Raw genomic sequence first — 113145 nt, 5'->3', positions numbered from 1 at the left:
CCAGCATGATTTCCATTGCCGGCACCACGTTAGTCAGGTTCAGCAGCGGTTCGCCCATGCCCATCATCACCACGTTAGTGATAGGACGTACGCCGGTCGTTTTAACCGCACCGATAATTTTCGCCGCGCGCCAGACCTGGCCAATAATCTCTGACACTTTCAGGTTACGGTTGAAGCCCTGTTGCGCCGTGGAGCAGAATTTACACTCCAGCGCACAGCCAACCTGTGAGGAAACGCACAGCGTGGCGCGATCGTCTTCCGGAATGTATACCGTTTCAACGCGCTGATCGCCTACGGCAATCGCCCATTTGATGGTGCCATCGGAGGAACGTTGCTCTTCCACCACTTCAGGAGCGCGGATTACCGCGACCTCTTTGAGCTTATTACGCAGCACTTTATTGATGTCGGTCATCTCATCAAAATCGTCGCTGCAATAGTGGTACATCCACTTCATCACCTGATCGGCGCGGAAGGGTTTTTCGCCTAAGTTTTTGAAAAACTCGCGCATCTGCTGACGATTCAGATCCAGCAGGTTGATTTTTGCATCTTTATTGGGAACCGTCAGTGCGACGTTCTCAGGCGTGACAATCTGTTCAGACATAGTTGTTTATTCCGGCCTCGTTATTACACGTTATGGCCCCTGGAGGGTTGAAAAAAGAAGCGCCCCGGGAATGCATGTTGCAATTCACGGGGCGCTGCATTGTACAAATTCTGCTGTGCAGATGCCACGACTGCGCGCGGCATTGGCAAAATAAAGTGTAAATCTGCTTACAATTTCCGATGGGCTTCGCACAACAGGGTGCGTAAGGCCGCGGAAATTAGCGAGTGCGTGGGCAAACTTCGCCTTCGCCGAAGAAATAGGCGATTTCGCGCGCCGCAGATTCCAGAGAATCGGAACCGTGGGTGCCGTTCTCGGTGAAGCTGTCAGCATAATCAGCGCGCAGAGTACCTGCCAGCGCGTTAGCCGGGTTAGTGGCACCCAGCAGGTCACGGTGACGCTGCACCGCGTTTTCGCTTTCCAGTACGGAGACCACGATCGGGCCGGAGGTCATGAACTCAACCAGGCCGTCGAAGAACGGTTTGCCTTCGTGCTCAGCGTAGAAACCACGAGCCTGCTCAACGGACAGATGCAGCATTTTCGTGCCAACAATCTTGAAACCAGCAGATTCAAAACGCGCGAAAATACTACCAATAACGTTTTTTGCCACCGCGTTCGGCTTGATGATGGAAAAAGTACGTTCAATAGCCATGTTAACCCCTGTAAGTTGTTCTGTTGTCGTACATACATACGTATGACCTGGCGCGGATTATAAAGAGCAACGCGGGCATTGCCTATGGATAAAGGTAACATTTTTTTAAAATAAGACGAGTTTCAGCAACACCATTCACCAAAACGTCTCTTCACCACATTATTCAGGTTACATCAAGGCGGCAAGCGCAGGCATCCCCGGTACTTACATAAATCAGTCACCGGGGTGTACACGTACAACCAACACAAAGGCAGCGTGAAAAAGGATGCGTATATGTGTTGCGTTATTGCACTGCGAACTCTACCGCCGCGACCTGCCCGGCGTCATCCATCACCAGTAACTGATACTGACCGCTTTTATCAAGGTTAAGGCTTGATAGTTGATCATGACCGTCCAGCGGCTCTCCGTTTAAAAACCACCAGCGTCGCCCTTCGCCACCGGTGGCCTGTAGCGGCAACGTTGCCTGCGAGCGCCCCGGTAACCGTTTGATCACTGCGCCATCGCGGATCCCCGAGAGCAACAGCGGCGGCGGCGCGTTCTCATCGCGCGGAGGACAGGTTTTCGAGCGCGGAGGTAATCTTGCCGCCCGGCGCTCGCCATCAGGTAACCAGGGTTCCAGCGGTAAAGGCCAGACGATGATTGTGCGTTGCTGCGCATCGGGACAATCTGGCGCAACACGTTGTCCCTGCGCGTTAACCCACACCGGGAAACGAATGCCGCGCGCCCCTTCTTGTTCCGCCATCAGCATCGTGGGTGGCTGGCTGTTATCCAGAAGCCAGGTTGCCAGACGGCGGCGACAATTGCTGTCACCTTCCGGTAGGCTCTGCCCGCCAGGCCAGCAGATGACATCGCGGCTGACCGATTCCGGGCGCGGATCCTGCGGTAAACGCGCCAGCTCCAGCGCGGAACGAGGCTGCAGCATATTGTTCACCTGATTGAGCAATGGCACTGCGCTGGCGAAACCAAACTGGCCCGCAACCGGTGTGCCGTCCGGCCTGCCCGTCCAGACGCCAATCACATAGCGGCTATTCAACCCAATGGCCCAGGCGTCACGATAACCGTAGCTGGTGCCGGTTTTCCAGGCCAGCGGCACCACTTGCGGGAGCGCGCTGTCCGGTAACGGCTGCGCTTCTCCGGCAAGAATGCGGCGAATAATCCACGCCGCGCCCGGCGACATCAGCGTTCTTTCCATCAACGGATCGTCTGGCTGAAAGCGTAATTGCCCGGCCTTGCCGTGGCGCGCAAAGGCACTATACGCTGCGGTGATATCCGCCAGACGGGCGCCTGCCCCACCCAGAATAAGTGACAGGTTCGGCTCCGCGCCTTCCGGCAATTTAAGCGGCAACCCGGCATTGCGCAGCGTAGCGGCAAATTTCTTCGGCCCGTAGGCCTCCAGAACCTGTACCGCCGGAAGGTTAAGTGAGCGAACCAGCGCCTCGTTCATGCTGACCGGTCCGTGAAAACCGCTGTCAAAATTACCGGGACGATAGTCCCCCGTTCGCCGTGGCACATCCTGTAGTAACGAGGCGGGATGAATCAGACCTTCATCCATCGCCAGGCCATAAATGAAGGGTTTTAACACCGAACCCGGCGAGCGGATGGCACTGACCATATCGACATGGCCAAAACGGTTGTCGTCATTAATGTCCACCGACCCCACCCAGCCGCGGACTTTCATGTCCGTATGGTCGACAACGATGATCGCCAGCGAGCTACGCTGGGGCAGACGAGATTTCACGCCAGCGGCCAGGTCTTCAAGCTGACGCTGGAGGCTGGCATCAAGTGTGGTGGTAATTTTGAGGCCCGGGTCTTTGCTCAACATATAACGGGAGAAGAGGGGCGCGAGTTGCGGCATCTGACGCGGTGCCAGCCAGACCGGCTCTTCGCGCGACTCCGCTACCTGTTTTTGGCTCCACACACCCTGCGAGACCATGCGATCCAGTACTTTATCCCGCGCCGCCTGCGCACGCTCCGACCAGCGGTCAGGGCGCAGGCGACTCGGTGCCTGTGGTAAGACAGCCAGCAGTGCCGCCTCTGCATAGCTGAGCTGCGCGGGAGATTTGCCCAGATAAACCCAGCTTGCCGCCCCAACGCCCTGCAACGTACCGCCAAACGGGGCACGGTTGAGATAGAGCGTCAGAATGTCGCGCTTGGAGAGATGCCACTCCAGTTGCAACGCCCGCCATAACTGGCGCACTTTACCGCCAAAGGTACGCGGATGGGGATCGAGCAGACGCGCAACCTGCATAGTGAGCGTACTGCCGCCAGAAATAACTCTGCCAGCCAGCAGGTCCTGCCATGCAGCACGGGCGACCGAAAGCGGGTTTACGCCAGGGTGCTTCCAGAACCAGCGGTCCTCGTATTCGATAAGCGCCTGTAAATAGCGCGGAGAGACATCTTCTATCGCCACCGGATAGCGCCAGATCCCCTCGGCATCAGCGAAGCGCCAGAGCGGCGTGCCATCCTCCGCCACAACGACGCGCGCCGGGTTGACCTCTTTTAGAGGCAGCGGCCAGAGTTTGTCGGCGATAAAAAGCACCAACGGAATAAGAAGAAACGCTCCCGCAAGCCAAAGCCCGCGGGAGCGCCAGGTGCGCCCTGTATTCATGCTATGGGCGAACGATCAACGGACCGCTTGCGGCCCCTGTTGCCCGCCACTGCGGCACATACATAGACTCCACCTGCGGCATCGGCAGTTGATAGGTTCCCGGCGTTACCGCACGCGCAAGGTAAACCAGCGTGACTGGCTGCCCTTCGCTAACGGAGACGGCGGCGACAAAGCGATCATCGCGGAATTCCATATGGGCAATATCAGCCTGCTGCATACGGTTAAGGAGTTCCTGCACTTCGCTGCCGCTATCCTGCAGGCTCGCGCTGCTGCTGGCCAGATTCTGGTTTTCCAGTTCCAGTCCGGCTGGCAGAAGGTCAACCACCAGCGCATCTGGCACGTTGTGGCTGGCGCGGACTTCAAGCCAGACCAGCACCAGTTCGCCGCTTTTCAGCGAGGCCAGTGATTTTGTCTGCCCATCGGTACCAAGGATCTGCCGTTCGATATTCAGGACATTGCTGGCCGGTGCCGGGGTGTACTCCGGATACCCTGTACTGTCGAGACGCAGCCACATCGGGCTTTCACCGGTGTTTGTCACCGTCAGCGCCGTCATCTGGTCCGCGTTGAGTTCACGGGTTTGCGGTTTGTCGCCTTTCAGCTCTTCACTGGTCAGGGAGGTCTGTGCCTGCCATGTCCCCGGCAAGTTCTGCAAATGACGCCCCGCCAGATAAAGCGCATTGCTTTCCTGCGTGGAGAGCCAGCGTTGGCCATAGGCCTGTTCAGACAAGGTGGTCAGCAACTTGTTCTGCGCATCCGGCAACAGCGAGTTTTCTTCCAGCAGCGACAGCATCAGCGCGTTATCACGCAGTTCGCTACCGTAATCCGCCATCCAGCGCTGCGCTTTCGCACGCGGTGTAGTTAACGCCAGCGCCAGTGCCTGTTCACTGCGCGGAGCATCGCCCATCAGCTTGAGTGCCACCCCCAGTTGCAGCAGAGGCAGACCCGCTTTCGCCTGCGCATGACGCTGCCACAGTTCGCGCAGCGCGCCGAGTGGGGCTTTCTGCTGACGTGCAAGCACCAGCGCCGCATAGCTTTGCGCCGCAAATTTTGTCGCCTGGACATCGTCGCTGTAACGCACAGCCATCACCGCCGGGTCCTGCAAGTAACGCAGCAGACGGCTATTGGCATTATTCAGCGCCTCCACCGGCACGCTGTAACCCTGCTCTGAGGCGCGGACCAGGAAGTCAGTCACGTAGGCGGACAACCAGTACTCTTCCGGCCCGTTTTTATCCCATAACGAGAAGCCACCGTCATCACGCTGCATTTGCAGCAAGCGGGCAATACCGATCTCCACCGCCGCACGGCGCTGTTCATCGCTGTCGCCCTTGATACCCATCGCCTTAAGCTGAGCCGCATTGGTATACAACGACGGGAACAGCCCGCTCGCCGTCTGCTCAAGGCATCCGTACGGGTAGGCTTTCAACTCCTGAATGTAACGGGCGATGTTGAGTGAAGGACGTCCGCTCAGCAACAACTGCCCCTGCAGGGCTACTGGCGAAATACGTTTCGTATGCTCAGCCGGTGCATTCCAGGTCTCATGCGGATAGAGCATGACATCGCTGCTGATAGTCTGTGCCGGGTAAGCCGGACGCACACCGATTTTCCACGATTTAGTCTGCGTCGCGAAGGTTTCCCCCGGCAGCGTCAGGCCTGAAATGGCAGCCGTCACTTCGCCATCGCCATAACCGTCCAGCGCGCGTACCGGAATAAAGAGCGTCATCCGCGCTCCTGGCGCTACGTTCACCGGCTTCGGTTGCTCGCTTTCCAGCGCCAGTAAGCCTTTTGCCGCCAGCGCAACATTCAGCGTCTGCGGCTTATCGGTGAGGTTGGTAATATCGAGCGTCAGGCGGCTGGTATCGCCACCAGCCAGGAAGCGAGGCGTGTTGAGCTCGGTAATCACCGGTGCGGCGACAATCACTTTGCTTTCGCTGTTACCGAAGTCTTCCGCGGTCCAGGCCTGCGCCATTACGCGCAGTTCACCGTTAAAGTCGCCAATTGGCAGCGTAACCGTGCCTTCACCCTTGTCGTCCAGCGTAACCGGCTGCGCCTGTTGGGCAATGATGGTGACATGGTTAACCGGTGGCTTGCCGCCACGGTTGAGCTCGTCACCATCACCACCAAAACGTAACGCGGCAAGACGCCCCTGCCCTTCAATCACCTGACCATAGATGTCATAGATATCGGCGCCATAGCGTTTTTGCCCAAAGAAGGCTTCCCACGGGTCTGGCGTAACATAATCCGTGATATTCAACACTCCGCTATCTACTGCGGAAACCAGCACGTTGACCTGTTTTGGCACGGTGCCGTTTTTCAGGCTGGCCTTCACCTTGACCGTCAGCGGCTGGTTCGGACGCATTTTTTGCGGACTTTCCAGGGCCACGGAGAGGCGGCGGTTTTCATCCCCCATCGGCAGATGGAGCAAGCCCACGGCGCGTTTCGGCGTTGCCGATTTGGACTTATCCCCCGGACGCACTACCAGCGTGCTCAGGTAGAGGTCATGGCGACGCCATTTCTGATCCACCGGAATAGAGAGATCCAGCCCTGTCGCGGGCACATCGATTTCCTGCCACCACAACGGCCCTTCGCTGGACTCAATCATGGCATAGCCTTTGCCTGCCGCCGGTGCGGTGATGTGCAGCTTAATGGTATCGCCCGGCTGATAGGCGGGTTTGTCCAGCTTCATGGTGACGCGGTCAGGGCGTGCGGCCCCGGTGCCGTCGCTGTTATCCTGCCAGCTATAACCGGCCCAGAAACGGACGCTACTGACGCTTTCATCAGGCGCTTTGACTTCCAGGCGATATGAGCCCCACTCTACCGGTACGGTAATTTTCCCGGTTTCGTCAGCGGCGAGATCCAGCGTCTGCTCATTCTCTACCAGATCTTTTTGATCAAACTGTGACTGCCAGCCTTCGCTCTCCGACCAGTTCCAGTAGTAGTCGCGACGTTCGCGAATCAATCGGACCTGCAGGCCAGAAACCGCTTTTTTCACGCCCTGCGCATCGGCATAGACAATGTCAAAACCGGCATTACCATTTTCATCAACAATCGGCTGGTTGACGGTGGTATCGGTGCGGTAATCGTAAACCGCCTTCGAGGCAAACTGCGGACGGATACCCGGCAGCACAGGCGCAGGCCAGATAGCCTGTTCAGCACGACGCGTGACCGGACGACCGCCCGATTCAAGCAGGCTTGCCTGCAAAATAACCTGCAACGGTGAGTGCGTATCCTGCCACTGGCTGGGGGCTGTAACCTGGCCATGGCCTTTTTCATCCAGTGTCAGATGCACTTCATCCAGGGTACGCGTCAGATTTTCATCGGCAATGTCGCCAAACTGAAAACCTGGCAGCGCTTTTACCGCTTCGCGTAAAGGGCGCAAATAGAGCTGGCCCTGCAGGGTATTGCCGTTGGCCGGCGCGCCGTACAGGTAATAGCCAGCGACGTTGAAATCTACATCCTCATCGGCCTTAAGCGGTGTCGGTTGAGGGCTCAGATTCAACGCCATGCGTTCTGGCATAAAGTCTTCTACATGGAAAGACCAGCTACGCAGTTGGTTATCCCCGGTATTGGCGCGAATCGACCATGTACCGGTCTGCGCGCTAGCATCCAGGGCGTAGGTAAAATGGTACAGACCGTTTGTCGGCTGGCTTACCACGGTACGCATCACCTGACCATCCGGTTTGACCACCTCAAGCTTCACGGGCTGATCGGCGAGCGGTTTACCGTCGCTGTCACGCAGCAGAGCATTTACGATCACGGTTTCGCCGGGGCGGTAGAGATCGCGCGGACCAAACATAAAGAATTGCTTGCTGTAACCCGGATCACCGGCAATCGCAAATTCCGCCAGATCGAGGGCAGGAAGCTGCAAGTCGAGCAAGGTTGTTTCGCCGTCTTTACGCGCCAGAATCAGTGCCGCTTCTTTGTCCGTGGTCAGCGTGGCATGCCCCTGTGCATCGCTGGTCGCCTGCGCCAGCGTCTGGCCTTTATCGTTCAGCAGGACAACATCGACGCCCGATTGCGCCGCACCATTTTCGAGGCCCTGGGTGAAAATATCTAACCGGTTATGGTAACGGTGGGCGGACAGGCCAATATTACTCAGCGTAAAAAGGGTCGCCGCATTGCTATAGCTATAGTGCCCCGCCTGGTTCATAACGGCGATATAGACTCCGGCCTGCTGTAGGAGCTTGATTTCCCCCAGCGGAAGCAGAAGTTTTTCGCGGGTGTTACGTGCCGGATTGAGGTCAAACCGACCGGTGTAAACCAGATCGGCCATTTTCAGCAAATTGTCCGACTCCCAGTTGGTCAGCGCGTTGCGGTATTCCCACTGGCTAACGAAAGCCGCCAGCGATTCCGGCTTCACGCGGTAGAAGTTAACGTCCACATTATTGACGTTAAGCGCCATAACCGGCAGCCCTTCCACCACTTTTCCAGGCAGTAAAGAACCACGGCTGGCAAAGCCAACGGTAGGCTGAATATCACGGGTGGTAATCGCCTTTTCGTAATCAATACCAAAAGTGGCTTTATTAAGCGCCACCAGCCCGCGGTCAACGGATACCAACAGTTCGCGGTTGGGTTCAAGGTGACGCAGGCGAAGTTCTTTCAGGTTTGTGGAGAGTTCCCATGCCCCGTCGACTTTGCCATTCTTTTTATCCACCACGTGGACAGTCTGGGCAAAGTTCTGATCCGGATCGAGCGGAACGGAAAAGGTCAACACCAGGGCGGCCGCGCCCTCAAGCTGGACCTCTGAGGCATCTACCAGCGTTAACGGCTTGCCTTCACTGCTCGCCGCCAGTTGTTTGAGTTTTTCGCCATCCGGTTTTGTCGCGGGTGGCGTTTGACTCGCGGCTGGCGCGGCTGCCGCCGGAGCGGCCTGCGCTTCCTGAGGTTTATCGTTGTTATCACAACCTGCCAATATGAACGCACTAAAGAAGGCGATAGCGATCGCCGTCGAACGTTTCAGTTTCATCCTTTATCCCTGGCCCACAAAGCCTGTTAATTCGTTAAGCGTAAGTATTATGCGTGACTTTGCCGATTACAAACACCCTCCCAGAATCTGGAAAGCGCTTCGCTGCGTTTAGCCGGTTCGATCAGTCATGTTACCGCGATCACAGGTCGTAACGTTACATGTTACCTTTCAGGTCATTTGTTTTTAAAACAATAAGATAGGTAGCTTACTTTTGCGTACACCTGCTAACGTTAATGCATCTTCACCCCCTTTTTTGCGGTTCATATAAGAGAGAACGTTATGAGCAGAGCCGTTAACGCCCTACAAAATTTCGGGAAGTCCCTCTTTGGTCCGGTGCTGATTTTGCCGATTGTCGGCTTGTTTATCGCCTTCGGAAATATTTTTGGCAACGGCAACCTGGCAGAGTACCTGCCGTTTCTCGGTCATCCGCTGATTCAACATACCGGGCAACTGATTGCTAAATCCGCCGTCTCCGTGTTGGCAAATCTGGCGCTGGTGTTTGCAGTCGGCATTCCCGTTGGTCTCGCCGCACGCGATAAAGGCTATGCCGCGCTCATTGGTCTGGTCACCTTTATCGTGTTTATCAATGCCATGAATGTCACCTTGCAGATGCAGGGCGGGCTGGCAGCGGCCGATCAGATGAAAGCCGCAGGCCAAAGTATGGTGCTGGGTGTACAGGTGCTGGAGATGGGGGTCTTCGCTGGGATCCTCACCGGCGCGCTATCGGGATATCTGTACAACAAGTATTCCGGCGTACAGTTTTCCGGGGCGATGGCTATCTATTCCGGCCACTGCTTTGTCGCCATCATCATGCTCCCTGTCTCTATGGTGCTGGGCGTTGTCATGAGCGAGCTGTGGCCTTTCGCCCAGCATGGCATCAGCACACTGGCAATGGCCATTAAAGGTGCCGGGCCATTCGGCGTGGCCATTTATGGCTTCCTGGAGCGCATTCTGGTTCCCACGGGCCTGCATCACCTGGTCTACACGCCATTTTTATATACCGAACTGGGCGGTACGCAGGAGGTGTGCGGCTCGATGTACCAGGGCGCGCGCAATATCTATTTTGCCGAAATGGCCTGCCCGGACGTGAAACAACTGAGCAGCACAGTGGTCTGGGATGCGCGTGGCATCAGCAAAATGTTCGGCCTGCCCGCCGCCGCACTGGCCATGTATTTGACCGCCAGGCCCGAACGCAAAGCGGCGGCGAAAGCGATTCTTATCCCCGCAGCGCTCACCTCCCTTCTGGTTGGGGTGACCGAACCGCTTGAGTTTTCTTTTCTGTTCGTCGCACCCCTGCTGTTCGTGGTGCACGCGGTGCTGACCGGCATCGGCATGATGCTTTTCTCGCTGCTTGGCGTCCATGCCATCGGCGCAAACGGCATCATTGATTTCATTCTCTATAACCTGCCGCTCGGCACTGTGAAGTCGAACTGGCCGATGTACATCGTGGTCGGGCTGATTATGTTCGCCCTCTACTTCATTATTTTCCGTTTCCTGATTTTGCGTTTCGACATGAAGACGCCAGGCCGGGAAACCGACGACGAAGAGACGCGTTTGTACAGCAAGCAGGATTACCAGGCCAAAGGCAACAACGACGGGCTGGGCGAGGCGATTATCGAAGGACTTGGCGGACGCGGCAACATCGAGGTGGTAGACAACTGCTATACCCGTCTGCGCGTCACGGTGAAAGATGTCGCCACCATTGATGAACCTCGCCTGAAAGCAACAGGCGCGAAAGCGGTCATCAAACAAGGCAATAACGTTCAGGTGGTCTACGGGCTGCATGTCAAAAAAATGCGAGAAGCCGTTGAGGCGTTTCTCTAAAGGAGACTAAAGATGTTGAAACCCCCATTTATTCTCTCTATCGCCGGTGGCGGCAGCACCTACACGCCAGGGATTGTCAAAAGCCTGATGGTGCGTCTGGAGGATTTCCCGCTGGCGGAAATTCGCCTCTATGACATTGACGTAGCCCGACAGAGCACCATTGCGCCAGTGGTGGAAAAAGTGATTCGTGACCACAGCCAGAGCATCAAGTTTACCGTCACCAGCGACCCGGAGGCGGCCTTTAGCGGTGCCCACTTCGTCTTCGCCCAGATGCGTGTCGGCCAGTACAAAATGCGCGAGCAGGATGAGAAAATCCCGCTGCGTCATGGTGTGGTGGGTCAGGAAACCTGTGGACCTGGCGGCCTGGCGTACGGTCTGCGCACCATTCTGCCAATGGTGGAACTCATTGACCTGGTCGAGCGCTATGCCGATAAACGTGCATGGATTGTGAATTATTCCAACCCCGCTGCAATTGTTGCCGAAGGGGTACGTCGTCTGCGTCCGGACGCCCGCGTGCTCAATATTTGCGATATGCCGGTGGCGGCGATGCGCAATATGGGGGCGATCCTCGGCGTTGATCGCCACAAACTGGAGGTAGATTACTTCGGCCTGAACCATTTTGGCTGGTTTACCCGCGTGCTTGTTGATGGTGAAGACAGACTGCCTCAACTGCGTGAACACATTGCCCGCTTTGGCCTGCTCACCGAAGATGCTGCGCAGACCGATCCGCAACACTCGGATCCGTCGTGGGTAAAAACATGGCGCAATATTAAACCGCTGATGGATCATTTCCCGGAATATCTGCCGAACCCCTATCTCCAGTACTACCTGATGCCCAACGAAATTGTTGAACATCAGGATCCCAACTATACTCGCGCCAATGAGGTGATGAACGGCAGGGAGAAAAAGCTGTTTGCCGCAGCCCTGGAGTATCAACGTACCGGCGTCTTACCGGATGCGTTTCATGTCGGGGTTCACGGCGCGTTTATCGTTGATGTCGCCTGCTCGCTGGCCTTTGATTTACGTCAGCGCCATCTGGTGATCGTCGAAAATAAAGGGGCGATTGCGAACCTCCCCTACGATGCAATGGTAGAAGTGCCGGCGTACATCACGGCAAACGGACCGGAGCCGGTGCGCATGGGGGCGGTGCCGTTGTTTCATCAAACGTTATTGATGCAGCAACTGGCTTCGGAACAACTGCTGGTTGAAGCCACCATTGAAGGTAGTTATGAAAAAGCCCTGCAGGCCTTTACGCTCAACCGCACAGTGCCCACCATGCAACACGCTAAAGCGATCCTTGATGAAATGATCGCGGCGAATCGCGAATACTGGCCCGCGCTGCAAAAAGCCTGGGAAAATGGGCGGGCGATAAAAAAATAACGAGGATACTCGCGCCTTTTGCGATGGTTGCTTGTCGGGGCAGGAAAAAACGTTAACAATTCAGGATATACCCTGAATAATTCAAGTTGCAGGCAGGCGGCAGATGAGAGAATCCCCGAAGCTTACTGATGTAAGTGACCGGGATGAACGAATCCAGCCAACACACTTGCAGCCTGAAGCATGGCGGGTTTCTTGTTGATGACACGGAGGCAACCATGTCCACCTCTTTTTTTGTCTCAGCCGACTGGCTGATTGAACACGCCGATGACCCCGAGGTTCAGGTCATCGATGCCCGTATGGCACCTGCAGGCCAGGAACACACCCGTAATATGACGGCTGAATACCGCGCCGGGCACATCCCCGGGGCGGTATTTTTTGATATCGAAGCCCTTTCTGATCACACCACTTCGCTGCCGCACATGTTACCGCGCCCGGAAGCCTTTGCCGTCGCCATGCGCGAGCTGGGCGTAAGCCACGACAAACATCTAGTGGTCTATGACGAAGGCAATCTCTTCTCCGCCCCGCGCGCCTGGTGGATGCTGCGTTATTTCGGTGTCGAGCGGGTTTCAATTCTGGCAGGCGGATTCGCAGGCTGGCAGCGCGATGAACTGCCGCTTGAGCAGGGTGACGCCAACTTGCCGCAATCTGATTTCGAGGTGAAAGTTGACCCATCACTGGTTAAACGCCTGACCGATGTGCTGCTGGTCAGCCACGAGCGTACCGCACAGCTTGTGGATGCCCGCCCGGCGGCCCGTTTCAACGCCGAAGTGGATGAACCGCGTGCAGGCCTGAAACGCGGCCATATTCCCGGCGCGCTGAATGTGCCTTGGGGCGATCTGGTGGTTAACGGTGAACTAAAAACGACAGACGAGCTGGAGGCCATTTTCACACGTCAGGGCGTTAATCTGCAGGAGCCGATTATTGTCAGTTGCGGCTCGGGTGTCACCGCCACTGTCGTCATCCTGGCGCTCACCACGCTCGGCGCAAATAACGTGAAGTTGTACGATGGTTCCTGGAGTGAATGGGGCGCGCGCGACGACTTGCCGATTGAACCTGCGTAAATGGATAACCGTTTAGCGCCCCTTTTAACGCGCGGGGAGTCTCTTACCCGCGCCGAATACCGGGTCCTCGCCCACCTCACGGATCACCCGCTGCTGGTGGGCAATATCACCGTCCGCGATCTGGCGACGGCGACATTTGTCTCTACTGCCACCATTATGCGGCTATGCCAGAAACTGGGGTTTAGCGGCTACAGCGAATTTATCTGGCACTGCAAACAGCTTCTGGCCGATACCCCTCATATTCCAGAGCAGGTTACGGGAAACGGTAATACCCTGCCTGCGCTTTTCCATCAGTTTATGGCGAACTACCAGCAGACCTTTCAGTGGGTAACCGAGGAAAAACGCCAACGGTTCGTCACATTACTGCGCGAGAAAGAGAGTTTTTTTCTTTATGGCGCCGGGTTTTCATATCTGTTTGCGGAATACCTGACAAAAAAATTGCAGGTGCTGGGCAAGACGGCATTTATCTCTGGCCCCGGCGACAGCCGTAATATCTTCCTCAGCAACGCGGCGCGTTACCAGGTGTTTATCGCCGTCTCACGTAGCGGCGAAACGGAACAGGTTCTGGATAAAGCGCGTATTGCACAGAATGTCGGTATGACAGTAATCGCCTTTACTCGCGCCTCGGCGAATACGCTGGCAAACCTCGCGGATTTGCATTTTGCGTTGTATGACGAAGCGGTGCATTTTGCCGCCGAAGCGGCCGGGGTAACGTCGTTTGAGTCGAATCTGGTGTTACTGATGGATTTACTGCTGCTGGAAGCGACGGGCTAAGCCCGTCGACGTATCAGATAATGCGGTTGTTCTTCAGATCGCGCAGGAAACTGCCCCAGCGGCGCTCATAGAAGGGGGTGATATGGGCAATCATAAAATGGCTGACCCCGTGTTCCCCTTTTACTACCTGGCAAATATCCACCGGCTCATCACCCGGTAAGGTATCCATTGCCACACTGCCTGCCGCCTCAATCACGCTCTCAATGTCGCCTTCGGCTTCAATACCAATCAGCAGGTTCGGCTGGGCATCATTTTTCTCTTTGATAGAGCAAAGATACGCACATTTCACGTGGTTGAAGGTCGAGAACAATTTGGTCAACGAATCGATCATTTGCGCGGGTGGCTCTGCCACTTCGGACAGCAGCAGCGACATGCCGCCTTCCAGCACTTCCTGCTGGCTTAACGGACTGTCATCTTTACCCACCAGATGGCTGATTTCACGCGGCGTGAGCTCTTTCCCGGTCGGTAACTTCGCATTGAGGAACAGCGTCTCACCGAGCGTCATTTCAAATAGCGTACGCGCAGGCATCACCACAAACGCTTGCTCCGTTTCCACCGCCTGCTGCAGGGCTTCGAGGGAGGTGAAAAAGGGGATCACCGACTGGCCGTCGTCCTTTTCCCAGTGCTGTAGATCCAACGCGCTGTCTTCAACAATGGCTTCATCTTCCGCGGCAGTGCCTGGCACCCAAACAGTGGATTCCAGCAGTTTGCGGAAAAATGCCGGGCGATAAGCCGGCTCGGTCGCCGCTTTTTCCAGCAGGCTATCGAGAGTTTCAGGCTCGTGATGATGGTCGTGATCGTGGTCTGAATGAGACATAAATTTTACTGTTCGTTTAAGCTGTTTGATGCCCTCACCCCGGCCCTCTCCCACAGAGAGGGGGACGGCCTGCACCGTACAATCCCCCTCGTCCCTTTGGGGAGAAGGTCAGGATGAGGGGAAAATTACTTCGCGGTCAACAGATTCGCGATGGCACGCACGCCAAGGCCCGTCGCACCCGCAGCCCACTGCTCCACCGCCGCTTTACGATAGGTCGCAGAGCAGTCGATATGCAGCCAGCCCTGCTGATAATTTTCCACAAAATGCGACAGGAAACCTGCCGCCGTGCTTGCCCCTGCCGGGAACGCCGCGCCAGCGGTGTTATTCAGCTCGGCAAAGTTTGACGGTAGCTGATTACGGTGGAATTCCGCCAGCGGCAAACGCCAGAACGGCTCGTTTTCCGCCGCAGCGCTGGCCAGTAAACGGTTTGCCAGTTTGTCATCGAAGCTAAACAGCGCATGATAGTCATTACCCAATGCGGTTTTGGCAGCCCCAGTCAGGGTCGCGGCATCGATGATAAATTGCGGTTTCTGCGCGGAGGCATTAATCAGACCGTCTGCCAGCACCAGACGCCCTTCCGCATCGGTGTTCATGACTTCTACGGTTTTGCCGTTGCGGTAGCGGATGATATCGCCCAGTTTGAAGGCGTTGCCGCTGACCATGTTATCCGCGCAGCACAGGTAAAGTTTCACCCGCTTTTTCAGGCCGCGCGTAATCGCAAATGCCAGTGCGCCGGTCACCAGCGCAGCGCCGCCCATATCGGATTTCATCGAATCCATAAACGCGGTCTGCTTGATGCTATAACCGCCGGAATCGAAGGTAATGCCTTTACCGACCAGGCAGGCATAGATTGGCGCTTCTGCATCGCCCGTCGGGTTATAATCCAGCGACAGCAGTACCGGGGGACGTTCAGAACCGCGCCCGACAGTATGGATACCCATATACCCTTTTTCGCGCAGATCTTCGCCTTTCACGATCCGGTAAGAGACCGCCTCGCCGCCCACGTCATTGAGCAGATCCACAGCGCGTTGCGCCAGTTGTTCCGGCCCGAGATCTTCTGCTGGCGCATTGATGATGTCACGCACCCAGTCGATAGTTTTCAGACGGCTGTCGAGCTCTTTTTGATCGGACTCTGATAAGGTCGGCCACTCAACATTGCGCGTCCCTTTCGGCCCTTTGTAACCAGCCCAGAACGCCCAACTGCGATCCGCGTTCCAGCCTTCTCCGCTCAGCGCGACATGCTTTATGCCCATGCCATCAATTTTGCGCGCGGCGCGCTGGATTAAGCCCGTGTCATCTTTACCGGTCAGGTGCAGGGTGATGCCGTCGTTATTAATACTGTAGAGCGCTTTTTCGCCCCAACGAGCGTCTGCGCCCTGGGTCGTCAGCGTAATTTTCATCGCTTCTGTTGTCATTGTTTTGTCCTTTAGCGCATGGGATATGAAAACGGGCCGCCAGAAGGCAGCCCGTCGATATCAAGATGCTTCATCTAACCAGACTAGCAGAATTGCTTCGAGAATCTTTTCGTTCGATGCGTTCGGATCGTCATCAAAATCTTCCAGATCGCAAATCCACTGGTGCATATCGGTGAAGCGGACAGTTCTCGGATCGAGATCCGGGTTAGCGTCATACAGCGCCTCGCCGATCTCGCGACTGTCGGTCCATTTCAGTGCCATATTAATGCTCCCGGGCGTGGTTGATAGTGTAACGCGGGATCTCCACAACCAGATCTTCGTCGGTGACACGCGCCTGGCAACCCAGGCGACTTTCCGGCTCCAGACCCCAGGCTTTATCCAGCATGTCGTCTTCGTCTTCGCTGCTTTCCGGCAACGAATCAAACCCTTCACGCACGACACAGTGGCAGGTGGTACAGGCGCAGGATTTCTCACAGGCGTGTTCAATCTCAATACCGCCACGCAGGGCTACATCAAGAATGGTCTCGCCGCTCTTAGCTTCCAGAACTGCGCCATCGGGACAGAGATCCTGATGAGGCAGAAAAACGATCTTTGGCATGTTAAACCTCGTCGACGGAATGGCCTTTTAACGCGGTGCGCACGGATTGATCCATGCGGCGCGCGGCGAATTCCTGGGTTTGTTTGTCTAGATTTTTAATGGCTTGTTCGATGGCATCAGTATCATCGCCGTTAGCAACCGCACTTAACTGTGCGATAGCCTCGTCGATAACCGTCCGCTCTGCGGCGCTTAACAGCGCGGCATCTGTCGCCAGCGCACCGTTCAGGCTTTCCAGTACGCGGGCTGCTTCCACTTTTTGTTCGGCCAGCATACGCGCTTTCACGTCCTGCTCAGCGAAGCTCATGGAATCTTTAATCATGGTGGCGATTTCGTTGTCGGTCAGACCGTAGGATGGCTTGACCTGGATAGCCGCTTCAACGCCGGTGGATTTCTCCATCGCCGTCACGCTGAGCAGGCCGTCCGCATCCACCTGGAAAGTAACACGGATATGGGCACCACCCGCTGGCATCGCCGGGATACCACGCAGCGCAAAACGCGCCAGCGAACGGCAATCCTGCACCAGTTCGCGCTCGCCCTGCATTACGTGGATAGACATGGCCGTTTGACCATCTTTGAAGGTGGTGAACTCCTGCGCACGCGCCACCGGAATGGTGGTATTACGCGGGATAACTTTTTCCACCAGCCCACCCATGGTTTCCAGGCCAAGCGACAGCGGGATCACATCCAGCAGCAGCATGTCGCTGTCTGGCTTATTGCCCACCAGAATATCGGCCTGGATCGCCGCGCCAATCGCGACAACTTTATCCGGGTCGATGGAGGTCAGCGGCGTACGACCAAAAAACTCACCCACTTGCTCGCGAACCAGAGGTACACGCGTGGAGCCGCCCACCATGACCACTTCCAGCACTTCGTTAGGCTCAACGCCCGCATCTTTCAGCGCGCGACGGCAAGAAAGCAAGGTACGTTTGACCAGCGTCGAAATCAGCGCTTCGAACTGTTCACGGGTCACTGTGCCCTGCCAGCCAGCCACCTCAACGGTGACGGACGCGGCATCGCTCAGCGCAATTTTTGCGGCAATAGCGGCGTCAAGCAGTTCACGCTGCAGACGGTTGTCGCCATGCTGAGGCAGGTTCGCCTGCTCGCGGATAAAATCTGCCAGCAGATGATCAAAGTCATCGCCGCCCAGCGCGGAATCACCGCCGGTGGCCAGCACTTCAAACACCCCGCGACTTAAGCGCAGAATGGAAATATCAAAGGTACCGCCGCCCAGATCGTAAACGGCAATCACCCCCTCTTTCCCGGAGTCCAGGCCATAGGCAATCGCCGCTGCGGTCGGTTCGTTGAGCAAACGCAGAACATGCAGGCCCGCCAGGCGCGCGGCATCTTTGGTACCCTGACGCTGCGCATCATCAAAATATGCCGGAACGGTGATAACCACGCCGTCCAGCTCGCCAGACAGGGATTCCTGCGCGCGCAGCGCAAGGGATTTCAGGATATCAGCAGAGACGCGGATCGGGTTTATCAGCCCCGCGCTGGTGGCAATCATCGGCAGACCGTTCTCGCTTGCCTGCAATTGATACGGCAGATGCGGGTAACGAGCCTGGATGTCGCTCAGCGCGCGGCCCAGCATACGTTTTACGGAACTGATGGTATTAACCGGATCCTGTGCGGCGTTGGCACGCGCGTCATAACCCACGGTATGTTCGGTGGCTGAATAGTGCACAACCGAAGGTAACAGATGACGCCCGGCGCTATCGGCAAGGGTCTCAGCCTGGCCGCTGCGTACAGTAGCAACCAGAGAATTGGTGGTGCCTAAATCGATGCCTGCCGCCAGACGACGCTGATGCGGCGCGGCACTCAAACCAGGCTCACTAATTTGTAATAAGGCCATCTTGTGCTTCCAGAAAAATTAAAAACCGAGCAGTTTTTCTTCGAGTTGTTCTATTGAGCTGCGCAGTTTATCGAGAAAACGCAGTTTACGCACGGTATCCGCCGCGACATCCCACGTTTCAGTATTCAGTTGTTCGACCAGTTGCTGATGGCGGGAATCAAACATACCTTTCACGCGTTTGCTAAAGCTTTCCAGACGCGCCTGATCCCGCGCCTGTTCAATCTCATCAAGCTCTTCGCGCAATTCCAGTTGTTCCATCAGAAAAGCGGTATCGCGCACCGTGTGCTGTTCGCTGGCGAGATCGAAGCCATGCAGTGAAAGGAGATATTCCGCGCGGTTCAGCGGGCTACGCAGCGTCTGCCATGCCTGATTGATGGTTGCAGACTGCTGCAGCGCAGCCAGTTGTTCTGCCTGGGTTCCGCTGGCGAATTTATCCGGATGGTATTGACGCTGCAGATCCTGGTAACGTGACGCCAGCGCCTGAATGTCAATCTGATAGTGGGCGGATAACCCAAAGAGCGTGAAGTAATCCATAGCAATCTCGGAATAGCCTGCTAAAACAAACCCCACGCACAGTCACACTCTGCGTCCTTCACGCTGTCTCAGCGCGAAGGATGTGAGTCTTTTCTATGGTGGGGCTTATCGGTGAAATGCAATTACACGTTAAAGCTTTCGCCGCAACCGCACTCGTCTTTGACGTTCGGGTTGGTGAACTTAAACCCTTCGTTCAGGCCTTCTTTAACGAAATCCAGTTGCGTGCCATCAAGGAATTGCAGGCTCTTGCCGTCGATAACGACCTTCACACCTTTATCTTCGAACACGGTGTCTTCCGCCGAGGGTTCGTCAACAAATTCCAGTACGTAGGCCATGCCAGAACAACCAGAGGTTCTGACCCCCAGACGCAGGCCAAACCCTTTACCGCGGTTGGCCAAAAAGTTATTCACTCGCGTTGCAGCACTGTCGCTCAGGGTAATCGACATACAATGCCCTCAATTATTTTGCTTCACGTTTACTTTTGTAGTCCGCAATTGCGGCCTTAATCGCATCTTCCGCCAGAATAGAGCAGTGGATTTTTACCGGCGGCAATTCCAGCTCTTCGGCAATGTCAGTGTTTTTAATTGCCTGCGCTTCATCCAGGGACTTGCCTTTTACCCACTCGGTGACGAGTGAACTGGAGGCGATTGCCGAACCGCAACCGTAGGTCTTGAAGCGCGCGTCCTCAATGATACCTTCATTGTTGACTTTGATCTGCAACTTCATTACGTCGCCACAGGCTGGCGCACCCACCATACCGCTACCAACGCTCTCATCACTGTTGTCGAAAGAGCCGACGTTGCGTGGGTTTTCGTAGTGATCGATTACTTTTTCGCTGTAAGCCATGTTCTGTTCTCCTGATTCCGCTACCGATTAGTGATGTGACCATTCAATGGTGTTCAAATCCACGCCCTGTTTGAACATTTCCCACAGTGGAGAAAGTTCGCGCAGACGACCAATGGAGTTGCGAACCAGCTTGATGGCGTAGTCAATCTCTTCTTCGGTAGTGAAACGACCTAAAGAGAAACGAATAGAGCTGTGTGCCAGCTCGTCAGTCATGCCAAGCGCACGCAGCACGTAAGAGGGCTCCAGGCTCGCCGAAGTACAGGCAGAACCAGAGGAAACCGCCAGGTCTTTGAGCGCCATGATCAGCGACTCGCCTTCAACGTAGTTAAAGCTGACGTTGAGGATGTTCGGTGCGCCCTGGTCGAGATCGCCGTTCAGGTAGACCTCTTCCATATCTTTCACGCCGTCCCACAGACGGTTACGCAGACCGCGCAGACGCGCCATCTCGGTTTCCATCTCTTCTTTGGCGATACGGTAAGCTTCACCCATGCCGACAATCTGGTGTACTGGCAGGGTACCGGAACGCATGCCGCGCTCGTGACCGCCGCCGTGCATCTGTGCTTCGATGCGGATACGCGGTTTACGACGCACATACAGTGCGCCAATCCCTTTCGGGCCATAGATTTTGTGGCCGGAGAAGGACATCAGATCCACTTTCAACTGGCTCAGGTCGATAGGCAGTTTGCCCACGCTCTGGGTCGCATCAACGTGGTAGATAATGCCGCGCGCACGGCACATTTCGCCGATGGTCGCGATATCCTGTACCACACCGATTTCGTTGTTCACGTGCATAATGGAGACGAGGATGGTGTCGTCACGCATGGCCGCTTCGAGCTCTTTCAGGTCGATGATGCCGTTGCGCTGAGGCGCCAGATAGGTCACGTCGAAACCTTCACGCTCGAGCTGACGGCAGGTGTCCAGCACGGCTTTGTGTTCGGTTTTGCTGGTGATGATGTGCTTGCCTTTTTTCTGATAGAAGTTGGCCGCACCTTTGATCGCCAGGTTATCGGATTCGGTCGCGCCAGAGGTGAAAACTATTTCACGCGGATCGGCACCAACCAGCTCAGCAATCTGATTACGGGCGATATCAACCGCCTCCTCAGCTTGCCAGCCAAAACGGTGAGAACGAGAAGCTGGGTTACCAAAAGTCCCGTCCAGAGTCAGACACTGCATCATTTTCTCAGCAACACGCGGATCCACCGGCGTCGTTGCGGAGTAATCGAGATAGATCGGTAATTTCATTGCTCTATAAACTCCGTACATCACTCAATGCAATGAATCAGGCTACCGGTTGGATGTACGACCGTTTATACGGGATGACGGATCACCCCGGCCTGATTCTGAATTCTTATAGTGTTTTAACCTAACTGTTTTGCGGTGCGGCAAGGCGGCAAGCTTGTGAATGCCCAGGAGCTTACATAAGTAAGCGCCCAGGTTAAACAAGTGCGGCCAACGCAGCAGCGCCCCGAAACAGGACGGGTAAATTATGCGCGCAGCTTAACGTCGATGGCATCCTGACCACGGGTCGTGCGATGGGATTCGTGCGTATGCTGACGATCGGACACATCGAGGATTTCCTGGTTATTGACCAACTCACCCAGGGTGATGTTGTTCAGGAAACCGGTCAGACGATCGCTCAGGTCACGCCACAGCGCATGGGTCAGGCACTTGTCGCCGCCCTGGCAGCCGCTTTTACCCTGACAACGGGTTGCATCAACAGATTCGTCAACGGCGCTGATCACTTCACCAACAGCGATACTGCCTGCATCTTTACCCAGCAGATAACCGCCGCCCGGGCCACGCACGCTGGCCACGAGGCCATTTTTGCGCAAGCGAGAGAACAGTTGTTCCAGATAAGAGAGGGAGATTCCCTGACGTTCGGAAATATCAGCCAACGGTACCGGGCCCGTTTCGGAGTTGAGCGCAACGTCCAGCATTGCGGTCACGGCATAACGCCCTTTAGATGTCAGTCTCATGTCTTAACTTAGCCTCAGACTCGCCCCTGCCCGGGGTTTTTATTAAAATTTAAAATAATGTCGCATAGCAGGGGCAAGTCTGACATTCCTGACTAAATTGGTCAACTATTTACTTGACTGTTTTAGTCAGGTATTTGGCTTTACGTGCCGTTTTGCTTAAGGGCACTCTTCGCCCGCTTAAGCAGTCGGGACACACGCAAGAAAAAATACAGTAACCTTACTGTTTTTCCTGGGTTTTCTGCTCAATTGACGCCAGAATTCCGCGCAGGATATTCAGCTCCTGGCTTTCCGGACGCGCACGGGTAAAGAGGCGGCGCAACTTGTTCATGACCTGTCCCGGGTGGCTTTCACGGATAAAACCGGTGGAGAGCAGCGTCTTTTCCAGGTGTCCATAGAAACGTTCCAGATCATCTACCAGCGGATACGGCGTCTCTTCATGTTCTTCCGTGGTGTCGTTTTCCTGCGTCGCCAGCCACGCCATACGGACTTCGTAAGCAATCACCTGAACCGCCATCGCCAGGTTCAGCGAGCTATATTCCGGGTTGGCCGCAATGGCGACGTGATAATGGCATTTCTGGAGTTCGTCATTGGTCAGGCCAACGCGTTCGCGACCAAATACCAGCGCAACTGGCGCATGCTGTGCCTCGGAAACGCTTTTTAAGCCGCACTCACGCGGGTCGAGCATCGGCCACGGCAGCGTACGCGAGCGGGCGCTGGTACCGACAACGAGGCTACAGCCTGCCAGCGCCTCATCGAGGGTATCGACGATTTGCGCATTGCCAATCACATCGCTGGCACCTGCGGCCAGCGCGATTGCCTGGGAGTCCGGTTTAACCAGCGGGTTCACCAGCCAGAGGTTGGTTAAGCCCATCGTTTTCATTGCGCGGGCGACGGAGCCCATGTTGCCAGTGTGAGAGGTTTCAACCAGCACAATTCGAATATTTTGCAGCATATTTTTTCAACGGCTAAAGAATATTCGCGCATATTATCATAAAGCGAAGACATAATCCGAATTCGCTGCTATCATACGCGCCGTTTTCCGTTCTTTAACATCCAGTGAGAGAAACCGATGCATCCGATGCTGACCATCGCCGTGCGTGCTGCGCGCAAGGCGGGTAATGTAATTGCCAAACACTATGAAACCCCGGACGCTGTAGAAGCGAGCCAGAAAGGCAGTAACGATTTCGTGACTAACGTAGATAAAGCTGCAGAAGCAGTGATTATCGACACTATCCGTAAATCTTACCCGCAACACACCATTATCACCGAAGAAAGCGGTGAGCATGAAGGCACAGATCAGGATGTTCAATGGGTTATCGATCCACTGGATGGCACCACCAACTTCATCAAACGTCTGCCACACTTCTCCGTTTCTATCGCCGTGCGCATTAAAGGCCGCACCGAAGTCGCGGTCGTTTACGATCCAATGCGTAATGAACTCTTCACGGCAACCCGTGGTCAGGGCGCGCAATTGAACGGCTATCGTCTGCGTGGCAGCACTGCGCGCGACCTGGACGGCACCATTCTGGCGACCGGCTTCCCGTTCAAAGCCAAGCAACACGCGGCGACCTACATCAACATCGTTGGCAAACTGTTTACTGAGTGCGCGGATTTCCGTCGTACCGGTTCTGCTGCGCTGGACCTGGCCTATGTGGCTGCGGGCCGCGTTGACGGTTTCTTCGAAATCGCTCTCAAACCGTGGGATTTTGCGGCAGGCGAACTGCTGGTTCGTGAAGCAGGCGGCCTGGTGTGCGATTTCACCGGTGGTCATAACTATATGACAACCGGCAACATCGTTGCAGGTAACCCACGCGTCGTGAAAGCGATGCTGGCAAACATGCGCGAAGAGCTGAGCGACGCGCTCAAGCGTTAATGCCTGATAACCGCTTGCGGCCTGGCTGCAAGCGGTACTCTCTTTCGGCGAATCAAAAAGGCCGAAGCCCTCTTCCCATGATTTCCGCACTGAGCCACATCACAACCGATGCGGTGACAAGAATCGCCCCACCCGCCAGCGCGAGCGTCGTCCAGCCAACCTGCTTCCATAAGGCGGGGGCTTTATTCGCACTCAATTTCACCGCCAGTTGACGAAAACTGTGCACCAGTAGCGCCAGCGTCGAGATTGTCAATGATGTCCCGGCCGCCATCGCCATCGCCGAGGCAACCCCCCAGCCGAAAACGCCAATCACCTTACTGAACAGCAGTACCATAATGGCCCCGGAACAGGGCCGCATCCCCATCGAGAGAATGATCATCAAACGCGCGCGCCAGTCATCGCCCTGCTGTAGCTGTTCCGCCGTGGGCAGATGCTGATGTCCACACCCGCAGTGTTCATGATGCTCATGATGAGGCGTAAACGCGGTAAACGTAGGTTTGCGTAACAGGCCGCGGAGTTTATTGACAGCACGCCAGCAGAGCAACAGGCCCAGCACCCCCACCAGCGCGTAGCTACATTTCTCCAGCCAGAAGCTGCTTAAATGAAGCTGACGGGCCGGTAGCGCCAGTACGCTCAATACGACAAACACCAGCGTCACCGCCACCAGCCCCTGCAGTAGGGAAGATGCCAGCGTCAGCCCAATACTGGATTTCAGGCGTGAAGGATGCGTTGCAAGCCAGGTGGTGATCACCACTTTGCCATGCCCCGGCCCGAGCGCATGCAGTACGCCATACATAAAGCTCACCATCAGCAGAGAACCACCCGCGGCGGTCGGGTTTTCTGCCACGGCCTGAATCAGAGCGCTCATTTGCCGGTTAAACGCGCGCTGCCAGCCGACACTTTCACGCAGTACCTGCGGCCAGACGTGCCAGAGCCAGAAGACACCCGCCAGCGCGAGCACGATAAAGAGGGCCAGAGGCCACCACTGCCGCCAGCGCCGCAGCGGTCGGCGTGTTGTGTTAATTACGGACATTGTACCGTCACCGTCTGCGCGAACTGTTTACCCAACTGCATGTCTTCCTCCGGCGCATCCGCTTTATCCAGCGATTGTGCATAGTTCAGCACATCTTCCCCCGGCTTCGGTGTTTTAACTGTAAGTTTGCATGTCTTCTGTACGGCATCCGGCAGCGTGGCATCACTTTCACTGGCATAACTCATGTCGACAAAATAGGTCGGATCATAGGTGGAAAAAGTATACGTCTGCCCACTCAGCGGCTGTGGTTCTGCCAGCGGCAACACAAAGGTAAGCACGGCCTTATGTCCTTCTCTCGCAAGGCCATAGCTTAAGGGTCGATTTTGAAATTTCACTTTTTGCCCGTTATGCCAGACTTCGGTGAAGTAATGCTGCCCCAGTACATTGGCCATCACTTCCGCCGCCAGCTTTTTCCAGATCTCGTCACCCGGTTTGGCATCACCCGCATCATAGAGGAGATCTGCGGAGGTAATTTCATCCATCGTCCAGCGCATATTCAGCCCGGTCCATTGCCCGTTATCCACCACAAGCTGCATTTTTATGCGGATGAAACTGTGCGGATGCGCCAGCGCACTGAATGATAAAAATGCGAGAAAGAGCCCAAAAGCGCATTGTTTAACTGCTTGCATGTGTTCCTCACGAGAAAAATTCTGTGATGCTCTCCGGCAATCCTGAAGGAAAGGGCTGCGGCTGCGCTTTCACCAGACATACCTTTAGCTATTCTTATCAAACAACCTTACTGGAGCCTGACAGATGACTATAGAAATGACACCGCCATCTGTGCTCTCCAGTCCGCAGCGCCGCTGCCAGGTGCTTTTGATGCTCGCACTCCCAGGGCACACTGTCACCACGGAAATCATACGTGCCATGAATGGCGTGGATGAAGAGGTCACCCGGCAGGATATTGCCGAGACCGACCATGAGATCCAGCGTTTTCATCGGCTGACTATTACGTCCCGACAGGACGGCAGCTACCGGATTGAAGGCACAGCACTCGACCAACGTTTATGCCTGTTGCAATGGCTCCGGCGTGGGCTGCGCTTATGTCCCCATTTTATCACTCAGCAGTATGCGCCAGCGCTCAAAGCCGCCCTTAAACAACAGGGGGTTGCCCGCACGCTGTATGACGACACCAATTTGCGCGCGTTGATTAACCTCTGCGCCCGGCGCTTAGAACGGTCATTTGAATGCCGCGACATTCAGTTTCTGCGTCTCTATCTCCAGTACTGCCTGCTGCAAAGTCACTACGGTTTTACGCCGGAGTTTAACCCGGTTCAGCAGGCATGGACACAGATGCGCGCAGAATACGCAGCGGCGCATGAAATCGTGCGTCACTGGCGCCGTCGTGTTACCGCGTTACCTCCCGGTAACGAACATGCCTTTCTCTCGCTGCTGTTTATGATGTTGCGTACCCCGGATCCACTAAACGACAGCCAGCAACAGGATAAACGCCTGCAACAAGCCATTACGCATATGATTGCCCGTTTTCGCGCGCTTGCCGGGCTGCGTTTCAGCGATGAGCAAGGGCTGGCGGCACAGCTCTATGTTCACCTGGCACAGGCGCTGGATCGTAATCTCTTTGGAATTGGTATTGATGACAGCCTGCAGGAGGAGATTTTCCGTCTTTATCCACGGCTGGTACGCACCGCGCGCGAGGCGTTATTGGTGGTGGAAAAAGAATACGGCCTGCGTTTTAGCGATGAGGAAGCAGGCCTGGTGGCGGTCATCTTCGGGGCATGGCTGATGCAGGAAAGCGACCTGCATGAAAAACAGGTCGTATTGCTTACCGGCCACGAGCCAGAGCGCGAACAGGAAATTGAATTGCAACTGCGTGAACTCACGCTGCTGCCGCTCAATATTAAATATCTTCCGCTACAGGACTTTCAGAAACAGGGGGCTCCGCGCAATGTCACGCTGATCGTGACCCCGTACACGACCCCACTCCCCCTCTTTTCACCGCCGCTGATCCATGCGGATCGCCCGCTGACCGGTCATCAGCAGGCGCATATCCGTGAAATGCTTGAAGCTTAAGGCTGAGCGGCAACTTTCGGGCGCAAAAACAGTGCAGGCACTGCCAGTAGCGCCATCACCCAGAACAACCCCTGATGCAGATGCTGGAATAAGAATCCGGAGAACATGGTCATCACCGCAATACTTCCTCCCATCGCGACGGCCGAATAGACAGCCTGCAGGCGAATTATCTCATTGTCTTTGCGGGCAGCGATGTAGCGCATACCGGCCAGATGGCAGACGGTAAAGGTACCACAGTGCAGGATTTGTACGACGATAAGCCACGACAGGTCGGTCGTCCATCCCATCAGTCCCCAACGCACCAGCCCACAAACAGCAGACAGTAAAAGCAAATCGCGGGCGCTAAAGCGACGGAACAACCGGTTACTGAGCGTAAAAACAAGGACTTCTGCGACCACCCCAAGTGACCAGAGATAGCCCACCGTTGAAGCGGAATACCCCGCTTCCTGCCAGTAGATGGCGCTGAAACCATAGTAGGCAGCGTGCGCCCCCTGCAGTAGCGAAACGCAAACCAGGAAACGCCAGCTTTTTACGACCAGGTCGCGCCATGCCTTCCAGCCGGTGGCATCCTGATGGCGGGTATCTCCCTGCGGTAAAATCGACGGGCGTAGTAGCATTCCCAGCAGCATAGAAGCAACCCCCAGCGTCAGCATCGCCAGCACCGCACGATAATCAAATTCGCTAACCAGTTTTCCGGTTGCCGCCGAGCCAATCACAAAGGCGATAGAGCCCCAAACGCGAACCCGACCGTAGTCCATGGGAAACTGTTTCTGCCAGGTGTTGGCAAGCGCATCCGTCAGGGGAACCAGCGGCGAGAAAAAGAGGTTAAAACCGATAATCACCACCATGAGCCAGGCCACATGAGTCCCGGCCCAAAAGGCGAGCGCGAACACCAGCGTAATCAACGCAAGGAGACGTAAGGCGTTAATGAGAAGTGAGGGGTTACTGACGCGAGGTGCAATAAGCAGGCTGCCAAGGAAACGGGCTACCAGGCCTGCACCGAGCAAGATCCCGATGGTTTCCGGCGTGAGTCCTGTGCCTTTGAGCCAGACGCTCCAGAAGGGCAAAAAGATGCCGTAACTAAAAAAGTAGGTGAAATAAGCGAGCGCCAGCCAGCGCGTGGACTGCAAAACCATGATTCCCTCCTGAATGAGGCGATAGTCTGGAGGTAAATCAATAAACTGGCAAGTAACAGTTATATAACAGGTTGGGGAGGCGTGGTATTCCCTTACCGTTAGCGGATATAGGAATCCAGCACACTCAGCACCACATCAAGGTCGGCTTCACGTTTGACTTCGTCATTTTCATGAACGATATGATCGGTCAAATGCCCTTTAATAACCTCACGCATCAAACCGTTAACCGCCCCGCGAATAGCCGCGATTTGCTGCAAAACCTGTGCGCATTCATGCGGTTCATCAAGCATCTTTTTCAGCGCCGCAACTTGCCCTTCAATTTTACTCGCCCGTGCTTTGAGCTTTCTTTTATCCCGAATGGTATGCGACATACTGGCCTCATTTTCGCGTCTGCTGAGTGGAAAAATCATATCACAGAACAACTGGGGGGGAGTTTCTTTCTACTGGGGGATAGTATTTTTTACTGGGGGGGAGTAGATTTAAAAGAGATAACAATTAGCGAGAATTATTCTCATGACCGATTTTGCGACCCTCTTTCAGCAGGGAAATGGCTGGTTTTTCATTCCGAGCGCCATTCTGCTCGGCGCGCTGCACGGCCTTGAACCGGGGCATTCAAAAACGATGATGGCAGCCTTTATCGTGGCGATCAAAGGCACCGTTAAACAGGCCGTTATGCTCGGTCTTGCGGCTACGCTGTCTCATACGGCGGTGGTCTGGCTTATCGCGATGGGCGGGATGTTTATCAGCCGTCGGTTCACTGCCGCAGCCGTTGAGCCGTGGATGCAGATGATCTCAGCGGTGATTATTCTGGGGACAGCCGCATGGATGTTCTGGCGTACCTGGCAAGGTGAGCGCCAGTGGCATGCGGGTCACCACCATGATCATCACCACGGTCATGACCACCATCACGATCATCCGCATCCCCACCCTCATGCTCAAGGTTTGATTTTCCAGCCTGCTCAAGCCGCCAGCCTGAGCCTGCGCCAGCCGGTGATCCTCTCTGCGCGGAAAGTGGAGAAACAAGAAGAGTATCGTGACGCGCACGAACTGGCCCATGCCCGGGATATCGAGCGCCGCTTTAACGGCACAAAGGTGACCAACGGGCAAATTCTGCTGTTTGGCCTGACAGGTGGGCTCATCCCCTGCCCGGCAGCGATTACCGTGCTGCTGATCTGTATTCAGCTTAAGGCGTTAACGCTGGGCGCTACGATGGTGGTGTGTTTTAGCATCGGTCTGGCATTAACCCTGGTTGCGGTAGGCGTGGGAGCGGCAGTGAGTGTGCAACATGCGGCGAAACGCTGGTCAGGATTCAATACTCTTGCGCGGCGCGCGCCCTATTTCTCAAGCGTATTGATTGCACTGGTAGGGGTTTATATGGGCGTTCACGGCTATTTCACCCTGCGATAAGGCAAAAAAATGCCCGCAAGATGCGGGCATTTTTGTATGCTTTCAGGGCTTATGCATAAACCGGGAAGCGTGCGCAGATATCCAGAACTTTACCTTTGACGCGCTCGATAACCGCTTCATCATTGATGTTGTCCAGCACGTCACACATCCAGCCAGCCAGCTCTTTCACTTCCGCTTCTTTAAAGCCGCGGCGCGTTACGGCCGGGGAGCCGATACGGATACCGGAGGTGACGAACGGGCTCTTCGGATCGTTCGGCACGCTGTTTTTGTTAACGGTGATGTTGGCGCGGCCCAGCGCAGCGTCTGCTTCTTTACCGGTGAGGTTTTTGTCAACCAGATCCAGCAGGAACAGATGGTTTTCCGTACCGCCGGAGACCACTTTGTAGCCACGGTTCAGGAACACTTCCACCATTGCTTTCGCGTTCTTAGCAACCTGCTGCTGGTAGACTTTGAACTCTGGCTCCATCGCTTCTTTCAGCGCGACGGCTTTCGCGGCGATGACGTGCATCAGCGGGCCGCCCTGTGCGCTTGGGAACACAGCGGAGTTCAGTTTTTTGTACAGCTCTTCGTTACCGCCTTTCGCCAAGATCAGGCCACCGCGCGGACCCGCCAGGGTTTTGTGCGTGGTCGTCGTGACGACGTGAGCGTGTGGAACCGGGTTCGGGTAAACGCCTGCCGCAATCAGACCGGCAACGTGTGCCATATCAACGAACAGGTATGCGCCGATGCTGTCTGCGATTTCACGCATTTTTGCCCAGTCAACGATACCGGAGTAAGCAGAGAAACCACCGATGATCATCTTCGGTTTGTGTTCCTGAGCCTGCTTCGCCATGTCTTCATAGTCAATTTTACCGGACTCATCGATACCGTAAGGGATGATGTTGTACAGTTTACCGGAGAAGTTAACCGGGGAGCCGTGAGTCAGGTGGCCGCCTTGCGCCAGGTTCATACCCAGCACGGTATCGCCCGGCTGCAGCAACGCGGTGTAGACCGCAAAGTTAGCCTGAGAACCGGAGTGCGGCTGTACGTTCGCGTAGTCAGCGCCGAACAGCTCTTTTGCGCGGTCGATAGCCAGTTGTTCAACGATATCGACATACTCGCAACCGCCGTAGTAGCGTTTGCCAGGATAACCTTCGGCATATTTGTTGGTCAGCTGAGAGCCCTGTGCCTGCATTACACGCGGGCTGGTGTAGTTCTCGGAGGCGATCAGTTCAATGTGTTCTTCCTGACGTACTTTTTCCTGCTCCATAGCCTGCCACAGTTCGGCATCATAATCGGCAATGTTCATTTCACGTTTTAACATCCGCATCTCCTGCTCAGCTAACAATAAAGCAACTCAAATTTGAGGGCCCGTTTTGGGGAACGGCTCACAGTATAACTGATTCATATCGCGATAACAGGTCTTGACAAAGGTTTTTACGCAAACGATTGGCTACGCGCCAGACAAGGGTTTGAGAGATAATGCACTTTGCCTTTGCAACGGAATTCTTTTCACGTTTGTGATGCAACTTCTTCACGTTGAAATTCATCGCCGCAGCCGCTTTCCTCTTTACAACCCCGCAGCCTCGCCTATAAGATGCATTTTAAATACATCTTATAAATCACCTGACAGGAAGCGACTATGCTTGACGTTCAAACCATCGCGACAGTGAAAGCCACCATTCCTCTGCTGCTGGAAACCGGTCCAAAACTGACCGCCCATTTTTATGACCGGATGTTTACGCACAATCCCGAGCTCAAAGATATTTTCAACATGAGCAATCAGCGTAACGGCGATCAGCGCGAAGCATTGTTCAACGCTATTGCGGCCTATGCCAGCAACCTTGATAACCTCGCCGCGTTACTGCCAGCAGTGGAAAAGATTGCCCAAAAACACACCAGTTTTCAGATCCGGCCTGCGCAATACGACATTGTCGGCCATCATCTGCTGGCGACCCTTGATGAGATGTTCAGCCCAGGCCAGGAAGTCCTCGATGCATGGGGTAAAGCTTATGGGGTATTGGCTGGCGTCTTTATTCAGCGAGAAGCGCAACTGTATGATGAAAATGCGAGCAAAACCGGCGGCTGGGAAGGAACGCGCCCGTTTCGTCTGGTGGAAAAAACCGGGCAAAGCACGTTAATCACCAGTTTTGAATTCGCCCCTGTTGATGGGCAACCCGTTGCTGATTTCCGTCCGGGGCAATACATCGGCATCTGGCTCAAACCGGAAGAATTTGCTTATCAGGAAATCCGCCAGTACTCCCTGACACGCGCCCCTGACGGTAAACATTATCGTATTGCGGTTAAACGTGAAGAAGGTGGGCAGGTCTCAACCTGGCTGCATCAGCGCGCGCAGGTCGGCGACGTGGTACATCTGGCGGCCCCGGCAGGTGACTTCTTTATGGATGTCGAGGGCAACACCCCGGTTACGCTCATCTCCGCAGGCGTCGGCCAGACACCAATGCTGGCGATGCTCGATACACTCGCCCGGGCTGGACATAAAGCCCAGGTAAACTGGTTTCATGCAGCAGAAAATGGCGATGTTCACGCCTTTGCCGATGAGGTGAAAACACTGAGCAGCAAACTGCCTCGCGTGACGTCTCATGTCTGGTATCGCGCGCCTACCCATTTTGATAAACAGGCGCAGGCCTTTGATAGCGAAGGGTTGATGGATCTGAGTAAGCACGAGTCGGCATTCAGCGATCCGGCCATGCAGTTTTATCTTTGTGGTCCGGTGGCGTTTATGCAGTTTGCCGCGAAGCAACTGGTCGGGCTGGGCATAGAGGCAGAGAACATTCATTACGAATGTTTTGGCCCGCACAAGGTGCTGTAAGAGCAGGAGGAATAGCCCTCACCCGCCAGGGTGAGGGAGAGAATCAGATAGCCGCGTCGTCTTCTTCGCCGGTACGGATACGTACCACGCGGGCAACATCAAAGACAAAAATCTTACCGTCGCCGATTTTACCGGTCTGGGCCGTGCGGATAATGGTATCTACGCAGGTCTCAACGATATCATCGGTGACAACGATTTCGATTTTTACTTTCGGCAGAAAGTCCACCATGTACTCTGCACCACGGTACAGTTCGGTATGGCCTTTCTGGCGACCAAACCCTTTCACTTCGGTCACCGTCATCCCGGTAATGCCGACTTCGGCCAGCGCTTCACGCACGTCATCCAGTTTGAAAGGTTTAATAATTGCATCAATCTTTTTCATGGTTGGTCCTTAAAAACGCTTGCCAGTAAGCTACTTCGTAATCGGTTGCTCACACTACCATATTCACTACGCCATTACTCTTTAAAGTCGTTGGCATCCAGTTCATGGCGCGAGAGCAATTTGTAAAATTCAGTACGGTTGCGCCCGGCCATCCTCGCCGCGTGGGTGACGTTACCTTTGGTGATTTGCAGCAGCTTGCGCAGGTAATTGAGCTCAAACTGATTCCGTGCCTCCACAAACGTGGGCAGGGCCGTGTTCTCACCTTCCAGCGCCTGCTCAACCAGCGCGTCGCTGATGACCGGCGATGAGGTCAACGCTACACATTGTTCAATGACGTTGACCAGTTGGCGCACGTTACCCGGCCAGCCTGCGGTCATCAGCCGTTTCATCGCATCGGTGGAAAAAGCGCGCACAAAGGGTTTATGTCTGTCAGCCGCCTGACGCAACAAGTGGTTGGCCAGCAGCGGGATATCCTCCGCACGTTCCGCCAGCGCCGGGATTTTGAGGTTAACCACATTCAGGCGATAAAACAGGTCTTCACGAAATTCGCCGCGCGCCATTGCTTTAGGCAAGTCGCGGTGGGTCGCGGAGATAATCCGCACATTGATGTCGATATCACGGTTGCTGCCGAGCGGCCGGACTTTGCGTTCCTGCAACACACGCAGCAGTTTAACCTGTAGCGGAATGGGCATATCGCCGATTTCATCAAGAAACAGCGTACCGCCTTCTGCCGCCTGGAAGAGCCCCTCACGGCTGCTGACCGCGCCGGTAAAAGCACCGCGCGCATGACCAAAGAGTTCAGATTCCAGCAACTGCTCCGGTAACGCACCACAGTTGATGGCGATAAAGGCATTTTTGCTGCGCGGACTGGCATTGTGGATTGCCTGCGCAAGGATCTCTTTCCCGGTCCCGCTCTGGCCGTTAATCAGCACGCTGACATCAGACTGCGCCACCATTCTCGCCTGCTCAAGCAGGCGCAGCATGACCGGGCTGCGGGTAATGATCGTATCGCGCCACTGATCGTCTGAGGCGGGTGCAGAGTGCTCCAGCGCATCATCAATCGCCTTGTACAATGCATCTTTATCGACCGGCTTGGTCAGGAAGCTGAACACCCCCTGCTGCGTTGCGGCGACCGCATCCGGAATGGAACCATGTGCGGTGAGAATAATGACGGGCATACCCGGCTGCACCTTCTGGATCTCCGTGAACAGTTGCATACCGTCCATCTCATCCATACGCAGGTCGCTGATGACCAGGTCCACTTTCTCGCGAGCCAGCACGCGGAGCCCCTCCTGCCCGCTCTCGGCAGTGACAATGCTGTAGCCTTCACTGGTCAGACGCAAACCGAGCAGTTTTAACAGGCCCGGATCGTCATCCACCAGCAGCAGATGGGCAGGTTTTCGGCTGGTCATGGTTTCGCGTCCTCTTGTTTCGTTTCGGTCCTTGCGGGGCGCGCGCTATCCGGTAGATCATTGCCCGCCGGTTTGCGGCTGGAGAGCCGACGTTCTATATCGGTCAGGTTTTCCAGTTTGCGCGTGGTCGTGTCCAGTTGCTCACGCAGAAATTGTTGCTGCTGGCGTAAGGTATCCAGCTCGGCATCCGTCGACTGCTGGAGCTTGCCATAACGACCACGCTCTTCTGCAAGCTGGAGCTGTGATGTCTGACCGTCGCGCCAGAGCTGATAAAGCGGACGCACAGGTGCGGGAATTTGCGGGCTTAACACATCAAGACGCGTGATATTCTCACGCCGTTCCAGTGGGGTAATTTTCGCACTCGACAGTAAAATGCCGCGCTTAAAGGCGTCCTGCCACGTATCGTCGGGCCAGACGCGCGCCTCAGCACGCGCTTCTGCTGGCGCCAGGCGCCCGGCGCAATCCATACTGCGCAGCCAGAATAACGGGTTGGTATCGAAAGCCTGGCCGGTTAATGACCAGATATTACCGCAGTCCGTCAGCAGGAAATCGGCCAGTTGATGTTCCGGAAGCTGCTCTTCGAATTGTTCATGTACAGCATGCTCAGGCGTCTGGGATACACAACCTGCCAGCAGCAGGCAGGGCAATGCACGAAGCATTTTCTTAGGCAACAACACCGCGCCAGCCACGCGGGAAAAAACGTGCGACATACTCACCTGATTTCGCTTCATTTGTTGGATTTTTCCGACGCATTAAGCGGTAGCTCAATGCGAAAACAGACATCTGCATGATCGACATCCACCAGATGCAACTCGCCGTGCATACGGCGAACGCAGTCTCTGGCGATGCTTAACCCCAGGCCACTCCCCTTCACCGCGCCTTTTCGCTGATGGCTCCCCTGGAAAAAGGGTTCAAAAATCATACTGCGTTCCGCCTCAGGAATCGGCGTACCGGTATTGGATATCTCAATACGCAGCCGCGAGCCTGCAAGATAGCTGTGAATATAAATGTTACCGGATTCAGCCCCATAGTGCACCGCGTTCGAATAAAGATTATCCAGCACGCTCATCAGCAACATCGGCTCAGACCAGCATGAAGCCGCATCCAGCACAACCTCGGTATGCATCATTTTAGCTCGCGCGGGCAAACTGTGAGCCGTAAGAACCATATCCACCAGCGGCTCGATCTCAACGTCTTCGAGTTCAACCGCGCCATCCGCCAGTTTCCGGTTGTAGTCGAGTAATTGTTCAATCAGTTTTTGCAGATTACGGCTGCTGTCATCGAGGATAGCCACCACCTCTTCCTGCTCTACTGTTAACGGCCCGACGACCTGATCGGCAAGCAGTTCCGTCCCTTCACGCATGCTGGCAAGCGGGGTTTTCAGTTCATGAGAGATATGGCGTAAAAATTGATGACGCTGTGATTCAAGCCAGGAAAGGCGTTCACTTAGCCAGATGATGCGTTCCCCCACGTAGCGCAACTCACGCGGGCCTTTAAAGACTACCGTATGCCCAAGGGAGCGCCCTTCCCCCAATCGGTTGATCATCCGTTCAATGCCCTTCACCGGGCCGATAATCATCCGCGTAAACAGCAGCACCATCGCGAGGCTAACCAGAAACAGCACCAGTGCCTGCCAGCCGAAGAACTGACCGCGCTCGGCAATTTCCTGCTGCAACTGCTGTCCACGGGAGAACACCACCTGCCGCGTTGACTGCACCATCTCGGTATTCGCCGCCGCAAAGGCTTCGAGTCGTGCGGACGCCTCTGCGGTTGGGCCACTGCTTTTGCACTGTAACTGAGCGAGATCGTTCAAATCCTGACGAAGCGCCTGGTAGAGTTTTTCGTCCGGTAACACGCCTGCATGGGCATCCAGCATCTCGCTGTAGCGTTTACGTTGGCTCTGATACACCTTTGACAGGGTTGCGTCGTCCAGCACGCAGTACTGACGGTAACTGCGTTCCATTTCCAGCGCGGCATTGGTCATCGCCTCGCTGCGTCGGGCATCGATAAGCGTGGTGCGATTCGTTTGTGCCGCCTGGGCGCTCAGGGCATTCAGGCTTTGCCATGCCTGCCAGGCAAGCACCAACAAAGGCAATAAGATCAGTAAGAACGCCATCATAACGACCTGGCGTAGGGAGCGGGGAAAAATGGGCCAGCGTTTCAACGCAATACTCTCGCAAATCGGGTTTAACAGGATGCTAGCTGAGTAATGTGCTACGGGGAAGCCAGAAAAAGCAAAGCCGGGTATAAACCCGGCTTTGCTTAGAAATTAGGCGGTGCCTAACTCGACGTTTCGCCCGATATCTGAAAAAGCGAACTTTTATCAGCAGTTGGACGGCAGGCACCTTTAAGTGCGTCATTCGAAGTTTATGTAGCACGTCCCGAAGGGGCTGACATAAGAAGGTGAATGAGCCACTGGTTATTATTATGCAACACTTATGCCAAAACGCAAAACAAAATATTAACCGACTGAAATATAAGAAGTTAACAACATTCAGGCGTTGAATAGCGGTTGAATGATTTTCACGCTAACTGTCTCCGATCAGCAACACCCTTTTACCACAAACGCATCAACTATATAAATCAAAGACTTAAATGTCTCCTTTTGGAGACATCAGAACAGTGGCTTTGTCGCGGTTTCCCGACACTGCAACATGACACAGATAACATTTAAAACATCCGCGCCAGAATCATAATCAGCAGCACAAGGATAAGCACCCAGAAGAAACGTAAAGGGGAACGAGACTTATCAGGCACCTGACCGGCATGAGCCTCAGGCTGCGCGTCGAAATGCAACGCCTCTGTCGCTGATGATGTCGCCTTTTGCGTTGCCTGCTGCTGCGCGGTTTGTTCCAGAACGGGTGGCGGGGCTTCTTGTGCCTGCCACCAGTTATCACGTGGCGATTCCCCACGGGCGGCTTTTGCCCGGAACAACTTCTTGTTCAGCGCTGTAATTCGCCCCGGCTGGGTTGTATATCCATATTGTCTTTTCAGGTCGGTGACCTGCTTTTGCAAAACAATGCCCTTCTCAGGGGCCACCATTGCCACGAAATTAGCATAGCCTTCAAGGCTCGCCATCAGCTCGCCCGATCCCCAGCGCTTTCCTTCCATTCCATCTTTTGCAATCTGAAATAGCAATGCGCGAAAGCGTTTTAGCGTTTTGCGATCCACGGAGGGCTTTTCATTCACCACAATACCGGTGACTTCCTGCTTTTGCGGCTTGCGCATGACCCGGGTTTTCTCAGGGTGGATCTTAAAACCTTCATCCTTAACAATCTGCTTGCAGCGCCATAATAGCTGTTGCACGTTGGCGGACGGCTGCGCACTGGAAAAGGTCATGTCGTCAGCATAACGGGTGTAAACAAAACCAAGCTTCTGTGCCATTGCCTGCAAACGGCTGTCGAGACGACGGCAGATGATATTGGAAATCGCCGGACTGGTTGGCGCGCCCTGCGGCAGGAAACGTGCATCTTCCTGCACAAACCAGGTCTCGCCATCCAGTGCCACCTGCGTAACCTCAGGTTCCGTAGTTAACAAAGCCAGTTCAGTGGCCAGTTGCTCCGCATAACCTAACTGGCGAAATAAACCTTTTACCCGGCGGTAATTCACCGTCGGGAAGAAGTTTTCCATATCCAGATTGACCACTATTGCCTGGTTCACATGCGGCAGCGCATTACTCAAAATGCTGCGCCCGGTAACAAAACCGTGGGCTGCTTCGTGTAACTTCACACGATTCAGAATGTTTTCCAGAATCCAGTACTGCGCGCGCTTCATGCGTGGCATAGGCGCCGAAATCAGTCGCTCACCGCCATTTTTTTTGGCGAGGGAAAAACGCCGGTAATGGTTTACTCGGGAGACATTTTTCTGAAAGCAAAGAAAACGCAGCTCATTAATCGTGATGCCCATTGCAGATGCCAGTGCCTGGCTGTCTGCAAGCAAGGGCAGCTTCTGCGCTTGTAATCGGGCTTCGTTGTGCGCGGTGTCGGTGAGGCCAAATGAAACCCCCTCCCCCAGCCAGGTTATTTCTGCTTGCTGCTTTTGATGCCATTGCAACGCACGCGCATAGCGCGCTTCGTTACGGGCAATGCGGGTTTGCTCGCGTTTCTCCAGGGCCGCTTTTTTGCGCGTTTTGTGCAATTCCCGCAATGCTTTTTGCGGGTCATCATAAAGCCGTTGTTTCTGCCCCAGCTCCGCAAGCTGTTTCTGTAACGCCGCACGTTGAGCAATAAATTCTGCGGTGAGAGCGGGTTTATCTTGCGTTTCATCCCAGAAACCCAGACGGATCATTTCAGCGAGGATGTACTCCTCTTTACTGGTTTCGCGGATGCGCTCGTAAATTTGCTGGCGGGTCAGCTTTGAAGATTCAGACATAACGAACGCCCCCTGACCGTGATGGACAAGAGAATACGGGGATGACCGGGAGGGATAGCGGCGTGGCGAATAAGGCCTTCGAAGCGTTCCTGGTACTGAGGTTATCCACTCGACGCAGAGTGGAGTACCTGTCACTCATTGGCTTCGTTGAAGCCATACTGCAATAGTGACAGGTACTCACACTCTGCCCAGTGAAGATGGCATCAGTGACGCGTGGGCAGTCATAAAACCTGAATGGCGATCCACCATCCGGGATGCAAGGTTTCCTTGCCACGCCGCTATTAACGTCGAGTATAACAGCAGAAAAAGTCCTTTTCATCATGCTTTTACCTTTGCTGCCAGCCGCAATGCCAGCATATGTTCACACGGACCACGACGCAGTCGGTTCTGATGGAAATAGTGACAATTGCACTCGCCCACCGTCAGCCGCTGGTCTGTATCCAGCATCAGGGAAACGTTGTACCGTACGGCATTATCCAGAACCTGACCGCGCATTTGCGTTCCGGTGGTATTACTCAGGGCGCTTTCTACCTGCACCAGGCCAGCGTTGACGAAGTTGATAGCCTTCTCTTCCCGTTCGTTACTAAAGCGCAGTTGTTCCAGTGGGATCGGCTCGCGGCAGAGCGCGCGAATACGATAGAGATCTTTGTTAAGGTCATAGAGCACCTGGCCATGCTGGCTGTAGGCTGCCAGCGCCGCTTTTACTATGCTTTCGTCCAGCCCCAGTTCGGTGGCAAGAGAGGCGCATGAAGCCATATGGCGCTTGCTCAGTGCCTGATAAACCCGCTCCAGCGTCAGGGTATCGACTGCCTGGCGTGGCGCGAGCAAATCAAAATTACCCTGGGCCGACCAGTCATTCGCGCTCCAGCCGGACAGGCCAAGCGTAAAACTCATCGCCCCTAAATCTGCGGTCCAGAATGAAGGCATACCATCGTCGAGAAGGCAGATATCGAATTTTTCGGCAACGGGGATGAGACGTTCGAGGATATGCAGTCTGCGCCGTCCCCAGACACGTATGGAACGCGGCTGGTCGCCCTTGTAGAGCGAACGTGGGCAAACCAGGGTTTCATTCCACGGCTCAAAAATCACTTTGACGGGCTGCCCCGGCGTCAGCTCAAAACGCAGCGAGCGCGGCCCGCTACGCTCTTTTTTACGCCTGAGCCGGAAGCAAATATTGTGCATATCCATGGGCGCAAGCGAGAATTTCACCATCGGCAGGGTCATCGCCGAGCTCACTTGTAAAAAACCGCGCACCCAACTGTCCGGCAGATCGATTTTCTTCTCTTCACACTCGCTGCCGTCCGTCTGAATGGCGAAGCCGTCCGGATCAATTTTTAACTGCGTCGGGTGATAATCACGGATTTTCTGAAATGCCTGGTAGAGCCCTTCGGAATAGTCGATGTTGGTGGTCCCAAAGGCACGCTCGCTGATGTTGTCAAAAACATCGTAATGACAACTCAATTTGCCGTAGCTTGATTCATCCTCAGAAAAACACTCAAAAAAGACTTCATCGGGATGCACAGTGATCACCGGATCCAACACATACCAGGCATCAATATCGTTTTTATAGAGATAATTGAAATAAGCTTTTTGCGCCTCATGGTAAGGTGCAAGCAGCGTTGCAGCCTCTTTGTTCAGCACATGTAATCGCCCGCTAATCTCATTCGCTTCTTGCTCAAGCTGGCTTTTCTGCGCAATAAATTCCGCTAATAACCGCTGTTCTTCTCCCGCCAGCCAGCGCCGATAGTCGGTTTTATCTTTTGGCTGAAAACGCATGTCCGATACCACCACGTTATGCAGCGCGGAGATGGCCTCGCGAAACGCCAGTTTCTGCCTGAGCTCACCGACGAAGAACGCCGGTGGGCGAAGGCTATCTGGCGAGAACGTCAAACCGTTTTCCGAGGCCTGACTCTTTCCCTGATAACGATAACTAACCTGCATGAGGCGCTCCTTGTTCGGGTCGGGCAATAATGTCCAGCGGCAAATTCAAATGGGGATACTGTTTTTGCAGTTGAAGCATGGCCTTGATCAGCGGCGCTTTGTCTTTTTGCACCACTGTCAGCGACAGACGAGTCAGCAATGACGCCACCATCTCAAGCACCAACGGGCTGGCAGCCGCCTGCTGCGTAAGAAAAGCAAGCGTCCTGTCTTTAGCGACGCGCCCACGGTTAACCTGGGAAAGGATTGTCAGGAAACAAGGTTTCAGCGCCAGGATGACATCAGGCTTTCCGGTCGCATACTCGTCAAAAAAATGGGTCACAAAGGTCTGTACTGTCAATGACGGATGCTGGCTCAGCTTTAACAGATACGCTTCCCCCTGCTCGCGCTGGAAGAACGTTTGTAACAGTTCCCGACCGTAAGCCTGCACATCGTCGCGGTTGCTGTCGCAGACCTTGACGATCAGCTCCGGGGTCCAGCCTGGGGAGGGGTAGTTCTGGCGGAAATACGCAAAACCAAATTCTCGGGTTGCGGGCCAGTCGCTTTCCAATAGCTCCAGCGCAGCACTGCTCTGTTCGCGGACAACATCTACATGTGACGTGAAGGCCTTCAACGCATAATCACGAATATAATGGTCAGGGTGATTTGCCAACGCCACCCATTGATTCACGCTCCACGCCAGCGGAGAACGGGCCAGAAGACACTCACGTCCCAGGCTTTGCGCCGCCAGCGATCTGGCATGAATCAGCCGCCAGATGGTGTCTTTATCCAGGGATAGCAGGCAGGCATTAAGCTTGTGCGTGAAGAACGTTAACAGCGCCTGGTGTGCGCCTTCGTGGGCTTCTTTTTTAAAGACTAAGGGGAATAATCCCGCAAAGACCTCAGCAGCATGCTGCCCGGCCAGTTGCCCCAGAAGCGTGTAACAGGCTTGTCGCTCTTCTGCCTCACCGCACTGGAGCAGATCAATTAGCTGTGGTAACTGCAGCAAGACTAATTCCGGATTTTGTTTGCCTAACAGTGCGATGCCCGCGGCGCGGATAGCCGCGACAGGCGAGTTGTGAATCTGAACCAGCAGGGCTTGCGAAAGCGGGCTCTGCGCCAAATCGGAACTCACCAACAACCGGGCGGCTAAAAGCTGCACACCCGTATCGGGATGGGCGAGCAGCTCGCTGAAATTCTCAATCGTCAGCGACGGGGCCATGGCAGACAGATGGCTCACCAGGCACACCGACAACCAGAGGGCATGTTGCTCAGAAAAGGTGGTCTGCGCGTCGGTAAGCCGGAGCAAAAGCGCCCGCGTTAACGTCACCTGTTGCGAGGTGGTTAGAGGCTGCCGGGAAAAACGCTCTTCTAACCACGCGCTGATCTGCGCATCGTCAGCCAGCAAAAGCGCGGTAACCAGTTCGGCTTCGTCAAACAGTGCGCTAATGCTGTTTAAATGGGTTAGCGCCAGGCTGCGCGCTTGCGGGTGGACACTGTTAATCAGCCCCAGCAGCAGCTCAGGAGTGAGCGAACGCGCAGTAAGAAGCGAGAGCACAAAATCGGCAATGAGCGGGAACGGACGAGCCAGCAACTGCACCAGTTGGCTATCGGTGAGGGCCTGGTAGAAGGAGGCATTATCTTTCATTGCCCTGAGCGCAAACGTGCAAACGGCTTCACTCTCGCTCAGGCACAATAACGTCAGCAGTGCATCAGGGTGCTGATCCCAGAGTTGTGGAAATGCCTCGACGCGGCGTTCATCCTTTTCATCGCTGACCCGAATCCATAACGCTCTCTGCCTGTGGCGCTGATAGTGAGGGTGATGTAAGCGCAAAATGGCGTTCCACGCGAAGAGATGCGCATCGCTGGCGAAAACGCCTGAATCACTCTGCTTTTCTGGCACCAGGTATTCTTTCTTATACTGGAGCAGAAGTGCGCAGGCCATATCGACATAGCGAGCGTCGCCACGGGCACCGAGACGCCGCAAGGCACGCCAGCTACGGCGCCGCAGGTAGTCGCGCGTTTTACGCGAATAGGCCAGCCTGCTATCGTCGCGCAGAAGTTCCTGACTGGGTTTGATATAGCCCACGCCGTTCACCCAGACGCCGTCCCACTGGGCAGAATAAAATTCCCGCGTAGTATCAAAACGCCAGGCCAGCAGGGCAAACATCGGCGCATCCAGGCGGAACTCAGCCATTTTGAACAGGTAGCGCACACCTTTAAACAGATTAGGGCGCAGAGGCAGAACGTATAGCAGACGAATCAGGCCTTGATGCAATAGCGGGTTGTCCAGCGCTAACCGATAGAGCGTTTTGAGTAATGTACTCGCGTTGGGATTCTGTTCATTAATATGGCGCTGAAGTTGCGCATCGATTGCCCCAGTATCGCCAACAGCTAATGCCTGGGACAGCTCTGACGGTAACGATGCCAGCAAGTTTTGCCGCAGCACAGCGATATCGTCATCGTCACCCAGACGCAGATACACTTCATAAGCAAGGTTGCTTAATGGCGGATATGAGCTTTCAAGAAAGGGGCTCACACGCGCCAGGTTGTGCTGATTTCCCGTGCGCCCCAGCGTCCAGAGGCGGGCGTAATTTTCCAGCCAGTGATGTTCCTCGTTAAGCCCCTTTTCCAGCCAGTCTGCCAGCATAGCGTTCGGCTGCTGAGGGAGTCGCCATATGCTTCGGGCTCGTTGTTCGCTCTCTTTAATGCGATCGATTTGGCGGATTAAGGTGTGTAACGAAGAAGAGAAAGCGCTGACAGCGGAGGGGGAAAGTGAACCGGCCTCAACGTAGCCTTTGTTGGTTTTGGCAACCACTACGCTTGCGAAAATAGCCTCGGCATTTATGAAATCAACGGGGGCAGGCGTTTTTGTCCCTTCCCGTAACGTGCCGCCACGCCGTCCGTAGCGAAAATTCACCCAGTAACGATTCACCTCGTTGCCAGGCTGTTCACAGAGATCCACCTCATAGACCTTGTCCGAGGCTCCCTGCGTAAAGGTTAATTTTACCTTTTTAATCAGCTTCATAACCGTTCCCTTCCCTGTTAGCGCCGGAAACGATTGTACTCAATATCGCCAGTTCTGTCTTTTAGATAAGCAACCGGAAAGAGGAAGCACGCCCGACCATGTGGGCCGGGCGTGCTGGACGGGGTTAACCTAACTGCTTACGCGCATTGCGGAAGATACGCATCCACGGGCTGTCCTCGCCCCAGTTTTCCGGGTGCCAGGAGTTAGAAACCGTACGGAACACACGCTCCGGATGCGGCATCATCAGCGTCACGCGACCACTTTCGTTGGTAACCGCGGTAATACCGTTTGGCGAACCGTTCGGGTTAGCCGGATAGGTTTGGGTCACTTTACCGAAGTTATCGACAAAGCGCAGCGCCACCAGACCTTTGCTTTCAAGCTGAGCCAGATGGGCATCATCACGCACTTCCACGCGGCCTTCACCGTGGGAAACCGCGATAGGCATTTGTGAACCGACCATTCCCTGCAGCAGCAGCGACGGACTTTGGGTCACTTCGACCAGGCTGAAACGCGCTTCGAAGCGGTCAGAGTGGTTACGCACAAAACGTGGCCACAACTCACTGCCCGGCACCAGTTCACGCAGGTTAGACATCATCTGGCAGCCGTTACATACACCCAGCGCCAGCGTCTGCGGACGGTGGAAGAAGGTTTCGAACTCATCGCGCACGCGGTTGTTGAACAGAATTGATTTCGCCCAACCTTCACCCGCGCCCAGTACGTCACCGTAAGAGAAGCCGCCACAGGCAACCAGCGCCTGGAAATCTTCCAGACCGGTACGCCCGGCCAGCAGATCGCTCATGTGGACGTCGATGGCATCAAAGCCCGCACGGTAAAACGCCGCCGCCATCTCCACATGGGAGTTAACGCCCTGCTCACGCAGTACCGCCACTTTCGGGCGCGCGCCGGTCGCAATATAGGGTGCCGCAATGTCTTCGTTAATATCGAAAGAGAGCTTCACGTTCAGGCCCGGATCGCTATCGTTGGCTTTCGCCTGATGCTCTTCGTCAGCGCATTCCGGGTTGTCACGCAGGCGCTGCATCTGCCAGGTGGTCTCTGCCCACCACATACGCAGGGTGGTACGACTTTCGCTGAACACAGCCTGACCTGCCGCCTCGATAACAAACCGATCGCTCGCCGAGGCCTGACCCAGGTAGTGAACACAATCCGCCAGACCGTTTGCCGCCAGCAGCTCTTCTACAGCTTCACGGTCCGCGGCACGAACCTGAATGACGCCACCCAGTTCTTCGTTAAACAGCGCCGCCAGATGATCCTGGCCCAGTGCGGCGATATCCACATTCACACCGCAGTGACCGGCAAACGCCATTTCGGCCAGCGTCACCAGCAGACCACCGTCGGAACGGTCATGCCAGGCCAGCAGTTTGCCCTCTGCCACCAGCGCCTGCATCGCATTCCAGAAACCTTTCAGTTGCTGGACATCACGCACATCGGCAGTTTTATCGCCCAGTTGACGGTAAACCTGCGCCAGCGCGGTTGCGCCCAGCGCATTGTGGCCTTTACCCAGATCAATCAACAGCAGGGCGTTGTCTTCGGTAGAAAGTTGCGGCGTCACGGTACGACGCACATCTTCGACGCGGGCAAAAGCGGTGATCACCAGCGACAACGGCGAGGTCATCTCGCGCTGCTCGTGACCTTCCTGCCAGCGGGTCTTCATCGACATGGAGTCTTTACCCACCGGAATGGTCAGGCCCAGCGCCGGGCAGAGTTCCTCACCCACGGCTTTTACCGCGTCGTACAACCCGGCGTCTTCACCCGGATGACCGGCTGCGGACATCCAGTTTGCCGAGAGCTTAATGCGGTTGAGTTCACCGATTTGCGTGGCAGCCATGTTGGTCAGGGACTCACCGACCGCCAGACGGGCAGAGGCGGCGAAGTCCAGCAGTGCCACCGGCGCACGTTCACCGATGGACATCGCTTCGCCGTAGTAGCTGTCCAGGCTGGCGGTGGTCACCGCACAGTTAGCGACAGGCACCTGCCACGGGCCAACCATCTGATCGCGCGACACCATACCGGTGACGGTACGGTCGCCGATGGTCACCAGGAAGGTTTTCTCGGCGACGGCAGGCAGATGCAGCACACGGTTTACCGCGTCCGCAATAGAAATGTCACGTGAATCGATGGCTTCACCGGCCGCTTTACGTGTTTGCACGTCGCGGGTCATTTTTGGGGTTTTACCCAGCAGCACATCCAGCGGCAAATCGATCGGCTGGTTGTCGAAGTGGCTGTCGCTCATGGTCAGATGTTGCTCTGCCACGGCTTCACCAATCACTGCGTACGGGGCGCGTTCGCGGCGGCAAAGTTCATCAAACAGCGGTAACTGATCGGCCGCAACGGACAGGACATAACGCTCCTGGGATTCGTTACACCAGATTTCCAGCGGGCTCATCCCCGGTTCGTCGCTAAGGATGTCGCGCAACTGGAATTTACCACCGCGCCCACCATCGCTTACCAGTTCCGGCATGGCGTTCGACAGACCGCCCGCCCCCACATCATGGATAAACTGGATCGGGTTGGCATCACCCAGTTGCCAGCAGCGGTCAATCACTTCCTGGCAACGACGCTCCATTTCCGGGTTGTCACGCTGGACGGAAGCAAAATCCAGGTCCGCGTCAGACTGGCCGGAGGCCATGGAGGAGGCAGCGCCGCCGCCCAGACCGATGTTCATCGCCGGGCCGCCGAGGACGATCAGTTTCGCGCCAACGGTGATCTCACCTTTTTGTACGTGATCGGCGCGAATGTTGCCGATACCGCCTGCCAGCATGATCGGTTTATGATAGCCACGCAGCTCTTCGCCGTTGTGGCTGTTCACTTTCTCTTCGTAAGTACGGAAGTAGCCGGTCAGCGCCGGACGGCCAAATTCATTGTTAAATGCCGCGCCACCGAGTGGGCCTTCGGTCATGATATCCAGTGCGGAAACGATACGTTCCGGCTTACCGAAATCTTCTTCCCACGGCTGTTCAAAACCCGGAATACGCAGGTTAGAAACGGAGAAGCCCACCAGACCCGCTTTCGGCTTCGCGCCACGTCCGGTCGCCCCTTCGTCACGGATTTCACCACCAGAACCGGTTGCCGCGCCCGGCCACGGAGAAATCGCCGTCGGGTGGTTGTGGGTTTCCACTTTCATCAGAATGTGCGCCGCTTCCTGGTGGAAGTCATAACGGCCATTCTCGTGGTCAGCGAAGAAACGCCCGACCTCAGAACCTTCCATCACCGCGGCGTTGTCTTTATAGGCAGACAGCACATAGTCCGGGGTTTTCTCGAAGGTGTTTTTGATCATCTTAAACAGCGACTTTGGCTGCTGTTCGCCGTCAATCACCCAGTCGGCGTTGAAGATTTTATGACGGCAGTGTTCAGAGTTCGCCTGAGCAAACATGTAGAGTTCAATATCATTCGGGTTGCGGCCAAGGCGGCTAAACGCATCCTGCAGATAATCAATTTCGTCTTCCGCCAGTGCCAGGCCGAGACGCACGTTAGCGTCAATCAGCGCCTGACGCCCTTCACCTAACAGATCCACACTTTGCACCGGCGCAGGCTGATGATGTTCAAACAGGCGTGCCGCATCCGCTTCGGCGGTAAATACGGTCTCCATCATGCGGTCATGCAGTTCAGCCGCCACGCTTGCCCATTGCGCTTCGGTCAGCGTTGAGGCCTCAACATAGTAGGCCACGCCGCGCTCAAGGCGATTGATTTTGCCAAGGTCGCAGTTGTGCGCGATATCCGTTGCTTTAGAAGACCAGGGGGAGATGGTGCCAGGGCGGGGCGTAACGAGAAGTAATTTTCCGGTTGGGGTATGGCTGCTCAAGTTCGGACCATATTTCAGCAGGCATTGCAGCCGCGTGAGCTCTTCCTCGTTCAGCCGATCGTTCACATCGGCAAAATGGACATACTCAGCGTAAATATTGCTCACCGGGAGCCGGGCTGCCTGAAAACGCGCCAGCAGTTTGTTGATACGAAATGCGGACAGTGCAGGCGAACCACGCAGAATTTCCATCATAAGTCTCTCGTCTTCGAAGCTTTAAGTGTGCATCAGGGGGAAAACGGGCGTCATTATAGAGAATCCTGAGCGGTGACGAAACCGTTTGCGTCGAAATAAAATCTTGAGTGGCATTTCGCAGCAAACCGTAGCGGCTTCGCTAATTAGTTGCCAACTGGCGTATTGTTGCGCAAAATGCCGCTCAACGACCGATAAACATCCTTGTATTCATGGCGGCTATTTATTGAGGCATCGCACGGCGCAGAGAATTAACTAATTGAAAAAATTTAAGATTAATTATCTGCTTATCGGCATCGTCACCCTGCTGCTGGCAGCGGCCCTGTGGCCTTCTATCCCCTGGTTCGGCAAAGCCGACAACCGCGTTGCGGCCATCAAGGCGCGGGGCGAGCTTCGCATAAGCACTATCGCGTCCCCTTTGACGTATGCCAGTGTAGATAATAAACCTTACGGGCTTGATTACGAGCTCGCCCAACAGTTCGCCAGCTATCTTGGCGTTAAACTGAAAGTGACCGTACGCCAGAATATCAGCCAGCTTTTTGATGATCTCGACCACGGCAAGGCCGATATGCTGGCAGCCGGGCTGGTCTATAACAATGAGCGCCTCGAAAACTACCAGCCGGGCCCGGTTTACTATTGGGTTTCGCAGCAACTGGTTTACCGCGTTGGCAGCTACCGCCCCCGCAGCCTGGCTACCGTCAATGACACCCAACTCACCATCGCCCCAGGCCATGTGGCGATCAACGATTTACGTGAACTTAAAGAGAAAACGTTCCCGGATCTGAGCTGGAAGGTGGACGATAAAGCAGGCACCAATAATCTGCTTGAAGACGTGGTGAACGGCAAACTCAGCTATACCGTAGCGGATTCGGTCGCCGTGAGTCTGTTCCAGCGCGTCCATCCGGAACTGGCCGTCGCTCTCGATATCAGCGATGAGCAACCGGTCACCTGGTTTAGCCGCCGCGATGACGACAATACCCTGTCGGCGGCGATGCTCGACTTCTTCAATAACATTAATGAAGACGGGACCCTGGCGCGCCTGGAAGAGAAGTACCTCGGTCATGGCGATGATTTTGATTACGTCGACACGCGCACCTTCTTACGTGCGGTGGACAGCGTTCTGCCCGATCTCCAGCCGCTGTTTACGAAATACGCGCAGGATATTGACTGGCGTCTGCTGGCCGCGATTTCATATCAGGAATCCCACTGGGATACCCAGGCGACCTCCCCCACCGGCGTACGCGGCCTGATGATGCTTACCCGCAATACCGCGCAAAGCCTGGGGCTGAGCGACCGCACGGATGCCGAGCAAAGCATCAGCGGCGGTGCGCGCTACCTGCAGGATATGATGGATAAAGTACCTGACAGCGTCCCTCGCGACGAGCGCATCTGGTTTGCGCTGGCAGCCTACAATATGGGCTATGCGCACATGCTCGACGCCCGGTCGCTCACGGTGAAAACAAAAGGCAACCCGGATAGCTGGGCGGACGTAAAACAGCGCCTGCCGCTGCTGAGTCAGAAACCCTATTACAGCAAACTCACCTATGGGTATGCGCGTGGGCATGAAGCTTACGCCTACGTGGAAAACATCCGTAAATACGAAATCAGCCTGGTGGGGTATTTGCTGGAAAAAGAGAAAGAGGCGGCGAAGAAATCACAACTGGCGCAAGGGTATCCGGCGGTGGCGGCGGAGGAGTTCAATCGTGCGCCTTACGGTATCATGCCCTTTAGCGCTTTTACGCCAGGCGAGGCCTTCCCGCGCAATCCGCTGACCGTACCGGACAAACTGGTGGTGCAAGTGCCAGGCGCGGCTAAATAAGCGGCTCCGGCCCTTTTTTCTGCGCTTTCTTCTCCAGCCGACGCTGACGGAAAAAATCGCTTAGCATTCCGGCGCACTCATCGCGTAAAACCCCTTCGACAACCTCAACCCGATGGTTCATGCCCGGGTGGTGCAGCACATCCATCAGCGAGCCAGCCGCACCGGTTTTCGCATCACGCGCACCGAAGACAAGCTGGCCGATACGGCTATGCACCATCGCCCCGGCACACATCACGCAGGGTTCAAGCGTAACGTACAGGGTGGTATCAATCAGACGGTAGTTTTGCAACACCATCCCGCCCTGGCGCAGCGCCATGATTTCCGCATGTGCGGTGGGATCGTGGCGGCCAATGGGACGGTTCCAGCCTTCACCAATAACCTGATTATTGTGGACCAGCACCGCGCCAACCGGCACTTCGCCTTCTTCCCACGCGCGTTTTGCCAGCGCTAACGCATGGCGCATCCAGTAGTCGTGGTTAAGTTCAGGGTTGGACAAAGGGGGACACTCCAGTTAACAAGCGGGGCGCATTATACACAGCCGTTATGTGTTGCACACGCTCATTCCAGTTGCTGGAGCTGTCCACGCGGCGTCACCCGCCAGCGATGCTGGCAAAAATAGAGCAGTGGGTTGTCCTGTTTACTGTCGCTATAGCCACTGTACAGACGCAGCGGCGTGCCGATTTTGCGCTCAAGCTGAGCAACTTTTTCATGCCCCAGACAACGCAATGTAAGCACCCACCCACCGTAGCGGCGCTCAATCTGGCTGGCGATAATATTCACTCGCGGCAGCCAGGGGGTATCAAAATAGACCTGTTCCACCAATGGCTGCGGCGAACCGGTGATAAGCCAGATATCTGCATCGGAGGCCAGAAGATAGTTGGTGAGTCGTTCCTGCACCACCGGAAATGCCGTGACATGCCCGCGAAACCAGGTGGCAAATTTCTGCTCAAGCCGCTTAAGGTGGGTTTCGCTGTGGCCGAAAGTACATGCCCATAACAGCAGACTCATTGGCCAGCGCGCGGCGCGCCCTTTGACTAAAAGGGCGACGCCAATGACGGGCAGTAAAGGCAGAACCAGCAAGACATTCAGAGGGTGATGGCGCAACGCGTAGCGCAGGAATGTGCCGAACATATCCTGCTGATGTAAAGTGCCATCAAGATCAAAAAAGACAATGCGACGCTCGCTGGTAGCCAAATGTTACTCCTCAGGATCGGTGAAACCCAACAGCCAGGTAAACAGGAACCCGGCTATCACTGCTACCAAATAGCCTAACAGATAGAGCATCACTTTTCCGGTAACAATGGTTAACGCAAGCGGTAATCCGGAGATGCCGAAGGTGATAACCGTCGCCACTTTCCAGTAGCTTATCAGCGCACCGCCCACGGCGCCGCCTAAACACGCGCCGAGAAAAGGTTTCCCCAGCGGCAGGGTGACACCGAAAATCAGCGGTTCGCCAATTCCCAGTAATCCCACCGGGAGTGCGCCTTTGATTACTTTTTTCAGGCGAGCATTACGGGTTTTCATGAGCACCGCAATCGCCGCCCCCACCTGCCCGACACCCGCCATCGCCAGAATCGGGAACAGGGCGTTGTAACCATGCGCCTGTACCAGCTCTACGTGGATGGGCACCAGCCCCTGATGAAGCCCGGTAAGCACGAGCGGCAGAAATGCGCCTGCAATGATAGCCCCCACCAGCAGGCCACCGCGATCAATAGCCCAGGAAGCCCCGTGCGCGATGCCCTCGGAAATCACGCCGCCCAAAGGTTGTAGCGCAATAATCGCCACCGTCCCTGCGATAAGCGTGGTCAGCAACGGGTTAAGGATAAGCTCGATCGAGCCGGGCAGAATGTCGCGCAATTTTTTCTCAATCCAGCACATTAAGGCCACGACCAGTAACACCGCGATAACCCCACCGCGGCCCGGCTGCAGCGCCTCGCCAAACAGGGTAATTTGCGCCAGTTGTGGGCTGGAGAGGATCCCGGCCATCACCCCGCCCAGCGCCTGCGAGCCGCCAAATACCTTCGCGGTATTTACCCCCACCAGAATATTCATGATGGCAAACACGGCGCTGCCAAAAATGGCCAGCAAACCGAGCATATTGGGGTATTGTGTCGCAAAATCGCCGACGATATCCGGACGTTTGAGGATATTGATAATACCCGTGATCAGCCCCGAGGCGATAAACGCCGGGATCAGCGGAATAAAGACGTTTGCCAGCTTACGCAGCGCATCACTCATTGGGGCTTTGTATTTGGCTTTCGCCTGTGCCTTGTTACGCTCGACATTATCTAGTGCCGCGTCCGCCCCGCTCATTTGTGCTCGCATCGCATCCACCACCTGCGCCGCCTTACCCGGCCCGACAATAAACTGATGCTGCTGGCCCTGTTTGACATAGCCGCTAACCCCTGGCAACTGTTTTGTGGCCGCCAGGTCCAGCTTCGCGTCATCGAAAAGTTCGACGCGCACGCGGGTCATGCAGTTTTCAAGACGCTGAATGTTACCCTGCCCGCCCACCCCGTTGAGGATGGCGCTGGCGAGCGCTGCTGTTTTGTCCATACACGCCTCTTTAGTTTTCTAACGCCGCCCGTAAAAAGCCCTGATGCGCCGTCAGTTTCGCGCGTGCCGCAGGCGCATCAAGCCCGGTCAACACCATCAAAATAGCTGGTTTGACGTCGAAATCAGTCTGCTTTAGTACGCTTTCCGCGACATCACGCGTGACGCCTGTTGCCTCTACTACCATGCGACAGGCACGGTCCACCAGCTTGATATTTGTCGCTTTCATATCGACCATCAGGTTTTGATAAACCTTGCCAAATTTCACCATCGCCCCGGTGGAAATCATATTGAGTACCAATTTCTGCGCAGTGCCCGATTTCAGACGCGTGGAGCCAGTGAGCGCCTCCGGGCCAACCACCGGTGAAATGGCAATATCCGCTTCATGGGCAATAGGGGAATCCGGGTTACAGGAGACCGCCACGGTGGTGCAGCCCACGACATTGGCATATTTCAGGCCGCCGATGACATAGGGCGTGCGCCCGGACGCTGCCAGCCCCACCACCAGATCCGCAGCGTTCAGTGAGAGGGCTTTCAAATCGTCCTCGCCGAGCTGTGCATTGTCTTCCGCCCCTTCAACGGCTTTGAGCAATGCCCCAGGTCCACCGGCAATCAGCCCGACCACCAGACCGTGCGGCACGCCAAAGGTCGGCGGGCACTCAGAAGCATCCAGCACCCCAAGTCGCCCACTGGTACCGGCGCCCATATAAATAATTCTGCCGCCCGCTTTCAACGCCAGCGCCGCCGCATCCACCGCTTTGGCAACTTCCGGTAAGGTGGCTTTTACTGCCTGAGCGACCAGCGTATCCTGTTGGTTAAAACGGTTAACTAATTCGATGGTCGTTAATGCGTCTAAATCCATAGTTTCTGGATTGCGTGTCTCGGAAACCAGTGCGCCAAGATTCATTTTTGCTCCTAAAGAATTTTTTATTCATAATAATAGCAAGACATGGAATATAAAATTCATTTGCCTGCGTCAAATGCGTATTTGTAATTGTGGTCACATTTTGCCTCAGGAGACGTGATGAACTGTTTACTTAGTATTCGCCAGCGTTATGCCGGATTTGCACAGAGCGATAAGAAGCTGGCGGATTTCTTGCTGGCCGAGCCCGATCGCGCTCGTCATTTAAGCTCTCAGCAACTGGCGCTGGAGGCGGGAGTGAGTCAGTCGAGCGTGGTGAAATTTGCCCAGAAGCTGGGGTTCAAAGGCTTTCCGGCACTGAAACTGGCGATCAGCGAGGCACTCGCCAGCAGCCCGGATCCCTTTTCCATCACTGTGCACAATCAGATTCTCGGTGACGATACGCTGCGCGTGGTTGGCGAAAAGCTTATCAATGAGAATCTGAGCGCCATGCGCGCCACCCTGGATGTGAACAGCGAAGAGAAGCTACAGCAAAGCGTGGAGATGCTGCGCACGGCAAGACGTATTGTGTTGACCGGGATTGGCGCGTCCGGTCTGGTGGCGCGTAATTTCGGCTGGAAACTCATGAAAATTGGCCTGAATGCCATAGTCGAGCAGGATATGCACGCCCTGCTGGCCACGGTGCAGGCGATGGATCCACAAGATCTGTTGTTACCGATCTCGTATTCCGGTGAGCGCCGTGAGATCAATATGGCTGCCGATGAAATGTTGCGCGCCGGTGGACGCATTCTGGCGATTACCGGTTTCACACCTAACGCCCTGCAACAGCGCGCCAGCCACTGTCTGTACACAATTGCCGAAGAACAGGCGACCCGCAGCGCGGCAATCTCATCGACCAGCGCCCAAACGATGCTCACCGATCTGTTATTTATGGCCCTGGTTCAGCGCGATCTGGAACATGCGCCGGAGCGTATTCGTCACAGCGAGGAGCTGGTAAAAAAACTGGTTTGAACAGGGAATGATCGTATAATGCCCGCCCTGTTTGTGTGAGGTTTCTGAGATTTTCCTGATGGCGCTGTTAATCACCAAAAAATGCATCAATTGCGATATGTGCGAGCCCGAATGCCCTAATGAGGCCATTTCGATGGGCGAGAGCATTTATGAGATTAACAGCGATCGCTGCACGGAATGTATTGGACACTACGAAACACCGACCTGCCAGAAAGTGTGCCCGATCCCCAATACCATTTTGAAAGATCCGGCACATGTCGAAAGCGAAGAGCAGTTGTGGGACAAGTTTGTACAAATGCACCACGCGGATAAGATCTAGAACCTGACTCAGGGCTATTTTACTTGTCATTTTAAACCTGGGCAGTGCTCGCAATCCTCACGAACCTGAGTACGCTCCGGTTTCTGCTGTGCGAGTTCAAACTGACATCGCCAATGACGCCCTGTGAAATAAGGTCCTTAACTCTCGATAATCACCGTCGCGCAGGCATAGCGGCGCTCATCTGCCAGCGTGACATGCATGTGCGCTACGCCCAGTTTTTCCGCAAGCGCTAACGCTTCACCCCACAGCCGCAGACAAGGCTTGCCCAGCTCGTCGTTAAATACTTCAAACTGGTTAAACGCGAGCCCGTTGCGGATACCCGTTCCAAACGCTTTTGCCGCCGCTTCTTTGACGGCAAAGCGTTTGGCGAGAAAACGCACCGGTTGCTGATGCCTCTCCCAGATGGCCCATTCATTGTCGCTTAACACGCGTTTTGCCAGGCGATCGCCGCTACGGGCAATCACCGCTTCAATACGCTCAATTTCGACAATATCTGTGCCAATGCCAAGAATAGCCATTACTTACGCGCTTCCACCATCAGGCGTTTCATTTCCGCGACCGCCTCTTTCAGACCGCTCATGACAGCACGACCAATAATGGCATGGCCAATGTTCAGCTCATGCATTTCCGGCAGGCGTGCGATAGCCTGCACGTTATGGTAGGTGAGGCCGTGTCCGGCATTAACTTTCAGCCCGAGGCTTGCCGCATAGCTCGCCGCTTTAGCGATGCGATCCAGCTCTTTTGCCTGTTCCGCTTCGTCTTTCGCGTCGGCATAACAACCGGTGTGAATTTCGATGTACGGCGCGCCAACATCGGCAGCCGCTTTGATCTGCTCAACATCGGCATCAATAAACAGCGAGACCAGGATGCCGGCATCCGCCAGACGCTTGCAGGCATCACGCATTTTGTCACGTTGCCCGGCCACATCCAGACCGCCTTCGGTGGTCACTTCCTGGCGTTTCTCCGGCACCAGGCAGCAGAAATGCGGCTTCGTTTCGACCGCAATCCCCAGCATCTCTTCTGTAACGGCCATTTCAAGATTCATCCGCGTATCCAGGGTCTGGCGCAATACGCGAACATCGCGGTCAGTGATATGGCGACGATCTTCACGCAAATGCACGGTAATACCGTCCGCACCGGCCTGTTCCGCAATAAATGCCGCCTGTACCGGGTCCGGATACGCCGTGCCGCGCGCATTGCGCAGGGTGGCAATGTGGTCAATGTTGACGCCTAACAGTAATTCAGCCATCACAATCCTCGTTTTCTTTTTCGTTCGTCTTTACGTTCTACTCACCCCGCCCTTCTGCTCACATGCGCAAAGGCGAAAGCGAGTCGGAAATTCGGCTCCGTTAACGTTTCGGCATAAACTGGCGAAACAGTTCCCGGCTCTTGAGCGGTTTGCCCCCAAGATACGGCTTTAACGCTATGCGGGTAAAGCGTTTCGCCGCCCTGAGCGTATCCATATCGGGAAATTCGCGTTCGGCAAGCGCTCGCAAATGCCGCCCGGTAAAGGTGCTGTTATCCACCACCACGCTGGCAATAAATCCCTTCTCTTCGCGATAACGGTAGGTCATGGTGTCCTCAACAGGTTCACCGCTGCCTGCACAGTGCAGAAAATCTACGCCATATCCGAGGTGCCCCAGCAACGCGAGTTCAAAACGACGTAAAACCGGTTCGGGCGTACCGATTGCGCCAGCCAGTGCCTGGATACAGTGCAGATAATCGAAGAAAAGTTCAGAGAAGCGAGTCTCATGTTCAAGAACCCGTGACAGGAGCTCGTTGACATACAGACCGCTGTAAAGCGTAATCCCGGAAAGGGGAAGTGCCAGAGAGACGGCTTCAGCGCTGCGCAGCGTTTTGACTTCGCCGCGTCCGCCAAAGCGTACCAGCAAGGGGGTAAAAGGCTGTAACGCGCCTTTCAGGTTGGAACGTTTTGAACGTGCGCCTTTAGCGACCAGGCGCACGCGCCCCGACTCTTCCGTGAAGACGTCCAGCATTAAGCTGGTTTCGCTCCAGGGGCGACTATGCAGGACGAATGCGCGCTGCCAGCCCTCCATCATACTCGTCGTCTTTCAAGCTGCAGGCGCGTTAGCTGCGCCCGCTCCCCCCAGTCACTTACCGATGTAAGCTCCAGGGGATTCACGGTCTTGCCGCCTTCCTGCAACTCGAAATCCATAGAGTATCAACTCTTAAAGATCGTCAACATAGCCGAGACTACGCAGTGCACGCTCGTCGTCGGCCCAGCCCGATTTCACTTTCACCCACAGCTCCAGGTGAACCGGGGCTTCGAACATCTCCTGCATGTCTTTACGGGCTTCGATACCGATGGTTTTAATTTTGGCCCCTTTGTTGCCAATCACCATCTTCTTCTGCCCTTCGCGTTCAACGAGGATCAATCCGTTGATATCGTAACCACCACGTTCATTGGTAATAAAACGCTCAATTTCGACGGTGACGGAATACGGCAATTCAGCGCCCAGAAAACGCATCAGTTTTTCACGAATGATCTCGGACGCCATAAAACGCTGAGAGCGGTCGGTAATATAATCTTCCGGGAAATGGTGAACCGCTTCCGGCAGATGCTTGCGCACAATGCTGGCAATAGTATCAACGTTAAAGCCGGTCTCAGCAGAGATTGGGACGATATCGAGGAAGTTCATCTGGCTACCCAGGAACTGCAGATGCGGCAGCAAATCGGCCTTTTCCTGCACGTTATCAACTTTGTTGATAGCCAGGATAACCGGCGCTTTCCCTTCACGCAGTTTATTGAGCACCATTTCATCGTCCGGCGTCCAGCGGGTGCCTTCCACGACGAAAATGACCAGTTCTACATCACCAATCGAGCTGCTCGCCGCTTTGTTCATCAGGCGGTTAATCGCGCGCTTCTCTTCCATGTGCAAGCCGGGGGTGTCCACGTAGATGGCCTGGTAAGCCCCTTCGGTGTGAATACCCACGATGCGGTGACGGGTGGTCTGCGCTTTGCGCGAGGTAATGGAAATCTTCTGCCCGAGCAGATTATTCAACAGCGTGGATTTACCCACGTTAGGGCGGCCAACGATGGCGATAAACCCACAATATGTTTTTTCAGTTTCGGTGCTCATTCCAGCTCCAGTTTTTTCAGCGCCTGTTCGGCTGCGGCCTGCTCTGCCTTACGGCGGCTTGAACCTGTGCCTACTACCGGTTCTTTCAGGCCACTGACCTGGCAGTGGATAGTGAATTCCTGATCGTGTGCTTCACCACGCACCTGCACCACCAGATAAGACGGCAGTGGGAGGTGGCGACCCTGCAAAAATTCCTGCAAACGGGTTTTTGGATCTTTTTGTTTATCACCCGGACTGATTTCGTCCAGACGTGTTTGATACCAGTTCAGGATCAGTTTCTCGACAGTCTGAATATCGCTGTCGAGGAATACCCCACCGATCAACGCTTCTACGGTATCGGCCAGAATGGATTCACGACGAAAACCACCGCTTTTCAGTTCACCAGGCCCTAAGCGCAGACATTCACCCAGTTCAAACTCACGGGCAATTTCCGCCAGTGTGTTTCCGCGAACCAGCGTTGCGCGCATACGGCTCATATCACCTTCGTCCACACGCGGGAAACGGTGATATAGCGCATTGGCAATCACAAAACTTAAAATGGAGTCGCCTAAAAATTCGAGACGCTCGTTATGCTTGCTGCTGGCACTGCGATGCGTTAATGCCTGCTGCAACAGCTCCTGATGATGAAAAGTGTAGCCCAGCTTCCGCTGAAGCCGATTTATTACGATGGGGTTCATGCGATACCAATAGATGAATGCGTCAACAATGCAGCACACGAAACCGACCTGAAAGTACATATCATCGATTGGCAGCCTCTTTTAATCGATGGCGCGCATGATGAAGTGTAAGAACCAACGCGGTTTCGTGTGCTGTGGCGCCCTGAGGAGCCAGCCTGAAACTTCGGGGGAACATTCTATACGCAACGACATGGGATGTCGTTAGTCTGAACGGATTTATCGCGGAAATAATTCGGGGTGCGGATATTCTGTCCGCACCCCGTTGAATTAATGAATGCCACCAATGCGACTTAAGCGCACGCCGGTTGGCCATTCACCTTCTTGTTTTTCAAAACTCATCCAGATAGCGGTAGCTCTGCCCACCAGATTGGCTTCTGGTACAAAGCCCCAATAACGGCTGTCAGCGCTGTTATCGCGGTTATCGCCCATCATGAAGTAATGACCCGGCGGAACAATCCACGTCGCCAGCGGCTGGCCCTGCTGTTTGTAATACATGCCCAGTTGATCCTGCGCGACCGGCACGGTCAGAATACGGTGGGTGACATCCCCCAGCGTCTCTTTGCGCTCACCCAGACGAATACCATCATCACGGTTCTCGCCTTTCGGCAACTGGAAGAAACCACTGCTGGCTTCCCCGCCCGTTCGGCGCCCGAAGGTCTGCACGAAATCACTTGGTTCAACATTACTGTAGGTGATTGGCAGCGCGTTATCACAAGCCTGGCCGGAGCTGCATTTTGGCTGAACGGTAACCTCTTTGGCGACCGGATCGTAACTCACTTTATCGCCCGGCAAGCCGACAACACGTTTGATGTAATCAAGACGCGGATCGTCCGGATATTTAAATACCGCGATGTCACCCCGTTTCGGATGACCGGTTTCGATCAGGGTTTTCTGGTAAATCGGATCTTTAATGCCATAGGCGAACTTCTCAACCAGAATAAAATCACCAATCAGCAACGTTGGCATCATCGAACCTGACGGGATCTGGAAGGGTTCATAAATAAATGAACGCACGACCAGAACAATCGCCAGCACCGGGAAAACCGATGCGCCAGTTTCCAGCCAGCCCGGTTTCGGGCCGACTTTTTTCAGCGTTTTGTTATCGAGGGCATCACCTGTTGCCAGTTGGGCAACAGCCTGACGCTCACGGCGTTTGGGTGCAAAAATAAACTTATCCAGGCACCATAGAAATCCGGTCGCCAGGGTCGCAACGACCAGGATCAGGGCAAACATGTTCGCCATGCCAACTCCTTAAGGGTTATTTGCCGTCTTTACCGACATGCAGAATGGCGAGGAACGCTTCCTGCGGCAGTTCGACGTTGCCGACCTGCTTCATGCGTTTCTTACCTTCTTTCTGTTTCTGCAGCAGCTTTTTCTTACGGCTAACGTCACCGCCATAGCATTTTGCCAGAACGTTTTTACGCAGTTGTTTTACCGTCGAACGGGCAATGATGTGGTTACCAATGGCCGCCTGAATGGCAATATCAAACTGTTGACGCGGGATGAGATCCTTCATCTTCTCAACCAGCTCGCGCCCGCGGTATGGTGCGTTGTCGTTGTGGGTGATCAGCGCCAGCGCATCAACACGCTCACCGTTGATCAGCACGTCCACACGTACCATGTTGGAAGCCTGGAAGCGTTTGAAGTTGTAATCCAGTGACGCATAGCCACGGGAGGTTGACTTCAGACGGTCGAAGAAGTCGAGCACCACTTCCGCCATCGGGATTTCATAGGTCAGCGCCACCTGGTTACCGTGGTAAACCATGTTGGTCTGCACGCCACGTTTCTCGATACAGAGCGTAATCACGTTGCCCAGGAACTCCTGTGGCAGCAGCATATGACACTCGGCAATTGGCTCACGCAGCTCATAAATATTGTTCAGCGGTGGCAGCTTGGACGGGCTGTCGACGTAGATAACCTCTTTCGAGGTGGTCTCAACTTCGTAGACTACCGTTGGTGCGGTGGTGATCAGATCCAGATCGTATTCACGCTCCAAACGCTCCTGAATGATCTCCATATGCAGCAGACCAAGGAAGCCGCAGCGGAAACCAAAGCCCAGCGCGGTAGAACTTTCCGGTTCGTAGAACAGCGATGCATCGTTCAGGCTCAGTTTGCCGAGCGCATCACGGAAGTTCTCGTAATCGTCGGAGCTTACCGGGAACAGACCGGCATAAACCTGTGGCTTCACCTTTTTAAAGCCCGGCAGCGCTTTGTCAGCCGCATTTCGCGCCAGCGTCAGGGTATCGCCCACCGGCGCGCCCATAATGTCTTTAATAGCGCAAACCAGCCAGCCTACTTCGCCGCAATTCAGTTCAGTACGGTCAACCTGTTTCGGTGTGAAGATGCCCAGACGGTCAGCGTTATAGACCTGGCCGGTACTCATCACTTTGACTTTATCACCTTTACGCAGCGTACCGTTTTTCACACGGATCAACGACACGACGCCCAGGTAGTTATCGAACCAGGAGTCAATAATCAGTGCCTGTAATGGTGCATCCGGATCACCTTGAGGTGCCGGAATTTCGCGCACCAGGCGTTCGAGGACATCAACAACACCCACACCGGTTTTTGCAGAGCAACGCACCGCATCGGTGGCATCGATACCGACGATATCTTCAATTTCTTCCGCAACACGTTCCGGATCGGCTGCAGGCAGGTCGATTTTATTCAGTACCGGCACCACTTCCAGATCCATTTCCATGGCGGTATAGCAGTTTGCCAGCGTCTGCGCCTCTACCCCCTGGCCGGCATCCACCACCAGCAACGCACCTTCACAGGCGGCCAGCGAACGGGAAACTTCGTAGGAGAAGTCAACGTGACCAGGAGTATCGATAAAGTTCAGTTGATAGGTTTCGCCATCGGACGCTTTAAAGTCCAGCGTAACGCTCTGCGCCTTGATGGTAATACCGCGTTCACGTTCGAGATCCATAGAATCAAGAACCTGAGCTTCCATTTCGCGATCGGACAAGCCGCCACAAATTTGGATAATGCGGTCAGACAGCGTCGACTTACCGTGGTCGATGTGAGCAATGATGGAGAAATTTCTTATGTTCTTCATAAATATGAATTTATTAACTCGCTATGCTGATTGATTCTTCTTGATGGACACAGCGGTGGACATTCCACGATAACTACCCCATCAACGACTGACGGGCATATTACACTGTAGCGTTGAAATCGTCAGCAAACGATCTGTTGGTTAACATATGATGTTACATAGCCAGGCCAACATCCTTGCCAGCCCGGTTTCATAAATTCCTTACGCGTATTCCCAGATGATGACCAGGCCATCTCCACCTTTACCACCGGTATAAACCGTTGTTGTCAGGTTGGCATTGGCACCAGAGCCACCGCCTCCAGCAGTGCCAGCATTGCCCGGTCCGCTTGAACCACCGATAGGGGTAGCACCTCCTGATAAATACGATGCTCCTCCTTCGCCAGATACGCAGTTATTTTCCTTGGACCAGATCGCCGTTCCTCCACATCCACCTGACGAATTAACAATATTCCCACCAGTTGCCGAACCCCCATTGGCGCCACGAAATAAATTTACGCCAAATGCAGTTGTCCATGCGCTTGAAATGGAACTATCACCACCCAGACCTCCATTTGCAACAACAGAACCAAATGATGAAAGTCCACCAGGAGATGATGGATTACCGCCTACACCAACAACTACGGACTGACTGGAAGGAACTGAGGTAATCAAAGATTTAGCATATCCGCCTGCGCCACCACCTGCGCCTATACCGACAGATGATGCATTTGCCCCTGATGCACTACCGCCGCCTCCGCCAGCACCGATCACCTCAACGATGATTTTTTTTGTTCCCGGTGTCGGGGTATAAGTTCCGGAGGCATTAAACGTTTGCACGTTCAGCAATCTTCCGGTGGTCGCATCCTGAAATTCAGCCGTATTGTATTGAGCCATCAATGAAAGAGAGCCAGCGGTCATCATATTGGCAGCAATATCATTCGCTGACCACGCGCGTGCCGTCGTTCCTTCCTGTCCGCGCAGAATCGTCAGTGAATCACCAGATCGTGCAGTTACGTGAACAATTTCCGTCAATTGTTCTGTTGCTGCATCTATCAGGGTGAGTTTGAAGTAACTTGCACCGGTGACAGGTGCCGGAAACAGGGTGCCGGTACCTGTCGCCAGAGACACGGTAGTTGCAGATGCGTTGATGGCGGCCGCGATCGTGGTCTGTGCATTGTTGGCAGCTAAAAGTGTGAGGTCCATTTATACTCCTGATTTTATTTAATAAAAACTTTAATAATTGAATATCGCGTTCATCGAACCCCTAACCAACTTGATGAAGTCAGTGCCGGGTTTGTGCAACATTACACTTCCTGCCAGTTTGTAATTTCTGGATGACATAAATTCTGTTAAGAGGCAAAATGTAAGAAACTTAACCATGATTTATTGTAAGTAATCATGGGCAACCAAAATAAGGGATTTAATTAAATGTCGGAGCTAAAAGAGAATAAGTATTTTTTGTACTCAAAGCCCCAAGCCTGGTCTGTTTCCTTGATATTTACAATATCATTATTTCTATTCTGGAACATCTGCATTTTAAAATTCGGGAATAGCTTCTTGGGTTCAGATTCATTCATAATCGTAGAACGCATTGCTAATTCTGATCATCTCAGGTGGTTTGAGCAAACCTATCTTTCTCAGTTTGGTATACAGGGCATACTACTTTCTCTGATGCACTCCAGCCCTCTCAGTTTAAATGTTACAGATATAAGCTTGCAGTCTTCGTTATTGATTTCTTTTTTAACATCATTTGCATTTTCTGTTCCAACTTATAAATTATTAAAATTATCTGGAATTTACCCTGTCATTCTGTATTGGCTATCTCTTGCCTTATCTCCCTGGGCATTAACTTTTTCATACTCACTATACTGGGTTCCATTCACAATTATCCTGCCGTTTGCAATAGCGTTTGTCACAGGCAAGATGATGTTTAATGGAAGAAAGCCATTGATGCTTTCATTAATATTTCTGGCGATGTTGATTAAATGTTTATGTGGGTATGAATACATAACAACTGTTACGTTGTTTGCATGCGCTGGTTATGTATTCTCTTTAATAGGAACAAATCACAAAGCAAGAATTTATGATTTAATTAGTATATTTATTGCTTGTGTTGTTGGATTCTCTGTCGCTGTAGCGATTCATGCAGTCCAGTTAAACAACATAAATGATGCATATGGTTTTTCAACAATTATAAATAGAGTTGAATTGCATACTGGTACCGATGGCGGGGCAGACTATGCCCAGGGACTAATCCAACACCTGTCATCAAGAAAAGGTAATGAAAGTCTGATAGAGACTCTATCGTCAGATCTGGAAAGCCACAAGTTGCTTTTTGCATGGGAATCATTCAAAGAGTACTTTTATCTTCCAGCGTTGTCTTTTTTCAATAAAGAAATACCTTTTGGATGGTTTGTTTTAATATCTGTGCTAACTTCTGCAATTTGTATTATCTATCCAGTAAAGAAATTTAAGGATAAAATAGACTCCGACTTGCTGCATTATTCTATTGGATGCGCTTTTATTGTTGCTGGTGTGTTTTCATGGCAAATACTGGCATGGCATCATATGACCATTCATTTCCATTTAAACGGACAGCTATTTGCATATGGAATAGTTCCAGTAGCTATGATTAGCATTGGTTTATTGATCAACAACGTGTGCAAGAGGTTCCATGCAGACCATGATTTGCTAACAAAGACACCTGTTTTTATTATTGTAATCGCGTGTATTTATCTTTCACTGGCAAACCCATTTACCAGAAGCATAAGCATCACTGATAGCTTCCAGTCATTTAGCAAAAGAGGGATAGAGGTTATAGGACATGTAGACCAGGCCATCATCTCACCCGGAAGCAACGAACTGAACAGAGGGCTTGGGGTTGAGACATCAAGAATATACATTTCAGGCTGGGCAGTCGCAAAAGGAAAAGGTGATGTTTCTCCTAAGCTTTTTGTTGTTATAAAAGGCGGTATTGTCGGTGAGATATCTCCTGACATAGAAAGAGACGATGTCAAAAAATTCTACAAGATCAAGAATAGCGATAATGGATTCGTTTTTTCCTATGATGTTCCAGGAGCCATTACCAAAAAAGATATCAAGGTTCTGGCTTCTGATGGTAAAGGTGGATATTCAGAAGTTGAAATTCCATGAAAAAAGCCCCTTTCGGGGCTTATTTTTTATGCTGGCCTTACCGAGTTACCACCAAGGTCTTCATCACCGGTTCCGCCAAGTGCAATGGCAGCAGTTGGCGCCGTACCTGAATAGTACACTTTAACATTAAATGCTGTTGTGTATTTTGAACCAGGCACACTTACTACGCCTTTGGATTGTGAAGCTGTATAAACAATAATATTAGTTACTGATGTTACAGCGCAATTTGAACCAACATAAACACCCTGAGATATTGACGGGCCCACAATTTGGCTAACAAGGCGAATGGTAACATTGTCAATCTGCGTGTTAACACATTCATTAAGCAAAATAGGAGAATTTCCAAAGCTACCAGAATGAGTTGCGTCGTAAACAAGGTATAGAATTGCCGCCTGAACAATTATTTGGCTTACCCAGTAGTGGCTAATACATGCCTTGTATGCAAATATATGACCGCCAAGCCAAACGTACATCGGGGAGCGATAAACCTGAGTGTTATCACCCTGGACAAAAAGCCCATAGAGGCAATCTACAACTGTGCACCTCATCCATGCAATACCTTCCAGATATCCGCTTGTGCCATTCGGAGGGAATGCAGCAAACGCCGTTTCACAACCGACAACACCGCAGTTTTCAAATCTACTGTCAGTGCTGATTTTAGTGGTTGCCGTTATTCTCCATCCGATGTTATTTGAGAATTCATCGATATTGTGGGTTGTAGAACCAACCCCAAAATATCTGACATAGCAACAACTAACATTACCAAGCGAAAAATTTACAATATCAAACATAATAATTCCAGTGTTCGCGCTTGATATTGTCGCCGTTGCAATAATTTGCGTAAGGTTGTGAGAGTAGTCCTGCGCGGTGCAGTTAAGGTACATACCTATCTTTGTTTGTCCGATAATTTCCTTGGCTTCTATTTCAATCTTATCAATAAAAATACGACGCTGAGACGTGATCGCAATATTTGCCTGCGCACTATTCCATTCAAGTGACCATTTTGTACCCTGGCATCCCTCAATGGAAACTACTGCGCTGCCGTTGTACACAGCCTGAGTTTTGAATTGAAAATACCCAACCGGAAATTTTATATGAAAGCTGTCAGCCGATACGTATTTTGTGAAAATTCGCTGTAATGCCAGAGAATAATCACCATTATCGGTGCTGCGAACATAATCCATAATGCTCAGCGTTTCTGCAAATCTGTCATGCATGGTACGCAGTATGGCATCTGATGCATACTGATAGCCCACCAGAGAACCAGTCCCGGCCAGTAAGGCGGCCTTGGTTATTCTGGTTAGTAAACCGCCCGCCACTGTTGTCTGTACGCCCGCGTCGGTATCATTAAACCCTACAGACAGAGCACCCTGCCCTGTTCCTGTGCCGGACAGGTTATCGTAAACGGCCTGCACGTCCTTGGCCTGAGCCAGATTAGAAAAGGTTCCCGCAGTAAAAAGGTTTGCCACGCTGGAGCCAGAACCCCAGGCCGCCGCGTCGGTACCCTCCTGGCCCCTTGTGATGGTAAACGTGTCGCCAGAACGTGATGTGACATGCACGATTTCTTTGGCTTTACCTGCTGCCAGTGACGTCAGGGTCACCTTGAAATAGCTTGTGCCTGAAACAGGGGATGGGAAGAGATCGCCTGTTCCTGTGCTTACCTGTAGCGTTGTTGATGCGGCGCTGATATCGGAAACGAGCAAAGTAGAGGCATTGTTTGCCGCCAGCATGGTGAGAGCCATTTATCCTCCGGATTTTAGGCAATAAAAAACCCGCTCGGTGGCGGGTTGATTGATTCTGCAGACGATGAACTAACCGATAACGATGACTTCACCGCTCAGGTAAAAAGGGATGTGAAGCAGCCCTGAATCAAAGGCCTGCTTAAACAGGTCGGCATATTCATAGCCATTGCTTCTTATCAGCACTCCATCATTGTGGTCGTACTGTCGATCATTGAATCCTGTCTCATTGTAAAGTGATGCGTCAGTAAGTTCGGTGTAGCCTTTAGTGATGGTGATAATCATCCCTGTATCCGAAAAAACAACAGAGACAATCCAGTGTTGATCATTAACAATATCCGTACCGTCAACACCCGTGAGAAATCGCATAATCCGGCGTTTCAGCCAGGGGATTGTGAAATAAAAGCCATCGCCCTTATAGAAATTCCACGTCATGATCCGCTTGAACAGGTCGTCAGACACAACAACCTGCTCGGCCTCTCTGACCCGTTTCCGCCCGTTAAACGGCAACTGGTTAAATCTGATCGCGTTATACGGACCGTAAACCTTGCTTTTACCGCTGACCAGTATCGGAGGCTTAACGCCGTAAATTCCCAGCGCTATCCATCGCAACTGGTCGCCAACGTTATAGCCACCGGCAAATACAGGAAGGTTAGCATTCAGCATCCATGAATAGATTTCCTGGGCCATGGTGTTGTAGGCAGTGACAAATGCCCGGATATCATCGTCATCATTATATTGGGTATAGAGGTATGACCTGATAATTTCACTGAGCATGTTAAACCCCGTTAACGATTACACCATCGGATGCGATATACCAGTAACTGAACGGATCTCCGCTGATAATGCTCGTTCCTGCATCGACTGGCGTGATAATGCCGTTAACCGTAACAATGATATTCAGGGTGGTGATCAGGCTCATATCCAGCACGGTATTGACGGCCTGCAAAAAAACATCTTTCAGGTTGTTAACGTTGAGCGGTTTACCAGCAAAAATGTTATTCACATACGAGATAGCGTTTGCCGACACCAGGCTGGAAACTGTCGCATCCGTCAGGTAGTTAACGCTTTCCGTCGCCCACTGGTATGTAATCGTGACTCGTTGCTGTAACGGGATAACGAACGGGATAAGGTAGTTGTCTGGCCAGTCGTTAATCGTCACAACATTGTTGCGCAGATTCGGTGTTACAACCCCGCCGCCAGTCCATGTGCCTGATGATGTAGTGTTAATCCCGATAGAAAATGAATCAGGAGACAGCACAGTGACCGTCAGCGGGACGTTATTCACGCCAGTCATACCTGTAACGCCTGCAATCTCGATAACCTGGCCGGTCGTATATCCGTGTGTGATATCGGTCGTCACAACGCCAGGGTTAGCGTTCGTTATGCCCGTGACGTTTATATTGCACCCGCTCAGCCGGCTGATATCTCCTGCTGATTTGTAGATGGCTCCAGCCATCTCATAAATATCGCCGCCGCCGCACATGATGACCCAGGCGCTGCCGTTCTGGACAACAGACACAAGTCTGGCCTGCACATTCGCAACATCCGTCAACTTCTGGCGGATAAAACCGGGATACCCCTGCACAGTGGACATTTGCCCCTGCCAGACGCGATCACGAAACTGATAATTGGTTTCCGGATCGCCACCTGGTATACCGGCAACGGGATTGTTACAGGTGAGAACAATATCCTGCGGCAGACTGGTGACAATCTGGTTTACCGTGTTTGCCGGTACTGCCCAGGAGCCCGTCACCGTCCCCTGACAGGTAACAGATGACGTTACCCCCGCTGCCGGAATTGTCGTAGTGTCTACCAGCGCATAGCTGTTCGTGCCGTCAGATACCAAAAAACCCTGCGGAATAACGAAACCTGCCGGACCTGAAAATTGAACCGGTACAGTGGTTAGCCCCTGCGTCTGTTGGGGTGCTATGCCGCTTTGCTGGGCCAGCAGGTTCAGCATCGTCAAGTTCGCTTTCAGTGGCCCTACCGAGTTAATCAGATCAACTCTGGCCTGGTCACATACCAGCAGTGCGCCAACATCCGTACTGACAATATCCTCAATCAGCGAACCGGGTAAATCAGTTGTCAGTCCGGGGGACAGGGCCACCGCCTGAGCAACAAGTTGCTCGCGCAGACTTTCTGCGGTTTGCGGTACCGGGCCAGCCGCGGTATAGCTGACAGACAAATCACTCATACATTCACCTGTGCAATAATTTTTGAGCCTGCATTCGTTATGGCTGAAATGTTGTAAACGGGAGGGTCATCACTGACCATGGCAATTTGTAGCGAGGAAAAGTACTGGCTGAACTGTTGCTGCAGGCGGTTAACGTAATAGGTTGGTAAGATTTGCTGAATAACGGATGCCTGCGCGGGTATGCCGTTATTGGCGAAGAATGGCGACTCCTGGGGAGCTAATTTCAGGTTCTGCACCAGCGTTGTCAGGTAAATGGCATCGTTAAATCCGTACTCATCGGTTTCAACCAGGACCCATTTACCCTCTGAATTTCTGCCATAGGTTCTCATTCGGTAATGTTCCCGCTGAATGAACTGGTTGGCGTACCGGTGTTACCGCCGCCGTTACCGTTCGAATGGCGATGACTGTTCAGCCATGAAACCAGCAAAGCCCAGCCTTCCTGCATTATCGCCGGACTTGTACTGGCAGATGCATCCTGTAATTTCCCGGCCTGGCCTGTCAGTTGCCACATTCCCTGAGTTAGCGACAGGACGGTAATTCCCACCTTCACCGTAAAGCTGTCAGGCGTTGCTATGGCCACGCTCTGGGGTGTTAACAGGAAAGTGCTGTTGCTCGCCTTGTCACGAATGGTGACGCCCTCGGGCCCGTACATCGTCAGCACTTCGCCGTCGACGTCGCTCCACTCGGTATTGCTGATCGGCAAATAGGTCAGGGCGCTGAGATTTGGCGGCTGCGTCAGGTCAGCGGTGCCGCCACCCTGCCCGCTCATGCCGCCGATATACGCATCGGCCGGGATGACAATACCCTTATCGCCCGGCTGCATCGGGTAGCGGATATACTCCGGGCCAAACAGGGGAATAGTCACTTGTGGCAGGGTAAACGGGATATTCGTCAGACTGAACGAAACGGTAACCATTTTACCGGATCGTGAAACAACCGTTGCCGGGAGCGTTTTTCCGGCCAGTTCCATGGCCTGCAATATTTTTTCTTCGGAAAAGTTATTCATACTCTTTCCGAAGTTCAGTCGCTGGCTGATCGTCATTGTGCTGGCCCCGTTGTTGTGAACGCCTCGATGATGGTCACCCAGCTATTAGCATCTGCCTGGCGGCTGTTTCCCACCAGACGTACAGCGCTGACCTGGAACACGCCTGTAAAAGCTGCCTGGTTGCGATATTGTGAATAGGATGAGGCCTGAATGATTGTGCTGGCGCCCGCTGGTAGTTTCAGGAAGTCGCCCACCTGAATATCAGCGCGCATGACAGTTCGGATCATGACCTTGTTAAATTCAATCCACGTCGGCTGACCAACCAGATCAGTAAATTCAAGCTGAATGGGAGCGTTTTTTTTCGTAGTGGTCAGGCTGTCCCAGGCGCGAATTTCTTTGCCAGGGAAAATGCATAATTCAACGCCTGAGTAATTCTGATCTCTGATGATGCTTTTGCTGATGGATTTAATATTTGCCGCCAGTTGCTGCACGCTTGAGCAAAATATTGGCGCGTCATAGTTCATCACCAGGTTATCGCTGATTTCGATCTTAATTTTGTAATCCGGGTAAGCACGTTGCAGGGCAAAATATAACGCTATAGATAGCTTCTGCCCCTTACCCCATGGCATCGTTATATTGACAGGGGAACTTATCGACCCGGCGCCAGCCGTGATTATCATGTCCAGAGATAATTCAGTCCCCTGCCAGTTCCCGAAAGGCTGCTGAATTTCGCCTTCGAGCACTAAACCGCTTTGCTTCTGTTTGGCTAACGGTAGCCCCTTTGACATTCCGGCAAAGCCTTTAATGGTCATGCCGAACATGTTTTGCTGGGCCTGCTGCATTTCTTTGATGCTGACCCCGTAAACCCTGACCAGGCTGGATCCCATGGGGGTGGACATGCCGTACTTCTGGATATCAAACTCCACCATCAGGCAGCCGGGGTTAAAATTTCCGTAGTCATCCAGACTCTTATAGCGCCTGTACAAATTCCCATTTTTGTCGAAAATCTGAAAGTCATAGAAGCGCATCAGGTTGTAACCTCTATTTGCCCATTTTTCTCACGCCAGATCAGGGTTGTTGAGGAAAACACGCTATAGATAAGGTTGATACCCCCAGTGGATACAGATCCGACCATTGGCGTATTCAGAATGGTGTTGCCTGAATTATCAGTGATCAGCAGGTACCAGCGCTGGGAGGCGATATTCCACTTTATCTGGCAGTTGTAGACCGTCCCGTCCAGTACCGGCGTAAACAGCATGCTTTCGCGCTCATTGCCGGTAAACGTATAGAGTTCTGTGCTCATAGGCCGAATGTTCCACTTAGTTTACCCACCAGCCCGACGATACTGGATGCGACACCAGACACCGCGCCACCCAGAGAGGTGTTGCCCAGCGCGGCGACAGTATTGGTCCATGACGCATCAGTCATCTTCGTACCACCGTCAATCTTGCTGAGAAAGCTGTTAACAGCCTGCTCCGCTCCGGTTTCCGTAACCAGGGGTTGCTCAAAATCCCACATCCATGAACGCTGAGGGACTGGCTCGCTTGAACTGGTCACATCCTTGACGGTGCGCAGAATGCACCCGCTGTAAATCAGCGCCGGGGTGGCGATAATGAACGTCCCACCCAGGTTTGCATGCGCCTGTAATACAGACTGCAACGCACTGATCGTTACCAGTTTTGTCATTGCCCCGGTATTTTCATTAACTGGGGCATCCATCAACAGGCTGATACGCAACGGCTGGGCCAGCAGCGCGTTAGCCGCCACGGTCTGGTTAGCAAACGGATAGCGGGCAATGTCGTAATCAACCAGCGTTCCTCCCTGCACAGGCCGCCAGTGGCAGAAATACTTATCCAGATCGGTAAGGTTTATCGCACCGCCGATCAGCCCCGTAACAAAGCTTGCGCTTTGCGTCAGGGCCACAATCGGCAGCATTCCGCCAGGTATGCTTTGCGCGATACCGTCACAGAGAATAACCGGCGATATTTCAAAACCGAGTTTGTAGAGCTCGCGAGTGAAAGCCATTATCCGGTAACCCCAAGTTGCGCGCCGGAAACAACTGCGTTGCCGCCGGTGTTGTTGAATATCTGGATCACCGCTCCCTCACTGACCCGGTAGCCAGCGCCCTCTTTTTGCGACATGGCAGAAATGAGTTTTGCCAGTACCGCCGGATTGTTCAGATCGAGCTTCTCGTTTTCACCAAACCGGGTTGCTTTGACAACGTGCCGGATGTATTCGTCGGTGTCGTTTTCGTTCGATGGCGCCCATTTTTTGGCGATATCACTGACCGTATTTACCCCGCGGGAGCCATAAATCTGCAACTGCTTGGCCGCAGCCAGTACACCTTCATCGAGGGTGGGGAACACCGCAAAATCACCACTTCTGGTGTTATGCGTGCCGTATCCCTCAGCCCATCTCAGGTTTGTGGGGTTATTGAACCGGTCGGCAATGGTTCTGCCGGACGCGTTAACGTTGGCCGGCTGTGAATCAACAGGCGTTACGGCACCGCTGGAAAAGAAGCGTTTAACACCTTTCAGCCACCCCCACACATGCGGGTCATCATCGCTGCCTGGCACATACTTCTTCCCGGTCTGCGGATCAACGACAGCGTCATTACCAAGAATGGATGACCCCGATGTTACGTCAGCCGCCGAAAGGTTGGTTTTTCCGACAATCCAGTCGACAACTTTACCGATCACACCCCCCAGCTTCTCAACCTTCGTCATGAAGTCTTCGACGTCTTTGGAGAACTCCGGCGAAGCCAGATAATTACCAAAGCGCTGAATACCACCCGACAGGTTGTCAATCCATTTGCCAAGTTCAGGCGATTTCAGGACGGTATCAATCGCCACTGAAAGCGAGTCGGATAATTTGGTTAGTGCCGGGGTGAGCGGAGCCAGGCCACGAATAAACGTGTTACGGATGCTCTGGCTACTGAAATCGAGTTGTACGTTAAAGTCCTGCCACTGTTTCGCCTGCTGGTCGGTGATCTGCAGCAATCTGGCGTCGCGCTGGGCGCGCTTATCCATGGCGTCAAGTTCCGCTTCGCTCATGTTTTTGAAGCGGTTCAGGTCGTCCAGGGTAAAGAAGTTGGTCAGGCCGTGGGCCTGCGCACCCTGTAACGTGCTACCGTTCTGCACGAAAATATCACGCGCATTGCGGATCATTTGCGGCAGTAACTGGTCAGGTGAGCGGTCAGGGTTGTTGATACCCATCGCGCTGAACTGCCAGCGCTTTGACAGGTCCATCTGCGCATCGCGAATAGCCCCTAACGTCCCCGTCGGGTTGCTCAGCGCACGCTGGTAGTTGATCGCCGTGGAATCAAGAGCGCCAATCGACGTACCGAGGCCGAGAGAGGTAAACCTCTGCGCACTGGCCACAGACGCCAGACGGTTAATACCAAACAGACCGCCAGCACCCAATACGCCAGTAAACACACCTACGATGCCGCTCCACGTCAACAGGCTGGTAGTGGCGTCTTTGATATGTCCGGCCAGCGATTTGGCATCCTTTGTCGCCGCGTTCAGGAAGCCTTTGGCATTACCGGCATTACGGCTAAAGTCGCCCTGGTGCTTCCCTGCCCGTTCCAGATTGGTATTCAGGCGATCAATGCCGCTGTTAATCGACAGGATAGCCGCCGCGCCATCGTTAAATGCCTTTGTCAGCGCCTCGGTTTCGGTTCTGGCCTTTGCCGTTTCCTTTCCGGTATCAGCGATGCCCTGAGCGCTTCCGCGCCATTCCTCCGGCAATCCCTTTAACGCAGCCTGATACTCGTTGAACTTTTCAATAAACGACTGAAACTTCTCATCATTTACATCAATTTCAACTATTGTTTTAGCTGCCATTGAAGCTTCCCCTGTCTTTTAGCGCTGAAATGATGAATCTCTGGCGGTACTGCGCGGGGCTGGAAAACTCCGCGTCGCTGATTTCACGGATCACCCGCCAGAAACCCTCATTAGACGCCCAGTCTAGGAGGGTATGAATGATGTTTCCGGCTGGACATTCTGGGTCGGGGTATCGGTATCCTGATTCGACGTCAGCAAGGAATCGCGGAATTCCGTAACGCTCGATACAGTGAGTTGCCCACCGTACATGCCGATCACCGCCCCCACCGTCGGTGCTATCAGTTCCCGTTTCTGAATGGCAGAGGAAACCATAAAAAAAACGATTTCCCCTTCAACTTCCCGGTATTCGTCCAGCAAAACGATTTGTTGTTTCAGTGCGGTATCAAGCGGAATGACTTTCCATGCGCTGCCGTCGTTGTAGACGACAGATGCCAGCCTTTGCATTTCATCAAGAAGCCCAGGACCTTCCGACGCCCCCTGCTCTTTCAGCTTTTTGCGCAACATCATTGCGGCCACACGTGCTGCGCCAATACCGCCAATTTGAGTGATGAAGTTGTTGAACAGGTTACCCAGCAGGAAGCAATGCTCCTCTACCACTTCATACGGGAACGGGAGAACATGCAGATAGACGGGTAACGCACCATCGCGATTGATGGTGCTGACCAGATTTAATTTTTTGTCGATTTTCACGGATTAGATCCACATGTTGTCATTGGTGGTCAGGTAGCCGCCAATGGTGACCACATACCCGGCATCCATACCGTTGAACGGCAGTTCGTTGAAGTTCAGCAGGTAGCAATTCAGCAATGTGAAGTTACCGAACGTCGTAGCATCCGGGGTGATTACAACCTCACCCAGCGCGGTATCAGTGGCGAAGCGCTGCTGATAGCTGGCCCCGAGACCCTGCGTTTTCAGGAGGTGAACCGTCACGGTCACCTGCTGGTACGGCGTCTGGCTGCCGACAGTCCCGGTCATGGTCGGAATAATGTCAGTAGCGGCGTTGTCCGGCCGCATACTGATCCCGTCTTTACCCAGGTACGATGCGGTGACGTTAAGCGCCGGGACGTCTGTAACAGACAAGGCGCCACGGACGCGATTAAGAAATCCCTGCGGCACTAATGGGTTGCCCATTTTTTACGCCCCTACAAAGTTGGTTACGTTGAGGTTAAAGGTGATGGATTCGAAGCCACGACGCGGGGTCATGATTGCGCTGAGCCCATTGTATTTCCCGTCCTGATAATCGGACGGGTTCAGACTGGTGTAGTTGCTGAACGGCACCGCATTGATTACCGCATTACCCGCATACGTGCCTTTCTCATACTCGGCGTTGAAATCGGCCTGGGTCAGTTTGGCGTTAATCACCTGTCCAAGAATCAGGCCGTAACTGATTCCAGTACGCAGCGTTTTGAGTGCACGGTTTTGAAGTCGGTCGATACCAGCCTGCTCGTAGTACAGCGGGTTAACGGTGGTGTTTGAACCGTTGATGATTTCGTTAGCCAGGTCCAGCTCAAGGTTGATCGCGCACCAGGCCACCGAGTACCAGTAGTTAAACGGGTTGCCATCAAGCATATGACCAGCAACCAGCATTTTATTGCTCAGACCGCCCTCAGCCGCTGTCCCAACGTAGCTGATATCGTTGTCCTGGAGGTTTTTCAACAGGGTGCTGTTACCCTCAATCGGGTATTCAGTGACGCCGTACAGGAAACGGTACGCCATCGGGGGAACCATGTTGGAAGACCCCGGGTCATTCGCCAGAGCAGACTGGAACGCTGCAGCCATTGAGAACTCAGTGGCGGCAATGGCTGGGGCTTCCACGCCTGCAAATACGCTTTTATTCGCCGTAGCTTTCCATGCGGCATACGTTGCGATCGTCGTGGTAACGAAGAAATAAACCAGCGAAGACGGCGACGTATACAGACCAGTCAGCGTCTTGAATGTCGCCTCGGAATCCCACTCGCGCGGCACCAGATAGGAAAAGAACTTCTGATAAGTGTTGCCAAGCGATACATCTTCCGCGATGAAATCGGCAAGCGCTGCGATGGCGTCAATATTCGAAACCGCGCCAAGCTCCAGCACATAAACTGCGCGGCTTGTGCCCTGTGACCAGAACGAGTTATTCATCTGAACAATCTCGTTAGCCACCACCGTTTTTACCGACCCCATTGTGGTTGCCGTTCCGGGGTTGCTGGTCAACGGATAGGTAAAGGTGTTGGCGCCCGTCACCGTAGCGGTGTACGCGCCGTTGTAGCCAGTGGGCGCAACGCCAGAGATGAGGACCGGAACCTGTGATCCGTTAGTCCACCCATGTGCAGCGCTCAGCGTGACAGTGACCGTACCGGTTGCCCAGGCGATAGTTGAAATCGCTTTTGCAGGTGCCAGAATGGAAGCCAGATCAGTTTTTGCGGTCAGCAACTGATATTCGCCTGCATTCAGCGTAGTGCCGCCAACGGAAATCAGCGCACCGGATTTGAGCAGTTGCGACGGTTTCGGCGGGTTAGTCACCGACACGTTAATATTGACGATCGACATTTATTTCTCCGGGCTGATGGAAGGTATGGAAAATGCCACCAGCTTGCGCGCCACGTTGCGCATCCGTTGCTGGTAGTAGTTAACTTTGAATTTGATGGTCTTTCGCTGGGCGATGATGTTCAGCTCGTTTTGCGTGACGCGCTCATCCTGCACAACAGGGATATTCATCACGCCCATTTCAGCGCTGTCGCTTTGCGTGTAGTCCTGTACATAACGCAGGAAGTCCAGCGTTTGCGCGTTACGCAGACCGGTTAGCGACAGCGTCACATCCTCCGATACCAGTTGATACTGGTTCTGCTGGTCGTCCAGATAAAACGCCCCGGCAATCGGGGTTGTATTAGCGCACTTCACCGTTGCGAACGGCGGCGAAATGTTTTGCGATGACAGCATGGCCGGATACATAGGCATGTACTGATTCAGCGTCAGCCATACCGGTAACGAGCTCGAAACAACCACATCGGTGAGATCTATTTCGTCGGCAGAATTAATAATCTGCGACCGCATGTGCGGGAAAATCGCTTCACCAGTGTAGTGATAAAGGTTGGCCGGTTCGTTAAGGCCGATACGCCGTGAAAAAGAGAATTGCAGGCCAAAGAATTCGCCGATATAGAGGACGTCTGAGCCAATGTCGTTAAACGGGTCAATATCAGACTGCGCGGTAAACGTCACAACGTTGCGGTCGTAAAGCTGCTCGTCGTTCTGAATTGTCTCGGTCGTCAGGTGCAGATAACCTTTAACCTGTACGGTGTCCTGCGTCGGATCCGCAACATCAGTCAGCGATGCCTTTACCCAGAACACGAATCCATCCAGCGGAAGGACTTTGTGAATGTACCGGGTAAACGTCACCTCCTGATAGCGGCTAAGGTCGTCAAGCCCGTCAGTGAGTGCGGCGTTCAGCTCTGTTTTTGCGTTGTTTAATTCACTCAGGGAAGGCATTCAGCACCCCGCTTACCCAGGCCATCATTGCCCCCTGATACGTGCCAGTATCAATAAACGAAGGGCGCGGATTGCCTTTTTTGTTTTTCAGGCGCTTACTGATACCTTCCAGCGCCCTCCGCGTTGGCACTCCTGGCATGCCATTCATTTCTTGACTATCCAGGAATGCAGAAAAGAGATGGTGAATCCTTTCCATTGAACTCCTGAATGGGTCCTTTTGAGGCGGAAATCCAGCTATCAGGTTCTCCAGTTGACCAGCCATGTCCTCACTCATCATGTCCACTATTTCCCTCTCATAGCGGTCAAAGAACGTCTGCATGATCTGGTATTTCTCTTCGAGGTATTCAGCCACGTCCCCGGTTGTGGTGTCCTCGTCCTCGTAGGGGATATCAATAACCCCGAGATGCAGCGTTATCACGATAACCCCCACAGACTCCCGAACTGCTGCGCAATCATCAGGTAGCGGCGGCCCCACGGGTCTTTCAGCATCTGCAGATCAGCCAGAGACAGGTCTTTGAAGAAATCCGGTACCAGCCTTTGCGCACTGGTCGCGTTGTCACTGGCCCCGGTGATAACCCCCGCGGTGAAGTCGTTAAGCTTCAACTTGTCGCGGGTCCCGGCGAATACTGACTCAGTCCCGTAATTGACAAGAAACGACGCGGCGAGGTTATAAACGGCGACTGCGTAAAACTGAGGCATCACCATTTCAATGTCCTGGTTTACCCACTCAACCGCGCCGCCGTAAGCCAGAGAGATTGACGGCGAGTTGTCGGGAACCTGCGTGGCGTCAATACCCATATCAGTTCGAACGAAGTCGATAAATCCCGACAGACTGATGGTCATTTTTTCTTGCTCCCGGCTTTCTGAGTGCCGATGGTTTCATTAACAACCGGCGCATCTTCGTTTTCTTCGCGCCCTTTCATTTGTTCAGCAGAAAACTCAAGCTCCCCGCTGTAGCCAGTTCTGTTTTCAGTCAGGGTCTTGTCGAGTGCGGCCAGTGATGCCTGGCGAATCTGATGTGCGCCGCGGGAAAGGTGATCATCGTTATCGCGGATGGCCTTTTCGATGACGCTGGAAACTACCGGCTTATCGATGTTGTAGCAAAGACCGACAAAAGCCTTGCTCTGGTCAATATTCCGGGAATTGATCAGGCCGTAAATTGCATGGTGCTCGATTACCGCGTTGACCTCATCGCTTGAGCCATCCAGAACCATCATTTGCGAACCTGGTTCAATGGGGATCTGACGTAGGCGACCAGTTTCAAGAACGCGATAAACAAAAATGTTGCGCTGCTTGGTTGTATTGGCGACAAAAAGTTTCATTTTGACCTCATAAAAAAGCCCCTGCCGGATCACCGAAAGGGGCTTAAGATTTGTTGGTTTGTTAAAAACTTATGGGTTACGCGCTGTACGCCATCGACAGGATGGTGATTGCTTCCGGACGGACACCCCAACCAGACGTTGAACGCAGCTCGGACAGCACATCAACAGCACCACCAGGGATCGGCGTAGGAATTTCACGCGGTGCCGCCATGTCACACCACATCAGTGCGTTTGCCGCCAGGTTCGGTGACAGTTTCGCAAATTCGTTGGTGTTAATGGTTGAATTCACCATCGGCGTTTCAATTTCCGGGATGGTGATAATCACTGCATCCGTACCGCCAGCACCTTTCCCAATCAGTGTATCGTCATACACCCAGTCAGTCTGAACACCAGCCCCGGCCAGGATGGCATCAACCATGCCCGCAACCGTTGCAGTGCCTGCACCTACGCGTTGATAGGAAGTGAGCTCAACAACTTTTTGGATTTCCATCGTACCCAGCACGCGCTGCGGTCCGCAGATAACGACGCGTAACTGGCGCCCTAACTGCATGGTACGAGTCAGAGCAGCCTGAACGTGCCCAAGGATGTAAACGGCAAGTTGGTTTGCATCATACGTCAGGACGGTAGTATTACCATTGCTGTCTGCTGGCAGCGTTTCAGTCGTCGCACCAGCGGTATTCAACAGTCCTTCGCCGCTCGCCGGGTTCATGCCATACAACAGGATGTTGCGCAGTTGCTGGAAAATGCCCTGGCGCATGCCGAGGCGCTGCGCTTCCGGAAGTGCGATATTCCAGCCGCCGGCCGCCGCTACGTCGTGGTGATCGTAAATACCACGGCAGCGAAGCAGGTAGGATGGCGTTGAAATCATCCGTGCTTCCATTGCAACGCTGGGCAACTGGTTAGCGTTACCAGACTGGCTTGATGCTACCTGCGTGCGAATGTCGAGACGACGCATGTAAGCGTATTGATCGCCAACACCCAGGCGAACCTGCGGGTTACCGCTGGCGATGGTTTCGAACGCGCCGGACGCCTGCTGCTGACCAATAATCATCTCAGGAGCAATGTACGACGGGTTCACGATTGTATAGCTGGGGGTAATTGCAGCCATTTAATTCAGCTCCCGATTAAAGTAAGACCAGCGCGCAGTTGTCGGTGTCATTCCAGGTCAGGAAACCGGTCGTGCTGTTATATGAAACAGTTTTCGAGTTTCCGGCCTGAATGGACAGGACTTTCACTGGCAGGGTAAATGCTGCTACTGCTGTAGCGTTCGGCGCTGCCACAGTTGCCTGAGTGGTTGCTGCACCAGACGGAACGGTTGCAGGAACAAACGTCAGGGTAGTGGGGGACGGTACCGATGTTACGTAGTAGGTACCGTTGTAATCAGCCGGAACTGCGCCGCTCAGCGTGATGTACTGACCCGCTGTAATGCCATGCGCCGCTGCAAAGGTTGCCGTAGCAACGCCATTGGCGTAGGCAATAGCAGTGGTGGTCAGGTTGCCGCCTGCATACGCCGCAGCCGCAGCCGTGGTTAACTGGCTGTTAACGAAGTCCCATGCCAGCGGTGTTTTCACCGACGCGCCAGTTGTGCCGAGTGCAACCACCGCAGAGGATGCTTTCAGCGGAACGCGCATGTTTGATCCGATACGGTAATACGAGACACTCATACCAGACGCAAACTGCGGAACCGGGGATTGCGGCGTGGTCAGGCCGTTGTGCGCCTGATTGAATACCGTAAAACCTTCCAGTTCACTGACGCTGGCAGCGCGGCGAATGGTGGAACCTTTCGGGCTTGATGCGGTACCCGGCAGAAATTCAGCAACCGGCAAACCTCCCCACATCGGGGTGGTTTCTGTTGATGCCACGGTGCCTGACGCAAGGTTAAACCGGTTGGCTGGATCATCCAGCGCTACACCCTGAATCAGCCCATCGGACTGCACACCGAAGGAGCCACGCGCATTGGTGGTTGCCATCGGGTTAAGAGATAAGTTAGCCATGCTTGAGAGCTCCCATTAAGCCTGGTTGTTGAATGCGAGGACCTGGCGTTTGCCAAGTTTGAACGGCGCCCACGCCGCAGCCGGGTCACCTTCGAAAGTGCTGATCATGCGTCCAGTCGCATCAGCGCGTTTAATTTCACGCAATTGGCCGGGTCCGACAGACAGGCTCGCAGCAGATTGCGCATCAGCGTAAATCTGTTTCTCGGCGATGTTCAGCAACTGAGCGTCGGCGATAGCAGACAGATCAACGTTTTTGAAATCTGGCGAATGTTCCTGCAGTTTCACCAGCAGGCGGCGACGGTATGGCAAAGGCTTCTCGCCGGGTGTCGGTGACGGTGCGCGCTGACCGAATGCGGAAAAAACAGAGTCTGCTTTGATCTGAGCATCAGCCAGTTCATTGCGTTCTGCGTCAGACAACTCAGTGGGGATCCGGCTTCTCAGTTCAGCGATTTCGCGGCGCAGATCGGAATCCGCTTTTTCTTTCTTGTCTGCCTCTTCGGCGTCGGCTTTCGCCTTTTCATCGGCGTCCGCCTTCTCCTTCGCGGCCTTTTCATCGGCATCGGCTTTAGCTTTCGCCTCTTCCGCTTCTTTTGCCTCGGCGTCAGCCTTTTCTTTCTTTGCCGCCTCTTCGGCGTCAGCTTTGGCCTTGGCGTCTTTTTCTGCGTCTGCCTTTGCCATGCGAGCATCCATGCACTTATTGAATAGCTCTACAAATTTTTCCTCGTCCATCTTTTCAGCCTCTTTGGGAATGGAATCAGATTTAACACCAGTGGGGTTAAGGAGCTTGTCCCATACGCCCTGTTCACAAATTGCCACGTGGTCCAGCAATACCGGGGAACCCTCCACCAATAGAGGCTGACCATCGACTTTGATGATGGCGTCCTGTATCTCGCTAAACGTGACGGTCGGGGAGGTGCTGAGTTGCCGGGTCGCCATGATTTCGGCGGCTTCGGCGTCATACACGCGGGCGATAGCCCACACCTCGCCGTTATCAGCCACCCAACTGTTTGTCAGGGTGCCGATAACACGTTTCGCGAATTCATCGCTGTCGAGCTTGTTTTTCTCCGGGTGAAGCCAGATAAGCGGGACGCCCGCCACTCGCTGGAGAAATTCTGGGGTGAGATAGTCATCCGGATTGCGGAATGCCATCTGTTGATCTGCTGAACGCCACGTAACACCGGTTCCGGTCACGCGAATGGCGTACAGCCACATGTTGATAAAAAATTGCGGACTGCTCAGGGTGCCATCGGCAATGAGCGCGGCCACATCGGTTTCGTTGAGCGGTTGTGCGGCCATGACTGCGGCGAACGGCGGGTGCAACGGCTTGGGCATGTCATCGATGCTGAACCAGCCGGCGGCCAGAGACTCATCGTTAATAACCGCTTCAAAATTCTCTGCGACGTCAGCCCGGTACGTCAGGTAATCGCCCGCTACGCTATACGGCGTAAGCGGCCCGTCGTACTTATAGCCGGTCTCTTCCCGTACCTCGCGCCGCGCTGCCGCTTCTGCCAGTTCTCCTGGCTCCAGTTTTCCGCCTGGCGGGCACCATGTACCGTCATCGGATCGCTGAATGAGGAAGATTTTCTTTCCCTGCCGGAACATGATGCCGCTAGCAAAAATAGCCACGTTTCAATGCTCCTATGTCTTTTTCATCGACTCCAGAAACTTGCTGCCCTTCTGGGTCAGCATGTAATCGGGAATGCTGCGGAGGTTGTACAGGTAGGTCACGTAACAGCTACAAAAAACCTCTTCACCGGGCTGAGTGATTTCGTCGAGATAACCAGCGGGTCCGGGCTTCACGTAGCCATTTTTCTGCGCCCAGTTGCCACGAATGAGATAGACCAGCAGGTCTCGCTCTTTGTGATCTACCCGGTAGTGATAGCCGGGCCTGCGCCAGTGGCTGTGCCATTCGGCAGCAATCGCGTTATTGCTGGTTGCGATCACGTTGTCGATGTTGGCGATCAGCTTGTGATTCTGGTCAATCATCACCCGGCGCGCTTCGTAATCGAGTTGCTCGGCGCTTTTCTGGATATGCCCGGCAGCCTCCAGCATCGTGCCCTGAATGCCGCGCAGCGCGATTGAATCCGCTGACGGAATGCTGCTGGCCCAGCCACTGAAACGCGATAATGTCGTGTCGATGGCTTTCTGGCGGTTCAGCTTAATCAGATCGACGCTGGACAGTATTCGCCGGTCCAGTTCCGCGCGTAGCTTCGGCTCAAGGTAATTCACCGTGAACCGGGATAAGCCAGGATGGCGTTTAAGCGCGCCAGCGCGGTTTACCTCCATTTCATACGAACCGGTCAGGCGTCGGGACACAACGGCGGCGTAATCCTCCGCAGTCTCTCCTTCTGCCGCCTCGCGGATGTACCACTGCCAGCGCTCCAGTTCTTCGCGCGAGGTGTAGCCGTTAGCCAGGAAGAACTTAACGGCCTCCCTGACTTTGCGCGTAAACTGGTTCATAGGCTCATTCCGCCTGGTATTGATGCCGGGTCAGGCTGTGAGGGTGGAGGATTATCACGCAGCGATTCGTAATCCAGATCGATACGTTGCGGGAACAGGTTTTCGTTAGTGTTGGCGTTTTCGCAGGCCCACTTAATGAGCGTGGCCCTGTTTTCCGGGTCCGCTGCAAGCTGTGGCAACAATGACTCCAGCATACTGACGATCGCCTTAAATCGCGTCTCGTCAACCTTCACTTTCTCGCTTTCTGGCTCTTTCAGGGATGATGGCCAGCGGTACTCGAAGTTGTTTATCCATGACTGAAAATACACGCTGTAGGTATCTTTCAGTTGCGGAATATCAATGCGTAAGGCTTTGAAAAAGTCATAACTCCACGCCCGGTACTGGCAGATGCGGATAAAGAACTCGTAAACCGTTTCCAGCCAGCGGCGAATGTCATCAACGTAGACGGCGACCGCCTTGGCGTCCTCAGTACCTTCACCGAAGCCCTGCGTGAACGTCTCGCTATTCAGGAGAATGGCGGGCATGTCAGCAGCAGCGGCGATGTTTGCCAGGATGTGATTACGGGCAGAATCAAGAGGCTTCTCAAGGTTGCTCAGGTCGATAGACTGAATTACATCCTCATGCCCGATCTGTAGCACCTCGCCTGTCTTACCGCGTTTCAACATCATGCGCTTGATGCCGCCCAGCGCCTGCATGGCTTTGTTTACGATTGAACTGGCGTTCTTGATCATCGCCACCAGCAGTCCACCCTTCACCGCCACCATGTCATCAGTGCGCATGGTCTGAATGAACGATTTCAGCGGGAAAAGGGCGCGCTGGTAAACGCTGCGCCCGGTGAATCCGAATGCTGCCGGGTTGTACGCCAGATAAAGCGGATCTTCGTTCTGCAACACCACGCAGCGCGATTTGTGATACGCCTTGCCCGCTACCTTGATACCATCGACTTTCTGGAAGTCGGAGGCGTTCGGGTCCTGGTTCAGCACGATAGAGCCCGCCGTGTTCAGCGGGTCCAGAATGTTAAAGCTGACGTTATGCTTGTACAGGGTCCGGTAGTCGAGAGCCTGGGAAGGCTCCTGATTATCCACCAGCATGGCGATTGCCGATGTGCCGTAAATCCTCGCTATGCGCGCGGCGGCCGCGATGTGCTGGTCCGCTTTCAGCGCTTTCCATTCTTTCTCGAACGCGTCACGCAGGCGCTGCTCAAGCGAATAAGTTTGCGCAATGTGGACGGTACGCGGCTCATTCATCGCCATCTTAATCGGGCGATCAACCATCTTCCCGCCCAGCGGGTGGAAAATGTAAATCGTTTTGCAGGTCTGATAACCAACGCTGCTACCAGGCTGGATATCTTCACTGTCGAGCAGCGAGAGCAGCTCCGGCGAATAACTGCCGATCTGGATATCATCTTCGTTCATTAGTTATCTCGTCAGAATCCATCGCCGTTACCTAAACCAAGAGCAACGCCATAGTTGAAACAGTCAAAGAGATCATCGTCCTGGTCTTCTTCACCGATGATGAATTTAAGGACCTGAAACAACATGTGATTCTTTTTCGACTGTTTATATTCAGTTATTTTTTCAAAGGCATATTTGGATATCCGCACCTTTCCAGATGCGACATAGCCTGAAATGTTAATAGCGCGTGACTCTTTCGGAAGAGATGTAAGATCTCCGTCTATTGGGTGAACATTCCAGCCCTCATTGGCACCTTGTTGTAAAAGGGTGATACCAGTGGCCTTGTCCTCAATAAACAAACCAGTACACCCCATACGAGCCAGGCATATTTCGCTCAGGTGTTTAGCTTTGCTAACCCATTGAGGGACAATATCTTTCAAGAAATAACCATCAATCTGAATGATGTCCCAATCCAGGATGACAAGGTGAGGTACAGGAACGTTGATCAGAGCAAACCAAATGCAAGCGGAACCATCGTTTTGCAACTGGCCTTTCTGGGCGCAGTCAACAACTCCATAAACTGTGTCGCAGGTTTCCGGATAATCGACGGGTAAACCGTTATCCAATAGCCAGTCAAGCTTGAAAAAGTTCTGCCCCCTCCAGTCAACGAACTCAGCATTGTATTCCTGCTGAACAACCATAGGAGGACGACCATCTATGATTCTCGCCAGCGCCTCAGGGTTAATGGTGGGGTTTGCTGCCGTTGGCGCGTGGTGCTCCTCCCACCCCATATCCTTATCGTTACAGGCTTGATAGAAAAAATTCTCATCATCAACACCCTTTGGCGTTCCAGCCATGACAGCATCACCGTCATAGTCCAGTAGCGTTGGCTCTATCGCCTGCTCCCAGATGTCACGCATACCCTTTTTAACGAGGCTTCCCTCGTCAATGATTACTTTGTGGTATTTACGCGAACGACCAGCATCCGGGTTATCCAGAGTCCAGAACTCCACCAGGCCACCGCCGATAGTCTCAATAATTGAGTCCGTCTTGCTGGAACTAGTAGTTATTGGTTTTAAAAGGTCGCGGATAGCCTTAAAAGATGGCAACAGGATTTTGTACGACGGCGCAAACCAGCCAACGCGCATTTGCTTGGCTGCCCAATTTCCACCGGCCTGCTCCAGCATGGTGGTTTTACCGAAGCGTCGCCCAGCGCGAATTACCTTCCTTTTTGCCTTTGACCTGTAAATGTTTTTTTGACCTTCATGAAAAGGCAAAAATTCAATGGTGTATTCATTCGGCATCTGGTGAATTCACAAGGTTGATAACTATCGTGGGTTTTTCACCTGGTTTTTCTGGAGTTTTTATTGCTGCTGATTCTTTCTCTGCCCTGTCTGCCTCGGCTGAAATCTTGCGTAGTTCTGCATCCTGTAATGCCTCGCCTCTGGCAGTTTCAAACCTCAACTTTTCATCCTGAGAAATTGCTTTGCTTATAGCTGCCTTTGTGAACTCAAGGGACTCGATGCGCGCCGTGTTGCGGTGCATAGCTTTCTCAGCAGCAGAAATCAGGGCATGTAATTCTTTGGCTTTCTCTTCTCCGGCAACCTCAAGCTCGGTCTGCCAGCGCCCGATATTCTCAGCCGCCGTCAGGTTCGCCGCGCGCAGCCAGAAAAGCTCATCGTCGAGCGTGAGCATCTGGGCGTCTTCGGTGATTGCGTCAGAGAGCAGCATCCGGCGACCGTAGCCGCCGTGTTTGAGCGCGTGCTGATTGCCGGGCTGAAAGGGTTTTATTGGCGGCGCGTGGCGAGATCCGCGAATAGGTTTCGTTTGTGGAGAAATTTCAGTGCTGCCCGCGCCACGGGGATTCTTTTCACCCTTCCCGGTTTTACTGGCCTTGTCTTTCCCCTTCTGCGAATTCGCACTTTTTTTCGCACTGCTTTTTTGCGAATTCGCACCGTAATTCGTAACTTTGATATAGCGTTTAGCAGTGGCGTAATTCAGTCCCTGCGCTTCACACCAGTCTTTGGGGGAAATACCGGATTTAGCATGCTCGGCGAGGAACTGGTCTTGCAGTGCTCCCCAGTCCGGTTTTGCCATGTTGAATCACCTGCGATTGACATTATCGAAGCCACTCAGAGAGCGGCCTCTGTAATGCCGTCAGTCTTTCAAAAACTCTTCGGTTTGGTACCCGATTTCACCCGTATGCAGAGTGGCACCGGTTGGGTCAATCACGATAATGGCGTGAGGATTGGAGTTTTCGTTAAGCCATTGAATTACCGGCTTTGTGATATTTTCAAATGCTACGCGCTTCGGAGCTTCAAATGTTTCATGCATACCGCCGCCCATGTTGTACCACTGCCAGCACTTACCGAATTCACGATTCAGATCGTTATCATTCAGCGCGTCAATCAATGACAGGTCGGTAATCGCCTCTTCATTTTCAGGCTGGTAACCTTCACCAATTGCAGCTTTAATGTATTCCAGCATCTCACAGCGTGGTGGGTTTAATTGGGTTGCCTGCAAACCAGGTATTTTTCCATCGCAGATAGCATCATACAGCGAGCTAATCTGATCCCAGTCTCGACCGCCGTTCGGGAAATATTCCTGCATCACACCAGTGGAAAGACGTTTGTTTTCATCCTGTACATTGCACTCACCAGTGCATGGCCCTGATCCGGTGAAGCAGTTCAAACATGCATGATCGTGTACTTTGCCTTTTTCTTCTTCATAAACCGGCGTGCACACCATGCTGTCGATGCCATAGGTGCGAATCGTTTTGGTTTCCAGTTGATCTGGAGCGGTAAACAATTCAATCACGCTGTTTTCGTGGTAATTCAGGGCTGGCTTGCTGGTCGAATAACCCTCATGGATGAGTTTTTCCAGCTTACCTGCAATCATTCCGGTCCCGATATGTTGGAACAGTTTTACATGCCAGTACTTGATTAATTTCATTTTTGTTACCTTTTAGGTGTGAGCCTGTCGCATGGCAAAGCCGCCAAGAGCGAACGACTCGCCCAGGCTCACTACTGAAAGTCTCTCTTCGGAATGCGCATGCGAAGCGCAATAAAAAGCCCCGCGATTGCGAGGCTGTGATGATTTGTTATCCCACGACCGGGCCGGATGTGCTCGTTGCTGTGGCGTCAGGTGCTGAGTCGGCTTCTGCCTGGAGTTGTTTAAGCCGGACCTGAACCAGCGCTTCCACCTTATCGGCTTCGGCCTTTGCTGCTGCTGCGGCTTCCTGTGCTTTCGCTTCGGCGTGAGCTTTGAACCAGTCACGGATTTTTACCCAGCCACCAGCGATGAGCAGAAACGCACTGGCGACAGAGGAGAAGTACAGCAGTAATGTTTCGAATAACGTCATTTCGTTTTCCCTTGCCTGAGTTGTTCAGCCTGCCTGATGGCGGCCAGTTGGTTGTTTGCTTTCTCTATCGCAGCCAGCAGAGGTTCTATCCAGAGAACAGCCTGGCAGTACGTCAGTTGGCTGGAGGGAGTGGCGGCACTACCGGCTTTGTCAGTTCCGGCGGTAGCGGTGTGCATTGCCCCGGCACGTAGACTGTTCGTGTAGTTGAGCAGCCCGTCAGCAACGTAAGCAGGCACAGGGTAATCACACGTTTTTTCACGGCGGAGTATCTCGCGGTATTCGATGACGGTTGTTTCTGCTCTGGCGTCCACGGCGGCATTAGCATCTGCGGTACCCGATGCCAGCGCGCTGAATGCCTGGCTCTCTGCGGCCTGCTGTTGAATGACTTTAGCCTGCAGCAGGACATTGGCATCAGCGGTATCAGCGCGGCTGCTGTTACTCGCATAGCGGGAACCAAAGAACAGGCCAAGCCCGGCCACCAGCAAGATCAGGAATACGATGATGCTGGCTCGCGCTTCGGCGCTCACTGGTCTATCCCCCAGCACGCAAGCGCGCTTTCCTGGTCCCGGCGTTCAATCTGCCCATAGCAGTTGTTGGAGCGTACCCGGCAATCTTTACCGCCGTCTTTAATCCACCAGCGAATAGCCTCACACGCACCTTTACGGTCGCCAGCATTAATGCGCTGGAAGAACGTCGAGGGGAAACACTTAGAGGGACCAATGTTGTACGGGCAGAACGAGGCAATACCCACTTTTTGGGGCTCGGTCAGCGGCACTTTGATATTTCTGTCTACCCATGCAAGCGCCATATCGCGCTCAATGGCGTTAATCTTCTTGCACTGTGCTTCCGTTGCACGCTGGCCTTTAACAACTGGCTTGCCGTCAATAACCGTTACGCCGTGACATAGTGACCAGACGCCACCAGGATCGACAACGGCCACCAGCGCGTTACCTTCTTTTTCGCTGATGAACTGATCAAACAGTACCGGCGCTGATGCCCCCACGGCGATGAGAGACAACATTGCCGCGCTAAGCTTTGCCCTGTTTGCCATCACTCACCCCTGGCGGCTTTTCGCCGATCCTCTTTGATTTTGAAATACAGGTTGGTCAGATACGTCAGCAGACCAAAAAGAATACTGGCGAGAACACCAATTGCTGCCCACTGCGAGGGCGAGACTTTATCCAGTAGCTGGAGCACCCAGAACCCTCCGTTTGCTCCGGCAAAACCGTAGCTCACACCAGTTGTTATTTTGTCCATTCGATACATACTCCACCTCCACGTTTGGGAAGTGCTGTGTGATGTGAGAAAGGGAAGATCAGGCCCTCGGACTGCAATTAACAACGAGACGATGAGGGTTGATTGTCCGGGGCCTGAAAATAAAAAAGCCAACCTCTGGGTTGGCAATATGGGTCGAGCAATGTCGGCGGTAAGGCCGTAATGGTCCCAGGTAGAGGGATTTGGCGGGACAGCGTGGACTTGAACCACGATAAGCAGGTTAACAGCCTGCCGTAATGACCTTTATACGACTGACCCAGATACGAAAAAGCCCAAGGCATTAACCTCGGGCTTGTAATTTTTTGCTTCGGAACGACTGAACGGATTCCCAGCGTTAGAGCTAAAGCTAACCAGTTTTTCCGCAGATTGCAACAGGTATTTCTAAATAATCCCAGATAATGAGAAATTATTTCTCACATAGTAACTTTTGATAGCATGGAATCAGCATATGATTCCTGCTTATGGCACTCCCCAACCAGATCTTCGAATAATGGTTGGTATTGCTCGTATCCGGATGTTTTTTTTATGTCTGTAACGGTTCTGATACCCTCAAGAACGGTAGAGAACTTAAGCCTTGCATAGCCTCTCCCGCCACACCGATCACATGTTTTATTTACCGGCACGCCCTGGCGCTCGCTCTCATCCTTATCCAGCACCTTCCCTTTCCCATGGCAGCGACACGAATTGCTGATAACACCCTTTCCGTCACAGGTCTTGCACTTGACCTTGACCACTTCACGAACTGAGCTCCATTTTTCCCAGTCACCCGGACCAACGGCGCGGGACATTTTCGCCCAGTACGGTGCCTTTCCCCATGGGAAGGAAACTTTATTAGTGAACACCTCAGCTTCGATAAACCCTTCTCCATTGCAGCAATCACACCGGCGCACGCTTGCCGCGCTGCGTGAGTAATCCTGGTATGCAAAAGCACACATAATTTCGAGAATTCTCGTGCGATCGCTCTCGCTGAGTTCTGACACGACTTTATAGCGTCTTGATATTTCGACGGCTGATTCATAAAGAGCCTCCATTGCCCGATCGGGGCTGCTAATGCCAATTTTCGCCAGATAGAGATCAAACCCGAATCCGCATTTAGAACCAGCCAGACCAAGGGCAGCCATAACGTCAGTACCGGTAAGGCGCTCCGATGCAGTGGCGCGCGGGGAGTCGCTGAACATAGGTGATTTAGGTGCAAAATATTTCGCTATTGATTCAAGGCGCATGCTGCTACTCCCTTTGGCTGTTTCGTCTGTGTGGTCTTAACTGGCTTGCTGTGGCGCTTTACGGCGGGCAGCTTCGCCCGCGCTACGCTTTCGGCCTGGTACTGGATGTATTCAGGTTTCACGCGGCCTCCTGCTTTTTCAGGTCGCGGAGCTTCGCCCGGTATTCGTCGCGGATCCTGGTATAGTCGTCTCTGGTCCATTTCGGTAATGCGTGCGGGCCCATCAGTGCGTCAAAGCGCGCCTGGCCGATTTTGGCGATCAGTGCCGGGCGGTATGCGGTGAGGTTGCCGGAAAGGTGGTTATTACAGGCGGAGCACTGTTTATGACAGTTGTCCTCATCAAAGCGCAATTCAGGGCTGGCCCCGGTCGTGCGAAAGTGTCCGGCGTGGTACTGGCCGTCATGGTGGCGGCCGCAACTGATGCACGGCAAATCCCTGTCCCGGTACCGGATAAATTCGTTGAAAGCGTGCTGAGCCTGCTTGATGAAATAACTCAGAGGCTTCACTGCCATCCGGCGCTCGGCCTGGCGCTGGCGATCGGCCCTTTCTTCCTCCAGGCGACGCTTTTTCTCTTTGCGCTGCTTCTCGGCTTTGGCAGCATCGTTGGCGGCTTTACCGTGTACACAGGCGCATTCATACGAGCACACGTATTGCTCGGCCCGGACCGGGTGAAACCATTCACGGCATACTGTGCATTTACGGCGCGGAGGCTTACGCATGATTTCTCCTCGCTGCCAGACGCAGCCATTTCTGATCGACAAGGCGAGCTGTGTAACCTTTAAGGGTGGGTATTTCGGAAGGTAAAAGTGCCGCCTTGCGTTTCCGGCGCGCAGGAATGCGGAAGATAGATCGCTCAATGATTTTTGCGAGTGGGCTATGCATGGGATTCTCCCCAGCGTTTGGCCCATTCGATTTCGAGGCGGGATTTTTCGCTAAACTTCACGCCCTGCTGCGTGCCGAACCAGTAGATAGCCTCGATGACTTCCACCATCTCGCGGACGGTCATCTTGCTGGTACGCTGACCAAACATCACAACGCCACCATCAAGGCCGGGAGCCATGCGTTGCTCTTGTTTTTTGGTCTTCGCCACCAGAGCGGTAATGAGGTCTTTCCAGTCGTCGGAGTCGTACCGGTTTCCGTACCAGATAACCTGATCTGACAGGTCTTTCAGTAGGGGCCACATTTTGCGGTTCTGGACTAGCGTGCGCGTTGGCTCTTTAATGTCCAGTACCAGGGGGCGCTTATAGTCAACAGGGAGGCTGCGAATGTAGTTTATGGCGCTTTGTTTAACGCTTTCGCTTACAAGGTGGAATTGCTGGCTCACGCTTCACCTCCGAAGAGGCTAAACGCAGAATGCAAAAAAACCTCAGCATCTGATGACGCTGACGGCAGGAAGGTATTCTCAAATTGTTCGCGCATCAAAGTCCCCTAAAATGCGCGCAGATAGTTAACGGTTTCTCAGGCCGTTGTGGATATTATGGACGGGCCTACGCGGGAAATCAACGAAGCGTGAAGCATAAAAAAGCCCCTGTGATAGGGGCTTGGTTCGGTGGTTATTGCTTCTGGTATCCGACCATTTGTCGCCGCATCTCCGCCAGCTTATCGGCATGCTCCAGCGCAATCTGTTTCCAGTCTTTGGCTTCTGCCCGCCACCAGGCTACATCGTCACGGAGTCGGCGCAGACGGCGCTGTTTGAGTTTGCTGGTCATGGCTATTCCTTAGGCCTGTATATTTGAATGGTAAGGCCACCCTCTGTTCTGGCTATTAAGCTCTCACCAGGCTGCAACTTGTCGAGACCAAAGGCATCGTAAAGTGAATCCATCGCAAGCGCTTTTTCGTCTTTCCTGTTCCACCAACGCCAGCCACGGCGAAGCAAAAGCAGCCCAAACCAGTGATACACCTTTGCCGCCATATAAAGCCATACGAGAAGTATTGTTGCGAAAAACAGCCAGTCTGTGATGCTGAAATCCTTGAATGCTTCCACCTCACACCCCCTTCGGCGTATCTGGATACGCACTTCCTTCCTGACCCGGCTCATTGCTTCCACTGCAAGCATTGCGGTGGTCATTGGCTTTAGGGCAGCGCTTGTTACCACAGTCAGGACACACAACGAATCTTGTATCGGTCAGCGTTACCGGGCGGCAGATGCGGCACCAACATTTGCTATCACCATTTTTCGCTGCCAGAGTGATAATGTCCTGCTCTTTCCCATCTGTTCCCTGATAGGGGCCGATGACGTTCTTTGCTTTCGGCGCATCAAGTGCTTTCTGCTCAGCAAGGAAGCGAACAATCTGCTTAACCTCTTCTATGCGGTCGTCGTCCGCAGGGTCGAGGGTGTCAATTCTGTCGAGCATTACGAGTGCCGCATTGGCATCACTGTTGCCAGTCCATCCCGGCGCTAGCGTTAGTTGGCTGCCGGGTGCTTTCGGCGCTGCGGCGAGCATGGCTTTATACACCCGCGTAACCTTATCCATTCCAGAATCAAAAGCTTGCATTCCAGCAGCCCATTGATTAGTAGTCGTCTCAACCGGGACCAGCACATACCCGGAAGGTACCGTTACATGTTGCGCTGAATTACCGGACTGGAGCAGGTCATGTAGCATTGAATAAGCGTCATCGGTGTGAGTATCGGTATACTCGCTCATAGCTGAATCAATATGTCTAATCCAGTCATGGGCATGTCCGTAATTTTGCGCCCTAAAATCTTCAAGCATGCATTGAACGAGTCGCAAAGCTTCAACCAGCTTTGCGTCAATCACGTCTGAGATGGTTAATTTGTTCATGATTTACCCCCGTTGAGCATGGCGGCGCGAAATACACGATATGCTGCCAGCATCTGATTCTCTGGCACTTCGTCGTCCTCAGCATAAAACGCATCAAGTGCTCTCTGCATAACCGCAAAAGGTGGATTTTCCGGCACCGCAGGGACTATCGCCACACCAACTGACGTACCAGTGCTCAATTTACTTACGCTTTCTGGCGTGCATTGCGTGCCAGTAAGTTGCCCTTTCCAGTTATCTTGCCCCGCAGAGACTGGCGCGGGGTGGGCATAGAGCGGAACAACAACAGGATCAAGATTTTCATCAGCAACCCACTTAAGCGAGCCATCAGGCTGGGTCTCATACCTTCCGCCCCTACCGTATGCCTCAGCTTTTTCGCGCGTGGCAAATGTCGTGTTTGTGTTGATGTCGCTGTTTAATACGCCATCCATGTTTCTGAAAATCAGAGAGTACGCCACCGGCTCTTGCTCATGCGCCGCCAGGAGTGCGCGGGCCAGATTGCGCTGCATATCGTCATAACTGCCGCGATATGCTATTTCACGCAGGTATTCCAGCGTGTATTCCGTGCTCGGTAATTGTGCTGTCATAATCCGCGCTCCTTTCTTGTTTGCGCGCCAATTGCTGCCTTTTCCCCATCTGGCGTTATAGTTATGCTGTACCACTGGAAAGGATGTTTTTTAACGTCGCTACAAAATGTAACTAACCCCTCTCGAAACAACACTGGTAGAGAGGGGCTATTAACCCTGCGCGAACCATTATCTTCGTCGCCACGTACACCATTCCCTTGCATGAAGTAACGAGTGCCGCTAAGAATGCGGCGCAACGTATATATCTGCGCATCGGTTAGTCTGATTCGTCTGGACATCTTTCACTCCCCCACGTCTAAAGTGATGCCAGCGGCAATCCTAAACGGCAGCCTTTTTGGTAGCGCTGTTTTACTCAGGCGAGAGTTAGCAGGTTCTTTAGCGCATACTTCGCAAAGATGTAAATTTTTTGCTGCTTTCCCTACACTAAACAGCGCACCGTTTTGGCATCCTTCGGTCTCACATTCTTCAAAATGCCAATCCTCTGGAAACTTAACGGTGCGCATACGGGCCTGCAAAGCGTCTGCTCTTTCTCGCTCACCTGCGTAACTGGCTGAGGCTAAATTGAGTGCGCCCTCCAGTTCAGCGATGCGCTTATTCGCCTCAGTTAATTCAGCCATGTGCTCGCGCAGGCTGTCTGTTGCAGCTTCGAGCTTGTCCCAGTCGGGATTGAAGTTAGCCAGTTGAGCCAGTTGCTCCTTGAGAAATTCAATCCGCTTCGCCTGCTCCGCAATCAGCGCCTTATCAGCGTCACGCTCTGTCAGCAGTGAGAGGATGGTATTAGGGTTAGCGCACTGCACAAATTTTCGGTTGTCTGCCGCATCCCTGCCCTGAAACTCAGCGATAATGAAGCCCGCATTTCCCTGGTCGTCATCGCAGCAAATCGCCTCCCATCCTTCGCCCGATTCGTTAACCCAACTTCCTTGCGTTGCATCATCAATAGCCGCTCTGAGTGCCTGAATCTGTTCGTTGGTCATGCTGTCGCTCCCATTAGTCTGTCGCGAATTTTCACCGTTTCTGCGTTGTAAGCATCAGCCCAGGCTTTGCGACGCTTATCCATAAGCGCGATGTGGCGGTATGCACGGAATGCAAACTTGCGGTCGCCATCGCGAGCCTGGTCCATCAAGTGTTCGCGCAGCATGGTGTAAAACCATTGATGCCCGTCTCCGTCGATATCGTCAGGCCAGTCAGCATCATTCATGAGCCAGTTACGTGACTCCACGCAGTGCAGGCATGTTTTGTATGCTCCTGAATTACCTTCATAAACCAAGAAGGTGCGCTCATATTTTTCGCCTGGAGAAATAGCCCCGTGACATTCACAACAACGATGAGTCTTGTTCGCTTTCACAACGCGCTCTGTTGAAAAGTCGCTCATGACTGCGCTCCTTTGCTCTCGACTGCGCCGCCGTTAACCACCGATGTATTTTTTCGGTTACTGCGGCACACCAGCGCCCAAAAATTCATATCGCAAATCATTGCTACGCGCATTTCCGCCGTCATGCGGTAACCCAGCTTATTTGACTTGCCGACTGAACGGCGACGCTTGCGCATTATCTTGCGTGTATGCGCCGCCTGCACTTCAACCTGCCGATGCCTTGAGGCATAAACACCCTTAGCGGGAACCTTCCGGGCTTGTTTTTGATAGGCGCTTAACAGGTCATGCACATCTGATGATTTAGACATTTGACGCCTCCCCTTTGCTCTCGCGAAGCTGGCGGGCGAAATCATCCGCATGCTCTCCGCATAGCCACCAGTTGTCACGGGTGTCAGAAGATATTGCTTGCTTTGATTTTTCCGAGCATTTCTTGGCAAACATCTCCACCCCTTCCGCTCTCAGCGCTGCGATTGCGGAGGATGTGGCGGAGGTTTCGATTGCAGGAAGCAATGCGTAATCGCAGATGGTGTCTATTGCCGAATCAACACAGTCGTCTTCGTTGCGTGGTCGTTCACCAACCATCGTTGATGACTGCATGATTACTCCCCAGCAGATACTGCTGACTTCTTCTGGCCACCCATCACAGGCATCACCGCGATAGTCATCAATTGCTGCTTCTGCGTTTTCTGCGGCTTCTTTGGCTGTTTTATGCCATTCGAAACCGTGCTCAGAGCCATACGAGAAAAACAAATCACCAGACTTAAGCGCTGCCGCTTCCGCCACCAACGCGTCGCGCTGCTCAGTCACTGCTACCAGTTGACATAGACATGCAAGCTCGAATTCACCACGCAGCGACACAATGCCTGTAGAAGTCAATTCGTTGATGCGCTGCTTTACGCTTTCCATCGTTACCTGTTTCATACCCGTGCACTCCCAATTTGAGCAGCATCAGCCGCGGTCAAACGTCTGTGATAAACCCAGCTAATCATCTGCCTGGATACTTCAAATTTTTCCGCGATTACGCTCGGGCGCATGCCGTCGTCGCGCAGCGCACAAATCAGCGCAACGTCTTCATCCGTGCACGTAGTGCTCCAGTGAGCGTTACCGCATTTTGCCAGGCTGATCCCCAGTAACTGTGCCCGGCGGTAGATGTTCTGCGCTGAACGGCCAGGCAAATGCGAGGCGATAGTCTTCGCGGTCATGGTGCGGCAGTTGTGCCGGATGAAAGCGTCTTCTTGCTGCGTGAAGGCTCTCTTTTTGACGACAGGAAGGATCCCCGCTTCGCGAAGCTGCGAAATGCGAAAACGTATCGCCGGAATGCCGCGGTTTAACAGGCGTGAGATTTCCTCACAGGTCGTTGTCGGGTACAGATCGATCAGCTGATTCTGCTCGTCATCGGTCCATGGCCGGTTATGCGCAGGGCATTTACCAGGCGTACCAAACTGATTTAATGTGAAATTTTTCATGATTGCCTCACTTCACGACTCTGAGATGGCGAACGTTTTTGCGGTGGCTTTCCCAGTCGAAATTCACCCACATACCGCTATCCATCTGCATACGGTCCATAACGCGTTCACCCAGCGTGGCGCTAAGTTCTGCGTAATTGAGGTTCGTCAGGATCCCTACCGGGCGCATCGAGGACAGGCGACGGTCGATAACCTGGTTGATGATGACTTTCTCGCCAGTGGTTCCGCGCTGAATACCCACTTCATCCAGCACCAGCAGGTCAACTTTGCACAGTTCATCAAGCAGTGCCGCTTCTGACTGGTCGCTGTCGTAGCACTCGCGAACGCGCAGCATCAGGTCAGGAATGGTCACCACCAGCACGGTATGCCCCTTGTGAAGCAGAAAATTACCAATGGCTGCCGCCAGGTGGTTTTTACCGGTTCCCGGATTGCCACTGAAAACGAAGCTGGTAAAACCCTCGCCGAAGTTCTGCGCATAGCTTTTCGCCATGCTGAGCGCCCGGCGCTGGCCGTCCCCGTTCACCTGGTAATTCGAGAAAGAGCAGTGCTTGTGCAGATCCTGAATACCGGCACGTCCGAAAATTTTCTCAGAGCGGGCACGCTGGTTCTGTTTCTCCAACTCGTCAGTACGCTTGCGCCCTTCCGCCTGTTGCCAGGCCATCAACTCTTCGGCACTGGTAAATTTCGGTTGCACGCCAGCAGGCATCATGCGTTGAATACGGCTGAGTAAATCATTCGTCGTTTTCATCGTTACCCCCTGAATCCTGCCGGGATCTCCGTGTCAGGTTGCGAAATATGATTCACATCCCGGACAGAGCTACGGCTCTGAATGCTGTATTTGGGTTTGAACAAACCCTGATAGCCATTGGCAATACTGGCGTTGATGACGGCTACAGGGTCGTGCCCGGCGTCAAGGCATTCTTTCAGGAGTTTGTAAGCCTTGGTGACGGTCAGTTCTGTTTTGATGGCCTTGCCAGACTGGTGACGATAAGCAACCCACTCACCCCAAGCTGTAGCGTCAAGCCATTCAGGAACAGGAATGCTTAGCGGATCAAACTTCACCTTCCCCTTTGGGGGATTAGAGGGGGTTTTTGTTTTTGTATTTATATTTGTATTTGGAAGAATGTCTTTGGTGTTCCCTATTTTCAGGGATACCTCTCCCTGTTTTTGGGGATGGTTATCCCTTTTTTCAGGGATGGTTGTTGACTTGATATTGTTATCCCCGAATTCAGGGATAGTGATTACCCATGTAACTATCTCAGCAGCAGGGAAATCAACCGGGCACTTTGAGCAATTAGGCTTCGCATAAGCCCACTTATCCAGACTGGTGTTAATCCCGATGTATCTCGTTTGCCCTATCCGGCGGAGTATGATGATGTTGCGATATGCAAGGCTCAGCACCGCCTCAGATACGTGCTTAACTTGCAGCGTTGTCTTATCCGCTATGAGGCTGTTTGCAATCCTGTCAGACTTTTTTGACCAGCCATAGGTCAACCTGACGATAGCGTTTAAAACACGAAACTCACGCCCTGATAGCTCGACGATACATAAGGCGTCCTGGATCTGATTGGCTAAACGTAGATAGCCATTTTCCAGATCAGCCATTCGAGTCTCCTGTTGCGCCGGACCTGGCGCAGGAAATTTGATTACCTTGGCAGTATTTGACATACTAAATCCTGTGAATTGATCCAGTTAATTCGCTTCGAAGGCCGGTACTGTTCGCGCAGTCCGGTCTTCACCTTTCAGAACAGGCATTCAGGCCTCCATATCGCCTTTCCCGGCTTCCCGGTTCGCCAGCAGAATGGCCAGCAGCAGAGACATGTTCGGCACGAGCTTTTCCCGCCAGCGGCTTACCGTTGACTTGTTCACCCCTGCCACCTTTGCAACGTTGGTAGTACCCATTTCAGTAATCTGGCTGTGCAGCCAGGTCTCTATACGTCGCGCCTCCGAAATGTTGCGTGCGATTGATTTTTCCATTTGTGATACTTCCTCTTGGTGTTGGGCCGCCGGTCAGGCGGCATTCGATTTATTTGTTTGCTCACCGAAAAGCAGCCAGCGCGGCTCACATTGAAGAGCTGTAGCCAGTTCAATTAATTTCCGTGGGCGTTTTGTTAAACCTGACTCGACTTGCTGAATGGTCTGCTGCTTTGTGCCTACCAATTCAGCCAAGCTGGCTTGGGTCAGATTTAGTTCGTTACGGCGTTTTTTCACGCGTTCTGAAAGAGATTCCATGGTTCCTCCTTTACAAGGTTATTTGTATTTTATTGTCAAACAAACTTGTTTGTCAAATACCTTGTTTCTTGTAAGCATTGGAATGCTATCTATGAGGTGAATATGACTATTGCGGAGAGAGTTAAGTTAAGAAGAGCTGAGTTGTCCCTTACTCAGGCTGAATTAGCGGCCATGGCGGAAACGTCGCAGCAAGCTATTCAGCAGCTTGAGGATGGAAAAACAAGGCGCCCGCGATATCTTCCAGAGCTGGCGTCAGCTTTAAAATGCTCTGTTCAATGGCTTCTTACAGGCGAGCACGAAAAGAAAGATGAACTACCACCGCAAGCTGAGTGGGGAATGGTTGACGCCTGGGATAAAAATACACCATTACCTGCTGATGAGGTGGAAGTGCCTTTCCTCAAGGATATTGAATTTGCATGCGGCAACGGACGTATACAGAGCGAAGATCATAACGGTTTTAAGCTCAGATTTTCCAAGGCAACCCTACGCCGTGTTGGCGCAAATAGTGATGGCTCTGGCGTGCTTTGTTTCCCAGCGTCTGGTGACAGCATGGAACCGGTCATCCCGGATGGAACTACTGTCGCTGTAGACACAAACAACAAGCGAATTGTTGATGGAAAATTATACGCAATTGCTCAACCAGGGGCCGGAGACGAAAAGTTAAAGAGAATTAAACAACTATACCGAAAGCCAGGCGGAATCCTGATAATCCGCAGCTTCAATCGAGAGGATGAAGAAGCTAACGAGCAAGATGTTGAAATTATAGGGCGCGTTTTCTGGTATTCCGTTTTGCTATAGATAACATAAGGATAAATATGGATATTTTATCTTTTCTGTCTGGTGCCGCAATCACCGTTGCGTTGATTATTATTGCGTTCTTATTAAGAAAAAAGTCGCGAAAAAAAGGAATAATTAGGCAGTATCAGAGTTCAGATCTGGATTCTTCGGTAGACAAAGCAAGAACTTTATTGAATGCGGCAGATCATGTAAAAGCCACAGAAAACAATGCCATTGCTGCCATATGGAAAGCAAGAAAATGCGATGAACATGCAAGTATGAATGAAAATGTTTATGCGATTAAGGGGTGCTGGGCTTTAAAGAAAAAAATGATGAAAGTTGGCCCTGCCGGATACCTAAGCGACACGCCACTTCCGCGTTCTTGCGGTTGCTATTTAACCTACCTGTATAACCTCCGCAGCCTTCCAGAAAACATGCTCACAGACAACGCCAGAAAAATCGTCAATAAATAACTAAATCACTTTAAATCGGCCCGCTCTGCGGGCTTTTTTTTCGTCATCATCACAATAAACCCTCCCATAAAAAACCTATTAACAAACTAAATAACAATAGAAAACAACCACATGACAAAATAAAACAAGCAAATACAAATTTATGTGTTTACAAGATTGATTGTATTCTTGTATATTTAACCCATCCAAACAGCGGGCTTCGCGGCGGTGAATTGCAGTCCACCGAGACAACCAGAAGACAAGCGCCTGGCGCCGCCAGCGAATCCCACAAATCAGCGCAGATGGTTTTAACTCCGCCAGCCGGGCGACAACGGCAGAGGATGAGATGGAAATTACGCACAACAACCATCAGTACAAAGTTACACCGATGGCCAATGGCTCACTCTGGCGCCTGACGTCAGTTGATAACCCTCGCGAAAGCGTTGTCCTGAACAGTGACCAGATGGTCATAGCTGGCCTGGGTCATGTTATCGACAAAAGCATTGTGGACCTGAACAAAGTCCGCGCTGCGCAAAACAAAATCGTCATCGCCCGCTTTCTCGGTGACGCGCTGATGTGGACCAAAGCGGTTGAAGAATACCGCCAGGCAACCGGAGCGCAGTCATGAACACTTTATTTGCCCTGGTACTGACTGTCGGCCTGACCAACGGTGATTTTCAGGATGTTGTTGTCGGTGTTTACGACAACCTGCAGCAATGCGAAGCCGCCGCCGTCGAACAGCAGGTAGCTGGCGAATGTTTCCCGGTTGAGCGCATTGTCCGCGCAGATGAGCAGCCAGCCGGAGACGTTGTGAAGTTCTGAGCCCTGACGGGCAAAACCAAATTAATCGACACAGGCAGCCGCCATGGTGCCGGGATTCTCTCAGCCTTATGGAGTGTTAATTATGAATCCATTACCGCGTATTTCCTCTGAACGACTGGCAGCACTTCCTGTCGGTTCTCGTCTCAAACTCGGTTCGCAGATCGTAAAGCTTACTGGTCGCGGCCCGTTCACTTACAGCGACGGTCGCACGGAAGACATTATCGAGTACGTCGATTCTCGCGGCGTGGCCGGAAGTCATGCAGAAAGCATTTTCCTGGCTTCGGCCACGGAACATCTCAACTCAGTGATGTGCGACAAGTGCGGCCAGCTTCGCCATCCGGATGACTGCGACGTCCGCACAATCCACACCGCCATGGCGAGTAGAACCGCGCATTTTTGCCATGACAAGGGCTGTGCAGAACGTTTTTTCCTTCTGCACCCGGCACAGTCCACCCGAACGAGGAAACGCGGATGGTAAAGCGCCTCGAAGGAATGATGCTGATCGCCATGCTTTGTCTGGCGTACCGGCTGCAACCCGAAGACCTGGAGCGAGTCGCTAACCAGCTCGCTGAATTTGACGCAGTAAACGACGCAATTACAGGAGAGTTCAACAATGTTGCGTGTGATTGATACCGAAACAACCAGCTTTGAGGGCGGCGTGGTGGAGATTGCCAGCGTGGATATCGTCAAAGGCGTTATCTGCAACCCGATGAGCGATCTGGTTCGCCCTGCTGAGCCTATCGGCTTCGCGGCGATGGCTATTCACCACATCACCGAGGACATGGTTGCCGATGCGCCGCTTATTTCTGATGTGATCGGGAAGTACCTTGGCGCTGATGCCTATGTGGCCCACAACTCCGCATTCGACAAAGGCAAGCTGCCGCAGATTACCGCCCCCTGGATTTGCACGTTAAAGCTGGCGCGCAAGCTGTATCCGGAATTTGAGTCGCACGGCAACCAGTACCTGCGCTATCGCCTCGGCCTGAAACCGGAAGTGCCGGAAGGTCTGTATGCACACCGCGCCCTGTATGACTGCTATGTCACAGCAGAGTTGCTGATGTACATGGGGCGGGAAGCGCAATGGAGTATTGGCGAAATGCGGGAAATCTCTAGCTCACCATCCCTGCTGCATATGATGCGCTTCGGTAAGTACAAGGGGAAAACCTTCGAAGAAGTGGCGCGCATTGATAAAGGGTATCTGCGCTGGATGAGCGGGACTGAGCTCGACGAAGACATGCGCTTCACGGTCGATCACTGGCTTATTCAGGGGTGATGTATGGCGATGATGACTCTGATCCTTGCTGATTCCGGTTTCGGTAAGACATACAGCCTGCGCAACGTAAACCCGGAAAACGCCATCCTTGCCCGCTGCATTCGTAAGGCACTGCCATTTAAAAACAATGGTGGCTGGAAACTGCACGGGAAAAGACTGCCGGATAACTCTATCCAGCGTGGAAACGTCATTGATATTCGCGACGGCCGTCACCTGTTTAACGTTATTCAAAACATGGCAAACAGCGGACGTCGGATGCTCATCATCGACGATTTTCAGGCGGTCATGCAGCACGAAAACATGAACCGGGCATATGAGACCGGATACACCAAATTTACTGAAATGGCCGAGCATGCCTGGCGAATCATTGAGGCCGCCACCCAGTTGCCTGACGACTTCCGTGTTTATTTCCTCGCTCATACCGAAGACAGCGAAGGGAAAGTGCGCATGAAAACCGTCGGCAAGATGCTGAACGAAAAGCTCACCCCGGAAGGTTACTTCCCCATCGTTCTTCGAATCATCAAGCGTGATGGCCGTCATTTGTTCCTGTTGAAGGGAGATGACAACGACACCGTTAAATGCCCGCCAGATCTGATCGGTGATGGTGTTACGGAAATGGATAACGATCTGGCGAAATTTGATGCCGCCATTACTGAATTCTCTGACTTATAACGAGGCAAAAAAATGATGAATCAACCTGTAGCTTTTTCATGGAATAAGCAGGCTTCCGAAGCCGCCCTCAAAGCTGGCGCCACTGCGGGTATTACAGATACCGGTGCGTATGAAGGTGACATTCTTTCCGCTGTTTATGAATTTGGCAAAGACGGATCGCAGTCACAGGCGCTTGTTTTATCCATCGATGTTAACGGACAAAAAGCCAATTTTTTACGCATCAACTTTCTTGGCCGTGATGGCAGCCAGACCTTTGGCATGGGGCTGATTTCTGCCCTTCTGTGGGCTGCTCAGGTAAAGGATGCGCAACCGCAACAACGGCAGGGCCAGAACGGTACTGAATGGTTTCTTCCCGCACTGGAAGGCAAGCGCGCTGGCTTTTTCCTTCAAAAAGTTCTCACCACCAAACAGGACGGTAGCGACAGCTACAAATTTGAGGTCCGGCATATTTTCCAGCCTGGATCGCGCCTGACTTACAAAGAGTACTTCGAAAAAACGCCAGCAGAAACGATCGCCACGCTGGAGCGCACTGTAAAAGACAAGGATGACCGCAAACCACATGACCAGTCTCGCGGCGGCTGGGGTGCTCCTAATACGCAAAATTCAGGTGGCTGGGGTGCACCTCAGCATGACCCTAATGCCGTCCCTGATTCGCGCCTGCAACAGGCAATGCGCCAGCAAAACCAGACACAGGATTTTGACGATGACATTCCGTTCTGATGAGCCATGGACTCAGCAGGAACTGGCGCTGCTCGAATTACTGCCGAATGAACGCGTAGCCGAAATGACTGGCCGCTCACTCGAAGACATTCAGCAGCGCCGCCTGGCCGAAAACCACCGTCGCAATAACTGGCCTGAGTTTGACCCGGAGAGAACGCAATGAATTACGGATCTGTTTGCAGTGGCATTGAAGCCGCCTCAGTTGCCTGGGAGCCGCTGGGATGGAAACCAGCATGGTTTGCTGAAATCGAGAAATTTCCTTCCGCAGTACTGGCTACGCATTGGCCCACGGTTGCGAACTTTGGCGATATGACATTGTTAGCCCATAAAGTTGAGATGAATGAAATCGAAGCTCCAGATTTGATCGTCGGTGGAACTCCTTGCCAGTCCTATTCTATCGGTGGCAAGCGTAAGGGACTTAGCGATCAGCGCGGCCTATTAACACTTAAATTTGTGGAACTTGCGGATGCAATCGACGACAAACGCCGCGCAAGCGGAAACAAAGAAGCAATTATTGTCTGGGAAAACGTCACAGGCGCATTTAGCAGCAAAGACAACGCGTTCGGTCACTTTCTCGCAGGACTGGCTGGCGAAATTGAAGCATTCCAACCTGGTCCACGACCTGCAGTCGGTTCAAGTAGCAAATTCTGGCGCTGGGATAAAAAAACCGGTAAGCACATTCCGTTCTGGTCAAAGCGAGGTGTTGTTATTGGACGACAGCGCCGAGTGGCCTGGAGAACCTTTGATGCACAATACTTCGGAGTGGCCCAACGACGCCCGCGAATTCTCCTTATCGCAAGTGCTCGAAGTGACATCGATCCCTCCCAAATACTGTTTGAGTCCGATCGCGTGCGCAGGGTTAATCCCCCGTCAAAACAGACGCCCGTGCCTGTTTGTCTTACAGCCAGAGGTGCAGGCTCTCTCGATGATCGAGAAACTTACATTGTTACACCGGAACGCCGAATCAGGCGCTTAATGCCTGTCGAAAATGAACGGCAAATGGGCTTCCCGGATAATCACACCCGCATCGCATGGCGCGGAAAAGATGCCTCTGAATGCCCTGATGGTCCGCGCTATAAAGCCATCGGCAACAGCATGGCGGTGCCGGTCATGCGCTGGATTGGTGAACGCATTGCTGCAGCTATCCCGAAAGAGGAACCAGCCCCGCGCACCTGGCAGCGCCCGTTTCTCAAGTGGGCTGGCGGAAAGTTCTCTCTGCTTTCGGAGTTGGATCGCCATATCCCGGCGGGCAACCGACTGATTGAGCCATTCGTGGGCGGCGGCTCTGTATTTCTTAACTCCGATAAACATGAGCGCTTTCTGCTGGCAGACGTTAACCCGGACCTGATCAACCTGTACACCATGCTCGACGTTGACCATATCCGCGTCCTGTCGTTTGCGCAGGAGTTATTTAAGCGCGCGGCAAATGAAGATGCCTACATGGAATTACGGGAAGAATTTAACAGTCAGCGCCTCAGCGCACCTGAACGTGCAGCAGCGTTCCTGTACCTGAACCGCCACTGCTTTAACGGCCTGATGCGTTACAACCGCAGCAATCAGTTCAACGTTGGCTATGGGAGCTATGCCGCGCCCCACTTCCCCACCGAAGAGGTAAAGGCATTCAAATCCCGGTCGCACAAATGCGTGTTCATGACAGCCGGTTACAGGCAGACGCTTTCCCTGGCTGGCGATGGCGATGTCGTTTACTGCGATCCGCCTTACGAACCACTGCCGGGAACCGATGGGTTTACCAGTTACTCAGGCGCCGGTTTTTCATGGGCCGACCAGGTTGCGCTTGCTGAATGCTGCGTGGCAGCACACCAGCGCGGCGCGAAAGTGGTGATCAGCAACTCATCGGCACCGAAGGTCATTGAGTTTTACGAACAGCACGGTTTGAAAATCCATCACGTCAGCGCGCGGCGTGCCATGTCCAGCAAGCCGGGCACGCGTTCAGCGGCTTCCGACATCATAGCTACCCTGGGAGTTTAACCATGACGCCAGCAGAGCAGGAAAACGCGATACGCGCACAGTGTCGCCGTTGCACCGAAGAAATCAAAAAGGCGATGAGCAAAAAGCCAAAGCCTCAATGGGATGCGACGGTGAAACCCATCATCAAAAAACATCACCAGCAGATTGCGCCGCTGGGCGTCAGCCTCCTGGAGTTCGTAGTCAAAACTGGCCGGCTTAATGGGCGGTATGGAGTGGAATCGTGAAAGAGCTACGGGACATTTTGGCATTGGCATTCTTTGCCGCAATACCAATCAGCGGTTTTATCAGCGTTGCATTCCTCATTTATCACGAAAAGCAGGGATGGGGATGGTTGCTGTTTGCCGTAATCATCATCGCTGGAAGCATCCACATGAAGACGGAGGATTAATCGTGAAAGAACGCGGAATGATTTTTAACGCTGAGATGGTTCGCGCCATTCTCGACGGACGCAAAACAATAACGCGGCGGATCGTCAAGTTATCGCATGAGCGCGGCATGGTTAACCCGGTTGTACGTGGCCGCAATGGAGAGATTTCCAGCATCACTTGCAGGCTGGCGCCGATGCTTTGCCCTTTTGGTCAGCCCGGCGATCGCATTTGGGTGCGCGAGACGTGGGCAGAGGCAGGAGCCAGCGCGCCGGAACTCAAGCTCTATCGCGCGAATTACCCTGAGCATGTTCCATCGCATTATGAAAACGTACCGCCAGTTGACGAAATTCGCTGGACACCTTCTATCCACATGCCGCGTTGGGCCAGCCGCATCACGCTGGAGATTACTGGCGTGCGGGTTGAGCGACTGAACGCTATCAGCGAGGAAGATGCCATGTCAGAAGGTGTCGGCCACCTCTATAAATATGACGAGTCGAAACCTATTCCTAAAGGTGCCAAACGCCGCTTTGCTGAATTGTGGCAGTCCATTTACGGCGAAGAAAGCTGGCAGGCTAACCCCTGGGTGTGGGTGATTACGTTTCAGTGTGTTGAAGGCGGTGCAGCATGAGACCAGACACTATCGACGCCGCCAGCGAGCTTGAAGAACTCCAGCGACAGGCAGCCATACAAAAGCACCGCATAGATCGCAACGCCGTATCAGCTACTCACTGTGACGAATGCGGGGATGCGATTGAAGAGGCTCGGCGCCGGGCGGTTCCCGGCTGCCGGATGTGTGCGAGTTGCCAGGCTGACGCAGAAAAGCGCGGTAAGCTGTGGGGGATGAAATCGTGATCGGAACACTAAAACCAGTGCCGAAAGGAAGCTGGCCCATCAAGATGTATGACCCGAAACGCAGCCAGGTATGGGTTAACGCCTACTTTCTTGTGCAGGAATTTAAGGAAGCGGACGGCGTGATCAGGCTGTCGATTAATACCACCAGCATGGGCGCCAGTGGCCGCTGGAAAGACGGCATCACGTGGGACGCATTGCAGGAAATTAAAAACGCAGTCGGCTATCAGGACCGGGATGCCGTAGAGATTTTCCCGGCGCAAAAAGACCTGGTTAACGTAGCAAACATGCGTCACCTGTGGATTGTGCCCGAATCTATCCCATTCGCATGGCGAAGAGATGGACATTAAGACAACCGGCCCCGTTTGGGGCCATAGGTGTGAAGATGAGCAAAAAACATAGCGAAAAATTTGAATGGATGAGCACCAGGGAGATTTGCGATCACCTGGGTATTTCGTCACGCACTCTGGAGCGCTACCGGAAACGCCCGGCAGGCAGCAATCCATTCCCGGATCCTGATTGCTCGTATATGGGCGGATCCAACAGGTACTTGACGACAAAAGTCACCGAATGGCAAATCAGGGAAATGTCCCGGCAGACTCGCCGGCCCATGTCACACCTGAATGTTGCCCGCGACAGCAAAGGCCGAATTATCCGGTCTGACGCGGCGTGAACTCCAGAACGTCGGGCTCGATGATGCTCATCAGTCGGGCCCACCACTTACCGTATGCAACCCTCATCTCATCAATATACGTGTGCTTGTCGTATACCGACCAGACACCGGGCAATTTATGGCCCAGCATTATTTCGGCAATATGCGGTTCGGTCAGCTCAGAAAAATTGGTCCGCGCAGTCCGGCGCAGATCGTGAATGGTAAAATGCGGTACCTGCTGGTTATAGGATTTCAGCATGAACTTTACCAGGTTGCTACTGATGCTCATGTGGAAACCTTCGCTCATTGGCTTATCGGAGAAACGAGAAAAAACATACTGCCCCGGAGCCAGTTCAATAGCGCGCCTGATTAGCGGGACAACCTCCGGGATGATGGGGCGCACCAGTGGCTTCTTAGTGTTGCGGCCCGTTTTATGGTTTTCCCACGGAATCGTCCAGATACCCTCTTCAAAATCGAAATGGGATATTTCCGCCTGACGTAACTCACCCACCCTGCACGCCCAGAACAGCGACAGTTTGTAGAGGATCTTGTTTCGCTCAATCAGTCGCGAATCTTCAATGGCTCGCCAGACCAGCGCCAGTTCTTTCCGGTCCAGCGTGCGCTCACCCATTTGCTTTTTGATACCGAAGTCATGTCCGGACATTTCAGAAAGCGGGTTAACTTCCAGCAATTGCCGTTTCACCGCCCATGAATAGCACTGTCGCCCATTACTGATGACCCGGCGGGTGATCTCCGAATACCCCTGGGCCAGGCGATCAAGAACGGTGAGCCAGTTATGTAGCGTCAACTGGTGCGCCGGGTACTTACCGATTTTAGGGAAAACGTGAAGCTCAAACGTGCGCAGGATCTGACTGGCCGTTTCCTTCTGAATACAGACCATGGAATACCATTCCCTGAACAACTCTTCGAAGGTGTACTGGCTGTTAATCTTCGCTTTATAGAGGCTCTGCCTGATGCGGGGGTTTTCTCCCCTGGCAAGAATAGCGGCCCATTTCGCCACTTCGTCGCGGGCAGCCTTGAGGCTGAACTCAGGGTAACTGCCGATCGTCATCTTGTCCTGCTTGCCAAGAAACCGGAACCGGTAGAAAAACGTTACCGCCCCTTTCAGGGAAATGCGGACCCAGAGTCCATCCCGGTCTGCTTTTTCTTCAACCTTGTCGCGCTCGCGCCCAAGGCACGACTTTATATAACTATCTGAAATAGCCATGTTTTCAACCCGCACGTGTCCATTGGAATATTCGCTTCCGTGTCCATCATAGGATATGGACTCGCTGATGGACACAAAAACCGTGTCTTATGGTGTCGTAGGTTGACTGTACATGCAACCAGTATATTTTTAAGGGAGGTTTATTTTACAGGGATCTGGAAGGGGATTTGTCGGAGGTTTGCGGAGGGTGTCGGGGTGTCAATTATCGATGTGAGCAATGATCGAAAAGTTACGTATATTCTTCATATAGGGAGATTTTTTGCCTTACGAATAACTAAGAGGCCGCGGTTCGGAGCCTGACGTCAAAAGTCTGAAACGCCGCATTCTACACTACAACCACAATGCGGGGAAATGCTCATACTGGCAACAAACCAGGCCGCGCATTCCCCCCGGTAAGACAGGAAAATCACTGGCATTATTCGGCAGGTGAATTGTCGATGCGCACCAGGTCGGGAGGGAGGCCAACGCTGATAATCACCGGCTGCCATTCGGAACGATTCGCCAGTCTTGGCGAAAAACTCCGCGCCAGTAAAAAACCGCCAACCCCACCCAATATGGCGCCGCACAACGTGGCCAGATCCTGATTAAAAAGGGTCTGGAAGAGCGCCGACATCAGGAAAAGACCAACCAGCGGAGACATATACACCAGCAGCGCTGACGTCAATAAACTGGCTTCGCCAATCCCCAGCTCCACTTTTTGCCCGGCAACCAGCGGCTGATCGCACGGTACGGATAAGGTATGGGTCATTTGCGGCCCAAGTTTGTTCAGTACGCGGCTCCCGCATCCACTTCGTGAAGCACAACTGCTACAGGAGGCTTTAACGTCGCATTCCACCAACGCTTCACCGTTTTTCCATGAGACGACGGTCGCCCACTCTTTGATCATTGTGCTGCCCTGAATTTGATGCTGTCCGCAATACGCTTGGCCGTTTGTGGGGGTAATTCACCCACAATGGTAATTTCAGCGTTATCACGGATGGTTGTACTCACGGTCCGGCGTCCGGTACGCAACATCTGATCGGCACTGTTCTGATTAGCACGATTGACGTTCACCGAGAAACTAAACAGGCCATCGGAATAAAGACGGGATTCGACAGGCATGTCTATGGTAGGAAGTTGGCGACGACTGCTGGAGACTTCACTAAAACCTTGCGGTAACCAGGAAGGCAACCAGTTAAAGGCAACGCTGTCGCCCTGCGGAACGGAAAGCAACGGCGGCAAGTTGGCGTTTGCCAGGGTCTGCATACTGCTGGCGATCTGTTGCCCGTTTACGGTGTAGGCAATCACGCGGAACTGTTCCAACGTTTCGCCATCTCTGTCGAGCAGATCCACGCGCATTGGCAGGCGCGTTTCCGCATCCATCCAGACAATGTAGCTATAACGCGTTCCGTCACGGGCAACAACCCGGATCACTTCACACAAGCGATCGGCAATACGCGTACGTCCGACAGAAATGAAATCGTAATAAGGCGCAAGGCGTTTGAAATCGGTATATACCAGCGAAGGGAGCGAATCGACAATGTAGTCGCCATTCAGCGTAAAGGGCTCAAGACCCGGCTCAAAGTAGCTTATTTCATTGCCACGCTGTACCACTTCCCGGCGGGGGCCGTCCATTTGCAAAAGCTGAGCGAGAGGCTGATTGTTTACACGCGCGTGGCGGTAACGCAGAGACTCTACCCCTTGCTTGTTAATGCTGATAAAGGACAGTTCATAGTTGAGTGACTGGCTCGCCACGTTCATCTGCTGCAACAACGCCCCGGACGAGGTATCTGCCGAGGCGTTGCTTGAGAAGAACAGGCCTGCTGCCACAAAAGACATGGCACACCAAAGTTGCTTCATTACTGCGATTGGGTTCCTAACGTTTGATTTCCTGGCACTTGCACAGCAGCCTGCTGCGTTTGTGCCTGCTCAAACTTAAGCTGTTCGGAGTGCAGACGACGTTGCAGTTCGTAATCCTGCAACATGGCGTTAATACGGCGACGCTGTTCCTGCACCTGCTGTTGCTGACCGACATCCGCCGTTGCATCAGCCGGAACACCCAGACTTACCGGGCTGGCTTTGCCCATCATCGGCAGTGTATTAAACACCGGCGCTTCTGGCTGCTGGGTGGATTCAGACTGGCCATTATAGTGCTGGACACCCACAATAACTGCAAGCGATACGCATGCAGCCACGCCCATTTGCGTCAATTGACTGGCCCATGGACGGACTTTTGTCCAGAATGGCATTTTCTGCCACTGGTGCGGCGCAGGCTGAGCCTCAGGGATTAATGGTGTCGTCGGTTGAACAGACTCATTTTCAATCGCGGCCATAACTTGGGCTGAGATATCGAAGTGGAGAACATCAGCCGTATCACCGCGCATTGCGTCGCGAATGAGATGGTAGCTCTCCCAGGTTTTCTGCATTTCAGGATCGCGAGACAGCTCAGAGAGCAGCTCCCTATCCAGCGTTTCACCGTCCATTAAAGCGGAAAGTTGTTCTTTCTGCATGCCTAATACCTTTTCCAGTATCCCGCTATCGTCAACGCCTGATAAGCGGTTGAACTTTATTATCAATAGCTTCCCGCGCTCGGAAGATACGTGAACGCACTGTACCTACCGGGCAATCCATGATAGCGGCTATCTCTTCATAGCTCAGACCATCCAACTCCCGTAACGTAATTGCCATGCGTAAATCTTCCGGGAGCGACTCAATAGTACGGAAAACTATTTGTCTCAGTTCTTCTGACAACATTAAGTTCTCAGGGTTCGAAATTTCTTTCAGCGCACCGCCACTTTCGAAGTTTTCTGCTTCAATCGCGTCGACATCACTTGATGGCGGCCTGCGTCCCTGAGCAACCAGATAATTTTTTGCTGTATTCACAGCGATACGGTATAGCCAGGTATAAAAAGCACTATCTCCCCGGAACGAGTCCAGCGCGCGATAAGCCTTAATAAATGACTCTTGTACGACATCAGGCACATCGCCAGAAGGCACATAGCGGGAAACCAGACTCGCCACTTTATGCTGGTAGCGTACTACCAGTAAGTTGAACGCCTTCTGATCTCCTTTCTGGACCCTCTCAACAAGGACCTGATCCGTTAACTGCTCGCTCATCCGAGGTAAAATCTCCCCAAAACCTATTTCCACGCGTAAATGAAACGCCACTCCAAAACTGCACTATATGAGCAAGCAGCCATTTAGAGCGAAGGTTCAGTAAAAAGTTCCGTTACGCCTTTGTTTTTGTGAATCGTTCTGCAGACTTTTCATTATGACTCATTATAAGTCCACAAACTCTGTATCGGGTATGTTGATTATGAAAAGACCCGAAGACCGCCAGAGAGTAACGCAACACAGCCTTTTTTTCATCACCTAATCCATATCAGCTAACAATCTGCCAGATAACGATTTTCTTGCGGGCAACGCATTTATGCCGCCCTCGCATGTTTAGCCGTTAGTACAAATCATTAAAAAATGGCTACGCCATGGCGGAATACGGTGCTATGCTGCCCGAACCTTGTTTAGTAAATTAAACACACCATCATGAAAACAACCCCCGAACTTTCGTGCGATGTGCTGGTCATCGGCAGCGGTGCCGCGGGCCTGTCTGTTGCTCTGCGCCTCGCTGAACGCCACAACGTTATCGTGTTAAGCAAAGGGCCGGTGAGTGAAGGCTCAACTTTTTACGCACAGGGCGGTATTGCCGCTGTGTTTGATGAAACCGACAGCGTTGAGTCTCATGTCGAAGATACGCTGATTGCCGGGGCTGGTATTGTCGAACGTCAGGCAGCAGAGTTTGTTGCCAGTAACGCCCGTCAGTGCGTGCAGTGGCTGATCGACCAGGGCGTCGCGTTCGATATGCAGGTGGATGCACAAGGAAGCGAAAGCTATCATCTGACCCGCGAAGGCGGCCACAGCCACCGCCGCATTCTGCATGCCGCCGATGCCACCGGAAAAGAGGTTGAAAACACCCTGGTCAGCAAGGCGCTGAATCACCCAAACATTCATATCATTGAACGCAGCAACGCGGTGGATTTGATTGTTTCCGATAAAATCGGCCTGCCCGGCACGCGTCGCGTCGTGGGCGCATGGATCTGGAACCGTAATAAAGAGATTGTGGAAACCTGCCATGCAAAAGCCGTCGTGCTGGCGACGGGCGGCGCATCAAAAGTGTACCAGTACACCACCAACCCGGATATCTCATCCGGCGACGGTATCGCCATGGCCTGGCGTGCCGGATGTCGCGTGGCAAACCTGGAGTTCAATCAGTTTCACCCAACGGCCCTGTTCCACCCACAGGCGCGCAATTTCCTGCTCACCGAAGCTCTGCGCGGTGAAGGGGCGCATCTTAAACGTCCGGACGGCACCCGTTTCATGCCCGATTTTGACCCTCGCGGCGAACTGGCACCGCGCGATGTTGTCGCTCGCGCCATTGATCACGAGATGAAACGTCTGGGGGTTGATTGTATGTATCTCGACATCAGCCATAAACCTGAGGATTTTGTCCGCCAGCATTTCCCGATGATTTATGAAAAACTGCTGGGGCTGGGGATCGATTTAACCAAAGATCAGGTACCTATCGTGCCTGCCGCGCATTATACCTGCGGCGGCGTCATGGTGGACGAACATGGTCGGGCCGATGTCGATGGCTTGTATGCGATTGGCGAAGTGAGCTATACGGGCCTGCATGGCGCCAACCGCATGGCGTCTAACTCGCTGCTCGAATGTCTGGTTTACGGCTGGTCGGCGGCAGAAGATATTGATCGACGGATCGGCATGACCCGCCCTGCCCCCACGCTTCCCGCCTGGGATGAAAGCCGCGTCGACGATGCCGATGAACGTGTGATTCTCCAGCATAACTGGCATGAGCTGCGCTTGTTTATGTGGGATTACGTTGGCATTGTGCGTACCACCAAACGTCTGGAGCGCGCCTTACGACGTATTACCTTGCTCCAGCAGGAAATTGACGAGTACTACGCCAATTTCCGCGTGTCGAACAATTTGCTGGAACTACGTAACCTGGTACAGGTGGCCGAGCTTATCGTGCGCTGCGCTATGGAACGTAAGGAAAGCCGCGGCTTGCACTATACGCTGGATTATCCGGATCAGTTGCCTGAATCCGGCCCAACGGTTTTGTCGCCACGCACTTACATGAATAAATAGAAAGCCTGAGTGAGCGCGGTGTAACTTTCAGAATAATGCTGATCGGCACCGCGGATCGCCAGCCAGTCGGTGAAGCATTCCCCCGGCGTTGGCGAAAAGGCCATTAATACGCGATGCGGCGGGCGATTTTCATACTCCGCCACATCCGTACGTAACCGTAAGTGCCAGCCTATACCCTGCGCTTTTTGGGCAAAGGCTTCACTCACGTCTACCGGGAGGATCACGCAGAAGAAACCGTCTTCGGTGATAAGCGACGCCGCACAGTCCAGCAGCGCTGCGTGATCCAGCGTCGTGGTATAGCGCGCCTGTTCCCGCTCCGGGGTCGCACATTGCACGCCCTGCGCAAAAAAAGGCGGGTTACTGACAATCAGATCGTAACGTGCCGTTTGCCCCGCACACCAATCGCGAATATCCGCATGATGGACATGAAAACGCGCAGCCCAGGGTGTCGCCTGCCCATTCTCCTGAGCCTGTGCGGCCGCTTGCTCATCGAGTTCTACTGCATCGATGACAACCGCATCGGTTGTTCTCTGCGCCAACATCAGCGCCACCAGCCCGCTGCCCGTGCCAATATCCAGCACCCTTTTCGCCCGCGAAACAGGCGACCACGCACCGAGTAAGATGCCGTCGGTGCCGACTTTCATGGCGCAACGATCGTGTGCAA

General features: G+C 53.4%; 123 protein-coding genes and 1 tRNA gene (2 of these 124 cut by a window edge). 31 read left to right on the top strand and 93 right to left on the bottom strand.

All coding sequences use genetic code 11. The features are described from left to right. From MRY16398_RS06995 to MRY16398_RS06980, 4 genes are all read right to left on the bottom strand, one after another. Positions 1-601, bottom strand: the 5' portion of a protein-coding gene (locus tag MRY16398_RS06995; RefSeq protein WP_039079666.1) for a bifunctional tRNA (adenosine(37)-C2)-methyltransferase TrmG/ribosomal RNA large subunit methyltransferase RlmN. The gene continues 566 nt to the left of window position 1, outside the view; only the first 601 of its 1167 coding nucleotides appear in the window; its start codon is at positions 599-601; the stop codon falls past the left edge of the window. A gap of 217 nt (positions 602-818) precedes the next feature. Next, complete coding sequence (gene ndk / locus MRY16398_RS06990) at positions 819-1250, bottom strand: nucleoside-diphosphate kinase (protein ID WP_039079665.1); 432 nt, start codon at positions 1248-1250, stop codon at positions 819-821. A 283-nt stretch (positions 1251-1533) separates the two neighbouring features. Continuing rightward, positions 1534-3858, bottom strand: a complete 2325-nt coding sequence (pbpC, locus tag MRY16398_RS06985) for a peptidoglycan glycosyltransferase PbpC (protein WP_125124073.1) — start codon at positions 3856-3858, stop codon at positions 1534-1536. A gap of 1 nt (position 3859) precedes the next feature. Next, complete coding sequence (locus MRY16398_RS06980; protein ID WP_125124072.1) at positions 3860-8821, bottom strand: alpha-2-macroglobulin family protein; 4962 nt, start codon at positions 8819-8821, stop codon at positions 3860-3862. Between the two features lie 279 nt (positions 8822-9100). Here MRY16398_RS06980 and MRY16398_RS06975 point away from each other — a divergent pair, with 279 nt between their 5' ends. The 4 genes from MRY16398_RS06975 (at position 9101) to MRY16398_RS06960 (ending at position 13860) form a co-directional block, all read left to right on the top strand. Next, entirely contained in the window at positions 9101-10645 is a 1545-nt protein-coding gene (locus MRY16398_RS06975) for a PTS transporter subunit EIIC (protein WP_103245364.1), read from the top strand. Positions 10646-10657: 12 nt separating this feature from the next. Then, entirely contained in the window at positions 10658-12025 is a 1368-nt protein-coding gene (locus MRY16398_RS06970; RefSeq protein WP_125124071.1) for a 6-phospho-alpha-glucosidase, read from the top strand. Positions 12026-12240: 215 nt separating this feature from the next. Next, positions 12241-13086: a 3-mercaptopyruvate sulfurtransferase gene (sseA, locus tag MRY16398_RS06965; RefSeq protein WP_039079789.1), complete on the top strand. Its 846-nt coding sequence runs from the start codon at positions 12241-12243 to the stop codon at positions 13084-13086. Beyond that, on the top strand, positions 13087-13860 hold the full coding sequence (locus MRY16398_RS06960) for a MurR/RpiR family transcriptional regulator (protein WP_071193425.1): 774 nt from the start codon (positions 13087-13089) through the stop codon (positions 13858-13860). It abuts the gene before it with no gap. Positions 13861-13873: 13 nt separating this feature from the next. Here MRY16398_RS06960 and sseB read toward each other — a convergent pair whose 3' ends face one another. The 11 genes from sseB to trmJ all read right to left on the bottom strand — a co-directional run bounded on the left by sseB (position 13874) and on the right by trmJ (position 22850). After that, entirely contained in the window at positions 13874-14677 is an 804-nt protein-coding gene (gene sseB / locus MRY16398_RS06955) for an enhanced serine sensitivity protein SseB (protein WP_071193455.1), read from the bottom strand. 125 nt (positions 14678-14802) lie between these two features. Continuing rightward, on the bottom strand, positions 14803-16092 hold the full coding sequence (pepB, locus tag MRY16398_RS06950; protein WP_039079659.1) for an aminopeptidase PepB: 1290 nt from the start codon (positions 16090-16092) through the stop codon (positions 14803-14805). 60 nt (positions 16093-16152) lie between these two features. After that, complete coding sequence (gene iscX / locus MRY16398_RS06945; RefSeq protein WP_039079658.1) at positions 16153-16353, bottom strand: Fe-S cluster assembly protein IscX; 201 nt, start codon at positions 16351-16353, stop codon at positions 16153-16155. A gap of 1 nt (position 16354) precedes the next feature. Beyond that, positions 16355-16690, bottom strand: coding sequence for an ISC system 2Fe-2S type ferredoxin (gene fdx / locus MRY16398_RS06940; RefSeq protein WP_039079657.1), 336 nt, complete (start codon positions 16688-16690; stop codon positions 16355-16357). 1 nt (position 16691) lies between these two features. Beyond that, positions 16692-18542 (bottom strand): Fe-S protein assembly chaperone HscA, encoded by a 1851-nt coding sequence (gene hscA, locus MRY16398_RS06935; protein ID WP_079496155.1) that lies wholly within the window; start codon positions 18540-18542, stop codon positions 16692-16694. An 18-nt stretch (positions 18543-18560) separates the two neighbouring features. Further along, complete coding sequence (gene hscB, locus MRY16398_RS06930) at positions 18561-19076, bottom strand: co-chaperone HscB (protein WP_079496154.1); 516 nt, start codon at positions 19074-19076, stop codon at positions 18561-18563. 122 nt (positions 19077-19198) lie between these two features. Next, on the bottom strand, positions 19199-19522 hold the full coding sequence (gene iscA, locus MRY16398_RS06925) for an iron-sulfur cluster assembly protein IscA (protein ID WP_039079654.1): 324 nt from the start codon (positions 19520-19522) through the stop codon (positions 19199-19201). Positions 19523-19535: 13 nt separating this feature from the next. Next, a complete protein-coding gene (gene iscU / locus MRY16398_RS06920; protein WP_003860661.1) occupies positions 19536-19922 on the bottom strand; it encodes a Fe-S cluster assembly scaffold IscU in 387 nt (128 codons plus the stop codon). 27 nt (positions 19923-19949) lie between these two features. Then, on the bottom strand, positions 19950-21164 hold the full coding sequence (gene iscS, locus MRY16398_RS06915) for a cysteine desulfurase (RefSeq protein ID WP_039079653.1): 1215 nt from the start codon (positions 21162-21164) through the stop codon (positions 19950-19952). Positions 21165-21406: 242 nt separating this feature from the next. Then, the gene (iscR, locus tag MRY16398_RS06910; RefSeq protein WP_039079652.1) at positions 21407-21898 is read right to left on the bottom strand and encodes a Fe-S cluster assembly transcriptional regulator IscR; all 492 of its coding nucleotides are present in this window, start codon (positions 21896-21898) and stop codon (positions 21407-21409) included. Positions 21899-22115: 217 nt separating this feature from the next. After that, positions 22116-22850: a tRNA (cytosine(32)/uridine(32)-2'-O)-methyltransferase TrmJ gene (gene trmJ / locus MRY16398_RS06905; RefSeq protein WP_039079651.1), complete on the bottom strand. Its 735-nt coding sequence runs from the start codon at positions 22848-22850 to the stop codon at positions 22116-22118. 117 nt (positions 22851-22967) lie between these two features. Between trmJ and suhB the strand changes: the two genes are divergently transcribed. Beyond that, entirely contained in the window at positions 22968-23771 is an 804-nt protein-coding gene (gene suhB / locus MRY16398_RS06900) for an inositol-1-monophosphatase (RefSeq protein ID WP_039079650.1), read from the top strand. A 52-nt stretch (positions 23772-23823) separates the two neighbouring features. Here the strand turns inward: suhB and MRY16398_RS06895 are convergent, their stop codons facing one another. After that, entirely contained in the window at positions 23824-24804 is a 981-nt protein-coding gene (locus MRY16398_RS06895) for a nickel/cobalt transporter (protein ID WP_071193427.1), read from the bottom strand. After that, complete coding sequence (locus MRY16398_RS06890; protein WP_039079648.1) at positions 24795-25433, bottom strand: DUF1007 family protein; 639 nt, start codon at positions 25431-25433, stop codon at positions 24795-24797. Before MRY16398_RS06890 ends, MRY16398_RS06895 begins: the two co-directional genes overlap by 10 nt. Before the next feature lie 124 nt (positions 25434-25557). Between MRY16398_RS06890 and csiE the strand changes: the two genes are divergently transcribed. Next, complete coding sequence (gene csiE, locus MRY16398_RS06885; RefSeq protein ID WP_039079647.1) at positions 25558-26835, top strand: stationary phase inducible protein CsiE; 1278 nt, start codon at positions 25558-25560, stop codon at positions 26833-26835. Here the strand turns inward: csiE and MRY16398_RS06880 are convergent. Further along, positions 26832-27971 (bottom strand): 3-phenylpropionate MFS transporter, encoded by a 1140-nt coding sequence (locus tag MRY16398_RS06880; RefSeq protein WP_125124070.1) that lies wholly within the window; start codon positions 27969-27971, stop codon positions 26832-26834. The two genes, csiE and MRY16398_RS06880, sit on opposite strands and share 4 nt — an antisense overlap. 98 nt (positions 27972-28069) lie before the next feature. Continuing rightward, entirely contained in the window at positions 28070-28342 is a 273-nt protein-coding gene (gene rcnR, locus MRY16398_RS06875; protein WP_039079645.1) for a Ni(II)/Co(II)-binding transcriptional repressor RcnR, read from the bottom strand. Positions 28343-28484: 142 nt separating this feature from the next. Between rcnR and MRY16398_RS06870 the strand changes: the two genes are divergently transcribed. Further along, positions 28485-29378, top strand: coding sequence for a nickel/cobalt efflux protein RcnA (locus MRY16398_RS06870; protein ID WP_125124069.1), 894 nt, complete (start codon positions 28485-28487; stop codon positions 29376-29378). 49 nt (positions 29379-29427) lie between these two features. On the opposite strand, the gene glyA is transcribed toward MRY16398_RS06870, so the two are convergent. Continuing rightward, positions 29428-30681 (bottom strand): serine hydroxymethyltransferase, encoded by a 1254-nt coding sequence (glyA, locus tag MRY16398_RS06865; RefSeq protein ID WP_039079643.1) that lies wholly within the window; start codon positions 30679-30681, stop codon positions 29428-29430. Positions 30682-30999: 318 nt separating this feature from the next. Between glyA and hmpA the strand changes: the two genes are divergently transcribed. Beyond that, positions 31000-32190, top strand: a complete 1191-nt coding sequence (hmpA, locus tag MRY16398_RS06860; RefSeq protein ID WP_125124068.1) for an NO-inducible flavohemoprotein — start codon at positions 31000-31002, stop codon at positions 32188-32190. A gap of 43 nt (positions 32191-32233) precedes the next feature. On the opposite strand, the gene glnB is transcribed toward hmpA, so the two are convergent. The 8 genes from glnB to purL form a co-directional block, all read right to left on the bottom strand. Further along, the gene (gene glnB / locus MRY16398_RS06855; protein WP_024549981.1) at positions 32234-32572 is read right to left on the bottom strand and encodes a nitrogen regulatory protein P-II; all 339 of its coding nucleotides are present in this window, start codon (positions 32570-32572) and stop codon (positions 32234-32236) included. A gap of 74 nt (positions 32573-32646) precedes the next feature. Further along, positions 32647-33984 (bottom strand): two-component system response regulator GlrR, encoded by a 1338-nt coding sequence (glrR, locus tag MRY16398_RS06850; protein WP_039079641.1) that lies wholly within the window; start codon positions 33982-33984, stop codon positions 32647-32649. Next, positions 33981-34715 carry a two-component system QseEF-associated lipoprotein QseG gene (gene qseG / locus MRY16398_RS06845; RefSeq protein ID WP_039079640.1) on the bottom strand — a complete coding sequence of 245 codons (735 nt, stop codon included), beginning with the start codon at positions 34713-34715 and terminating at the stop codon, positions 33981-33983. The genes glrR and qseG overlap by 4 nt, the downstream gene beginning before the upstream one ends. Next, a complete protein-coding gene (qseE, locus tag MRY16398_RS06840) occupies positions 34712-36148 on the bottom strand; it encodes a two component system sensor histidine kinase QseE/GlrK (protein WP_039079787.1) in 1437 nt (478 codons plus the stop codon). Before qseE ends, qseG begins: the two co-directional genes overlap by 4 nt. A gap of 506 nt (positions 36149-36654) precedes the next feature. Then, the gene (locus MRY16398_RS06835) at positions 36655-38355 is read right to left on the bottom strand and encodes a reverse transcriptase family protein (RefSeq protein WP_125124067.1); all 1701 of its coding nucleotides are present in this window, start codon (positions 38353-38355) and stop codon (positions 36655-36657) included. Positions 38356-38673: 318 nt separating this feature from the next. Further along, positions 38674-40296, bottom strand: coding sequence for an SWIM zinc finger family protein (locus MRY16398_RS06830; protein WP_125124066.1), 1623 nt, complete (start codon positions 40294-40296; stop codon positions 38674-38676). Further along, the gene (locus tag MRY16398_RS06825; protein ID WP_125124065.1) at positions 40286-43300 is read right to left on the bottom strand and encodes a hypothetical protein; all 3015 of its coding nucleotides are present in this window, start codon (positions 43298-43300) and stop codon (positions 40286-40288) included. The genes MRY16398_RS06830 and MRY16398_RS06825 overlap by 11 nt, the downstream gene beginning before the upstream one ends. Positions 43301-43424: 124 nt before the next feature. Beyond that, complete coding sequence (gene purL / locus MRY16398_RS06820; RefSeq protein WP_125124064.1) at positions 43425-47312, bottom strand: phosphoribosylformylglycinamidine synthase; 3888 nt, start codon at positions 47310-47312, stop codon at positions 43425-43427. Between the two features lie 256 nt (positions 47313-47568). Here purL and mltF point away from each other — a divergent pair, with 256 nt between their 5' ends. Next, the gene (gene mltF, locus MRY16398_RS06815; protein ID WP_079496144.1) at positions 47569-49128 is read left to right on the top strand and encodes a membrane-bound lytic murein transglycosylase MltF; all 1560 of its coding nucleotides are present in this window, start codon (positions 47569-47571) and stop codon (positions 49126-49128) included. On the opposite strand, the gene tadA is transcribed toward mltF, so the two are convergent. From tadA to murQ, 4 genes are read right to left on the bottom strand one after another with little or no spacing between them, the layout of a single operon-like run. Then, positions 49121-49639, bottom strand: coding sequence for a tRNA adenosine(34) deaminase TadA (gene tadA / locus MRY16398_RS06810; RefSeq protein ID WP_172600698.1), 519 nt, complete (start codon positions 49637-49639; stop codon positions 49121-49123). The two genes, mltF and tadA, sit on opposite strands and share 8 nt — an antisense overlap. A gap of 47 nt (positions 49640-49686) precedes the next feature. Then, the gene (yfhb, locus tag MRY16398_RS06805; protein ID WP_039079634.1) at positions 49687-50322 is read right to left on the bottom strand and encodes a phosphatidylglycerophosphatase C; all 636 of its coding nucleotides are present in this window, start codon (positions 50320-50322) and stop codon (positions 49687-49689) included. A 3-nt stretch (positions 50323-50325) separates the two neighbouring features. Continuing rightward, positions 50326-51684 carry a PTS transporter subunit EIIC gene (locus MRY16398_RS06800; protein WP_125124062.1) on the bottom strand — a complete coding sequence of 453 codons (1359 nt, stop codon included), beginning with the start codon at positions 51682-51684 and terminating at the stop codon, positions 50326-50328. A 10-nt stretch (positions 51685-51694) separates the two neighbouring features. Beyond that, the gene (murQ, locus tag MRY16398_RS06795) at positions 51695-52588 is read right to left on the bottom strand and encodes an N-acetylmuramic acid 6-phosphate etherase (protein WP_039079632.1); all 894 of its coding nucleotides are present in this window, start codon (positions 52586-52588) and stop codon (positions 51695-51697) included. Between the two features lie 117 nt (positions 52589-52705). Between murQ and MRY16398_RS06790 the strand changes: the two genes are divergently transcribed. After that, entirely contained in the window at positions 52706-53554 is an 849-nt protein-coding gene (locus MRY16398_RS06790) for a MurR/RpiR family transcriptional regulator (protein WP_039079631.1), read from the top strand. Between the two features lie 58 nt (positions 53555-53612). Next, a complete protein-coding gene (locus MRY16398_RS06785; RefSeq protein ID WP_039079785.1) occupies positions 53613-53873 on the top strand; it encodes a YfhL family 4Fe-4S dicluster ferredoxin in 261 nt (86 codons plus the stop codon). Between the two features lie 137 nt (positions 53874-54010). Here MRY16398_RS06785 and acpS read toward each other — a convergent pair whose 3' ends face one another. The 5 genes from acpS to rnc all read right to left on the bottom strand — a co-directional run bounded on the left by acpS (position 54011) and on the right by rnc (position 57651). After that, complete coding sequence (gene acpS / locus MRY16398_RS06780) at positions 54011-54391, bottom strand: holo-ACP synthase (RefSeq protein WP_039079630.1); 381 nt, start codon at positions 54389-54391, stop codon at positions 54011-54013. Next, positions 54391-55122, bottom strand: a complete 732-nt coding sequence (gene pdxJ, locus MRY16398_RS06775; RefSeq protein WP_071193438.1) for a pyridoxine 5'-phosphate synthase — start codon at positions 55120-55122, stop codon at positions 54391-54393. Before pdxJ ends, acpS begins: the two co-directional genes overlap by 1 nt. Before the next feature lie 100 nt (positions 55123-55222). After that, positions 55223-55930 (bottom strand): DNA repair protein RecO, encoded by a 708-nt coding sequence (gene recO, locus MRY16398_RS06770; protein WP_039079784.1) that lies wholly within the window; start codon positions 55928-55930, stop codon positions 55223-55225. 132 nt (positions 55931-56062) lie between these two features. Then, positions 56063-56974, bottom strand: coding sequence for a GTPase Era (gene era, locus MRY16398_RS06765; RefSeq protein WP_039079628.1), 912 nt, complete (start codon positions 56972-56974; stop codon positions 56063-56065). Next, positions 56971-57651 (bottom strand): ribonuclease III, encoded by a 681-nt coding sequence (gene rnc, locus MRY16398_RS06760; RefSeq protein WP_039079783.1) that lies wholly within the window; start codon positions 57649-57651, stop codon positions 56971-56973. Before rnc ends, era begins: the two co-directional genes overlap by 4 nt. Here rnc and MRY16398_RS30550 point away from each other — a divergent pair. Then, positions 57595-57762 (top strand): hypothetical protein, encoded by a 168-nt coding sequence (locus tag MRY16398_RS30550; RefSeq protein WP_162303307.1) that lies wholly within the window; start codon positions 57595-57597, stop codon positions 57760-57762. The genes rnc and MRY16398_RS30550 overlap by 57 nt on opposite strands. Before the next feature lie 156 nt (positions 57763-57918). Here the strand turns inward: MRY16398_RS30550 and lepB are convergent, their stop codons facing one another. From lepB to MRY16398_RS06745, 3 genes are all read right to left on the bottom strand, one after another. Then, complete coding sequence (gene lepB, locus MRY16398_RS06755) at positions 57919-58893, bottom strand: signal peptidase I (RefSeq protein WP_039079627.1); 975 nt, start codon at positions 58891-58893, stop codon at positions 57919-57921. Positions 58894-58909: 16 nt separating this feature from the next. Next, positions 58910-60709: a translation elongation factor 4 gene (gene lepA, locus MRY16398_RS06750; protein ID WP_039079626.1), complete on the bottom strand. Its 1800-nt coding sequence runs from the start codon at positions 60707-60709 to the stop codon at positions 58910-58912. Positions 60710-60910: 201 nt separating this feature from the next. Beyond that, positions 60911-61891 carry a glycine-rich domain-containing protein gene (locus MRY16398_RS06745; protein ID WP_125124061.1) on the bottom strand — a complete coding sequence of 327 codons (981 nt, stop codon included), beginning with the start codon at positions 61889-61891 and terminating at the stop codon, positions 60911-60913. A gap of 225 nt (positions 61892-62116) precedes the next feature. On the opposite strand from MRY16398_RS06745, the gene MRY16398_RS06740 reads away from it, so the two are divergent. Then, complete coding sequence (locus tag MRY16398_RS06740; RefSeq protein WP_125124060.1) at positions 62117-63841, top strand: hypothetical protein; 1725 nt, start codon at positions 62117-62119, stop codon at positions 63839-63841. A gap of 26 nt (positions 63842-63867) precedes the next feature. Here MRY16398_RS06740 and MRY16398_RS06735 read toward each other — a convergent pair whose 3' ends face one another. From MRY16398_RS06735 to MRY16398_RS06510, 47 genes are all read right to left on the bottom strand, one after another. Beyond that, a complete protein-coding gene (locus MRY16398_RS06735) occupies positions 63868-65583 on the bottom strand; it encodes a hypothetical protein (protein WP_125124059.1) in 1716 nt (571 codons plus the stop codon). Between the two features lie 69 nt (positions 65584-65652). Beyond that, positions 65653-66357, bottom strand: coding sequence for a hypothetical protein (locus MRY16398_RS06730; protein WP_125124058.1), 705 nt, complete (start codon positions 66355-66357; stop codon positions 65653-65655). 1 nt (position 66358) lies between these two features. Then, positions 66359-67777, bottom strand: coding sequence for a ubiquitin-activating E1 FCCH domain-containing protein (locus MRY16398_RS06725; RefSeq protein ID WP_125124057.1), 1419 nt, complete (start codon positions 67775-67777; stop codon positions 66359-66361). Continuing rightward, on the bottom strand, positions 67774-68106 hold the full coding sequence (locus tag MRY16398_RS06720) for a hypothetical protein (protein ID WP_107224179.1): 333 nt from the start codon (positions 68104-68106) through the stop codon (positions 67774-67776). Before MRY16398_RS06720 ends, MRY16398_RS06725 begins: the two co-directional genes overlap by 4 nt. Then, positions 68103-68819 (bottom strand): hypothetical protein, encoded by a 717-nt coding sequence (locus tag MRY16398_RS06715; protein WP_125124056.1) that lies wholly within the window; start codon positions 68817-68819, stop codon positions 68103-68105. The genes MRY16398_RS06720 and MRY16398_RS06715 overlap by 4 nt, the downstream gene beginning before the upstream one ends. Continuing rightward, positions 68816-69790 carry a hypothetical protein gene (locus MRY16398_RS06710; RefSeq protein ID WP_125124055.1) on the bottom strand — a complete coding sequence of 325 codons (975 nt, stop codon included), beginning with the start codon at positions 69788-69790 and terminating at the stop codon, positions 68816-68818. The genes MRY16398_RS06715 and MRY16398_RS06710 overlap by 4 nt, the downstream gene beginning before the upstream one ends. Further along, complete coding sequence (locus MRY16398_RS06705) at positions 69790-70065, bottom strand: hypothetical protein (RefSeq protein ID WP_125124054.1); 276 nt, start codon at positions 70063-70065, stop codon at positions 69790-69792. Before MRY16398_RS06705 ends, MRY16398_RS06710 begins: the two co-directional genes overlap by 1 nt. Next, positions 70062-70787 carry a hypothetical protein gene (locus MRY16398_RS06700; protein ID WP_125124053.1) on the bottom strand — a complete coding sequence of 242 codons (726 nt, stop codon included), beginning with the start codon at positions 70785-70787 and terminating at the stop codon, positions 70062-70064. Before MRY16398_RS06700 ends, MRY16398_RS06705 begins: the two co-directional genes overlap by 4 nt. Further along, a complete protein-coding gene (locus MRY16398_RS06695) occupies positions 70787-72607 on the bottom strand; it encodes a hypothetical protein (RefSeq protein WP_125124052.1) in 1821 nt (606 codons plus the stop codon). Before MRY16398_RS06695 ends, MRY16398_RS06700 begins: the two co-directional genes overlap by 1 nt. A gap of 123 nt (positions 72608-72730) precedes the next feature. Beyond that, positions 72731-73297, bottom strand: coding sequence for a hypothetical protein (locus MRY16398_RS06690; RefSeq protein ID WP_125124051.1), 567 nt, complete (start codon positions 73295-73297; stop codon positions 72731-72733). A 3-nt stretch (positions 73298-73300) separates the two neighbouring features. Further along, positions 73301-73738, bottom strand: a complete 438-nt coding sequence (locus MRY16398_RS06685) for a hypothetical protein (RefSeq protein WP_125124050.1) — start codon at positions 73736-73738, stop codon at positions 73301-73303. 3 nt (positions 73739-73741) lie between these two features. Next, entirely contained in the window at positions 73742-75136 is a 1395-nt protein-coding gene (locus tag MRY16398_RS06680; RefSeq protein WP_125124049.1) for a hypothetical protein, read from the bottom strand. Beyond that, the gene (locus MRY16398_RS06675; protein ID WP_110294646.1) at positions 75137-76072 is read right to left on the bottom strand and encodes a hypothetical protein; all 936 of its coding nucleotides are present in this window, start codon (positions 76070-76072) and stop codon (positions 75137-75139) included. It lies immediately after the preceding gene. Beyond that, on the bottom strand, positions 76056-76490 hold the full coding sequence (locus MRY16398_RS06670) for a hypothetical protein (protein ID WP_125124048.1): 435 nt from the start codon (positions 76488-76490) through the stop codon (positions 76056-76058). The genes MRY16398_RS06675 and MRY16398_RS06670 overlap by 17 nt, the downstream gene beginning before the upstream one ends. After that, complete coding sequence (locus tag MRY16398_RS06665) at positions 76487-76915, bottom strand: hypothetical protein (protein WP_107224190.1); 429 nt, start codon at positions 76913-76915, stop codon at positions 76487-76489. The genes MRY16398_RS06670 and MRY16398_RS06665 overlap by 4 nt, the downstream gene beginning before the upstream one ends. Further along, positions 76912-77394, bottom strand: a complete 483-nt coding sequence (locus tag MRY16398_RS06660; RefSeq protein WP_107224191.1) for a hypothetical protein — start codon at positions 77392-77394, stop codon at positions 76912-76914. The genes MRY16398_RS06665 and MRY16398_RS06660 overlap by 4 nt, the downstream gene beginning before the upstream one ends. Positions 77395-77470: 76 nt before the next feature. Continuing rightward, on the bottom strand, positions 77471-78502 hold the full coding sequence (locus tag MRY16398_RS06655) for a DUF2184 domain-containing protein (protein ID WP_107224192.1): 1032 nt from the start codon (positions 78500-78502) through the stop codon (positions 77471-77473). 16 nt (positions 78503-78518) lie between these two features. Further along, positions 78519-79388 (bottom strand): hypothetical protein, encoded by an 870-nt coding sequence (locus tag MRY16398_RS06650; protein ID WP_125124047.1) that lies wholly within the window; start codon positions 79386-79388, stop codon positions 78519-78521. A gap of 15 nt (positions 79389-79403) precedes the next feature. Further along, positions 79404-81014, bottom strand: coding sequence for an NUDIX hydrolase (locus MRY16398_RS06645; RefSeq protein WP_125124046.1), 1611 nt, complete (start codon positions 81012-81014; stop codon positions 79404-79406). Between the two features lie 12 nt (positions 81015-81026). Then, entirely contained in the window at positions 81027-81848 is an 822-nt protein-coding gene (locus tag MRY16398_RS06640; protein ID WP_125124045.1) for a hypothetical protein, read from the bottom strand. Continuing rightward, positions 81845-83263 (bottom strand): anti-CBASS protein Acb1 family protein, encoded by a 1419-nt coding sequence (locus MRY16398_RS06635; protein WP_125124044.1) that lies wholly within the window; start codon positions 83261-83263, stop codon positions 81845-81847. Before MRY16398_RS06635 ends, MRY16398_RS06640 begins: the two co-directional genes overlap by 4 nt. An 11-nt stretch (positions 83264-83274) precedes the next feature. Next, positions 83275-84546, bottom strand: a complete 1272-nt coding sequence (locus tag MRY16398_RS06630) for a hypothetical protein (protein ID WP_125124043.1) — start codon at positions 84544-84546, stop codon at positions 83275-83277. After that, positions 84536-85339, bottom strand: coding sequence for a hypothetical protein (locus tag MRY16398_RS06625; RefSeq protein WP_125124042.1), 804 nt, complete (start codon positions 85337-85339; stop codon positions 84536-84538). The genes MRY16398_RS06630 and MRY16398_RS06625 overlap by 11 nt, the downstream gene beginning before the upstream one ends. Positions 85340-85399: 60 nt before the next feature. Then, entirely contained in the window at positions 85400-86194 is a 795-nt protein-coding gene (locus tag MRY16398_RS06620; RefSeq protein ID WP_125124041.1) for a hypothetical protein, read from the bottom strand. Positions 86195-86342: 148 nt separating this feature from the next. Further along, complete coding sequence (locus MRY16398_RS06615; RefSeq protein WP_125124040.1) at positions 86343-86603, bottom strand: DUF1378 family protein; 261 nt, start codon at positions 86601-86603, stop codon at positions 86343-86345. Next, positions 86600-87130, bottom strand: a complete 531-nt coding sequence (locus tag MRY16398_RS06610) for a hypothetical protein (RefSeq protein ID WP_125124039.1) — start codon at positions 87128-87130, stop codon at positions 86600-86602. The genes MRY16398_RS06615 and MRY16398_RS06610 overlap by 4 nt, the downstream gene beginning before the upstream one ends. Further along, positions 87127-87654, bottom strand: coding sequence for a lysozyme (locus MRY16398_RS06605; protein WP_125124038.1), 528 nt, complete (start codon positions 87652-87654; stop codon positions 87127-87129). The genes MRY16398_RS06610 and MRY16398_RS06605 overlap by 4 nt, the downstream gene beginning before the upstream one ends. Further along, positions 87654-87869 (bottom strand): class II holin family protein, encoded by a 216-nt coding sequence (locus tag MRY16398_RS06600; protein ID WP_103245331.1) that lies wholly within the window; start codon positions 87867-87869, stop codon positions 87654-87656. Before MRY16398_RS06600 ends, MRY16398_RS06605 begins: the two co-directional genes overlap by 1 nt. Before the next feature lie 192 nt (positions 87870-88061). Next, positions 88062-88136 (bottom strand) — tRNA-Asn (locus MRY16398_RS06595). Between the two features lie 155 nt (positions 88137-88291). After that, positions 88292-89101 (bottom strand): antitermination protein Q, encoded by an 810-nt coding sequence (locus MRY16398_RS06590; protein ID WP_125124037.1) that lies wholly within the window; start codon positions 89099-89101, stop codon positions 88292-88294. A gap of 118 nt (positions 89102-89219) precedes the next feature. Next, positions 89220-89819 (bottom strand): recombination protein NinG, encoded by a 600-nt coding sequence (locus MRY16398_RS06585; protein WP_125124036.1) that lies wholly within the window; start codon positions 89817-89819, stop codon positions 89220-89222. Then, a complete protein-coding gene (locus MRY16398_RS06580) occupies positions 89812-89982 on the bottom strand; it encodes a NinE family protein (protein WP_125124035.1) in 171 nt (56 codons plus the stop codon). The genes MRY16398_RS06585 and MRY16398_RS06580 overlap by 8 nt, the downstream gene beginning before the upstream one ends. Further along, positions 89975-90424, bottom strand: coding sequence for a recombination protein NinB (locus tag MRY16398_RS06575; protein ID WP_125124034.1), 450 nt, complete (start codon positions 90422-90424; stop codon positions 89975-89977). The genes MRY16398_RS06580 and MRY16398_RS06575 overlap by 8 nt, the downstream gene beginning before the upstream one ends. A 229-nt stretch (positions 90425-90653) precedes the next feature. Further along, on the bottom strand, positions 90654-90809 hold the full coding sequence (locus MRY16398_RS30545; protein ID WP_172600628.1) for a hypothetical protein: 156 nt from the start codon (positions 90807-90809) through the stop codon (positions 90654-90656). A gap of 2 nt (positions 90810-90811) precedes the next feature. Next, the gene (locus MRY16398_RS06570) at positions 90812-91084 is read right to left on the bottom strand and encodes a DUF4752 family protein (RefSeq protein WP_125124033.1); all 273 of its coding nucleotides are present in this window, start codon (positions 91082-91084) and stop codon (positions 90812-90814) included. A 1-nt stretch (position 91085) separates the two neighbouring features. Further along, the gene (locus MRY16398_RS06565; protein WP_125124032.1) at positions 91086-91883 is read right to left on the bottom strand and encodes a hypothetical protein; all 798 of its coding nucleotides are present in this window, start codon (positions 91881-91883) and stop codon (positions 91086-91088) included. Beyond that, positions 91880-92467, bottom strand: a complete 588-nt coding sequence (locus tag MRY16398_RS06560) for a hypothetical protein (RefSeq protein ID WP_125124031.1) — start codon at positions 92465-92467, stop codon at positions 91880-91882. The genes MRY16398_RS06565 and MRY16398_RS06560 overlap by 4 nt, the downstream gene beginning before the upstream one ends. Further along, positions 92464-92745, bottom strand: a complete 282-nt coding sequence (locus MRY16398_RS06555; RefSeq protein WP_172600627.1) for a hypothetical protein — start codon at positions 92743-92745, stop codon at positions 92464-92466. The genes MRY16398_RS06560 and MRY16398_RS06555 overlap by 4 nt, the downstream gene beginning before the upstream one ends. Positions 92746-92748: 3 nt before the next feature. Further along, positions 92749-93441 (bottom strand): ead/Ea22-like family protein, encoded by a 693-nt coding sequence (locus tag MRY16398_RS06550; protein ID WP_125124030.1) that lies wholly within the window; start codon positions 93439-93441, stop codon positions 92749-92751. Then, the gene (locus MRY16398_RS06545) at positions 93438-93839 is read right to left on the bottom strand and encodes a hypothetical protein (protein ID WP_125124029.1); all 402 of its coding nucleotides are present in this window, start codon (positions 93837-93839) and stop codon (positions 93438-93440) included. Before MRY16398_RS06545 ends, MRY16398_RS06550 begins: the two co-directional genes overlap by 4 nt. Then, entirely contained in the window at positions 93836-94147 is a 312-nt protein-coding gene (locus MRY16398_RS06540; protein ID WP_125124028.1) for a hypothetical protein, read from the bottom strand. The genes MRY16398_RS06545 and MRY16398_RS06540 overlap by 4 nt, the downstream gene beginning before the upstream one ends. Then, the gene (locus MRY16398_RS06535) at positions 94140-94760 is read right to left on the bottom strand and encodes a hypothetical protein (protein ID WP_125124027.1); all 621 of its coding nucleotides are present in this window, start codon (positions 94758-94760) and stop codon (positions 94140-94142) included. The genes MRY16398_RS06540 and MRY16398_RS06535 overlap by 8 nt, the downstream gene beginning before the upstream one ends. Next, entirely contained in the window at positions 94757-95305 is a 549-nt protein-coding gene (locus MRY16398_RS06530; RefSeq protein WP_125124026.1) for a helix-turn-helix domain-containing protein, read from the bottom strand. Before MRY16398_RS06530 ends, MRY16398_RS06535 begins: the two co-directional genes overlap by 4 nt. Positions 95306-95312: 7 nt before the next feature. Continuing rightward, positions 95313-96053, bottom strand: a complete 741-nt coding sequence (locus tag MRY16398_RS06525) for an ATP-binding protein (protein WP_125124025.1) — start codon at positions 96051-96053, stop codon at positions 95313-95315. A 2-nt stretch (positions 96054-96055) separates the two neighbouring features. Then, positions 96056-96973 carry a replication protein gene (locus tag MRY16398_RS06520; RefSeq protein ID WP_125124024.1) on the bottom strand — a complete coding sequence of 306 codons (918 nt, stop codon included), beginning with the start codon at positions 96971-96973 and terminating at the stop codon, positions 96056-96058. 87 nt (positions 96974-97060) lie between these two features. Next, positions 97061-97282 carry a CII family transcriptional regulator gene (locus MRY16398_RS06515; RefSeq protein ID WP_125124023.1) on the bottom strand — a complete coding sequence of 74 codons (222 nt, stop codon included), beginning with the start codon at positions 97280-97282 and terminating at the stop codon, positions 97061-97063. Positions 97283-97315: 33 nt separating this feature from the next. Next, on the bottom strand, positions 97316-97537 hold the full coding sequence (locus MRY16398_RS06510) for a helix-turn-helix domain-containing protein (RefSeq protein WP_110294674.1): 222 nt from the start codon (positions 97535-97537) through the stop codon (positions 97316-97318). A 102-nt stretch (positions 97538-97639) separates the two neighbouring features. On the opposite strand from MRY16398_RS06510, the gene MRY16398_RS06505 reads away from it, so the two are divergent. The 17 genes from MRY16398_RS06505 (at position 97640) to xis (ending at position 106132) form a co-directional block, all read left to right on the top strand. Further along, positions 97640-98335, top strand: coding sequence for an XRE family transcriptional regulator (locus tag MRY16398_RS06505; protein WP_125124022.1), 696 nt, complete (start codon positions 97640-97642; stop codon positions 98333-98335). Between the two features lie 17 nt (positions 98336-98352). Beyond that, the gene (locus tag MRY16398_RS06500; protein WP_125124021.1) at positions 98353-98787 is read left to right on the top strand and encodes a hypothetical protein; all 435 of its coding nucleotides are present in this window, start codon (positions 98353-98355) and stop codon (positions 98785-98787) included. A 325-nt stretch (positions 98788-99112) separates the two neighbouring features. Continuing rightward, complete coding sequence (kil, locus tag MRY16398_RS30865; protein WP_232034385.1) at positions 99113-99394, top strand: host cell division inhibitory peptide Kil; 282 nt, start codon at positions 99113-99115, stop codon at positions 99392-99394. Continuing rightward, on the top strand, positions 99391-99588 hold the full coding sequence (locus MRY16398_RS06490; RefSeq protein WP_125124020.1) for a DUF1482 family protein: 198 nt from the start codon (positions 99391-99393) through the stop codon (positions 99586-99588). Before kil ends, MRY16398_RS06490 begins: the two co-directional genes overlap by 4 nt. An 82-nt stretch (positions 99589-99670) precedes the next feature. Continuing rightward, positions 99671-100066: a hypothetical protein gene (locus tag MRY16398_RS06485; protein WP_125124019.1), complete on the top strand. Its 396-nt coding sequence runs from the start codon at positions 99671-99673 to the stop codon at positions 100064-100066. Continuing rightward, entirely contained in the window at positions 100060-100218 is a 159-nt protein-coding gene (locus tag MRY16398_RS30540; RefSeq protein WP_172600625.1) for a hypothetical protein, read from the top strand. The genes MRY16398_RS06485 and MRY16398_RS30540 overlap by 7 nt, the downstream gene beginning before the upstream one ends. After that, complete coding sequence (gene exoX, locus MRY16398_RS06480) at positions 100202-100861, top strand: exodeoxyribonuclease X (protein ID WP_125124018.1); 660 nt, start codon at positions 100202-100204, stop codon at positions 100859-100861. The genes MRY16398_RS30540 and exoX overlap by 17 nt, the downstream gene beginning before the upstream one ends. Before the next feature lie 3 nt (positions 100862-100864). Beyond that, positions 100865-101533 carry an ATP-binding protein gene (locus MRY16398_RS06475; protein ID WP_125124017.1) on the top strand — a complete coding sequence of 223 codons (669 nt, stop codon included), beginning with the start codon at positions 100865-100867 and terminating at the stop codon, positions 101531-101533. A gap of 15 nt (positions 101534-101548) precedes the next feature. Continuing rightward, complete coding sequence (locus MRY16398_RS06470) at positions 101549-102253, top strand: single stranded DNA-binding domain-containing protein (protein WP_125125635.1); 705 nt, start codon at positions 101549-101551, stop codon at positions 102251-102253. Next, entirely contained in the window at positions 102237-102416 is a 180-nt protein-coding gene (locus tag MRY16398_RS06465) for a hypothetical protein (RefSeq protein WP_039079572.1), read from the top strand. Before MRY16398_RS06470 ends, MRY16398_RS06465 begins: the two co-directional genes overlap by 17 nt. Beyond that, on the top strand, positions 102413-104242 hold the full coding sequence (locus tag MRY16398_RS06460) for a Dam family site-specific DNA-(adenine-N6)-methyltransferase (RefSeq protein ID WP_125124016.1): 1830 nt from the start codon (positions 102413-102415) through the stop codon (positions 104240-104242). Before MRY16398_RS06465 ends, MRY16398_RS06460 begins: the two co-directional genes overlap by 4 nt. Positions 104243-104244: 2 nt before the next feature. Next, the gene (locus MRY16398_RS06455) at positions 104245-104466 is read left to right on the top strand and encodes a hypothetical protein (protein WP_125124015.1); all 222 of its coding nucleotides are present in this window, start codon (positions 104245-104247) and stop codon (positions 104464-104466) included. After that, complete coding sequence (locus MRY16398_RS30535; protein WP_172600624.1) at positions 104463-104630, top strand: hypothetical protein; 168 nt, start codon at positions 104463-104465, stop codon at positions 104628-104630. The genes MRY16398_RS06455 and MRY16398_RS30535 overlap by 4 nt, the downstream gene beginning before the upstream one ends. A gap of 2 nt (positions 104631-104632) precedes the next feature. Next, positions 104633-105238 carry an ASCH domain-containing protein gene (locus MRY16398_RS06450; protein WP_172600623.1) on the top strand — a complete coding sequence of 202 codons (606 nt, stop codon included), beginning with the start codon at positions 104633-104635 and terminating at the stop codon, positions 105236-105238. Continuing rightward, positions 105235-105462: a TraR/DksA family transcriptional regulator gene (locus MRY16398_RS06445; RefSeq protein ID WP_125124014.1), complete on the top strand. Its 228-nt coding sequence runs from the start codon at positions 105235-105237 to the stop codon at positions 105460-105462. The genes MRY16398_RS06450 and MRY16398_RS06445 overlap by 4 nt, the downstream gene beginning before the upstream one ends. Then, positions 105459-105809 (top strand): DUF7694 domain-containing protein, encoded by a 351-nt coding sequence (locus MRY16398_RS06440; protein WP_125124013.1) that lies wholly within the window; start codon positions 105459-105461, stop codon positions 105807-105809. The genes MRY16398_RS06445 and MRY16398_RS06440 overlap by 4 nt, the downstream gene beginning before the upstream one ends. Positions 105810-105844: 35 nt before the next feature. Beyond that, entirely contained in the window at positions 105845-106132 is a 288-nt protein-coding gene (xis, locus tag MRY16398_RS06435) for an excisionase Xis (RefSeq protein WP_110296656.1), read from the top strand. Here the strand turns inward: xis and MRY16398_RS06430 are convergent. From MRY16398_RS06430 to rpoE, 5 genes are all read right to left on the bottom strand, one after another. Further along, positions 106110-107339 carry a tyrosine-type recombinase/integrase gene (locus MRY16398_RS06430; RefSeq protein WP_125124012.1) on the bottom strand — a complete coding sequence of 410 codons (1230 nt, stop codon included), beginning with the start codon at positions 107337-107339 and terminating at the stop codon, positions 106110-106112. The genes xis and MRY16398_RS06430 overlap by 23 nt on opposite strands. 415 nt (positions 107340-107754) lie before the next feature. After that, positions 107755-108225 (bottom strand): SoxR-reducing system protein RseC, encoded by a 471-nt coding sequence (gene rseC / locus MRY16398_RS06425; RefSeq protein ID WP_039079566.1) that lies wholly within the window; start codon positions 108223-108225, stop codon positions 107755-107757. Beyond that, entirely contained in the window at positions 108222-109178 is a 957-nt protein-coding gene (rseB, locus tag MRY16398_RS06420; protein WP_039079565.1) for a sigma-E factor regulatory protein RseB, read from the bottom strand. Before rseB ends, rseC begins: the two co-directional genes overlap by 4 nt. After that, complete coding sequence (gene rseA, locus MRY16398_RS06415) at positions 109178-109828, bottom strand: anti-sigma-E factor RseA (protein ID WP_039079564.1); 651 nt, start codon at positions 109826-109828, stop codon at positions 109178-109180. Before rseA ends, rseB begins: the two co-directional genes overlap by 1 nt. A gap of 31 nt (positions 109829-109859) precedes the next feature. Next, positions 109860-110435, bottom strand: coding sequence for an RNA polymerase sigma factor RpoE (rpoE, locus tag MRY16398_RS06410; RefSeq protein ID WP_000003307.1), 576 nt, complete (start codon positions 110433-110435; stop codon positions 109860-109862). Between the two features lie 426 nt (positions 110436-110861). Between rpoE and nadB the strand changes: the two genes are divergently transcribed. Continuing rightward, a complete protein-coding gene (gene nadB / locus MRY16398_RS06405) occupies positions 110862-112481 on the top strand; it encodes an L-aspartate oxidase (protein ID WP_039079563.1) in 1620 nt (539 codons plus the stop codon). On the opposite strand, the gene trmN is transcribed toward nadB, so the two are convergent. Further along, positions 112466-113145: the 3' portion of a tRNA(1)(Val) (adenine(37)-N(6))-methyltransferase TrmN gene (trmN, locus tag MRY16398_RS06400; protein ID WP_039079562.1), read on the bottom strand. Its footprint extends 58 nt past the window's final position; the window shows 680 of its 738 coding nt (coding positions 59-738); its start codon lies off the right edge, out of view; the stop codon is at positions 112466-112468. The two genes, nadB and trmN, sit on opposite strands and share 16 nt — an antisense overlap.

Source organism: Phytobacter sp. MRY16-398, from assembly GCF_003925915.1.
GTDB lineage: Bacteria > Pseudomonadota > Gammaproteobacteria > Enterobacterales > Enterobacteriaceae > Phytobacter > Phytobacter diazotrophicus.
This window is presented reverse-complemented; position numbering and strand designations above follow the sequence as displayed.

Coding starts and splice junctions, on each gene's coding strand:
- MRY16398_RS06525 (WP_125124025.1), bottom strand. CDS start 96,053: ATGAAAACGACGAATGATTTACTCAGCCGTATTCAACGCATGATGCCT.
- MRY16398_RS06465 (WP_039079572.1), top strand. CDS start 102,237: ATGACATTCCGTTCTGATGAGCCATGGACTCAGCAGGAACTGGCGCTG.
- rseA (WP_039079564.1), bottom strand. CDS start 109,828: ATGCAGAAAGAACAACTTTCCGCTTTAATGGACGGTGAAACGCTGGAT.
- murQ (WP_039079632.1), bottom strand. CDS start 52,588: ATGAATCTTGGCGCACTGGTTTCCGAGACACGCAATCCAGAAACTATG.
- MRY16398_RS06505 (WP_125124022.1), top strand. CDS start 97,640: ATGACTATTGCGGAGAGAGTTAAGTTAAGAAGAGCTGAGTTGTCCCTT.
- pdxJ (WP_071193438.1), bottom strand. CDS start 55,122: ATGGCTGAATTACTGTTAGGCGTCAACATTGACCACATTGCCACCCTG.
- MRY16398_RS06785 (WP_039079785.1), top strand. CDS start 53,613: ATGGCGCTGTTAATCACCAAAAAATGCATCAATTGCGATATGTGCGAG.
- MRY16398_RS06445 (WP_125124014.1), top strand. CDS start 105,235: ATGAGACCAGACACTATCGACGCCGCCAGCGAGCTTGAAGAACTCCAG.
- MRY16398_RS06620 (WP_125124041.1), bottom strand. CDS start 86,194: ATGAAATTAATCAAGTACTGGCATGTAAAACTGTTCCAACATATCGGG.
- fdx (WP_039079657.1), bottom strand. CDS start 16,690: ATGCCAAAGATCGTTTTTCTGCCTCATCAGGATCTCTGTCCCGATGGC.
- MRY16398_RS06710 (WP_125124055.1), bottom strand. CDS start 69,790: ATGCGCTTCTATGACTTTCAGATTTTCGACAAAAATGGGAATTTGTAC.
- kil (WP_232034385.1), top strand. CDS start 99,113: ATGGAAATTACGCACAACAACCATCAGTACAAAGTTACACCGATGGCC.
- MRY16398_RS06695 (WP_125124052.1), bottom strand. CDS start 72,607: ATGGCAGCTAAAACAATAGTTGAAATTGATGTAAATGATGAGAAGTTT.
- csiE (WP_039079647.1), top strand. CDS start 25,558: ATGACTATAGAAATGACACCGCCATCTGTGCTCTCCAGTCCGCAGCGC.
- hmpA (WP_125124068.1), top strand. CDS start 31,000: ATGCTTGACGTTCAAACCATCGCGACAGTGAAAGCCACCATTCCTCTG.
- MRY16398_RS06580 (WP_125124035.1), bottom strand. CDS start 89,982: ATGCATAGCCCACTCGCAAAAATCATTGAGCGATCTATCTTCCGCATT.
- MRY16398_RS06870 (WP_125124069.1), top strand. CDS start 28,485: ATGACCGATTTTGCGACCCTCTTTCAGCAGGGAAATGGCTGGTTTTTC.
- MRY16398_RS06970 (WP_125124071.1), top strand. CDS start 10,658: ATGTTGAAACCCCCATTTATTCTCTCTATCGCCGGTGGCGGCAGCACC.
- MRY16398_RS06650 (WP_125124047.1), bottom strand. CDS start 79,388: ATGGCTAACTTATCTCTTAACCCGATGGCAACCACCAATGCGCGTGGC.
- MRY16398_RS06720 (WP_107224179.1), bottom strand. CDS start 68,106: ATGAGAACCTATGGCAGAAATTCAGAGGGTAAATGGGTCCTGGTTGAA.
- MRY16398_RS06510 (WP_110294674.1), bottom strand. CDS start 97,537: ATGGAATCTCTTTCAGAACGCGTGAAAAAACGCCGTAACGAACTAAAT.
- glrR (WP_039079641.1), bottom strand. CDS start 33,984: ATGACCAGCCGAAAACCTGCCCATCTGCTGCTGGTGGATGACGATCCG.
- MRY16398_RS06890 (WP_039079648.1), bottom strand. CDS start 25,433: ATGCAAGCAGTTAAACAATGCGCTTTTGGGCTCTTTCTCGCATTTTTA.
- MRY16398_RS06625 (WP_125124042.1), bottom strand. CDS start 85,339: ATGGCAAAACCGGACTGGGGAGCACTGCAAGACCAGTTCCTCGCCGAG.
- MRY16398_RS06835 (WP_125124067.1), bottom strand. CDS start 38,355: ATGTCTGAATCTTCAAAGCTGACCCGCCAGCAAATTTACGAGCGCATC.
- MRY16398_RS06975 (WP_103245364.1), top strand. CDS start 9,101: ATGAGCAGAGCCGTTAACGCCCTACAAAATTTCGGGAAGTCCCTCTTT.
- MRY16398_RS06630 (WP_125124043.1), bottom strand. CDS start 84,546: ATGCCGAATGAATACACCATTGAATTTTTGCCTTTTCATGAAGGTCAA.
- purL (WP_125124064.1), bottom strand. CDS start 47,312: ATGATGGAAATTCTGCGTGGTTCGCCTGCACTGTCCGCATTTCGTATC.
- iscS (WP_039079653.1), bottom strand. CDS start 21,164: ATGAAATTACCGATCTATCTCGATTACTCCGCAACGACGCCGGTGGAT.
- trmJ (WP_039079651.1), bottom strand. CDS start 22,850: ATGCTGCAAAATATTCGAATTGTGCTGGTTGAAACCTCTCACACTGGC.
- MRY16398_RS06960 (WP_071193425.1), top strand. CDS start 13,087: ATGGATAACCGTTTAGCGCCCCTTTTAACGCGCGGGGAGTCTCTTACC.
- MRY16398_RS06980 (WP_125124072.1), bottom strand. CDS start 8,821: ATGAAACTGAAACGTTCGACGGCGATCGCTATCGCCTTCTTTAGTGCG.
- MRY16398_RS06515 (WP_125124023.1), bottom strand. CDS start 97,282: ATGGAAAAATCAATCGCACGCAACATTTCGGAGGCGCGACGTATAGAG.
- MRY16398_RS06455 (WP_125124015.1), top strand. CDS start 104,245: ATGACGCCAGCAGAGCAGGAAAACGCGATACGCGCACAGTGTCGCCGT.
- MRY16398_RS06680 (WP_125124049.1), bottom strand. CDS start 75,136: ATGTCGATCGTCAATATTAACGTGTCGGTGACTAACCCGCCGAAACCG.
- ndk (WP_039079665.1), bottom strand. CDS start 1,250: ATGGCTATTGAACGTACTTTTTCCATCATCAAGCCGAACGCGGTGGCA.
- MRY16398_RS06605 (WP_125124038.1), bottom strand. CDS start 87,654: ATGGCAAACAGGGCAAAGCTTAGCGCGGCAATGTTGTCTCTCATCGCC.
- MRY16398_RS06685 (WP_125124050.1), bottom strand. CDS start 73,738: ATGGGCAACCCATTAGTGCCGCAGGGATTTCTTAATCGCGTCCGTGGC.
- MRY16398_RS06530 (WP_125124026.1), bottom strand. CDS start 95,305: ATGAAAAATTTCACATTAAATCAGTTTGGTACGCCTGGTAAATGCCCT.
- MRY16398_RS06880 (WP_125124070.1), bottom strand. CDS start 27,971: ATGGTTTTGCAGTCCACGCGCTGGCTGGCGCTCGCTTATTTCACCTAC.
- MRY16398_RS06825 (WP_125124065.1), bottom strand. CDS start 43,300: ATGAAGCTGATTAAAAAGGTAAAATTAACCTTTACGCAGGGAGCCTCG.
- rpoE (WP_000003307.1), bottom strand. CDS start 110,435: ATGAGCGAGCAGTTAACGGATCAGGTCCTTGTTGAGAGGGTCCAGAAA.
- MRY16398_RS06705 (WP_125124054.1), bottom strand. CDS start 70,065: ATGAGCACAGAACTCTATACGTTTACCGGCAATGAGCGCGAAAGCATG.
- rnc (WP_039079783.1), bottom strand. CDS start 57,651: ATGAACCCCATCGTAATAAATCGGCTTCAGCGGAAGCTGGGCTACACT.
- MRY16398_RS06470 (WP_125125635.1), top strand. CDS start 101,549: ATGAATCAACCTGTAGCTTTTTCATGGAATAAGCAGGCTTCCGAAGCC.
- MRY16398_RS06830 (WP_125124066.1), bottom strand. CDS start 40,296: ATGCAGGTTAGTTATCGTTATCAGGGAAAGAGTCAGGCCTCGGAAAAC.
- MRY16398_RS30540 (WP_172600625.1), top strand. CDS start 100,060: ATGGTAAAGCGCCTCGAAGGAATGATGCTGATCGCCATGCTTTGTCTG.
- MRY16398_RS06700 (WP_125124053.1), bottom strand. CDS start 70,787: ATGGCTTTCACTCGCGAGCTCTACAAACTCGGTTTTGAAATATCGCCG.
- MRY16398_RS06535 (WP_125124027.1), bottom strand. CDS start 94,760: ATGAAACAGGTAACGATGGAAAGCGTAAAGCAGCGCATCAACGAATTG.
- hscA (WP_079496155.1), bottom strand. CDS start 18,542: ATGGCCTTATTACAAATTAGTGAGCCTGGTTTGAGTGCCGCGCCGCAT.
- MRY16398_RS06545 (WP_125124029.1), bottom strand. CDS start 93,839: ATGAGCGACTTTTCAACAGAGCGCGTTGTGAAAGCGAACAAGACTCAT.
- MRY16398_RS06560 (WP_125124031.1), bottom strand. CDS start 92,467: ATGACAGCACAATTACCGAGCACGGAATACACGCTGGAATACCTGCGT.
- MRY16398_RS06735 (WP_125124059.1), bottom strand. CDS start 65,583: ATGGCTCTCACCATGCTGGCGGCAAACAATGCCTCTACTTTGCTCGTT.
- nadB (WP_039079563.1), top strand. CDS start 110,862: ATGAAAACAACCCCCGAACTTTCGTGCGATGTGCTGGTCATCGGCAGC.
- MRY16398_RS06475 (WP_125124017.1), top strand. CDS start 100,865: ATGGCGATGATGACTCTGATCCTTGCTGATTCCGGTTTCGGTAAGACA.
- MRY16398_RS30550 (WP_162303307.1), top strand. CDS start 57,595: ATGATGAAAAGTGTAGCCCAGCTTCCGCTGAAGCCGATTTATTACGAT.
- MRY16398_RS06655 (WP_107224192.1), bottom strand. CDS start 78,502: ATGGCTGCAATTACCCCCAGCTATACAATCGTGAACCCGTCGTACATT.
- pepB (WP_039079659.1), bottom strand. CDS start 16,092: ATGACAACAGAAGCGATGAAAATTACGCTGACGACCCAGGGCGCAGAC.
- sseA (WP_039079789.1), top strand. CDS start 12,241: ATGTCCACCTCTTTTTTTGTCTCAGCCGACTGGCTGATTGAACACGCC.
- iscR (WP_039079652.1), bottom strand. CDS start 21,898: ATGAGACTGACATCTAAAGGGCGTTATGCCGTGACCGCAATGCTGGAC.
- MRY16398_RS06555 (WP_172600627.1), bottom strand. CDS start 92,745: ATGTCCAGACGAATCAGACTAACCGATGCGCAGATATATACGTTGCGC.
- MRY16398_RS06635 (WP_125124044.1), bottom strand. CDS start 83,263: ATGAACGAAGATGATATCCAGATCGGCAGTTATTCGCCGGAGCTGCTC.
- MRY16398_RS06550 (WP_125124030.1), bottom strand. CDS start 93,441: ATGACCAACGAACAGATTCAGGCACTCAGAGCGGCTATTGATGATGCA.
- MRY16398_RS06520 (WP_125124024.1), bottom strand. CDS start 96,973: ATGTCAAATACTGCCAAGGTAATCAAATTTCCTGCGCCAGGTCCGGCG.
- lepB (WP_039079627.1), bottom strand. CDS start 58,893: ATGGCGAACATGTTTGCCCTGATCCTGGTCGTTGCGACCCTGGCGACC.
- MRY16398_RS30545 (WP_172600628.1), bottom strand. CDS start 90,809: ATGACCAGCAAACTCAAACAGCGCCGTCTGCGCCGACTCCGTGACGAT.
- MRY16398_RS06500 (WP_125124021.1), top strand. CDS start 98,353: ATGGATATTTTATCTTTTCTGTCTGGTGCCGCAATCACCGTTGCGTTG.
- MRY16398_RS06590 (WP_125124037.1), bottom strand. CDS start 89,101: ATGCGCCTTGAATCAATAGCGAAATATTTTGCACCTAAATCACCTATG.
- iscX (WP_039079658.1), bottom strand. CDS start 16,353: ATGGCACTGAAATGGACCGACAGTCGCGAGATCGGCGAGGCGCTGTAT.
- MRY16398_RS06430 (WP_125124012.1), bottom strand. CDS start 107,339: ATGGCTATTTCAGATAGTTATATAAAGTCGTGCCTTGGGCGCGAGCGC.
- qseG (WP_039079640.1), bottom strand. CDS start 34,715: ATGAAGCGAAATCAGGTGAGTATGTCGCACGTTTTTTCCCGCGTGGCT.
- xis (WP_110296656.1), top strand. CDS start 105,845: ATGAGCAAAAAACATAGCGAAAAATTTGAATGGATGAGCACCAGGGAG.
- MRY16398_RS06675 (WP_110294646.1), bottom strand. CDS start 76,072: ATGCCTTCCCTGAGTGAATTAAACAACGCAAAAACAGAGCTGAACGCC.
- MRY16398_RS06790 (WP_039079631.1), top strand. CDS start 52,706: ATGAACTGTTTACTTAGTATTCGCCAGCGTTATGCCGGATTTGCACAG.
- MRY16398_RS06740 (WP_125124060.1), top strand. CDS start 62,117: ATGTCGGAGCTAAAAGAGAATAAGTATTTTTTGTACTCAAAGCCCCAA.
- iscA (WP_039079654.1), bottom strand. CDS start 19,522: ATGTCGATTACCCTGAGCGACAGTGCTGCAACGCGAGTGAATAACTTT.
- sseB (WP_071193455.1), bottom strand. CDS start 14,677: ATGTCTCATTCAGACCACGATCACGACCATCATCACGAGCCTGAAACT.
- glnB (WP_024549981.1), bottom strand. CDS start 32,572: ATGAAAAAGATTGATGCAATTATTAAACCTTTCAAACTGGATGACGTG.
- MRY16398_RS06660 (WP_107224191.1), bottom strand. CDS start 77,394: ATGAAACTTTTTGTCGCCAATACAACCAAGCAGCGCAACATTTTTGTT.
- MRY16398_RS06600 (WP_103245331.1), bottom strand. CDS start 87,869: ATGTATCGAATGGACAAAATAACAACTGGTGTGAGCTACGGTTTTGCC.
- MRY16398_RS06895 (WP_071193427.1), bottom strand. CDS start 24,804: ATGTCCGTAATTAACACAACACGCCGACCGCTGCGGCGCTGGCGGCAG.
- lepA (WP_039079626.1), bottom strand. CDS start 60,709: ATGAAGAACATAAGAAATTTCTCCATCATTGCTCACATCGACCACGGT.
- exoX (WP_125124018.1), top strand. CDS start 100,202: ATGTTGCGTGTGATTGATACCGAAACAACCAGCTTTGAGGGCGGCGTG.
- MRY16398_RS06725 (WP_125124057.1), bottom strand. CDS start 67,777: ATGAGTGATTTGTCTGTCAGCTATACCGCGGCTGGCCCGGTACCGCAA.
- MRY16398_RS06800 (WP_125124062.1), bottom strand. CDS start 51,684: ATGGACAAAACAGCAGCGCTCGCCAGCGCCATCCTCAACGGGGTGGGC.
- MRY16398_RS06665 (WP_107224190.1), bottom strand. CDS start 76,915: ATGACCATCAGTCTGTCGGGATTTATCGACTTCGTTCGAACTGATATG.
- rcnR (WP_039079645.1), bottom strand. CDS start 28,342: ATGTCGCATACCATTCGGGATAAAAGAAAGCTCAAAGCACGGGCGAGT.
- MRY16398_RS06715 (WP_125124056.1), bottom strand. CDS start 68,819: ATGACGATCAGCCAGCGACTGAACTTCGGAAAGAGTATGAATAACTTT.
- acpS (WP_039079630.1), bottom strand. CDS start 54,391: ATGGCTATTCTTGGCATTGGCACAGATATTGTCGAAATTGAGCGTATT.
- MRY16398_RS06615 (WP_125124040.1), bottom strand. CDS start 86,603: ATGACGTTATTCGAAACATTACTGCTGTACTTCTCCTCTGTCGCCAGT.
- hscB (WP_079496154.1), bottom strand. CDS start 19,076: ATGGATTACTTCACGCTCTTTGGGTTATCCGCCCACTATCAGATTGAC.
- MRY16398_RS06485 (WP_125124019.1), top strand. CDS start 99,671: ATGAATCCATTACCGCGTATTTCCTCTGAACGACTGGCAGCACTTCCT.
- MRY16398_RS06745 (WP_125124061.1), bottom strand. CDS start 61,891: ATGGACCTCACACTTTTAGCTGCCAACAATGCACAGACCACGATCGCG.
- MRY16398_RS06730 (WP_125124058.1), bottom strand. CDS start 66,357: ATGCTCAGTGAAATTATCAGGTCATACCTCTATACCCAATATAATGAT.
- suhB (WP_039079650.1), top strand. CDS start 22,968: ATGCATCCGATGCTGACCATCGCCGTGCGTGCTGCGCGCAAGGCGGGT.
- glyA (WP_039079643.1), bottom strand. CDS start 30,681: ATGTTAAAACGTGAAATGAACATTGCCGATTATGATGCCGAACTGTGG.
- rseC (WP_039079566.1), bottom strand. CDS start 108,225: ATGATCAAAGAGTGGGCGACCGTCGTCTCATGGAAAAACGGTGAAGCG.
- MRY16398_RS06640 (WP_125124045.1), bottom strand. CDS start 81,848: ATGAACCAGTTTACGCGCAAAGTCAGGGAGGCCGTTAAGTTCTTCCTG.
- rseB (WP_039079565.1), bottom strand. CDS start 109,178: ATGAAGCAACTTTGGTGTGCCATGTCTTTTGTGGCAGCAGGCCTGTTC.
- MRY16398_RS06460 (WP_125124016.1), top strand. CDS start 102,413: ATGAATTACGGATCTGTTTGCAGTGGCATTGAAGCCGCCTCAGTTGCC.
- pbpC (WP_125124073.1), bottom strand. CDS start 3,858: ATGAATACAGGGCGCACCTGGCGCTCCCGCGGGCTTTGGCTTGCGGGA.
- MRY16398_RS06565 (WP_125124032.1), bottom strand. CDS start 91,883: ATGAACAAATTAACCATCTCAGACGTGATTGACGCAAAGCTGGTTGAA.
- MRY16398_RS06490 (WP_125124020.1), top strand. CDS start 99,391: ATGAACACTTTATTTGCCCTGGTACTGACTGTCGGCCTGACCAACGGT.
- era (WP_039079628.1), bottom strand. CDS start 56,974: ATGAGCACCGAAACTGAAAAAACATATTGTGGGTTTATCGCCATCGTT.
- MRY16398_RS06540 (WP_125124028.1), bottom strand. CDS start 94,147: ATGTCTAAATCATCAGATGTGCATGACCTGTTAAGCGCCTATCAAAAA.
- recO (WP_039079784.1), bottom strand. CDS start 55,930: ATGGAGGGCTGGCAGCGCGCATTCGTCCTGCATAGTCGCCCCTGGAGC.
- MRY16398_RS06585 (WP_125124036.1), bottom strand. CDS start 89,819: ATGCGTAAGCCTCCGCGCCGTAAATGCACAGTATGCCGTGAATGGTTT.
- iscU (WP_003860661.1), bottom strand. CDS start 19,922: ATGGCTTACAGCGAAAAAGTAATCGATCACTACGAAAACCCACGCAAC.